Below are 82387 nucleotides of genomic sequence, written 5' to 3'. Positions count from 1 at the left end.
CGGGGTCGTGGGATTTTTTGTTGGTGGTGCTGGGGCGTTTTTTTTGGGGAGTTGTAAAAACCCGGGCCAAAAAAACCCCCCCCGGCCAAAAATACCCGCCCCCAAACGCACTTCCCCTGCACCAGCAATGGCAACATCGCAGGTTGAGCATAAGTCAGCGAGCGCCGTCCAGAACGTACGAGTTGGCATGAAAAAGGCAAGGCATAGACCTTTTGGTCATGCCTTGCCTTTTGAATGGCAAATTGTCGTTCTGGGCGGCGCGCAGCGTCAACTGGTTGCGCGGTTCGTAGAACCGCGCAACATAAGAGCGCCCCCTCCCGCGCACGGAACGGGAGGGGGCTAAAGGTAGGAGTCTACCGGTGGGTTGACCCCACCGGACAGACGATGACCAAGTGATCCTCTACAGGATCGTCAAGGTTTCCGTGGGGCACCCGTTGGGTACTTAGATCAACACGCAGGCGACGGTCAGGATGATGGCGCAGACGACGGAGAGAACGACGATGAGCTTAAGGGCAAACTTGAGCCAGGTCGTCCACTCGATCTTGGCCAGGGCGAGACCGCCCATGATGGCACCGGAGGTCGGGGTGAACAGGTTCACGACACCGATGGCGGCGGAGAAGATCATGACCATGACCTCGGGCGAGAAGCCGAGCTTAACAGCCAGCGGTCCCATGATGGGCATGGAGACGGTAGCCATACCAGAGGTCGAGGGGATCAGGAAGGACAGGCCGAAGTAGACCAGGAAGCTCATGGGAGCGAAGATCACGCCGGACAGACCAGCCAGGGCACTGGCGGCAGCGTCGAGGACGTAGACGTCGAGACCGGTGTTGGCCATGAGGACGGAGATGCCACGGGCGAGGGCGATGACGAGAACAACGGACATCATGTCGGCAGCGCCGGTGATGAAGGTGTTAACGATCTGCTTCTCGGACAGGCCACCGATGATACCGATCAGGATAGCCATGAGGAAGAACCAGGTGGAAGCCTCGTCGAAGTACCACTGGCCAATGGGCAGGCCGGTGATCAGGGCAGACCAGCCCTGGACGACGGTGTTACCGTCGGCATCGTAGACAGCGCCAGCGTCAAAGAAGTTGGCGACGCCCTCGTTGAGGTCGGCCAGCGGAATGAAGCCGACGATCATGACGACGAAGGTGAAGGCGAAGGCGATCAGAACACCCTTCTGACGACCGGTGAGCTTGACCTCCTTGTTAACCTCGGAAGCAGCCTTGCCGTGAGCCTCTTCGGCGTCCTTGAGCTCCTGCATCGACAGGATGGTGGAACCCTTGTCAGCCTTGACCTTCTTGGCATAGCCCATGACGAAGAAGATGGAAATGGCCGTGGTAACAATCCACAGGACGGCACCGAGGCCGATGATGATGGACTGGTTGACCTCAATGCCAACGCCGGTCAGAGCGTCGACGGCAGCGCCGACGGCGAACGGGTTAACCGTGGAGCCCAGGCAGCCGCAGCCAGCGCCGAGCAGGACGGTAGCAGCGCCGACCATGGGGTCGAAGCCGGCAGCCATCATGGTAGCGGCGAGCAGGGCGTAGAAGGGAACGGTCTCCTCGCACATACCATAGGTGGTACCACCGAGGGAGAAGATGAGCATAAGGACAGGAACGAGCATGATCTCGTTGCCCTTAAGCTTCTGCACCAGAACGGCAATGCCGTTGTCCAGGGCGCCGGTCTCGGTCATCATACCGAGGAAGCCGCCGAGGATCATAACGAAGAGGCAGACGGGCAGAGCGTCAGCGAAGCCCAGGATCGGGGCGGTGCAGAAATCGCTCAGGCGGGCTGCAGTAACAGCGCCGCCGGACGTGCCGGAGACGATAACGGTAATCACTGCAACAATTGCCAGCAGAGCTAGAAGAATGGTGAACGATGAAGGCATACCGCGCTTTTTCTTAGCGGTCTCAGTCATGGTTCTCATCCCCCCTTCATAAATCATTTAACTTTCTCGCGCGAAGCGGATCTTCCGTGCCGTGCCCACCGCCCGACGCAAGATATTTACCAGACAAACCGCTCGGGGTGTGCAGCGATACACCCCGAGCGAAGTGCTTAAAGGCTCTTACTTGAGCGTTGCGTACATGACAGCCTTGATGGTGTGCATGCGGTTCTCGGCCTCGTCGAAAACCTTGGAAGCGGGGCTCTCGAAGACCTCGTCGGTGACCTCCTGCTCGGTAATGCCGAACTGCTCGCACTTCTCGGCGCCAATGGTGGTGTTGGTGTCGTGGAAGCTGGGCAGGCAGTGCAGGAAGATGGCACCCGGGTTGGCCATAGCCATGACCTCGGAGGTGACACGATACGGGGTGAGCTGAGCGATACGCTCGGCCCAGACCTCGTCAGGCTCGCCCATGGAGACCCACACGTCGGTGTAGATAACGTCGGCACCGGTGACGCCGTCCTTGACGTCGGTGGTCAGCTTGATGGTGCAGCCGTTAGCCTCGGCGATGGGCTTGCAGGCCTCGATGACGTCGTCAGCGGGCATGCACTCCTCGGGGCCACAGGCCACGAAATTCATGCCGAGCTTGGAGCAGACAACCATGAGGGAGCGAGCAACGTTGTTCTTGCAGTCGCCCATGAAGACGAGGGTCTTGCCCTTGATGTCGTAGTTGAAGTTCTCCTGGACGGTCAGGATGTCGGCGAGCATCTGGGTGGGATGCCACTCAGTGGTCAGGCCGTTCCACACGGGCACGCCGGACTTAGCGGCGAGCTCCTCGACGTCGTCCTGGGCAAAGCCACGGAACTCGATGCCGTCATACATGCGGCCGAGAACGCGGGCGGTGTCCTCGATGGACTCCTTCTTGCCCATCTGCGACGAACCCGGATCGAGGTAGGTGACGCCCATGCCCAGATCCATGCCGCCGACCTCGAAGGCGCAGCGGGTACGAGTGGAGGTCTTCTGGAAGAGCAGAACGATGTTCTTGCCCTCGAGATAGCGGTGCGGAACGCCAGCGCGCTTCATGTCCTTGAAGTTCTTGGAGAGCTTGAGCAGGTACTCGATCTCCTCGGTGGTGAGGTCGAGGAGCTTGAGGAAGCTACGGCCGGAGAGGTTAACACCCATGGTTCGTTTCCTTTCGAAAAATGAATTACGCAAGTATTCGTGTTGCCCGTTTGACGGGCGAAACCGGTGCGGTTGTAGGGGGACCGCACCGGAAACGGAAAGACTTAGAGGTCCTCGCGCCAGAAGGGCATGCTCATGCAGCGCGGGCCGCCACGGCCGCGGGAGAGCTCGGCGGAGGGCACGACGAGAAGGTCCAGGCCCTCCTTGTACAGCACGTCGTTGGTGACGGTGTTGCGGGCGTAGACGCAGATCTTGCCGGGCTCGACGCACAGGGTGTTGGAGCCGTCGTTCCACTGCTCGCGGGAGGCCGCGATCGGGTCGCCGCCGCCGCAGGGGATCAGCTTGACCTGGTCGACGCCGGTGGCGTCCTCCAGGACGTGCTCGAGGGTGTCCTCGATCAGGCGGATGTTCACGTCGCCCGGGTTCTTGCCGGCGGTCAGCTCGTAGACGCGCAGGGTGCCCATGATGGCGGGGTGGATCGTGAACTTATCGACGTCGATCTGGGTGAAGACCGTGTCGAGGTGCATGAAGGCGCGCGAGACCGGGATGTCGAAGGCCAGGATGCGCTCGACCTTGGAGTCGGAGTTCCAGAAGATGTTCTGGGCCATGACGTCGATAGCGGCGGCCTGGGTGCGCTGGGAGATGCCGACGGCGAGGGTCTTCTCGTTGATGTTCAGCACGTCGCCGCCCTCGGTGTGGAACTGGCAGTCGCGGCGGAAGTACAGGGAGACGTCCTTGTAGTCGGGGTGGTACTTGAAGACGTACTTGCCGTACAGGGTCTCGCGGTTGCGGGTGACCGAGTACATGCGGTTGAGGTTGACGCCCTCGCCGACGACCGCGAACGGGTCGCGGGTGAAGTAGAGGTTGGGCATCGGGTCGATGATCAGGTCGGACTCGGACTCGGAGTTGACCAGGGAGTCGAGGGTCGTGGAGGCCGTGAGGGGCATCTCGATCTCGGCCTTGGTCATGCCGGCCATGGTCTTCTTGACGAACTCGAGGTTGTCCTCGATGGAGTCCAGCTTCTCGCGGACGATCTGCGGCATGTGCTTCCCGCGGATGCCGGCCTCGGCGATGTACTGGTCGGTGAACTCGGCGCGGGCGCCGGGGACCTGGTCGAACACCTCGGCGACGAGGTTCTCGAGGTAGAGCACCTCGACGCCCTGGTCCCTCAGGATCTGGGCGAAGGTGTCGTGCTCCTGCTGCGCGACCTCCAGGAACGGGACGTCGTCGAACAGGAGCCGCTCGAGCTCGTCGGGCGGCAGGTTGAGGAGCTCGTCGCCGGGACGGTGCAGGCAGACCTTCCTGAGCTTGCCGATCTCGGAAGGCACGTGCAGACCTTTCGTCATGGCCTCCTACCTTTCTTTCGGGCCCTTGTCAGGGCCGATTCGTTAGCGCCCCTCCGTGTGAGGCGTTATTGCTGACGACATATTTATATCCAAAATCAACCCATACTTCCACCTTGCCCCCGAACGGTTTTTTATAGGGGGTGAACGGCATACACATATACTTCACGCATGGCACACTTCATCTTAATAAAGTGTATTTACGTGCTTAAACGCGTTTTCAATCCAAAAATCAAATGAAACTAAACTTTGTTAAACCACCCTCAGTTTGCATATTTCGCGCAACGATATGAATAGAATTCGCAATTCTTGCTGCATCTCAACCATTTTGAGTTTTATTCAAAAGAAAGTTCTTCCTATTCATTTTTTGCAAACAGATTACCGTTTACCAGACGTTGGATACCGTTCACCGGAAGCTTAGTATAAGGCCCGTCGAATACCCGATCGATCTTGCGTCTCCATTTGTAACAACTTGACTTTTCCGGCGGCAAAGACAAACAGACCCGCCCCCAAAAGGGGCGGGTCTGCATTCGGTACACCTAGGGCCAAGTAAGGTTTAGGCCTTCGCGGGCCTCAAGGGATTAGCAATCGAACTCGGCCAGTGCCTCGCCCAGAAGCCTCAAGCCCTCGCGAAGAACATTTTCGCTCGCGCAGTAGCCCAGGCGTGCGCCGCAGGGAAGCTCAAAACGGCTGCCGGGCACCAGCAGCACTCCCCTCTCGGACAACAGGCGCTTGCAGAACTCCTCGTCGTCCTCGGGAATATCAAGCCGGATAAACGAGGTAGACACGCCCTGCGGGGCCGTCCAGGAAACGCGATGTTGCGTATCGATCCAAGCCTGCACGATATCGCGATTGCCAGACACGATCTTGCGGTTGCGCTCGAGAATCTTGTCCTTGTGCTCAAGCACATAGGTCGCCAGGGCATCGTTGAACACGCCGCCGCAGATCATGGTGTAATCGCGATAGGTGCGGATGCGATTGGACACCTCTTCGTCGGCCACGACCCAACCCACGCGGGCTGCAGGCGTCGAATAGGTCTTAGACACCGAGTTGGTGACAATGGCCTTCTCATACACGTCGGCCATCGACATAAAGGACTCGGTGTTCTCGAGCGGCAGATATACCTCGTCACACAGCACGTAGGCGCCCACCGAACGGGCGATCTCGGCAATCTGACCGAGCGTATCGGCATCAAGCACCGTACCGATGGGGTTCGATGCGTTGTTGATGCAGATGAGTTTCGTGTTGGGACGCACCAGGCGCTTGAGCTCCTCGATATCGGGCTTCCAGCCGAGCTCCTCGCGAAGCTCCCAATACTCGACCTCGGCGCCCAGTGTACGCGGGATCTCGTAGAGCGGCGCATAGGTAGGCCACTCGGCGATGACATGATCGCCGGGCTCGACCACGGCCATGATGGCGTTGAGGTTGGCACCCGTGCAGCCATTGGTCTGCAAAATGTGATCGGGATTGACCTCGCGACGATAGAGCTTGGCGACCTCAGCCTTAAACTCCGGTGAACCCTCGATCCAGCCGTAGTTCATCTTCTCGCGGTCCAGGCGCTCGTAGAATGTGGCGCCGTCCTGCTCGTCGAGCGCGCGCAGCTCGCCCATGGTAAGCGAGGAGATCGTCGACTGGGCGATATCCCACGTAGCGCTCTTCTCCCAAACGTTAAGCCACTCCTCAACGCCGATCGTCTTGATATCCATGGTTAGGCTCCAATCGCTAGAACACGGGGATGATGCCGGCGAAGGTCATGGGAATCGAGATGATGCCCAAAAGGCAAAGAAGCCGACACCGTTGGGGGGGTATCAACGTGACTGCCCCTGGTCATATGGGCCGCCTTATCTGATGTTAATTAAGCTTCATTAAACAAGAATGGGGCGGTGCGAAAACCCGCACCGCCCCATTGGAAGACATCTAATGGCAGCTAGATGTTTGTATTAAGACCCGTACGGATCTTTGAAAACCTTAGAGGTCCTCGCGCCAGAAGGGCATGCTCATGCAGCGCGGGCCGCCACGGCCGCGGGAGAGCTCGGCGGAGGGCACGACGAGAAGGTCCAGGCCCTCCTTGTACAGCACGTCGTTGGTGACGGTGTTGCGGGCGTAGACGCAGATCTTGCCGGGCTCGACGCACAGGGTGTTGGAGCCGTCGTTCCACTGCTCGCGGGAGGCCGCGATCGGGTCGCCGCCGCCGCAGGGGATCAGCTTGACCTGGTCGACGCCGGTGGCGTCCTCCAGGACGTGCTCGAGGGTGTCCTCGATCAGGCGGATGTTCACGTCGCCCGGGTTCTTGCCGGCGGTCAGCTCGTAGACGCGCAGGGTGCCCATGATGGCGGGGTGGATCGTGAACTTATCGACGTCGATCTGGGTGAAGACCGTGTCGAGGTGCATGAAGGCGCGCGAGACCGGGATGTCGAAGGCCAGGATGCGCTCGACCTTGGAGTCGGAGTTCCAGAAGATGTTCTGGGCCATGACGTCGATAGCGGCGGCCTGGGTGCGCTGGGAGATGCCGACGGCGAGGGTCTTCTCGTTGATGTTCAGCACGTCGCCGCCCTCGGTGTGGAACTGGCAGTCGCGGCGGAAGTACAGGGAGACGTCCTTGTAGTCGGGGTGGTACTTGAAGACGTACTTGCCGTACAGGGTCTCGCGGTTGCGGGTGACCGAGTACATGCGGTTGAGGTTGACGCCCTCGCCGACGACCGCGAACGGGTCGCGGGTGAAGTAGAGGTTGGGCATCGGGTCGATGATCAGGTCGGACTCGGACTCGGAGTTGACCAGGGAGTCGAGGGTCGTGGAGGCCGTGAGGGGCATCTCGATCTCGGCCTTGGTCATGCCGGCCATGGTCTTCTTGACGAACTCGAGGTTGTCCTCGATGGAGTCCAGCTTCTCGCGGACGATCTGCGGCATGTGCTTCCCGCGGATGCCGGCCTCGGCGATGTACTGGTCGGTGAACTCGGCGCGGGCGCCGGGGACCTGGTCGAACACCTCGGCGACGAGGTTCTCGAGGTAGAGCACCTCGACGCCCTGGTCCCTCAGGATCTGGGCGAAGGTGTCGTGCTCCTGCTGCGCGACCTCCAGGAACGGGACGTCGTCGAACAGGAGCCGCTCGAGCTCGTCGGGCGGCAGGTTGAGGAGCTCGTCGCCGGGACGGTGCAGGCAGACCTTCCTGAGCTTGCCGATCTCGGAAGGCACGTGCAGACCTTTCGTCATGGCCTCCTACCTTTCTTTCGGGCCTTACTGGCCAAATGTATCAGCGCCCCTCCGTATGGAGCGCTGCTTGCTGACAGCTCTAGTTATATCCAATTTCCACCCGCAATTCCACCTCGCCCCCGAACGGTCAACAAACTACGATGAACGGTATATCGCATATGATTTCCCATGATGCACTTCAGTTTCATAAAGCAGATTTTCCTAGGTAAACGTTATTTTTCTAGGAAATCAAGATTGAACACTCAAAGTTATCCATGATTCAAAATTGCATAGCGAAAACGGTTTTCTGCATATAAATGACGCTTGTCCTCGATTCGACCTAAATTCGATTATATTCAGCTTGCTATCATTCTTATTCATACATTCTCACCAGTTGAGTGAGGATATAGATCGCTTGTTCAAAGCACCGGACGTTAGTGCTTCGGATCGTCAGCGTAATAAGTAGGTAAAGATACCGTTCGCGCGATACGTATGTGCCATAGGTCGACTAAATTGAGACAATAGCAAACAGTGTTAGGCTACCGTCCCTTTGGGGACTGAACGGACAGATGCATATGCCGAGCAAAATCGAAAAGAAGCAGAACGCCGCCAAGCTGCGCAAGAAACCGCGCGATTTCTCGTATACGCAAAATCGAGAGCTTAGCTGGCTGCGCTTTGATAACCGCGTACTCGACGAAGCCTTCGATGAGTCTGTGCCACTGTTCGAGCGCCTTAAGTTCGTCTCGATCTTCGAGTCAAATCTCGACGAGTTTCTCATGGTGCGCGTGGGCGGCTTGTCCGATCTGGCAGAGCTCAAAAAACAGCCCGTCGACAACAAGAGCAATATGACCGCCTCCGAACAGGTCGATGCTGTCATGGCAGAGCTGCCCGGGCTCCTTACCCGCTGGGAGTCGATCTTTAAGAGCATCGAGGACAAGCTCGACGCTTTGGGCGTTCACCGCGCCCGCATCGATTCGCTTACGCCCGAGGAACATACCTTTGTAACCCGCTACTTCCAGGCCTACGTATCACCGGTCATCTCGCCGCTGGTCATCGATCCGCGCCATCCCTTCCCCAACCTGCGCAACGGCGCGCTCTATCTGGCTTGTGGCCTGGACGGCATCACCGACGAGGAGAGCCTGCTGGGCCTTATCGAGATTCCCACCTCGATGAACCGCGTGGTCGAAATCCCCTCGCCCACCGGCACCTACTCCTACATTCTGCTCGAGGACGTCATCCTCGCCTGCCTGGACAGCTGCTTCGGCTCCTATAAGCCGCTCGACCGCGCGCTCATCCGCGTCACCCGCAACGCCGACATCGATCCGGACGGCGAAGGCGTCGAGGAGGAAGAGGATTACCGCCAGCACATGAAGCGCATCCTCAAGAAGCGCCTGCGCCTGCAGCCGGTGGTGCTCGCCGTATCGGGCTCGCTCGAAAAGCCAACGCTCAAGACCATCCGCAAAGCGCTCGAGCTTTCGCGCCGCTCGGTTTTTACCTGCGATATCCCGCTCAACCTGGGCTACGTCTTTGGCATCGAGGGCAAAATACCCGAGCATTTACGCAACGAGTTGCTCTTTACGCCGTTTAGGCCGCAGCCCAACCCCACCATCGATATGACCCGCTCCATCCGCGATCAGGTGCTGCAGCACGACAAGCTGCTCTTTTACCCTTACGAGACCATGAATCCGTTCTTGGACCTGGTGCACGAAGCAGCCTACGACCCCGAGTGCATCTCGCTTCGCATCACGCTCTACCGCGTGGCCAAACAAAGCCGCCTGTGCGAGTCGCTCATCGATGCTGCCGAAAACGGCAAAGAGGTTACAGTGCTCATGGAGCTCCGCGCCCGCTTTGACGAGCAAAACAACATCGAATGGGCCGAGCGGCTGGAAGAGGCCGGCTGCACCGTTATCTACGGCTCCGAGGGCTTTAAATGCCATTCCAAGATCTGCCAGCTCACCTATCGCGAGGGCATGGCGCTTACCCGTCTGACGCTTTTGGGTACCGGCAACTTTAACGAGAAGACGGCCAAGCTCTACAGCGACTTTATGCTCATGACCGCGCATCCCGGCATCGGCGAGGACGCCAACCTGTTCTTCCGCAACCTGTCGCTGGGCAACCTGCGCGGCGACTACCGCTTCCTGGGCGTGGCGCCCGTGGGCCTCAAGCCGCTCATCATGCGCGGCCTGGACCGCGAGATTCAGCGTGCCCTTGTCGGCGAGCCCGCCCGCGTGTTCTTTAAGCTCAACTCGCTTACCGACCGCGAGGTCATCGACAAGATCGCCGAGGCATCGTGTGCCGGTGTGCGCGTGGACATGATCATCCGCGGTATCTCGTGCCTCAAGCCCGGTGTTCCGGGCAAGACCGAGAACGTGCACGTGCGCTCCATCGTCGGACGCTTTTTGGAGCATGCGCGCGTCTATGCCTTTGGCGTGGACTCGGATATGATCTACCTGAGCTCGGCAGACATGATGACGCGCAACACCGAGCACCGCGTGGAGATCGCCTTCCCCGTGCTCGACCCCACCTGCCGCGCCCAGGTGCACGAGTACATGGGCATGCAGCTGCGCGACAACGTGAAGGCACGCAGTCTGACGAGTGACGGCACCTGGATTCCCGTGGAGCGCAAAGACGGCGAGAAGCCCTTCAACTCGCAGGAAGCTCTGCTGGAGCGTGCCTATCGCAACGCCGAGGCCGTCGCCAAGGCAGAACCTACGCTCGCATCCAAGCCTGAGCTCGAACCGCAGCCGGCCGCACCCGAGGTCCAGAAGGTTCAGGCAACCGTCATAGAGCCTGAGTCCGAGCCTGCTCCTCGGCCCCAACCGCAGACGGCCAACCCCGCGTCCGAGAAGGGCGCCCGCCGCGAGAAGCCCGCTGGCAAGACCAAGACCATCGAGCGCCATCGCCCCGGTCGCGTGCGCATGGGACTGGGCCTGATCGGCCTAGGCCTTAAGACGCTCATTACCGGCAAGACGAAATAGACGTTTGTAGAAGCGCCCCGTATTTGAGGAATACCCCAAATACGGGGCGCTTTTCACTGCTACCATGGTTGCGAACAATACCGCGAATGACAGGCAGGAACATGAAGCTCACCATAGAATCGATGACCTACGGCGCCGACGGACTGGCGCACGCCGACAACGGCAAGGCCGTCTTTGTGCAGGGCGCCGTGGCAGGCGACACCGTCGAGGCCGAGATCGTGCAGGACGGCAAGTCGTTTATGCGCGCCCGCACGACCGAGATTCTGGAGCCGGGCCCCGATCGCATTCAGCCCCCCTGCCCCTTCGTGGGCGTCTGCGGCGGTTGTTCGTGGGGCAATCTCTCGCGCACCGCGCAGCTTGCCGCCAAAGAGCAAAACCTGCGCTCCACGCTCGAGCGCATTGGCAAGTTCGCCCCCGAGCAGGTCAACGATCTTGTCCAGCCCATCCGCCACACCAAGGACGACTGGGGCTACCGCAACAAGATTGAGCTGGAGCCCACCCTCGTTAACGGCCGCGTTCGCCTTGGCATGCACGGCGTCGATCCCAGCAAGATCGTCACCGTAGATTCGTGCCCGCTGTTCGATAAGCGTTTTCCCAAGGCGCTCAAATCGGTCGTCGGCGCGCTCAACTATCTGAGCGGCAGTCACGATCTGGGTCTGGAGCGCGTGGGCATTCGCGCTTCGCGTCGCACCAAGGCGCTCGAGGTCGCACTTTGGACGCCCACGGGCTCCTTCCCGCGCTCGCAGGTCTCGCGCGTGTTGGCAGACGCCGCTCGCCCCACGAGCGTAGTGCGCGTCATGAGCAAGGGCGAGAAGAAGGCCCGCCGCGTCTCCAAGGTGGAGATGCTCGCCGGCGAGGGCTCCTGGACCGAGAACATCGCCGACGGCCAGATGCGCCTTTCGGCCCCATCGTTTTTCCAGGTCAACACCAAGGGCGCCGAGATTTTGATCGAGCTTGTCATGGAGGCGCTCGACCCGCAAGAAGACGAGCTTGCCATGGACCTGTACTGCGGCGCCGGCACCTTTACCCTGCCGCTCGCCCGCCGCTGTGATTTTGTTGCCGCCGTCGAGGCCTACGGCCCGGCCGTGCGCGACCTGCGCCGCAACCTCGAGATCAACAAGCTCGATAACGTCGATGTCATCGGCGGCGATGCCGTGCGCGAGTTCCCCGACCAGGATGCCGATGTCCTGGTAGTCGACCCGCCGCGTGCAGGTCTGGCACCCGAGGCAATCGACCTCATCGCCAGCACGAGCGCCCGCGACGTGGCCTACGTGAGCTGTGATCCGGCGACTTTGGCACGCGATCTTAAGCGCTTTGTCGAGGAAGGAACCTTCTCCCCCGTCAAGATCACGCCGGTCGACCTGTTCCCGCAAACCTTCCACTGCGAAACCGTCGCCCATCTCAAGCGCAACTAGACTGTTTGCCCAAGACCACACCCGATGATTTTTCTGGGACGGGGATAAAAATAAATTTGTTCCGAATGATTATTTAATCCCCGTCCCTTTTTAAACATTGGGAAATCGGGCGTGGCAAGCATAGGTCTTCGGGGTATAAGACGGCTAATTGTATGCCGCCTTACGAAAGGAACTCTCATGCCCAGCGTTGCCGTTCTCGCCGCCGATGGCTTTGAAACTATTGAATGCCTGACCATGGTCGACGTCATGCGTCGCGGCGGCGTGCGCGCCACGCTCGTCTCGATCATGCCCACACGCGAGGTCGTGAGCTCGCTGCAGATTCCCGTGACCTGCGATGCGCTCTTTGATGAGATCAACTTTGAGGAGTACGACTGCATCGTGCTGCCCGGCGGCCTGCCCGGAGCCACCAACTTGCGCGCCGACCAGCGTGTCTGCGATGTAGTCTGCGAGTTCGCCGCAACCAAGCACGTTGCCGCCATCTGCGCCGCCCCGTTTATCCTGGGCGAGCTTGGTCTGCTCGAGGGACACCGAGCCACGTGCTTCCCCGGCTTTGAGAAGAGCTTCCCCGAGGGTGCTTATACCGGCGAGAAGGTCACGCAAGACGGCAACATCATCACTGCCAGCGGCATGGCACAGTCACTTCCCTTTGCCTTGGAGCTGCTGCGCACACTCGCCGGCGACAAGGCCGTCGAGAAGGTTGCCGAGGGCATCCAGCTATGATTTTGGCTTCGCAATCGCCGCGCCGCATAGAGCTGATGCGCGAGGCGGGCTATGACGTTCGCGTAATTCCCGCAGATATCGACGAAACACCTTTTGATGGCGAAGCTCCGCTTACGCTTGTCGAACGCTTGGCACGCGCCAAAGCCGCTGCCGTTGCCTCCGAGCACGCCAAACCCAACGAACTGACTGTCGCAGCCGATACCATTGTCACCTTTGACGGGCAAATTTTGGGCAAGCCGGCAGACGAGAACGAGGCACGCACCATGCTCCGCGAGCTTTCGGGCCGCACGCACCAGGTGGCAACCGGCGTCTGCATCGTTAAAGCCGGCGACGCTGCAGCTCCGCATGCCGCCGAAAGTCTGTCGTTTGTCGATGTGACCGACGTGACGTTCTATGAGCTTACTGAGGAGCAGATCGGGCACTATGTTGCCTCCGGCGAACCCATGGACAAGGCCGGAGCCTACGGTATCCAGGGCACAGGCGGCCGCATGCTCGTGCATGACATTTCGGGCGACTTCTACAACGTGGTGGGCTTACCCATCGCTCGCGTCGCACGTGCGATTCAAAAACTCTCGTAATTGCATCTGGCGCTGGGTATCCCCCGGCGCCTACACTTTTGCCGTACCGTACGGATCCCGACCGAGCATAAGGCCCGGCGGAAAACCGATAGGAGAAAACATGGACACCCTGCTCGAAGCCATTGACGTTTGCGATATCGATGGCTTTTGCTTTGGCAACTATACAGACGGGGAGGCCGGCACCGGCTGCACCGTAATCGTGGCGCCCGAGGGTGCCACCGGCGGCGTTGACGTACGTGGTGGCGCTCCCGCTTCGCGCGAGACCGATCTGCTGCGTCCCGAGAACACCGTCGATAAGGTCCACGCCGTCTGCCTTTCGGGCGGTTCGGCCTTTGGTCTCGAAGCGGCAAGCGGCGTGGCCCGCGAACTCGAGAGCCGCGGCATCGGCCTGCCCGTCGGCCCCACGCAGGTGCCCATCGTGTGTTCCAGCTGCATCTTCGACCTCGCCTTTGGCGATCCCACCGTGCGTCCCGACATTGAGGCCGGTATCGCCGCCGTGCGCGAGGCGCTCGACCATACCCCCACCACACTCGAGCAGGGCAATGTAGGTGCCGGCACCGGCGCCACCGTAGGCAAGCTCATGGGGCCCGCCACCTGCATGAAGGCTGGCCTTGGAGCTGCTGCCGTGGCACTCGGCACCGTCAAGGTGGGCGCCGTGGTCTCGGTCAACGCCTGTGGCAACGTGGTCGACCCAACCACCGGCGAGTGGGTGGCCGGCATGCGCGCCGCAGCCGATAGCGACCAGATCGTCGACATGGAGCTCGCCGCCCTTGCCGCCGCCGGCTCTATGAAAATGCCACTCGACCGCACCAACACCACCATCAGCTGCATCGTCACCAACGTGGAGCTCACTAAGGCCCAGGCCACCAAGGTCTCCCAGATGGCCGCAGACGCCTATGCACACGCCATCCGCCCCACACACACCACCAACGACGGTGACACCATCTACACCCTTGCCAGCGGCAAGCTGGGCAGCCAGGCAAGCGCCGCCGTTCCCCTAGACCTGCTGGGCATGCTCGCCGTAAGGGCCCTGGAAACCGCCATCGTAAACGGAGCCAAAACCGCCAAAACATCCCACGGCATCCCCGGCGTTGCGAAGTAAACTAGCTCGTCCGGTTGCCCGGTTGGCCTTGGTTATGTTTGCTGCTCTACAGTCCTGGCTCGCACGAAGAGCACATTAAGTGCTCTTCGGCTCGTGCGGAACTCGCGACAAACATAACCAAGGCCAACCGGGTAACCTACTCAACAAGATCTCTTTCAGCCCAGGCCCCTGTGTACCGCGCGTCGAAGATCTTCAAATTCAGCTTGCTGACATAAAGCGGGACATAGCAGAGGGCCCCTGGTCCTTAACTTGATACGAGTTCCGCACGCAAAGGAGGCGCCAGTGGCGCCTCCGTCTTGCGCAGGACTGTTCGAAGTAGCAAGTTAAGGACCAGGGGTCCCCGTTACCCGAGCGTTTATGCACTAGTTGAATTTGAAGATCTTTGAGGCAAGACGGTATAGGCCGAGTGTGGTTTTGTCTCCAGCCCGCCCGTGCAGGTTGGTAAAGAAGCCGACCACACCGTAGCGCGCACGACGATACATACGCTCGTCGTAGGCCTTCAAATCACTCCACAATGTCGTCAGGCGCTCGTCGGCGCAATCCTCATCGGAAAGCTTGGTAAGCACCGAACAAATTGCCATCATCATGGTGAAATAGCCCATCATGTACGCGCGCAGACGCGACGACTCGACATCGCTGTACAGATGGAACGACTCCATCATAATGCGCGTCACGCGAAACTGCTGGTCCAGACGTTTGACCATCGTGGCCTCGTTGACGCTCTGGCCCTCGCGACCGATAAAGTAACGATAGAGGTCGATGTCGGCGTAGTACATGGTCTTGCAGCGCGGCAGCGGCACATAGGCGTAGATATTGTCGACATAGAACGTGTGCGGCGGCATAGGCAGATTGGACGCGCGCAGCACATCCGTGCGATAACACAGGCTGTGCATGAGCAAATTCTGGTCCAGACGGAAATGGCCAATCTGGTCCCAGGTAAAGATCTTTTTGCGCGGCAGGGCAAACTTGTAACCAATAGCGGTATGCGTACCCTCGTAAACCTTCTCGTACACATAGTTCGAGATAAACAGATCGACGCGCTGGTCGCGCTCCTCAAAGCCACGCAGAATCGAAAGCATGGTCAAAAGCGCCGCACCGTCGAGCCAGTCGTCCGAGTCGACGACCTTGTAGTAGGTGCCCTGCGCCTCGCGCAGGCCCGAGAGGACGGCCATGCCGTGGCCGCCGTTCTCCTGATGCACCGCGCGGATGATACCGGGGTAACGCGCCTCCCACTCATCGGCCTTAGCTGCCGTCTCGTCCTTGGAACCGTCATCGACGATGATGATCTCGATATCGGTGGCGTAATCGCTCCCCTCCAGAATGGAGGTGATGCAATGGTCCATGTCCTTGGCGGCGTTATACGAGGGAATACCGAATGATATGACTTTATGCATGGCAGGCGATAATCTCATCCGAAAGATCGAGGGCAGAGTTGGTCACGGCATCCATATCGTAGTAACGATACTCGGCCAGGCGACCCACCGGGTGGAAGTTCGTCAGGTTCTGGACGCGCTCAAGATAGCGCTCATAGAGCTCGCGGTTCTCGGGCTCCAGAATGGCGTAATAGGGCGTCTCACCCGAGCCGGGCGTATAGGCCTTGGAATACTCCTTCATGATGGTGGTCTTGCCGGGCAGGACCTGACCAGTCATGTTCTTGAACTCGGTGATACGCGTGTAATCCTCGCTCGTGGTGTAATTGACGGTGCCCACGGGCTGGAACTGGTCCATATCGAGCGTCTCGAACTTCATGTCGAGCGTACGGTACGGCAGAGCGCCCAAGTCGAGGTTGAACAGCTCGTCGAGCGGACCGGTGTAGACGATCTCGCCGCCATAGACCTTGCCGTCGATCTTGACGGTGGTCTCGTCGATCTCAAAGAGGTCGCGGGCGTCCACGTCGCAGAACACATCAATCAGATCGTGGTCGAGCATATGCTCGAACAACGCGGTATAGCCGTCCTGCGGCATGCCCTGGAAGGGAGCCTGCGGGAAATAGCGGTCATCGTCGCCCACAAAGACGGGAACGCGGCCGGTGATCGAGGGATCGATCTGGTCGGGCGTCTGGCCCCACTGCTTCATGGTGTAATGCAAAAAGACGTTCTCGTAGACGTAATCGGCGACCTCGGCAAGATCCGGGTCGTTCTTCTTGCGCAGCTCCATGATGGGCACCTTGACGTCCTTGCCAAAGGTCTCCACGAGCTTCTGATACAGCTCCTCGCCGCGCTCATCGCCAAAGGCGAGCTTGAGGCTCGCGTGGTTAAAAGGCACGGGCATAAGGGTGCCGTTGATGTTGGCGAGCACCTTGTGCTGGTAGTCCGTCCACTTGGTAAAGCGCGACAGAAAATTGTGGACGCGCTCGTTAAAGGTATGGTAAATGTGCGGACCATACTCGTGGACCAGGATCCCGGCCTCATCAAAGCAGTCGTAAGCATTGCCCGCAATGTGGCCACGGCGCTCCAAAACGGCAACGCGATAGCCGATGGTCTCGGCAAGACGGCGGGCACAAACGGCACCGGCATACCCGGCACCGACGACAATCATGTCGTATGCGCCGGCGTTAAAGCCTTCAGGCAGGCCTGAGGTAATCTGCATCGATACTCCTTGTCAAAAGCCACGGGCTCGTTAGCTGGGCTTTTCTCGAACATTCTTCGAGACATATTTATCAGAGCGATTATAGCGCTAATGCGTCCTATAATGAGCTTGCCACACAAGGAAAGCTCAAGCACCCCGGCGTACATATTTGAAAGGTAAACCCGCTAGCAGCGGGTTTATTCGTGGAAAGCCGGGTGCCTGGAGCTTAGCGAAACGCTTGTAAGGAGTAACATGAGCGATTTCCTAAACCGTATGAAGTCTGCCGCCAAGGCCGACCTTAAGACGATCGTCCTGCCCGAGGGCGAAGATCCGCGCACCATCATCGCAGCTACCAAGATCATCGAGGAGGGCTTGGCAAAGATCGTCATCTTGGGCAACCCCGACGAGATCAACGTTCCCGGCGCTACCGTCATCGACCCGCGCAATGCCGAGAAGCACGAGGAGTACGCGCAGAAGTTTGCCGAGCTCCGCGCCAAGAAGGGTGTCACCATCGAGCAGGCTCGCGCCCAGGTGATGGACGCCACCTACTTTGGCACCATGATGGTCAAGATGGGCGATGCCGATGGCCTGGTCTCCGGCGCCTGCCACTCCACCGCCGACACTCTGCGCCCCGCGCTGCAGATCCTCAAGACCGCCCCGGGCACCAAGCTGGTCTCGGCCTTCTTTGTGATGTGCACCGACACCCCGCAGTTCGGCACCGACGGCACGCTGATCTTCGCCGACTGCGGCCTCAACATCAACCCGTCCTCCGATGAGCTCTCCGAGATCGCCATCGCCTCCGCTCACTCCTGGTCCACCTTCATGGGCAACGTTGAGCCGCACGTGGCTATGCTCTCCTACTCCACCATGGGTTCCGCCGGCGGCGAAGTCGCCAAGAAGGTCCAGGAGGCCGTGAAGTTCTGCAAAGAGAAGGCCCCCGAGCTCGCCATCGATGGCGACCTGCAGCTCGACGCCGCCATCGTCCCCAACGTCGCCCAGCTCAAGGCTCCCGGCTCCTCCGTTGCCGGCAAGGCCAACGTGCTCGTGTTTCCCGACCTCGAGGCCGGCAACATCGGCTACAAGCTGGTCCAGCGCTTCGCCGGCGCCGACGCCTACGGCCCCATCCTGCAGGGCATCGCCAAGCCGGTTAACGACCTTTCGCGCGGCTGCTCTGCCGACGACATCGTGGGTGTCGTAGCCATCACCGCCGTCCAGGCTCAGATGGCTGAGTAGCGGACGTATCCCCTCGGGACCCTACAGGGTAAAGCTCTGAAAACGTCCTCGGACATGCATGAAGCCCCCGCTGCGCACTTCGTGCGGCGGGGGTTTCATGCGTCCTGCGGAATGTTTTCAGAGCTTTACCCTGTAGGGTCCCTGCCGCCACGTGGTGCTCAGGGGATCTGGAGTGGACGGCGGCTTGGCTACGAGTTGGGGCTGAGAATCTGAATGGATGGGTGCCGTTGCTGGGGGGCAAACGATGCGGATATGGTCACTTTGGATTTGAAAGGCTGATAGGGCCTCGGCGGTTGTTGTGCCGGAAAGCGTGTCCCGGTTTGAAGGCGGATTGCGGGATGTAGCTTCCACTTGGGGGCTGTTTGGGAAACTGCGGGACGGAATTTTGCTTTGTTGTGGGTCGTATTTTCCGCAACGTGCCTCAACCGGAAAGCGTGTCCCAGAATTTGTGCTCGAAACGGGATGGAGTTTCCGCTGTCCTTCTGCTAGTAAAAAAAGGCCTCCGGAGCTGTTGCTTCGGAGGCCTTTCGTTTACATGCAAACGAGCACGCTAGTTGTTCTTGGTCAGACGCTCGACGTCGTGGGCGATCATGTATTCCTCGTCGGTGGGGATGACCATGACCGTGACGGCGGAACCGGCGGAGCTGATGACCTGCGGGCCGTTGCCCACGGCCTCGCGGTTCTTGTTGTTGTCGATGCGCACGCCCAGCCACTCAAAGCAGTCGCAGAAGGCCTTGCGGATCGACCAGTCGTTCTCGCCGATGCCGGCGGTAAAGGTGATGGTGTCCACGCCCGCCATGGATGCGATCATGGAACCGGCCTGCTGCATGGCCTTGTAGGCGAACATGTCGAAGGCGAGCAGGCAGCGCTCATCGCCCTCGGAGGCGCGCGTGCGGATGTCGCGGGCGTCGTTGGAGATACCCGAGATGGCAAGCAGACCAGACTGCTTGTTCATCATGTCATCGACTTCCTGGTAGCTGTAGCCGCCCTCACGCTGCAGGTAGCACACGGTAGCAGGGTCGATGGAACCACAACGGGTGCCCATCATCAGGCCATCGAGCGGCGTGAGGCCCATCGTGGTGTCGCGGCACACGCCGTCCTCGATGGCGGCGAGCGAAGCACCGTTGCCCAGATGGCACGAAAGCAGACGGTGGCAGCGCGAGCCCAGAATCTCCTTGGCCATCATCCACTCGTAGCGGTGGCTCGTACCGTGTGCACCGTACTTGCGCACGTGGTACTTGTCGCACACGTCCTTGGGCAGCGCGTAGGTGTAGGCGACCTCGGGCATGGTCATGTGGAACGAGGTGTCGAAGACGGCCACGTTGGGCAGCTCCGGATACTTCTCGCGGCAATACTCAATCGCCGCGGCCTCGCCGTAGTTGTGCAGCGGAGCAAGCGGTGCCACCTCAAGGATCTTGGCCATAACCTCGTCGTCGACGACCGCGGAATCATCGAAGTGCCAGCCGCCCTGAACGATACGATGCCCAATGCCATCAATCGTAAAGTCGGTCTTCTCAAGCTCCTCGAGCACACGAGCGATAGCAGAGCGATGATCGGGGAAAGGGACCTCCTCGGTCTGCTTGGCGCCACCGTTCTCGGAGTGGCCAAAGACGCCCATGTCCGATCCGATACGCTCGCAGTTGCCCTTGGCGAAAACCTTGCGGGTATCGGTATCCAAAAGCTGATATTTAAGGCTTGAGCTGCCGGCGTTGACAACAAGTACGTTCATGAGACTCCTTTGCAGTGCAATACGGTCGACGCAGACCCCTTAAGGCGGCCGCATTTTAATAAGAGGTTATCATATCTTGATAAATAGCTATCAGCATATCGCCCAATGAGCGCAAAAGAGGGGCCGAACGGCGCTCGGTCGTCCAGCCCCTCCCCTCTTGCAATTACTTGCCGTTGACGATGCGCTCGACGTCGGAAGCGATCATGAACTCCTCGTCCGTGGGGATAACGAAGATCTTGACCTTGGAATCCTTGGCGGACAGGCACCAGGCGCCGTCGCCACGCAGGGCGTTGCGGGCATGATCCATCTTAACGCCCATAAAGGCCAGACGATCGGCCACGCCGGCGCGAACGGCCGGAGCGTGCTCGCCGATGCCGGCGGTAAAGACCAGGGTGTCCATACCGCACATGGAAGTGGCCATCTCGGCAGCCTTGGCGGCAATCTTGTAGACGAACATATCGAAGGCGAGCTGAGCCTCGGGGTCGCCGGCAGCGGCGAGCTCCTCGACGTTGCGGCAGTCGTTGGTCTTGCCGCCGGTCACAGCCAAAAGGCCGGACTTCTTGTTCATCATCTCGTCGACCTCGTCGAAGGTGTAGCCACCCTCGCGCTGCAGGTAGCACACGGTAGCCGGGTCGATGGAGCCGCAGCGGGTGCCCATCATGACACCGTCGAGCGGCGTCAAGCCCATGGTGGTGTCCATGCACTTACCGTCCTCGATGGCGCACAGGGAAGCGCCGGAACCGATGTGGCACACGACGACCTTGCGAGCCTCGCCGTTGGTCATCTCGGCAACCTTCTTGGAGATGTAGCGGTAGCTGGTGCCGTGAGCGCCGTACTTACGGATGTGCAGCTTGTCGCAGACGTCCTTGGGCAGGGCGTAGGTCTTGGCGACCTCGGGCATATTGAAGTGGAAAGCAGTGTCGTAGACCGTGACGTTGGGCAGGTCGGGATACTGCTCGAGGCAGTACTCGATAACGTTGGCCTCGGGGTTGTTGTGCAGCGGGGCGAGCGGAGCGACCTCGCGGATCTTGGCGAGGACGTCCTCGTCGACGAGGGAGGAATCGCCGAAGTACCAACCGCCCTGAACGATACGGTGGCCGATGCCCTCGATCTTGACGCCGTTGGCCTCGAGGTCCTTCAGGACGACCTCGATGGCGACCTTGTGGTCGGGGAACTCGATGTTCTCGGTCACCTTCTTGGAACCGTTGGCAGCGTGGGTGAAGGTACCGCCGGTAAAGCAGACGCGCTCGCAGGAGCCCTTTGCGGACACCTTGTGGGACTTGGTATCGATGACCTGATACTTAAGGGTCGAAGATCCCGCGTTGACGACCAGAACGTTCATGTGTCTCCCTACTAACAGGCGGTGTGGCGCCGCCAGGTTACATACGCTTCAATAATAAACCCAAACGCCCTCGCGCTCGGGTTTATTGCGTTGATATATAAGTTATCGGTGCCTAAGCTTTCGCCTCATCCCACGGAAGAAGCGTCCTCAGATGAGGTTCTCGCCCAGGTTCTTGCCGCCGAGGACATGCATGTGGAAGTGCATGACGGTCTGACCGGCGTTGACGCCCTTGTTGGAGATGACGCGGAAGCCGTCCTCCAGGCCCTTGGCCTTGGCTACCTCCTGAATGGCGTGGGCCATGGCGCCCATGGTCTCGGCAGGTACGTTGTCGGCGATGTCGCTGTAGTGCTTCTTGGGAATCACGAGGGTGTGGACCGGCGCCTGGGGGTTGAGGTCGTCGAAGGCGATGACCTGATCGTCCTCATAGACAACGGTTGAGGGGATCTCGTGGTTGGCAATTTTGCAGAAGATGCAATCACACATGGTTGGTTCCTTTCTCACAGACCAAGGTAGTCTTTTTGGGACGGGGCTTTTTTGACTACTTTTTCGCAAGCGCAGGCACCTGGCGAGCCGTCGCGCAAGGGTAGTCAAAAAAGCCCCGTCGCAAAAAGACTACCCCAAAGTGGGCTGCGGGATGGTTAGAACGAGAGGTTGTCGTCGGTGTTGGCGGCTTCGCCGTCGGCGAGCACGTCGTTGCCGTCGACATCCTTAAGAAGCACCGAGACCTTCTGCTCGGCATCGGCCAGGCGGGTACGCAGGCTCTTGAGAAGCTCGACGCCGCGGGTGTAGCTCTCGAGCGACTCCTCGAGCTCCATGTCGCCCGACTCCAAGCTGCGGATGATGAGCTCCAGCTCCTGCGAGGCCTGCTTGTACGTAAGCTGCTCGACCGGGGTCTTCTCTGCCATATCTGTTTCCTTTCCTAAGGGTTTATCGCTATGAAAGGCGGCCTACTCGACCGTATTGACCGTTGCCGCCACGTTGCCGTCCGCCATGCGCACGCGAATAGCGTCGCCCGGCTTAAAGGTCTTGGCGCTCGTAGCCACACCGTCCTCGCTGTACGCGATGGAGTAACCGCGGGCAAGCACCTTGAGCGGCGACAAGGCATCGAGCGACGCAGCAGCTCGGCCCAGGTCGGACGCGGGCTTGCTGAGCATCGTGCGCCCCTGATGCTCCAGACGGGAGCTCGCAAGCGTGAGCGCATGGCGCTTGCCATCGAGCCCCGAGGTGCTTGCGATCAAGCGCTCGGGCAGGCGCTCAAAGTCGGAGCGGAAGGCCCCAACCGAACGCGTTATGGCGCCGGACAGGCGATCGGCCGTCAGGGCAAGCTCAGACTCGCGACGCTCGACCATAAACGTTGGATCGTTGAGGCACGGGCGGCACGCGGCCGCATCGAGCGCATCGCCCAGACGAGCCGTATAGGTGTCCCAGGCACGACGACCGCGCTGGTCGAGCATTTCCAGATCGACCTGATCCGACCCGATCATCGAAGCCATCGCGGCGCCCAGACGCTGATGGCGCGTCTCGAGCACATCGGCCAACTCCGTCATAGCCGGCGCCACCGATTCGGCCGCCGCCGTGGGCGTGGAGGCGCGACGGTCGCTCACCATGTCGCAGATCGAGGTATCGGGCTCATGCCCAATGCCGGTCACCACGGGCACAGGACAAGCCGCCACCGCGCGGGCAAGCTCCTCGTCGTTAAAGGTCATGAGGTCCTCGAAGGAACCGCCGCCACGCACCAGCAAAATGCAATCGGGCGCCGGCGTAATGGAAGCGGCGCGACGCAAGCCTTCAATAAGCTCTGCCGGCGCACCCTCGCCTTGAACCTTGGCACCCACGCAAACGAGCTCGACGAGTGGGTTGCGACGACGCAATGTGCGCTTGACGTCATCGATTACGGCACCCGAAAGCGAGGTGACGACCGCCACACGCGAGCAGAACACCGGGATGCGGCGCTTGCGCGCTTCGTCCATCAGGCCCTCGCGGCTCAGCTTTTCGGCCAGTTGCGCCACTTGTTGACGCAGCAGACCCTCCCCCGCCAGCGAAAACGAGCGGGCGACAAAACTCATGCGGCCCGTGGGCTTATAGAGATTGAAGCTACCCTTAAAGCTCACCTGCATGCCGTCGCGCAGATCGAACGTGCGCTTGAGATAGGCACCCTTCCAAATGATGCAGTCAACGGCGGCCGAATCGTCCTTAATCTGGAAGTAGCAGTGGCCGCTTCGGGCATTGGGGCCACGAAAACCCGTGACCTCGCCCAAGACACTCAGCTGCGGAATAGCATCGAGTGCACCGGCGGCGATCTCCACCGCCTGGCTCACGCTGAGTTCCTTGCGCTCCCGATCGTCCGAGCCGTCAAACTCGGCGGAAACGGCATTGCCGGTTAGATTCCAGCCTGCCACGCAGCCTCCTTTCGTTATCGTGCACAAAGGCTCCAGCCCTGCGCAAATTCAAGTCCAACACATAGTACAGCGCCGCGGGGACACAAATCCCCGCCGCGCCTGTCAAGCCAATTTGTTATCGGTTGGAGTTTCTGTTGTAGCGAGCCATCAGGTAGAGCAGCTGAATGATCGAGGTGAGCGCTGCGGCAACATAGGTAAGCGCGGCTGCCGTCAGGACCTTCTTGGCACCGTTGACCTGCTTGGAGCTCATCCCCGACCGCTCGATATACGCCACGGCGCGGCGGCTGGCATCAATCTCGACCGGCAGCGTAACCAGCTGGAACAACACACTAAACGAGAAGAAGATCAGCGCGAGGGTCGTGAGTCCCGCGATGTTCATAAACAGGCCCAAGAGCAACACGATGGTCCAGGTGTTCTGGGTAAAGTTGACGACCGGGACCAGGGCAGTGCGCACCTTCATCATGGCATAGCCGCTTTGGCGCTGGGCGGCGTGGCCCGCCTCGTGGCAGGCGACGGCAACGCTTGCGACCGATCCGCCCGAACGGTTGGCATCCGAGAGATACAGGTTGTTATCCTGCGGGTTGTAATGATCGGTGAGCTCACCGGCAACGCTCTTGATACCCACGGCATTGCAACCGCTGGCGTCGAGCATGCGGCGCGCAACCGCAGCGCCCGTGTCGCCGTCCGAGCGAACCTTGGACCAGGTTTTATACGTCGAGTTGATATAGCTCTGCGCGGCAAGACCGAGCACCGTACAAACAAGGACGACCAGCAGGTACACCGGGTCGATGCCAAAGCCATAACCATAGTAATAGGGCATGCGAATTCCTCCGAAACGAGTTACACGTTGGAGGCATTCTACCCACTCGCCCAGCCAACGAGACAGCATCGATGTTTTGGCAATGTCAGCGAAAACGGCCGAGAGCGAGCAAGGTGACGTGAAAGAGAAGCGACGCGTACTTTGGTACGCGAGCGACGATTGAACGTCAGATTGCCGCTCTCGGCCGTTTGCAGCGTCGAGCTGTTACGCGGTTTGGTAAAACCGCGTAACCATATACCTACAGGAGCTCGATTTTGCCGTCCTTCACCGTCAACCCCATGTTGCCCGAGAGCAGATCGTCCAGGCGCGAGCCCACGAGCTCAAAGCGCCAACCTTCGCGCAAAGGGCTCTGCTCGGGATGCTCAATATAGTCGGCCAGGTCATCGCGCGAGGCAATGACCGAGGTCGCCACGCCCGAACGCTCGGCAACCAGGCGAATGAGCGCGTACATGAGATCCGTCACGCTCTCCAGCTCCGGAGAGATCTGGCGATGTCCGCGCACCATGAGCGGCAGGCGATCGTGCGGGCAGCTCGCGCCGCGCTTGATGGCCATGAGCGCGCCGTCCACATCGCGCTCCCCCAGTTGATCGGTGCCGCGGATGCTGCGGAACTCCTCAACGCGCACGGGATTGCGCTTGACGAGCGCCAGCAGCGTATCGTCGGACATGACCCACTTGCGCGGGATGTTGCGGCGCTCGGCGCGGTCCTCGCGCCAGGCGGCAAGCTCGCGCGCAATGCCCAGCTGATGGCGGCTACACGAGTTGATGCGCTTGACCTTGCGGAATGCCTCATGCCGGTCGGCGCGGTAGTGCGACTCGTCTGCCAGCGGGCGCAACTCGTCGAGCACCCAGTCCACGCGGCCAAGCTCGCGCAGGCGGCTCATCATCTCGGTATAGGCGACGATCAGATACTTGACGTCATCGATCGCGTACTCAATCTGCTTATCGCTCAGCGGGCGGCGCGACCAATCGGTCAGCGACTCGGTCTTGGGCAGCGATACGCCGCAGAACGTCTGAACGAGCGCGCCGTAGGAAATCTGCTGGCGCTCGCCCAAAAAGGCGGCGGCGACCTGTGTGTCAAAAATCGGTCGCGGCAGCGCGCCCACAGTGTGGAGCATGACCTCCATATCCTGCGAGCAGGCGTGGAAGACCTTGACCACGCTCTCGTCGGCCATAAGCTCGGCCAGCGGCGATAAGTCGTCGATCACCAACGGATCGACCGCGACGCTCTCGGCAGGGGTGGCAATCTGAACCAGGCACAGGCGCGGATGAAACGTGCGCTCGCGCAAAAACTCGGTATCGACGGCAATCGCGTCGAACTCACGAGCGCGCTGACAAAAGTCGAGTAGAGCCTGATGTGTGGAAATGTACATATCAACCCATCGAATAAGGTTAGGCCCGAAAAACACGGGTAGGATATCGGCATTGCCCTACAACTATACTCGGTTAGTCACAGAACGGGAACGTAAGTATGCGCTGCCTTATCATCCACAACCCGGCATCGGGTCCCAGCTCCGATGAAATCTACGCATTCACGCACGCTCTTGCACAGGGCGGCGACGAGGTCGTAATGCGCTTTATCGGCGATGGCATGGAGCCCGAGGACGCGGTAGCGGACGTTCGTGAGTTCGACCGCGTAGTCGTTTCGGGCGGCGACGGCACCGTCTCCAACGTGCTCGACCAGATGCGCGGGTGCGGTGTCCCTACGCTCATCTTCCCCTCCGGCACAGCCTGCCTGTTCTTTAACAACATCGGTAATGCCCCCGAGGCGGCGGCGCTTGCCAAGGCTTGCCGCGCCGGCCGCACGGTCAAGGTGGACATGGGTGAGCTCTTTTGGATCGACGAGAACGGTAACGAGAAGCGCCACGGCTTTATCATCATCGCCGGCTCGGGCTTCGACGCCGAGATCATGATGAAGGCCGCCCCCACCAAAAACGACATTGGCGAGATCGCCTACTTCCTCTCCGCGCTCGCCACGCCCAACCCCACGGTGGCGCACTTTACCATTGAACACGACGGCATGGTCGAGGAGCTCGACGGCATCTGCTGCATGGCGGGCAATACCTCAGTCATCCAAAACGACATCAACCTGTTCCCCAGCTGCCGCATGAACGACGGCATGGTCGACATCGTCGTTATTGAACCCGTGCGCACGGTGCAGCTGCTCCCCACGGTGATCACCGCCGCGCTCGACCCCGCCGGCAAGGTGCTCGGCCGCCCGCAGTTTAAGATTATCCAGACCAAGGAAGCCAAGATTACCTGCACGCCGTCGCTGGGCATGCAGTTCGATGGCGAGATCATCTCCAGCAACTCCGGTGTCTTTGGCGCCCGCGCGCTTCCGCAATGCCTCGACCTCATCGTCGACGAATTCTCACCACTCGGAAAATAGGAGAACCCCGTGAACGACAACCCTATCCTTGGCTTTATCGTCATCGTTCTGGCCCTGCTCGTGGGCTACGCCATCAACCTGATTCACCGCCGAAAGAAGTAAATCCACATTGGTATGATATTCATCCAATCACCGAGGAGAAGTCCAAGGGCAACAACATGGCCGCCATGGGTGTTGGCGCCATCATCATCGGTGTCTGTGGCTTCGTGATCTATCGTCGCAAGAAGGCCTAAGAACCCCACACCTTAAGGCGCGGGCGGAATGGCCAAGGTCGCCCCCCGCTCAGCCCGCCCCTTCGACCGGCGGGAAACGTCGCTGAAATCTTTCAAAAAAGATTCCCCGCAAACACTTTGCTGTGCTATAGTGCAACGCAACAGAAACAAGGTGCGACTGCGCCATGGCATCACGAAAGGAGCCACCAAGATGAAGAACGCGATGAAGTCCCTCAACAACTGGTGGTGGCGTGATGCGAATACGATCGGTCGACAGTGAGTCCCTCACGCCTGTTTTTGCGCTCTAGGTGATTGAAAGGCCTCCGGTTTCGACCGGGGGCCTTTTTCTATCTCGAGCCCGATCGCATTCGCATCACGCGCCTCCGCTTTTCCCTTGCACTCCCCTTCCGAAAGGATTTTCAACATGTCTCAGAACACCACCGCCCAGCCCCGCACCGTCCAGACCACTGACCGCGGCAAACTCGATATCCGCGCCCTCGTCCTGCTCGCCATCCTGCTTGCCGCCGGTTTCGTCCTCAACATGACCGTCTCCAAGTTCTTTAGCGGCCTCACCGGAGGCTTCCTCTCGCCCGAGTTCATCATCGCGGCTTTCTGCCTCGAGATTCTCATCGTCAAGCCCAACATCGGCCAATCCGCGATTATCGGCCTCCTCGCCGGCGTGGTAATCCAAATCACCGCCTCCGTCAAGGGCCCCGACCTGATCGCCGAGCCCGTCGCCGCCATGGTCATGGCTCTGCTCGTCTCCGTGCTCGCCGACTCCAAGGTCAAGGGCCTGCTCCCGCTCGTCAGCACCTTTGTTGTCACCTTCATCTCCGGCATGATCTACGCGGCGATCTTCTCCTTTGGCGTCATGAACAACCCGGCTTTCATGGGCGTCATGGCTCCTGTCGTCGTCGCCACCGGTGTTGCCAACGCCATCATCGTGACCGCCCTCTACATCCCCATTAAGAAGGCCCTCAAGCTTAACGACTAAGTAGCTGACAGGCCACACGCAGGCACCGCCGTCTTCAACGCCATCCTGGTCCAGGCCCTCAGCGTTCCGCTCAAGAAGGTCTTCTCCAAGTCCAAGTAGTAATACTTGCTACCATGTAGACCGCCGGTCGTTTTGCGGCCGGTGCTCTTTTACGATAGAAAGGCCCCCATGAGCTCCAGCAATACCATCATCAAGCTCGATGACGTCTCATTTTCCTATGGGCACGAGGCGCAGAATGCCCTCGATCACGTCTCACTCGCCATCGAAAAGGGTGAGTTTGTGGGCGTCATCGGCCCCTCAGGCGCCGGCAAATCGACGCTTGCCGCCGTTATGAGCGGAGCCATCCCCCACCATTACACCGGCCAGCTCTTTGGAGCCACGCTCGTCGATGACCGCGACACCTGCGAGATCACCCTCACGGATATCTCGCGCGTGGTGGGAAGCGTGCTGCAGGACATCGATGCCCAGATGGTTGCGCCCATCGTTGAAGACGAGATGCTCTTTGGCCTCGAGAACTTTGGCATACCGCACGATCAAATCGAGGAGCGCATCAGCCAGACGCTGACGACCGTCGGCATTAGCGACCTGCGCCACCGCGAGATTGCCACGCTTTCGGGCGGGCAGAAGCAGAAAGTCGCAATCGCCGCGATCATCGCCATGGCGCCCAACGTGCTCGTGCTCGACGAGCCCACGGCAGCGCTCGACCCGGCAAGCTCCACGCTCGTTTTTGACACGCTGCGCCAGATCAACCGCGAACACGGCATCACCGTGGTTGTTATCGAGCAGAAGGTCGCGCTGTTGTCGAAATACTGCAGCCGCGTCCTCGTCATGGCAGACGGCAAGCTCGCGTTTGACGGCGAACCCCACCAGGTCTTTGCCCACGCAAGCGAGCTGCGCCAGATGGGCGTCGACAGTCCCCGCGTCGCGCGCATCGCGAACAGCCTGGCAGAAGTGGGTCTGTTGCCGAGCGATCAGGCGCCCTGCCTCAATGTTTCCGAAGCGCACCAGCTTATCTCGTCCTTACTTGCGGATGCAACGAGCAAGGACGCGCCCGCCGATGTGCCCGAGACCTCTCCCCATATCCCGGCGGTCCCCCGCGGCGTTAATCAGGAGCCAGTAGTCGAACTCACCGATGTGACCTTTGCCTACCCCCATGGCGGTGCCTCGGTCAGCAACCTCAACATGTGCGTCTATCCCGGCGAGCTCGTAGGCATCATCGGCCAGAACGGTGCTGGCAAGACCACGCTCACCAAGCTGTTGAACGGCCTTCTGCATCCAGCGTCGGGAACCGTGCGTATGGCGGGGATGAACACCGCCGACGTCCCCACCAGCGCGATCGCTGCAAAATGCGCGACGCTGTTCCAGAACCCCGACCGCCAGCTCTGCCGCGACACCGTACTCGACGAGGTTGCCTTTGGTCTTGAACTGCACGGTGTCGGCACCGACGAGGCCCGCCAGCGTGCACGGGTGGCGGCGGAGCGCTTTGGGCTCCCCTTGGACGAATCGCCGTTCTCGCTTTCGCGCGGACAGCGACAGATGGTCGCCCTAGCGTCCGTGGTTGTGCTCGATCCACAGGTGGTTCTGCTCGATGAGCCCACGAGCGGCCTCGATTACCGCGAGTGCATGACCGTGATGGAGACGGTGAGCGAGATGGCCGAGCGCGGCTGCGCCGTGATCATGGTGTGCCACGACATGGAGGTCGTCTCGGACTTTGCCCAGCGCCTGGTAGTCATGGCAGACGGACGCATCCTCGAGCGCGGCGACGCGAACCGGATCTTCGCCGACGATGCCCTCATGCGCGCCGCCTACGTGGAGCCACCGCAGGTTGTGGCCCTGTCCAAAGAACTCGCGCGCGACGTTTCGCCCCGATTCGCCGGAATCAGTCAGGTCTCCGATCTGGTCGACCTGGTAAAGGAGATGCTCAAGCATGACTAACGTGATCGACTACGTGCCCGGAGACTCACTGCTGCACCGGCTGAACCCCGTGACCAAGCTAGCCCTGGCCGCGGCTATTATCTTGGCGACCTTCCTCGGCGACACTTATGTGCTCCTGATCGCCCTGCTTGTGCTGACTTTTATCTTGGGCATCTACGCCAAATCGACCGCAGGCCTAGTCTCGCTCGTCAAGCTCATGGTGCCGCTCTCACTAATCATGCTGGTCCTGCAGACCGCCTTTATCCGCACCGGAGCCCCCATCTTTGCCTGGATTACCACAGATGGTCTTATCACCGGCACCAAGGCGGCGCTTCGCCTGCTCGGCGTGGCGCTGCCGCTCATCCTCATGCTCACCATCACGCAGCTCGGCGATCTCGCTAACGCTTGCGTGGAGGTGCTGCACGTGCCGTACCGCTATGCGTTCACGTTTACCACGGCACTGCGCTTTGTACCGGTCTTTAGCCAGGAGATGAACGCCATCATGGAGGCGCAGACCGCGCGCGGCGTTGAATACGACACCAAGAACCCCCTCAAGAAGATCCAGCTCATGCTACCGCTCTGCGTGCCGCTGCTGGTGAGCTCCGTGGGCAAGACCGATGCCACTGCCCTGGCGGCCGAGCAACGTGGCTTTTATCTGCGTACGCGCGCGAGCTCGTACAAGCGCTATCCCATTAAGGGCATGGACATTGCCATACTTATTGCCAGCATTGCCCTCATCGTCCTCGGATTCTTGTTCTAACCTGCCAAAAAGGGACAGGTTTATTTTGGTCGGTTTTATATGGGCAAATGTCAGTCTCGTCCTTTAAGCTCCAGCACCAAGCAGCAACCGCAAAATGCAAAAGGCCTCGGCTCGCACAAACGAGCCGAGGCCTTTACTGTTTTCCCAGATAAAACCTACCAAAATAAACCTGTCCCTTTTTGGCAGGTCGAGGGCTACAGGCGGTAGGGGGCGCCGCTGCGGATGATGGACTCGCGTACCAAAACGTCCATGGCGTCGAGGGCGATCTCGGGCATCTCGCGATACTTTTGCAGCACCGAAAGCTCCGTGCAGGCCAGAATGACGCGGTCGCAGCCGCTGCGGGCAAACTCCCACATCACTCGGTCAAACTTATCCATATCGGGCTCGCGTCCTGCCTTCACGTCATCGTAAATAAGCGACATCACATCGGCCTGGCGCTTCTCGCTGGGATAGACGACTTCGACGCCCGCCGCCTCGCACTCGCGACCGTAGACGCCGGCACCCACGGTGCCATCGGTACCCATGATGCCGATCTTGCGCACCGGCTCGGCCGGCATGCTCAAGTTGGGGTCGAACTCACACTCCCCCATCACCACGCCGGCAAGCGCATAGCGCACCGACTCGCGCGGCATATGGATGATGGGGACCGAGGTAAACGACTGAATCTGATCGTAAAAGTAGTGCGACGTGTTGCAGGGAATGGCAATGTGCGCGCAGCCCAGCGTCTCGAGCGCCTGCGCGCATTCCTTCATGGTCGCCAGCAACTCGGTGTGGTCGCCGGTCTTAATGGCCAGTGTGCGGTCGGGCATGGTCGACTTAGAGAGCACCACCATGTCGATATGTTCCTGATCGCGGGCGGCTGCCGTGTGACGCACCACCTGGTCGTAGTAATACGACGTGGCCTCGGCGCCCATACCGCCGATAACTCCCAGCTTTTCCATCGCCGCCTCCTTGGTGACGCTCGCAGCATTGCGCGTATCATACCCGCGCCCGTCCGATACAAACCGGGCGGGCGCGACGTTCATCCTATTTGTAATACGTCTTAAACAGCTTAAAGTGACGCAGCTTGGTGTGCCACATGCGCAGCCAGCGGTTAAAGACAAAGTCGCCCTTCATAAACGAGGGGTCGGCGGCCTTACCCTCCTTGACCAGGCGATGCGCCTTAGCGCGCAGCTCGGGATCCTTGACGTATTTATCGACCACGCCCATGGGGACAACCATCCACAGCGCCTCGTTCTGCGCCGTCACAAACTCGGGCTCAAACGGGCGGTTGTACACATACTCGTCCACTACGTACTTGGCAACGTTAAAGCCACTGTTGGTGACGTAGTAGTTACTGCGGCCCTGGCGAGTGTTGAAGTCGAAGAACTTAAACGAACCGTCGCGCTCGTCGTATTTGACGTCAAAGTTGGAGAAGCCCGTAAACTTGAGGTCCTCGAGCAACTTGCGCACGCCGCCCATGAGCTCGTCATTGGGCTCGGTGATGATGCAGGCGTGGTTGCCAACGCCGTGAGGCTGGTGCTCCTCGAGCAGCACGTGGCCCAGGCACATCATGCGCACCTTGCCGTTGCGGTCGGAATAGCTGGTAAGCACGCGCATGTACTCGTCGTTGCCGGGCACGCGATCCTGCAGGATCAGATCATCGGTGTAGCCACTCGCGTATACATCGCGAATGACCTGCTCCAGCTCGGCGCGATCGGCGATCTCGTAGGCCTTCTTCTGGCCCTCGAACTCGTGCTCCCACCACATGATGCCGTCGGAAGGCTTCAGGATCATCGGGAAGGGAAAATCGATCTGGTCGAGCACCTCGGCAGGAGCCTCGCCCTGGGCGTTGAGCATGGCCATGGTAAAGGTAAACGTATGCGGATAGGGAACACCGTGCTTCTCGCACAGCTCGTAGAAGATTTCCTTCTTCTGGCACTGTTCGAGCATGCTGTAGGGCGCATAGGGCGCGATGACGTTTGAGGCAAGCTCGCCGGCATCCTGAGCCTGTGCGGCAAGCGCGACATAGTTGTCGCCGCAGCCCATGAGAATAATCTTCTTATCGGGATTGGCCTGCGCGACACCGTTAATGGTCTCGATCATGACCGGCATGGTGTCGATATCAACATTGGGCGTGTAGTCGATAATCTGGCTGCGGTACGCAGGACCGGTCTGGTACTTGCCAAAGACCAGGCTCTTGACCTGATACTCCTCGTAAAAGGCGCGCGCTACCGAATAGGCGTTGATGTCACCACCGAGCAGCACGGGGATAAACTCGCGCTCTGTAAACTGCAATGCCATGGAAACTTCCTATCTAGAACTGCCCACGACGGGCGGTCTTTATGCAACCCGTTTATTTTAGCGTGCCGGACCGTTTCCTCCTAAAGCTCCACTGTATCTATGACAATCAACGCAATTATCCAGCATGAAGGCCGCGCTCACCGCCGTATGACAAGCGGCAATGAACCCACCGTTGTTGTAGGGTTCAGCATATTGATACCCCCGAGTGAAAGGCGCACGCGTGATCCAGGAACTTCCAACCGATAACCCCATCCTCGATGCCGCAAAACGCGAGTTGGCGCAGCGCGCCAAGCGACTGCTCCTCTGCGCACCGCAAACGACGCTTACGACGGTGCCGCCTACATCACCTCCATCGATACATCGGCGCACAAAGGCACGCGCAAGACGCCCGTCGCCGGCGGACACGATACCGCCATCGAGCAGTTTGGCCTCGTCTCCGATGCCCACGCCGGTGACAACATCAGGGTAATCAAACTCGGCGACGGCACCTGTTCGTTCACCCCCGCCCAGGCGCTCAACGAAGTAGGGCAAGCTCGCCGCAATGGGGCCTTATAGCCACAAACCCCAACGTTGAGATAGCTTTCACAGTCCAAAGCCCGTCCCAGACAGGCCCCCGTAACGTTAAAGTTGAACTCTATGGTTTCTCAACAATTCGATATAACTGCAGGTCAAAGCCAAAGTCTCAAGTTCAACTTGACCCTTTAAAACCTTTAAGGTTCAAGTTGAGGTCGAAAGCAGTAGTAGAATACCTGAGGAACAATAACCTACGATTGATTGCAGAGGGACTGGATGCAGCATTCGAATCATCGCACCGCAGCGCTCATCGCGTCGAAGCCGGCTCGTATCATCACGAGCGCCGCGCTCGCCGTTGCGTTGACGGCCACGCCGATGCTCTCCCCCGTCGCGGCGTATGCCGCCTCGCAGGCAACGCAGGATCAGCTTGCCGCCGCCCAGCAGAAGATCGAAGCCGCCACGAGCGCCTACAACGATGCCCGTACCAAGCTCGGCGATCTGCAGAAGCAGATTGACGCCAACGAGGCAAGTATCGAAAAGATCGAGGCGAAGCTTCCCGATCAGCAGGAAAAGGCATGCGCCGCCATGCGCGATCTGTACAAGTACCAGAAGGGCACCAACCCCATCGTGAGCTTCCTGGTCAACGCACAGAGCCTGGGTGAGTTCATCACGACCTGCAAATACACCAACCAGATCACAAGCTCGAGCGTCGACGAGATCGAAGAGCTCAATAACATGCAAACCGAACTCGAGCAGAACAAGGCCGAGCTCCAGCAGGCCAAGTCTCAGCTTGAGGCAGAGCAGAAAAACGCCGAGGATGCGCTGGCGCAGGCCCAGCAGCTCCGCAGCGAGGCACAGGCAAAAGCCGAGCAGGAAAATGCCGCCGAGCTTGCCAAGCTTGAGGCCGATAAGGCCGCTGCCGCCGAGAAGCTCTCGGGCGAGGGCGTGAGCGGCAGCAATTCCAGCAGCCAGGCCACCAACGCCAACACCACCATCGACACCACGGTGAACAACGCCAACACCGGTAGTTCCGATTACGATTCGTTCATTAATGAGTGGACGAGCCGCATCGACAATTACCTCGCCGGCTCCCCTATGGCAGGCCAGGGCTATAACTTTGCCGTCGCCGCTTGGAATACCGGTGTCGACCCCCGTTGGTCCCCCGCCATCGCCTGCATCGAGAGCACCAAGGGTGCTTATTGCGCCAATTCTTACAACGCCTGGGGCTGGAGTGCACGTGGCGGCGGTTGGCGCAGCTTTGGCAGCTGGAGCGAGGGCATCTTCGCTCACGTTGCCTATCTGGGCGCCAACTACGGCTCCACCCTTACCCCGGCTGCGGCCAAAAAGTACTGCCCACCCACGTGGCAGGACTGGTACAACAAAGTCGCCGCTCAGATGAACCGCATCTAAGTGCAACTGCAAAGGGCCCCAATGGGGCCCTTTTCTTTTAGGTAGCGGAGGTATCGACGACGCCGGTCGCATTGGCAACTGCGACTATGACGATCATGCATAGGAGCAGCACACCCAATGCCTTGAGCCAGAGTTTCGCGAGTTTCTTGCCGCGATAGCTGTCGAGCAGTGCGAATCGCCGACGTAGACGGCGCTTATCGAGCACCGCAAAATGCATAAGCGCCATAAGGCCATCGACAAAGAAAAAATACTCGATTATGAGAAGCCACGTCGGGTAGCTTTGGTTTGCTCCCGTGGGTTGAAAGACGGCAAAGTGACTTCCGGCAAAGAACACAAGCAGCGAGAAGCAGACGAGCGTATTCCAAATGCGCCCCAGGGACTCCGGAACGTGAGAGAGCAGACCGCATGCAGTGGAGGTGGCAGGCCTAGGAAGCCTTGCGGGGTTCTGGAGCCCTTGGGGCGTCAACAACGTCTCCGAGGCCGGAGTACGGACAGGCGCAGGCGCAGGAGGCCGCACGGGGCGACTCAGATCGTATGCCGCGCGCGTCGCCCGTCCCAACGCTTCCGCACTCGCAAAACGCTTGGCCGGGTCGAGCGCCATCGCCATGCAAACGACATCGGCAAGTGGAGTGGGAATGCCGCGCACCTCGCATTGCTCGCGCATGTCGAGCCCTGGTTTAGGGTCGACTCCCGTCAAGCAGAAGAACAGCAGGGCACCGAGCGCGTAGACATCGCTTCGCACGCTCGTCTGCCCAAACCCATACTGCTCGGGCGGCGCATAGGGCCGTGTCCCAAACTTGACAGTATCGGCATCGGCGCCATCGCGCCACACGCGCGCGATCCCCAAGTCGATAATCACCAGCGATGAAAACGTCAGGCCGTCATCAGGCGTATAGTTGGCACCTGCCACGATGATATTCGACGGCTTGAGGTCGCGATGGATCACCGGCGCCGAAGCCTCCCCCGCCATTGCAAAACCGGCATGGAGCTCGCCCACGGCGTCGCAAAGGACAGGATACAATTCACGCGCATAATCGGGAGCGGATCCCAGACGGTCCACCAGCGCCCCGAGTGTCTCCCCTTCTATGTATTCCATAACCACGTTGAGCTCGTCGCCCGAACGACGACAATCGACGATTCTGGGCAGGTGCTCAAAACGCCTGCCTGCCCGCTGAGCGGCAAACAGACGCTCGTATGCCCCGCCGATTTGAGCCGAAGCATCGATGCGTTTACGGACAAAGGGACCGAGCGAACCACCGCCGGCTCCTTCAAAGTACACGAGCTCGGTTGTTTCAACGGACGAGCGCTTAAGTACACGCTCCACGCGATAGCTGTCGTCGCGATCGAGCGACGCCAGGTGCTCGGCAAGCGCTGCGGTCAGCTCGTCATTGGAATATGTTGGGGCCTGAGTATCCATAGCCTCCATCATAGCGCAGGGCGCAGACACCCCATCGCATCCGCGCCCCGTTCGTTTGCATCGTTGTTCGACAGCTCCGCCGGCTCAGATATCAGCGGCTAATTCACCGTCTCCTCGCCAAAGCGATACAGCTCCTCGTTGACCTTTTGGAGGCTGCACCCGCGATCGATGCAAAAGATGATAATCGCATCGCGGCGGTCCTTGCAGTTAAGGACGCTTACCCCGGCAGCCGTCAGCGCACGGTTGGTCTCTTTGAGCGTCAGCGCCATCGCAAAGGCAATCTGCAGTACCTTATTGCGACTCGGATGACGCGCACCGGTAAAGATCTGATAGCCAAAGGTCTCATTGAGATCGGCCATACGAACCACGCGCGAGCGCTCCAAACCCTTTTCCTGCAGTAGCTGCTTCAGGTAATCCGAAAGCGACGGGGCGGCAAAGTCGTGCTCCCTGATATAGCCATCGATGTTCGGCGCATCGAGAAGCTCATTGAGCAACTCCTCGGTCAGCTTTTTATCGGGCATACGACTTCACCTCCCATCCGGCGCAACGGTAGCGACATGCTAGGCCAGCACCCAGCTTGCAGTGGCAGACTTATCAAACATGTTGGCAAAATACAGTGCCTTCTTGATATCGCCATCAAAGTAGATATTGCCCGCCACGGAGCCACCGGCGGAAAGGGTACCAGACTGCAGCTCATCGGAGCCCTCGCTGTAGTAACCCTGATTCTGTTGGGCGCCGTTGGCGTCCTCGCCCTTCCAGTCGTAGATATTGTAATCTGCGCCCTCATCGCCATTGTTGACGTACGTGACGTGAATGCCCGTCATGGTCGAACCGTCATAATTTGTAAGGCCGGGCTGGACGGAATCGACAACGACGGAAAGACCGGCAGCTGTGGTCACCGTCGTGCCAACCGCCAGGTCAGTCGTAGGCTGCTCTTCCTTCTTCGCCTCTTCCTTCTTGTCGCCATCGCCAGCGTCCTCGGTGACGGTCGCCTTATCGCTACCACAACCGGCAAGAAGACCGGCAGTCCCCAAGGCGACGGTGGCGAATGCGCCAAGTGCAGCGCGACGGCTCAGCAGCACTTCGTTTTCGAGCTTTTTCATTATGCATCCTTCCTACGATCCGGCTACCGCGCCGGTACACAGCACATCGTAGAAGGCAGCGAGCTCAAATTCATTAGCTGGGAGCTAATGGGGGGGGTTGTAAGCCAGATTGGTACTGGATTGAGAAGATGCCTGTTCAGATGGAGCGGTGATTGAGGCTGCAGCTTGATACCAAAGCGCCCTTGCCGCGCCTCTGGCCGACGTTAGCCGCACCCCTCTCGCCTGCAAGATGCCCATGAGGGGGCTGCCCGTCGAAGATAGCGCGCGCATGGTGATCGACGATTCCGTCGCCCCGCTATCGAATAAAAGGTATGGTCCTAAGATCACTCAGGCAATAAAGCAATAGCGCTGCGGTATATCTCCCCGTGCTTTAAGTCGGCATCAGCCACCTCAGGCAAGCGATTCAAATCACGGCACCCCTATGCCAGCTCGCGAAGCCTCCCGAGCGCCAGCCTGAACCACTCCAGATCGTCCTCATCAGGCACGCTATCGTACTTCCAGTGCGTTATATAGCGCCACCGAGAGAAGACGCCGCTGCCCAGAAGCCCAACGTCGTCTATGGTGTCTATGTCCTCTCGCAGTCCTTCGGCCGTACCGGAGCGCGGATATGCCCCGGCAAAGGCCTCGCCAAAGTCCATGTGCCAACCCAGGCCGAACATGTCATGGGCCAACGCGTGGAAGTCGCGGGTGGGACCGTCCAGCGAATCCTCGAAGCGCTTAACGAACCTGCACAGGTCATCACCGTAAGCCCCGCCGAACAAATAAGGCTCAATCACGTCCTTGCCGCGCAAGGCCTCTAACCACTCGGTCGGAATGCCCTCGTATCCGTACAGGATGCCGGCCAATCCACCGGCCACGCAAGCCGTGGTGTCGGTATCGTCGCCCAGGTTCACGGCGGTCAGTACGCAGTCGCGGTAGTTGTCGGTATGTTCTAGGCACCAGATGGCGGCGTGGTAAGTATCCCACACGTAGCCGCCGCTGGCACCAGCTCTGTCCTCACTCTCGCAGCCGGCGTGCCCGCTGTAAAGCACCTCGCGGGCATAGGCGATCATGTCCACGCAGGCCTGGCAGCAGTCGTCGGTAGCGTGGGTGATCGCGCTGACCTCCCTTATGTCGCAGTCGGAGCATTCCATAAACACCATAGGCAGGCAACGCATGAGCGAGCCGTTGCCCTTGCTGTATTCGCTTGTGAGCCCGCAACCCGTATCGAGCGCCTGCCTGGTGGCGTTGCCGTAGTCGAAGACGTTCCCGTCGGCGGTGTATGCGCCTTCGTTTATCCAATTGCGGAACTTGACGAGGATATCGTCGCAATTGATATCGCCGAGCTCGCGGTAGCTGTCGCACAGCGCGAGCGCCATGGACGTGTCGTCGCTCCATGTGCCCGCAGGCTGGTTGTGCGTGCCGAGGCCCACCATGTCCGTGCAGGTAAAGCTGCCGCGCGGCCTGAACTCGTAGGGCACGCCGAGCGCATCGCCCACGGCCATGCCGTACACGCAGTCCCTCACCGTCCGTAACAAGCCCATGGCGCGCACCTAGTTCCAGTTCATGCCGAACTTGCGCGAGCAAAGCACGTCTTTCCAGTGGCTCTCGCGCTCGCACACCTCGGCGGTGGTCATCTTGGTGTCGCACACCTCTAGAATGGAGTAGGTGAAGTTTTCCACGATGTACCCAGTTCCGTGCTCGGCCACGATGGCCTTGAACTCCTTGTTGCCGCCAGTCGGGTCCATGGGGTTGGCATAGGCGCTCCAGCGCTGCCAGATACCCAAGTCCGCGCCCGCGTCCTTCTTGCTGTCGCCCGAGGCCGAACCCACGTAGAGTTTCCCCGTCGCGGTGTCGGTGATGCAGTAGACGCCCTTCACGTTGTCCAGCGCCCAGTACCAGTCGGAGCCCACGCTGGCGATAACGGCCTGCAAGGTCTTGTGGTCGATACACACGTACTTGTAGCCAGGAAAAGGGGCAACGTTGCCCAGGCTCATCGAGTACTCGTACACTACGGGCTCGAAGTCGTGCATCGTGTTCTCGTAGAACTTGTTGTAGATGTCGCGCCCGATAGGCTTCTTCAACTTGATGATGAGGCGCTTGATGTAGGCCTCGTAGTCGGGAAGAAGCGTCAACTTGTAGCCCACGCCGCCCAGCACCTCGGGTACTGCCTTCTCCACTTTGTGCATGCCGCCGAAGATGAAGTACTCGGGCCCGTAGGTGTAGTACTGTGCGAATGAGAGCAGGTAATCTGCATGGTTGAGGTTGTTATTCGCTTGTCCCGTCGCGCTCCTCCACGCGTTCATCTCGTACCACCGCGAGCCGCTATCGGTCTTCTCGGGGGTCGAGGTGTCCTTCAACAGCATGTCGTACGCGCGCACGTTCACGTCGCCAGCATTCATGTTGAATTTGATCTTTGTCTTCTCTGGGTGCGCCACCGGCATCAAATCCCTGAGCGTTATAACAGCATTTCCCATGTTAATTCCGCCGTTTCAGTTTGAAAGGCCTGTAGGTCGAATCATACCACTCGCTTTCCAGACGAAAATTAGCGCTCGGCTAACCGCTCTGCTGTTGTCGTTTCTTATGGCGAAGAAGAGCACGAAGCCGATAAGCCCCGCGCCCGTGTTTATGCCTTGTTTGGCGATTGTTCGTGATGTGCCCGCACAGCTATTTTTGGTGAATAATCCGAAAGTAAGGAAGATAAGCGCGAATCATCCACGCCACCATCCGTCTCGCCCGCACTCGGGCAATACGCAGTGCCCGCTCCTGATCGGCCGTCCCTAGCGCCGGCGCGAACTCTTAGATGGCGTCTTTTGCGCTCATCACCTTGCGGAAGACGGTCGCGTCCTGCTTGCCGATGGGAATCGCGATCTTCTTGCCGCCCGCGCGTCGCACTCCGTCTTGAACAACATGTCCCATCCGCCCCCTCGCCTCATCCTCAAAAGGCTCGTCGAAGCCTAGCCCACCGTGACGGATTCCCCGGTAAAGGTGCTAACGAGCAGCAAAACAAAGAACACAAGGTAGCCGATGCTCAACAGGTAGGCGGTAACCAAAAAGACAATCCATCCCACATCGGTCTTGCCGTCGGCATGGCGTTGCTCGCGATTGCGGCAGAGCCAAATCGTCACGCCAATGGCCACGATCAGCAACACGAGTGCCGCTGCCGCCAACCCGGCAAGCGCAAACATAACGCCAATGCTCACAGCAATAACCGGAAGCAACAACAAGCCGCATCCACACCCACCGGGACTATAAACGGCAGACTGTCGGCGTCGCCCCATCGTCACTCCAACCTCAACATCTTTGAACACTACAATGCGATAGCCTGCTGAACAGGAACGATCTTATCCAGTTCCGGCTCGATGCGCCTCTTTTCCGCCTCGAGGTCAAACGCTATCTGGGCGCGCAGCCAATAACCATCCGTTAGGCCAAAGTAGCGGCAAAGGCGAAGATCGGTGTCAGCCGTAACACGACGCCTCCCCAAAATAATCTGCCCAATACGCTGTGCCGGAATCCCGGTCTCCTTAGCAAGACGATATTGAGAAATGCCCATAGGAACAAGAAATTCCTCTTTGAGAAGTTCACCAGGAGTCACCGGTGACAGCAAATCGGGCGCGGTCTCATCACTTGTGATAATCGACGATTTCGACATTCCAAGCCATCCCCTTTCTCCACTCAAAGCAGACCCGATAGCGCTCATTAACACGGATACTATATTGGCCGGCGCGATCGCCCTTCAACGCTTCAAGACGATTGCCCGGAGGAACGCGAAGGTCATCAAGTGAAGCACAAACCTGCAGTTGACGAATCTTCCTCAATGCGACCCGCTCAAAGGGCACGAACCTCCTGACCCGCACACCCATTGCAAAACGTTCGGTATCCTCATCTTTGTACGATGCAATCATAGTATTGCCTTACGTTAATAACGTCAAACGTTTCTACAGACATACATCTCTATTATACCGTACATTTGTTCGTATTTTCTAGAACATGCGCCCGCGCCGATTAACCAAGCAAAAGCAATCGTTTGTAGACATCGAGGCCCTTGAGCAGAATTTCCTCGTCAAAGAGCATGGTATCAGTGTGAAGGGCGCTCGTGGCATAGGCGGGACAGCCATCCGAATCGCTCGGGTTTTCTTGACCCTCCGGCACACCCGTGCCCAGCAAGAAGAACACGCCCGGCAGATGGCGCTGATAGAACGCAAAGTCCTCGGCAATTAACAGCGGCTCCTCCACAAGCTGCAGGCCGGGCAAGGCAGGCGCGACGCTGGCGAACAACTCGGAGTCGTTGTCGACCGGCGGATAGCCCTCGGCAAAGTCGAGATCGTACGTGCAGCCCGTTGCGGCACAGGCATCGTCCAGCACGCGGCGCACGCCCTCGCGCGCCCGGTCGAACATGCCGTCCGTAAACACACGCAGGCTTCCGGCCACATGGGCCTCCCCCGCCACCGCGTTGCAAACCGTACCGGCCTGCAGCAGACCAAACTTGCCGATACAGGGCTCGTCGCCGCCCAGCTCGTCCATCAGCTCGCGCTCGGCAACCAAAAACTTCGCTGCCGCCAACGCGGCATCGTGCGACTCCTCGACCGGCACGCCATAGGTCTTAGCAATATGGATGCTCGTACCGTGAATATAGATATGCGTCTCGCTCGAACGCGCCAGCAGCGGACCGGAACAGCTCGCCAACGTGCCGGCAGGCAGATCGGGCCACACATGGAAGCCAAAAATGCGGTCGACCCCATAGCGCTCGAACACGCCGCTCTCGCATACCGTCTTGGCACCACCGGTCGTTTCCTCGGCCGGCTGGAACACAAAGAGCACGTTGCGCCTCATGACGCCCGGCTGCTCGCGAATCGTACGGTCGACATACGTCGCGGCGGCAAGTGCCATGGCCATGTGACCGTCATGTCCGCAAGCGTGCATCTTGCCGGGATGGGTCGAGGCAAAGGCCGCCCCTGTCGCCTCCTCAATGGGCAGCGCATCCATATCGGCGCGAATCGCCGTGGCATGCGCGGCATCAACGCCGGCGTCGAAGAAAGCGCAGACGCAGCTGGGGCACGGATGGGTCACTTCGCAGGTGAGCGGTGCCAGCACGCCCTCGATATAGGCAATGGTTTGCGGAAGATCGAAATCGAGCTCCGGAATGCGATGGAGATCGCGGCGATAGCGACGGAGTTCTTGGAGCTCGGTCATAGAGGATCCCTTCGTGAGGCACATTTGTTGCAACTTATTGTGATACAGGATTGTGGCGCACATGTTTCCAGCATATCCCTGCATTTTTTAAACGTTATATACGAATACTCTTGTTTGGTAAAGTGCAACGTGATAGGGTCTTTACCACTTGATAGAGGCGCGGGCACGAAGAGCCGCGGGCGAGTCGGCAGGCTTTGACCCCGCGGGGAGGCGAAACCCGCCGAACTGGGTTTTTCGGGCACGAACAACCTGGTGGGCCTGTGGGAAACACCCACAGGACTGTCTGCAGCAATGCGGGAGCGCTATCCGGACATTGGGTCCACGCTATGCGGATTCGATGCGCAGATGGCGCCGTCTGGATAGCGAGGTTTACGGGACATGGCATTGACCCCCAACGAGGCATATGCGGCCAAGCAGCCGTTTGTGGACAAGGAGACGCTCGAGCATATCGTCGAGCAGTTCCCCACGCCGTTTCATCTATACGACGAGGCGGGCATCCGCCGCAACATGCAAGAGGTGCGCGACGCCTTTGCGTGGAACCCGGGCTTTAAGGAATACTTTGCCGTCAAGGCCAACCCCAACCCGGCACTCATCTCCATTCTCAACGAATACGGCTGCGGCTGCGATTGCTCGAGCTATACCGAGCTCATGATCGCCCGCTCGCTGGGTATCACGGGACACGACATCATGTTCTCGTCCAACGACACGCCGGCTGCGGACTTTGAGCTCGCCGACAAGCTGGGTGCCATCGTCAACTTTGACGACATCAGCCACATCGAGTTCTTTGAGCGCGTTGCGGGACCCATCCCCAAGACGGTCAGCTGCCGCTTTAATCCGGGCGGCCTGTTCCAGCTCTCCAACGGCATCATGGACAACCCTGGCGACTCCAAATACGGCATGACCACCGAGCAACTCTTCGAGGCCTTCCGTATGCTCAAGACCAAGGGTGCCGAGGACTTTGGCATCCACGCATTCCTTGCCAGCAACACCGTCACCAACGACTACTACCCCAAGCTCGCGCGCATCCTCTTTGAGCTTGCCGTGCGCCTGGAGCGCGAGACCGGCGCACACGTCGCCTTCATCAATCTATCCGGCGGCGTCGGCATCCCCTACCTGCCCGAACAACAGGCCAACGACATTCACGCCATCGGCGAGGGAGTGCACGCGGCATACGACGAGATCCTGGTCCCCGCAGGCATGGGCGATGTGGCAATCTACACCGAGATGGGCCGCTTTATGATGGGCCCCTACGGCTGCCTGGTCACCAAGGCCATCCACGAGAAGCAGATCTACAAGGACTATATCGGTGTCGATGCAAGCGCCGTCGATTTGATCCGCCCCGCCATGTATGGTGCCTACCACCACATTACGGTGATGGGTCAGCCGGGCGGCGCCGACAAGGGCACAGCGCCCGTCACGAACACCTATGACATCACGGGCAATCTGTGCGAGAACAACGACAAGTTCGCCATCGATCGCGAGCTACCGCATATCGACATGGGCGACCTGCTTGTAATCCACGATACCGGTGCGCATGGCTACTCCATGGGCTACAACTACAACGGACGGCTGCGCTCCGCCGAGGTCCTGCTGCGCCCCGATGGCGCGGCCGACCTCATCCGCCGCGCCGAGCGCCCGGGCGATTACTTTGCCACGCTCGACGTGCTGCCGTGCGGCCGAGAACTGTTGGCCAAGTCGCGCGCCGAAAGTGCCCGCCACCGCGCCCAAGACGAGCGCCTGGCAGTCGCCGCCCAATGGAACAAGCGCATCCAGATCGCCGAAGCGAAGGAGAAGAACATGGACATCCGCAATCTCGAGGGCTCAATCGTCGCCCTGGTTACGCCGTTTAAAAAGGACGGCAGTGTCGACTTTGATGCGCTCGAGCGCCTTATCGATTTCCACCTGCAAAATGGCACCGACGCCATCCTCGCCCTGGGCACCACCGGCGAGAGCGCCACGATGACCGACGACGAGGACAACTCCGTTGTCGCCGCGGTGGTCAAGCAAGTTGCAGGACGCGTCCCCGTCATCGCCGGCTCGGGCTCCAACTCCACGCAGACCATGCTCACCAAGTCGCTCACTTACCAGGGCTTGGGGGCCGACGGCCTGCTGCTCATTACCCCCTACTACAACAAATCCAACGAAGAGGGTATCTACCAGCACTTTAAGACCGTCGCCGATGCCGTAGACATCCCCTGCATCCTGTACAACATCCCCGGCCGCTGTGGCTGCGGCATCAGCGAGCGCAACGTGGAGCGCTTGGCCGCGCACCCCAACATCATGGGTATTAAGGAAGCCTCGGGCAACGTCGCCTACGCTGCCAAGATCGCCCACCTGCTGTCCGACGACTTCCGCATGTACTCGGGCGAGGACGCGCTCACCGTGCCGCTCATGAGCTTGGGTGCTTCGGGCACCATCAGCGTGTGGGCCGACGTGCAGCCGCAGCTCGTACATGACATGTGCCGCGCCTATCTGGACGGTGACGTGGCACGTGCCCGCGATATCCAGATTGCCGGCCAGCCGCTCATCAATGCCCTCTTTAGCGAGGTCAACCCCATCCCCGTCAAGGAAGCGCTCGCCCAGATGGGTATGATCGAGGCAAACTACCGCATGCCGCTGTGCCCCATGGCAGACGATACGCGCTCCGCACTTACCGATGCTCTGAAGGGAGCTGGTCTGCTTGATTAAGACCGTCATTATGGGAACGGGCCGCATGGGCTCGCTCATCCGCACTACCGCCGAGGGTATTGTCGACGCTGCCGGAGAGCCCGTTTTTGACATCGTCGCCCAGATCGGCTTCGACTTGTCAGAGCTCGAGAACGCTCCGGCAGCCGACGTCATCATCGACTTCTCGAACGTTGCGACCTTCGACGCCGTCGTCGCCTATGTCGAGCGCACGGGCGCGGCGTTGGTCTCGGGCACCACAGGCTATACGCCCGAGCAGATGGATCGCCTGCGCGAGCTGGGTCAGAGCACCCGCGTCATGCACTCCGGCAATTACTCCATCGGTATCGCAGCCCTGCGTCATCTGGTGGCACAGGCCACGCGAGAGCTGCCCGGCTTTGACTGCGAAATCGTCGAGACGCACCACAACCAAAAGGTCGACGCCCCCAGCGGCACTGCCAAGTTGCTGCTCGACGCCGTCGTCGAAGCCGAGCCCGAGGCAGGCTACCACCCCGTCTATGGCCGCGAGGGCATGTGCGGAGCGCGCGACCCCAAGGAGATCGGCATGCACTCGCTGCGCGGTGGCACTGTCGCCGGCGTGCACGAAGTGAGTTTCTTTGGCCAGGACGAGGAGGTCACGCTCACGCATCGCGCCACGAGTCGTCAGATCTTTGTCAACGGCGCCTTGGCAGCCGCGCAGAAACTCGTCACCCGCGAGCACGGCTTCTATACGTTCGACCAGGTCATGTTTGCCTAACCAGGTATCAACCGGATCCACCCAAAGGAGAGACCGCAAATGAGCAACGCAGCCGAAATGGATGCACAGGAGATTATCAACTATATCGCCACCGCGCCCAAGAAGACGCCCGTCAAGCTGTACGTGCGCGAAAAGCCGGGCATGAAGGTCCAGTGGGGCAATGCGCATGTCTATGGCGGCCGCCGTGGCAAGACCGTCTTTGGCGACTGGGATGAGCTCAAGGCAATCCTCGACGCCAACGTCGATTCCATCGATTACTACGACGTGGAGAACGACTGCCGCAACTCCGCCGTGCCCATGCTCGACCTCAAGGGCATCAACGCCCGCATCGAGCCGGGTGCGATCATCCGCGACCGCGTCGAGATCGGCGACCGTGCCGTCATCATGATGGGCGCCATCATCAACATCGGCTCCGTCATTGGCGAAGGCTCCATGATCGATATGGGCGCCGTGCTGGGCGGTCGCGCCACCGTGGGCAAGAACTGCCACATCGGCGCCGGCACCGTGCTGGCAGGCGTCGTGGAGCCCGCCAGCGCCACCCCCGTCATCATCGAGGACGACGTTATGATCGGCGCCAATGCTGTGGTCCTGGAAGGCGTGCGCGTGGGCAAGGGTGCTGTCGTTGCCGCCGGCGCCGTGTGCGTCGAGGACGTCCCCGCCGGCGCCGTGGTCGCCGGTGTCCCCGCCCGCGTTATCAAGATGCGCGACGAGAAGACCGACAGCAAGACCGGTCTCGAGGAAGGCCTGCGCCAGCTGTAGGGTTACGCGGTTTTACCAAACCGCGTAACTTGTCGACGCTGCACCTTTGGTTCCGTCGTTCTAACGAACGACGGACCGGTCGACGCTGCAAACGCCCCTAAGCGGCAATCCGACGTTCAATCGTGGGCATGACCAGAAGGTCAATGCCCTCCTCTTTCACGTCACCTTGCTCGCTCTGGGTCGTTTTCGCTGACTTATGCTCAACCTGCAACGTGATTAAGCCCCAAGTAAAAAGGCCGAAACCCCATCCAGGGCTTCGGCCTTTGCTTTCCCGCTGTAGGCGCAACGCAACTTATCGGTTCTCGATGCTGCCGATGTTTTTGAGCTCGATGGAGATGAGGCCGTTGGGCTCGTTGACAAACTCGATGTACTCGGAGTTAGAACCCATCTCGGCCGGGAAGCTGATCTCGATACCCGTATCGGTACGAATCTTATGATTGCGCACCGCCGCGCGTTCGACTTGCTTGCGCTCCACGGGCACGCGCTCGGGCACCTTCTCCTCGGTCAGCGCCGCACGCACGCTCTCCTTGATGACCGGCTCGTCCTCAAAGACCTCATCGACGATATCCCAAGGCGGCAGCTCCTCGTCGTCTTCAACCTTCTCGGCAACGGCGGCTTTGACCTTGGCGAGCGCTACGGCCGTGTTGGCGCCGTGCTCCTCGGCGACTTCCTCGACCACGCGCGTCACCGTGTCGATGACCTCCTTACCCGAAACCCCCGTGTCGCACTGCAGCAGGCCGTCGGGAATGAGCATGCGGTCCTCGCCGGCAATCTTGCGCTTCTTGTCCACATAGCCGATCTCCATGGTGCTTGCACGCACGATGGCATAGCTCGGCACCTTTTGCGAGGGGTTTGGCAAAATGGCGTAGTGGCGCGCGATGTCGTTACGAACCTCGCCCTCTTCGCGACCCACCTCGTGCATGAATGCCTGCTTGGAGCCCAGCAGCATCACGGCAAACCAGCGGGCATCTTCATCATCGTCAAAGTCCGCCACAAGCACGTCAGTGGACTCGGCTTTCTCGGCTTTGGTGAGCTCGGAGGAAATAAACTCCGCAATCTGCTGAGACAAGTCCACGAACTCACGCTCACCAAAGAAATAGCCCTTGAGCTCGCCGCCAAACGCAGAGTTCTCCGCAAACGTGGCGCGCTTATTGTCGGCCGAGGTACGTGCGCGGCGCAGATGCGTGGTCACAAAGCTGCGCACGGTACGGCTTTCGATATCCAGCTCGCGCTGGCTCATGACGTTGACGGCAGAGTCAAAGTCCAGGATATGCAGAATCGCGTGATTGATTTTCATATACGGCATTCCGTTCTAGATCGCTTTTGGCACGAACCAGTATAGCGGTCGAGTCCACCCCAGGCGCATCGAAGATTGGTGCAAACAAGCCTGTCCCCAATGCATCAAAAAAGGCGCCCGGGTCACATGGGCCCGGACGCCTTCGTTGTAGCCTGTTGCTTAAACGAGCCGAATTTAGCAGGAAAAGTCGACACTGTCGATAATGTCCTTGAGGGCCTTTGCGGAGGCAGTGAGCTCATGCTGCTCGTCATCGTTCAGCGGCACGGGGACGCGGCAGACAACGCCGTCGCGGCCAACGACGGTCGGCATGGAGATGGCAAGATCGGACAGGCCGTACTCGCCCACCATGAGCGAGGAGACGGGCAGAACAGTCTGCTCGTCACGCATGACGGCAGTGCAGATGCGCTTTACTGCCATAGCGACACCGTAGTAGGTGGCGTGCTTCTTCTCGATGATGGTGTAGGCGGAGTTCTTGACGTCCTCGGCGATGCGCTTCTCGGCAGCCTCATGCTCCAGGTGGCCGTGAAGCTCGCAGAAGGTGTTCAGCGGCACGCCGGCAACCTGAGCGCTGGACCAGGCGACAAACTCGGAGTCGCCGTGCTCGCCCATGACATAGGCCTGAACGTCGCGCGGGTCAACCTCGACGTGGGCGCCGAGCATTTGCTGTAGACGGCCGGTGTCGAGCACGGTGCCGGAGCCGATGACATGGCCCTCGGGCAGACCGGACATCTTGATGGCGGCGTAGGTCAGAACGTCGACCGGGTTGGAGACGATGAGCAGAATGCCGTCGAAGCCAGACTTTTTAATCTCGGGAATAATGGACTTAAAGATGCTGACGTTCTTGTTGACCAGGTCCAGGCGGGTCTCACCGGGCTTCTGAGCAGCGCCAGCGGTGACGACGATCATGGCGGCGTCGGCGACATCAGAATAATCGCCGGCGTAGATCTTCATCGGCTCGGCAAACGTCATGCCGTGCGCAATATCCAGGGCCTCGCCCTCGGCGCGGTTCTTGTCCACGTCGATGAGAACCATCTCGGAGAACAGACCACTCTGCATCAGCGCGAACGCCGAAGACGAACCGACGAAACCGCAGCCGACAATAGCGACCTTCTTCTCGTTAACCATTAGAAACTCCCATCTCTCTCCACAAACAAGCCGCCCGGGAACGACCCGAGCGGCTTGCCGTAATCCCAATACATCCAATCGGGACTTTGATTATGCTCCTATACGCAGCCAAAAATCGACCGTTTACCGAAATTGTTTGAAGGATTCGTAAAATAACTGCACGAAATCGGTTTCGAGCTATTGACGAGCCCAAATAGCCTTCTAATACAGGCCCGCCTCGCGAATGGCCTCGACAGCCAAAGCGATCTGATCGGGCGGCAGGACCAGCGCCATGCGCACGTGCCCCTCGCCCGAAGGGCCAAAGCTCGCGCCCGGCGTCACCACGACGCCGGCCTTCTCCATAAGCTCCTCGCAAAACGCCATGGAATCGGTGCGGCCACCGGGAAGCTTGGCCCACACAAACATAGAGCCATGCGCGTTGGGACGCTCCCAGCCCAGGTCCTCAAGACCGTCGCACAGGGCATCGCGGCGCTCCTGGTACTTCAGACGTTGCGCCTCGACCTCATCGCGCGGACCATTGAGGCAGGCGATGGCGGCCTTCTGAATCGGGAAGAACATGCCAAAGTCGATCTGGCTGCGCAGCTTGGCAAAGGCTGAGACCACATCCTCGCGGCCGACCAAAAAGCCGATGCGCGCACCGGTGACGTTAAACGACTTGGAAAGCGAGAAGAATTCCACGCCCACCTCGAGCGCACCGGGATACTGCAAGAAACTGCCGCCGGGCTCGCCGTCAAACACGATGTCGGAGTACGCGTTGTCATGGACGATCAGCAGGTCGTGCTCGCGGGCGAAGGCGATGATCTCCTCGTAGACCTCGGGCGTGCCCACCGAGCCCACCGGGTTGGCGGGCAACGACACGATCATGTACTTGGCACGATCGGCCACCTCGGGATCGATGCCCGCCACATAGGGCAGGTAATTGTGCTCCGCCACCAGCGGATAGTACTCGAGCTTGGCATCGGCGATCTTGGCGCCCGCCTCAAAGACCGGATAGCACGGATCGGGAACCAGAATGGTGTCACCCGGATCGAGCAGGGCCAGGCCCAAATGACCCACGCCCTCCTGCGTGCCGTTGCACGACTGCACCATGGACGGCGTAATGCCCGAAACGCCAAAGCGACGCTCATAGTAATCGCACACGGCCTGCTTAAGCTCGGGCAGGTCGCGCAGGGAATACTTCCACATCTCGGGATTTTGGGCAGCCTGCGTGAGCGCCTCGACCACGTGGTCGTACGGCTTAAAGTCGGGCGTGCCCACGCTCATGTTGTAAATGGTCTTGCCCTGAGCCTTCAGCGCAAGAAGTTTGTTGTTGAGCGAGGCGAAGACCTCCGCGCCAAAGCGGTCGAGACGCTGCGATGCCTGCATGGTGCCACCTTTCGATATAAAAAAACGGCGCTCCGACAAGAGCGCCGCGCGATACGGGCCATCAGATTGCAAAAGTGTAACGCTTGCAACCCCCGTATTGGTTCAATTTAGCCAACCTTAGTCAATTGGATTGAGCGCGTCGATCCGCGCAAGCCACAGACGCGAGCTGGCGTCACTCGGCATACGCCAATCGCCGCGCGGGCTGAGCGTCACCGAGCCCACCTTGGGACCATCGGGCATACAGCTGCGCTTAAACTGCTGGGCAAAGAAGCGACGATAGAACGTACGCAACCACGTGTGGACGGTCTTGGCGTCATAGACACCCTCAAAGCTCTTGAGCGCCATACGGTAGATCTTGCCCGGCTCAAAGCCAAAACGCAGCAGGTAATAGAGGAAGTAATCGTGCAGCTCGTACGGGCCCACCAAATCCTCGGTCTTCTGCGCAATCTCACCGTCGCCCGTCGGCGGCAGAAGCTCGGGGGACACCGGCGTATCGAGGATATCGAGCAAGACCTCGGCAATACGCCCGCCAAAGACATCAGCGGCATAACGTACCAGATGGCGCACAAGCGTCTTGGGCACGCTCGCGTTGACGGCGTACATGCTCATGTGGTCGCCGTTATAGGTAGCCCAGCCGAGCGCCAGCTCCGACAGGTCGCCCGTGCCGATAACAAAACCGCCAGCCTGGTTGGCCAGATCCATCAGAATCTGCGTACGCTCGCGGGCCTGGCTGTTCTCGTAGGTCACGTCTTGGACGGCCGGATCGTGCCCAATGTCCTTGAAGTGCTGCTCCACGGCCGTGTGGATCGAAACCTCGCGGAAGCTCACGCCCAGGTCGCGAGCGAGCGACTCGGCATTGGACTTGGTGCGACGCGTCGTGCCAAAGCCAGGCATGGACACGGCTGTGATACCGGTGCGCGGCAGCCCCAGTGCATCGAAGGCACGCACGGTCACAAGCAGTGCCAGCGTAGAGTCCAGGCCGCCCGAAAGACCGATGACTGCAGCCTTGGTACCCGTATGGGCAAGGCGAGTCTTGAGGCCGGCAGTCTGCAGATTGAGGATCGTCTCGCAGCGCCCGGCCAGGTCACCATGGTCGGCCGGCACAAAGGGCGCGCGGGGGAAGACACGGTCGATGTCGAGCGCATCGCGCAGGACAGGTTCTTCGGCCAGCACGCCCTCAAACGAAAACTCAACGGTTGTGGCCTCCGGTGCATCGTCCGCGCGCGTCCACGTGGTCGAACGACGGCGCTCGGCAACCAGACGGTCGAGGTCAACGTCGGCCACCGCCATATCGCAGGTGAGGAGCTTCGTGGCGGCGAGCTTCGAGCCGTTTTCGTAGACGAGGTTCTCGCCCGCAAAGACCATGTCGGTCGTGGACTCGCCCTCGCTCGCGTCTGCATAGGCATAGGCACAGTACAGGCGCGCACTTTGGTTAGAGATAAGGCTGCGGCGATAGTCTGCCTTACCGATAATCTCGTCCGAGGCCGACGGATTGAGGATCACCGTCGCACCGGCAAGCGCCATCTCGGTCGAAGGGGGCGCCGGCACCCACAGGTCCTCACAGACCTCAATACCGAGTACCAAATCCTCGGCGCCCTCATCACAGCAGCGGTAGACAAGCCCCGAACCCAGCGGAACCGGACCCTGACCGGCAAACTCAACCCACACGGGATCGGCGGGCGCCGGAGCAAACCAACGGCGCTCATAGAACTCGCCATAGTTGGGCAGATACTTCTTGGCCGTGAGGCCCAAAAGCTCGCCCGCGCAGCACACGGCGGCACAGTTGTAGATATTCTCGGCCACCGCAACGGGAAGACCGATGGTAAAGACAATCGGCAGCTCGCGGGTTTCATCGAGAATATGTGCCAGTGCGGTCTCGCAGGTATGCAGTAATGTGCGGTTATGGAACAGGTCGGCCGCGGTATAGCCGCACAGATTAAGCTCGGGCAGCACCAGAGCACGGACACCGCGCTCGACCGCCTCGCGAACAGCCGCCAGCGCAACCTCGGCATTGCCCTCGACATCGGCCACGCGAATCCGCGGCGAGGCCGCCGCCACACGCAAAAAGCCATCAGACTGAGAAAGGTGAAGATTCATAAGAATGCTCCCGTGCGTAGACGCCATTCACAACAATTAGCAAGCCCTATTGTAGTTCAACCGCCGGGTGTAACCGCATCCCACCAATTTGGTGAGCTATTGATGAGTTGATGGTATCTGTTAAATGTCACGTAAGATTCACATCTGGTGGGTACCCTGATGGCTACACGAAACGAAGCAGATTTACACCGGGAGGGCCCCGTATGACAACCAAGTACACCGACGCGCCGCGCACGCGCGTCATGACACCGGCCGCACTCAACAACGGCGTTCACGAAAACCATTCCATCGGACAGACCATGGCCATCGCGCCCAAAAAGGGCCTGTTCGACGACATTTCCATTCCCCAAATCATCGCCGGCGCCGCAGCTGCCGCCACGAGCGTCGCACTTGCTTCCAAGATCGGCATCGCCGGATCGGTGATCGGTGCCGCCGTGAGCTCGGTCATCACCGTTGTGTCCTCGCAGGTCTACCGCCACTTTATCTCTGCCAGCGCCGAAGCCCTCAAAGGCACGCACGCCGCCGTCGACTACCCTGCCGGCGCCTATGAGCCCGTTGACCTTAATGCCGAGGAGCACCTGGGCGGCGCCGCGACTACGCAGGAGATGCGCCAGGTTGCGGGGCGCGCGACCACGGCGCGCGTCGCCCCCAACAGTCTGCGTGCCAAGGCGGCGGCAGAGCGCAGCCAGACGCAAAAGAAGGTCATCGTCTTCTCGATCGCCATCGCCATCGTCGCGGTCATCGCCTGCGCCGGCGCCATCCTTATCACCACCGCCGGTGAAGGTCTGGGCGAGCGCCCCGAGCCAATCCTATCGTCGCGCACGACCGAGCACGACGCGGATAGCTCCGGTCAATCGCAAAGCCAGCAGGACGACTCGCAGGACACCTCCGCATCCACCGACTCGTCCTCGAACGCCCCCGATCAATCGCAGGGCGCCGATTCCTCTGTGAACAACAGCGGCACGCAATCCGGCACGACTGACTCAAGCCAAACGACCGACGGCTCTCAACCGAGCACGGGCGACCAGACGAGCGGCAATACATCGGGCACAAGCTCCACCGACAACAGCAACACCAATAGCTCGAACAGTTCGAACAGTTCGAGCGGATCCGCGTCCGGCACGCCATCTGACAGCTCGAGCCAAGGCACGGCATCGGGCAACTAGGCACGTTTGCCTCTCATAGATAACCGACCTGCATAACGGGCGCGAACCGGCAACGGTCGCGCCCGTTTGCCTTGGACGACGAGATGGCAAGCCCCATGCGATGGTAAGATGCTTTGGTGTGTATAGAGGAGATTTGCCATGAGCAAGACAATAGTTAAGCCCACACTATCGCTGGGCAACCACATCTATCTGTATCGCCTGCTGCGCGACGCGATTGGGTGCGGCAAGCAAACGTTTATGACGCAGGTCGAGGAGGCGCTCGCCGCTGGTGACATGGCCGCTTATGACCTGGGCTTCGAGTCCACGCGCGAGCTGCTCGAGGAGCTCGACGACTGCATTAAGCTGACCGTCTTTAAGGGCGGCCGTCTGTATGCCACCGTCATCGCCAACGAAGCCTGGGATGCCGCCCTTGCCAAGGGCGAGGACAAGCCCAAGGCTGCCAAGGGAGCCAAGCAGTCCTACAAAAAGAAAAAGCGCGGCGAGAAGGACCTCAAGGCCGTGCGTCCCAAGCACGTTAAGCGTCCCGAGCCCGAAGACATGGTTGAAGCCGCGCCGGAACCCGAGCCCGAGGCGGAGATCGAAGTCGCTATTGAGGTAACGACAGAAGCCGAAACCGAAATCGACGCCACGACCGATCCCGAAGTCATATCAGAGCAGGAAGCCACTGCGGAGCTCAACGAGACTCCCAAGTCGACAACCGGAGAAGCCGCCAACCAACCCGAGGCGTCTGCGTTCCAAAACAGCGATGTTTTTGGCGACGAGGCCGAGGACGATCAGTCCAACGAGCCCGCGGATCAAGACGCTACCGAGTCGACGCCAGAGCCCGAGACACCGCAGCCTGCCATCTCGCTCACGGTCGTCTATGACCCCGAGAACGCAAACGCCGGCATCACCACCATGGCATCCACGCCAGCCGAGGCAAAGCCGAGCGTCGAGAATGAGAGCGCGGTGCAGGTTGAGGTTGAAACCGCAACTGCAGACGCGCCAGTCACCGTAAAGCCCGCAGATTCCACGATCAAGCCGGAAGCGACGCCGGAGTCCGCACCCGTCATCGAGTCCGTACCCGCCGCTGCTTGCGACCAAATTCCCGCACCGGCACCGGCTTCGGTACCCGCAGCGGCCCCAACCCCCGCGCCCGCAGCACCGACCATCCCCGAGGACTTCCCTATCGATTTCGCAACCGAGGTCTTCTGCCCCAGCCCATTGCTACACCAGCTGTCGACCTATCTCCCCTACGGCGCCGACACGCTCGGCATCGTCGGCGAGTACTACTGGATCGCCCGCGAGCGCGGTACCATCGAGGCCGCGCGAAACCGCGCAAGCTTCCCCCTGCGCTACACGCAGGCCGGCGAGCGCCACGAAGTCACCGTGCGCATCCGCCGCAACACCACCGGCGGTCTCGGAGCCACCTGGACCATCGACAAGGTCGAGCCTTCTACCAAGTAAAAAAGGGACGATAACCCCCAAGGTTATCGTCCCTTTCTCGTTAGGTCACCTGAGCTCGACTAATCGCGCGTCAGCTTGCGGTGAATACGATGCGGCTGGGCTGCGTCCTCACCCAGGCGCTCGATGCGGTTGGCCTGATAGGCCTCGAAGTTGCCCTCAAACCAATACCAGTTGCCCGGATTCTCGTCGGTGCCCTCCCACGCCAGAATGTGCGTGGCGACGCGGTCCAGGAACATACGGTCGTGGCTAATGACCACCGAGCAGCCCGGGAACTCGAGCAGTGCCGCCTCGAGCGAGGACAGCGTCTCGACGTCGAGGTCGTTCGTGGGCTCGTCGAGGAGCAGCAGGTTACCGCCCTGCTTGAGCGTGAGCGCCAAGTTCAGACGGTTGCGCTCGCCACCGGAAAGTACGCCAGCGCGCTTCTGCTGGTCCTGGCCCTTAAAGCCAAAGCTCGCCACGTATGCGCGGCTGGGGACCTCGGTCTCGCCGACCATCATGTGGTCCAGGCCGTCCGAGACGACCTCCCACAGGTTCTTATCGGGGTCGATGCCGGAGCGGTTCTGATCGACATAGGAGATCTTGACGGTCTCGCCCACCTCGAGCTCGCCCGAAGTCAGCGGCTCCAGGCCCACGATGGTCTTGAACAGCGTGGTCTTGCCCACACCGTTGGGGCCGATGACGCCCACGATGCCGTTGCGCGGCAGGGTGAACGATAGGTCGTCGATGAGCACGCGACCGTCGAACTCCTTGTGCAGGTGATGGGCCTCGAGCACCTTGTTGCCCAAACGCGGGCCCACAGGGATGCGGATGTCGGTCCAGTCGAGCTTCTGGCTTGCGCGGGCCTCGGCCTCCATCTCCTCATAGCGAGCCAGACGGGCCTTGTTCTTGGCCTGACGGGCCTTGGGGCTGGAGCGCACCCACTCGAGCTCGGCCTCCATGCGCTTGGCGAGCTTGGCGTCGCGGTTGCCCTGAGCCTCGATACGCGCGGCCTTGGTCTCCAGATACGTGGAGTAGTTGCCCTTGTAGGGATAAAGGTGGCCGCGGTCGACCTCGCAGATCCACTCGGCAACGTTATCCAGGAAGTAGCGATCGTGTGTGACGGCTAGCACCGCGCCCTGGTAGTTGTGCAGGAAGTGCTCGAGCCACAGGATCGACTCGGCGTCCAGGTGGTTGGTGGGCTCATCGAGCAGCAGCAGGTCGGGAGCTTCGAGCAGCAGCTTGCACAGGGCCACGCGACGGCGCTCGCCGCCGGAAAGCACGTTGACCGGCATGTCGGAATCGGGCAGCTGCAGGGCATCCATAGCCTGGCCGAGTTTGGAATCGATATCCCAGCCATCGGCGGCGTCGATCTCGTCCTGGAGCTTGCCCATCTCGGCCATGAGGGCATCCATGTCGCAGTCCGGGTCGCACATCTCCTCGCCGATCTTATTGAAGCGATCGACCTTGGCGATCATGTCGCCAAATGCCATGCGCACGTTCTCGATGACGGTCTTGTCGTCGTCGAGCGGCGGCTCCTGCTGCAGGATACCCACGGTGTAGCCGGGGGTAAGTCTGGCATCGCCGTTGGAGACTTCCTCGATGCCGGCCATGATCTTGAGCAGGGTCGACTTGCCCATACCGTTAGGGCCCACGACGCCGATCTTGGCACCGGGATAGAAGCTCAGGGTCACGTCGTCAAGGATCACCTTGTCGCCATGAGCCTTGCGAGCCTGATACATCTGGTAGATAAACTCTGCCATTTGCCTGTTTTATCCTTTCTACCTGCTGTTTCCCTATTCTTGTTTCGCTTTAGTGGAAACGAGATGAGAAAACCAGCTCTAAAACGTAACGAAAAAGGGGCACGGTTACCCATACCCCCTAATACTACCTGGGAAAAGTCCCCCGGAACATACTATGAACTGCGTACGCTAGTTTTCCGCAACCTTAACGAGCAGCTCGCTGCGATTTGCGCCACAGCAGATACGAGTAGACGTAGACGACTCCGACAGAACCAAACGCCAGAACCGCAATCACCGCGGCGACAACTTCACTTGAAAGCACGCTACCCGCAACGCCCATCACAATCAGACCAACACCCAGCACCATAAAGCAGGCACCGCCAAAACGCTGCGTACGGCGCCAGTTCTCGGGATCGGCAAGCGCCCAGGGCGTCTTGATACCGAGCGTATAGTTCTGCTTCACACGCGGCAAGTAGTTGCCTACGCCAATGAACAGCAAACCGACAGCACCGGAAATCAGCACGTTGACCGAACCGACCGCCGGCACCACGCCCCAGACCGTAAGCTCTCCCAGCCAGCTTATGGCGCACATGAACAAGGTGAAGGCGATTACGAAGCCCTGATAGAACTTGCCCGAGGTTCGATATGCCTCACCTTTGGGATCGATGCGCGGCACCACGCAGAACATTGCGAGAAGCACCAGGGGCAGCACGCCGAGCGCGGAGGCCTTCCAGCTGGGACCCCAACCGTCAACGCCGTTCGCGCCCCAGTGCGTGGGAATCTGCGCAGGCAAGCTCGGCATCACCATAAGGTGCGCTACGATATTGGCGACGCATAGAGCGACCAGCGCGATCCACACGCGTGGCGATACCCCCGTGGCGTGAATGCCCTTGTTTTCGTTATTCATCCTTATCACCTTCAGTGTTTGTAAAGCCCATAAACCAACCGATCAAGTCCTGCATGACGGTGGTGTTTAAGCTGTAAACGATGTTTTGGCCATGACGTTCATCGGTCACCAACCCGGCGTTTTTGAGCGTCGCCAAATGATGGCTCAACGACGGCTTGCTGATATCGAAATGCTCGGCAAGCTCCCCGGCCGTACAATTGCCCTTGCGCAACAGTTCCAAAATGTGACGCCGTGTAGGATCGGCCAGCGCTTTAAAACCCTCTCCCGGCATAGGACCTCCTCTCAGTATTTCGTTCGACGCGCACACTATACTCGATATTTAGATGTTTGTCTAACTATCTAATCTTGTACTCAAAAAAATAGCCGCCCCGCGTAATGCGAAGACGGCCACTTCTCACGCCATAAACGTGTTTCGGAGTTGGCTAACCCGCGGCAACGGGCGCCATCTGCTTCAATCTTATGCGAATCCCGATCCCATTTCAACAAGCCCCAAGGGCTCAAATGGAATCGAAATAATACCTATAATGGCGATAGCTAAAACACGATTCGCTTCCCCATCGGAGGATATTTATGACCGAAACCGCTGCCGCAGCCGCCATCGAGACACGCGACACCAAGCTCGAGATCATCATGGGCCGCGAGGCACTCGATAAGCTCGCCGATGCTACGGTGCTGGTGCTCGGCTGCGGAGGCGTGGGCTCCAATTGCTGCGAGGCACTCGCCCGCGGCGGCATCGGTCATTTCGTCATTCTGGACAAGGACATCATCGCGCCCAGCAATATCAATCGCCAGGCCATCGCCTTCCACAGCACCGTCGGCAAGCGCAAGGTGGACGTGATGGAAGCCATGATTCGCGATATCAATCCCGCCGCCACCGTTATCAAGCGCACCGAATACCTGTTGAGCGACAACATCGACGAGTTCTTTGCGAGCGTTTTTGAGCAGACGGGCGGCAAGCTCGACTACGTCGTCGACGCCATCGACACCATCTCGGCCAAGCTCACCATTGCCAAATATGCTCAGGACCACGACATTCGTTTGGTTAGCTCCATGGGCGGGGCCAACAAGCTCCATCCCGAGTGCCTCCGCTTTGCCGACATCTTCGATACGGTACGTGACCCCATGAGCCGCATTATGCGCAAAGAATGTAAGAAGCGCGGAATCAAGAGCCTACATGTATTGTTTAGCTGCGAGGAATCGGTTAAGACACAGCCCCGCGACCCTTCCAACATCCACGAGCGTACCGAGCTTGGAACCGCCAGCTTTATGCCGCCCATCATGGGTCAGATGATTGCCGGCGAGGTTATCCGCCAGATCAGTGGGCGCGGCACCGAGCGCGTGCGCGCCGATGGCCAGCGCCTGGACTAGCGGAGTGCGCCGAGATGGAGCCCCGGTTATTTGATGCACACTGCCATCTTGATTTGATGGCTTACCCGAATGCTGTTGCCGACGAAACTGCGGCTATAGGGCTGGGGGTCTTTGATTGCGGGGTCGACCCGCGCGACTTCGCGGCAGCAAAAAAGCGGGCCAGCCGTTACCCAAACATTATCGCGGGCGTTGGCCTCCATCCCTGGTGGCTCGCCGACGGCCGCTGCGGTCCTGCCGAAGTCAATCTGCTTTGCAAAGTTGCTGCCCAAGAGCGCTACATCGGCGAGGTGGGGCTCGACTTTTCCGCGCGCTTTGCCGGAAGCGAACCGCTTCAAATGCAGGCACTTGACCGGCTCTGCGATGCGCTCGCGCAGTGTCCTCTTGCCGGGCGCGTAATATCAATTCACGCCGTTCGTTCGGCAGGAACCGTACTGGACGTCCTCGAATCGCATGGACTACTCATCCCAAACCCCGACTCCCCCGCTATCATCTTCCACTGGTTTAGCGGCACTTCGGACGAACTCGCCCGCGCGCGTAATGTGGGCTGCTATTTTTCCGTGAACGATCGTATGCTCGCCACCAAGCGCGGTCGCGAATACGCACGACAGATTCCGCTCAATCGTCTACTGCTTGAAACCGACGCCCCAGCCGAAGCAAACGCAGAAACAAGCGCGCAGTCGCTCATCAGATCGCTCACATGGACCTCGACGCGCATCGCCTCACTCAAAAATTGTGACGCAAAGCACATTGAGTCGGCAGTTTTAGCAAATGTGCACTCTGTTTTTGGCCTTCGCTAACCCCTGTGGGCAAAAAGACGACAACGATACCATTATGACGGTAGATGTGCCGTCCAAGTCCTACGCAAGCTCCAGCAGCTCCGGCAGCTGGTCGATAATCTTGTCCGCGGCATCCTGGCTAAAGCCGAAGCGTTCCTCGCGCTTGGCAATGACCGTCAGGCCGGCTCGCTTGCCGGCAGTGATACCAGGTACCGAATCCTCAACGCAGCAGCAGCGATTCGCGGGCAGTCCCAGCAGGTCCAGCGCATGCAGGTAGATGTCGGGCTCGGGCTTGCTCTCCTTAAACTGCTCGCCGCTCACCACATACTCAAAGGCATCCGACAGCCCGCACGCATTGAGCACTTCCTCGATGCTATCCATGGGAGACGAGCTGGCAAGCGCCACGCGAACGCCGCGGCGCGGCAGCTCTCGAATCGTATCCACGGCGCCTGGGTTAATCAAAGCCTGATAGTCGCGCGGACGCTTATGCGCCCACTCGTCCCAACGGGCCAACGCTTCCTCGCCAGATAAATGCCCCTTACCGGCGCGCTCAAACCAATCGACCAGCATATGCAGGAAGAACTGATGTGAGGTACCGATCTGCCCGTTCAACTCCTCTTGAGTCAGGTTAAGCCCAAGCTCCTTGGCAAACGCGGCAGTCTCGCCCAGGTAGTAATACTCGGTATCGACAATGACGCCGTCCATGTCAAAGATAACGGCGTCGAACGGAAATGCGGACACGGCACCCTCCCTAACAAAAGGGCGCCTGTAAGCAGGCGCCCGAACCATGCATTAATCGGCGATTCTAACCCAGCAGCTTATCCAGCGCCACCGCAATGCCGTCTTCGTTGTTATTGGCAGTCACCATCTGGGCCACGGCCTTAACCTCGTCAACCGCGTTGCCCATGGCAACACCGGTGCCGGCCCACTCAATCATGGACTTGTCGTTCTGGCCGTCGCCAAACGAGACGACCTCGCTGGCATCGATGCCGAGCTTGGGCAGGGCACCCTCGAGCGCGCGGGCCTTGTCGATACCGGGAGCCGTAAACTCAAAGTACCAGTCGGCCGTAAACATACCCGAAAGCGTCTGAGTAAAGGGCGCATACATCTCCTCGTGATGCGCTTGCAGATAGGCCGGGTCGCCCGCAGTGAGCAGCTTGTCCACGGGATAAGTGTCCACGACCTCATGCAGGCTCTCCACCTCGCGAATCTTAAGATCGCACGCGTCGCGCTCATACTTGACGATATTCTTCTGCGAGCCATCCGGCAGCGTAATCATGCAGCGGTACGAGTCCTCGACGTGCAGATCGCGACCAAGCGAAATCATAGGGATCACGTCAAAATTACGCAGATGATCAATCAGACGGTGCAGTTCGTCAGCCGGCATGGCCTGGTCAAAAAGGACCTCATCGGTCTGAGCGTCGACCACATGCGCGCCATTAAAGGCCACCAGCAGACCGTCATGGTTTTGAAGGTCGAGCTCCTGCGCCAAGGCGTGCAGCCCCCATGCGGGACGGCCCGAAGCCAAAATGAGCTTAATGCCCGACTCCTGCGCCGCGAGCAGCTTCTCGCGCGTACGCGGGCTGATGACCTTTTGGTCGTTGGTGAGCGTACCGTCGATATCCATTGCGATGGCTTTGATTGCCATATAAGCCTCCCTGTCATTGAACAACCTTGCCTGAGTCATCATACAGAACACCTACTGCGGCTCTGTCTGCAACGGGGTAAAAGGTCATATTGTCCCGAACATGAACGGCGTGTGGTCGTGAAGCTTTATCGCTCAGGTCAAATACGTCTGCTAGCGACGCTCATCCGTCGGTGCGCCCTCGACGATCGCGATGCCCGCCGATGCACCTAACGCGCTGGCGCCGACCTCGATGAATGCGCAAGCCTCTTCGTAATTATGGATACCGCCCGCCGCCTTGATTGCCACGGAATCGCCGAGCACCTCGTGCATCAGCCGCACGTCCTCGAGCTTAGCACCGCCAAAGCTTCTGCCGGTCGATGTCTTAAGGAATCCCGGCTTGGCCTCCAGCGCGATCTCGCATACACGGCGCTTGGCGGCGTCGTCGCCGTCCAGCTTGCACATCTCAACGATTACCTTGTCAGTGATGCCATGCGCGCGACAAAAATCAGCAACGGCAGTCATCTCGCGCTCGATGGCATCAAAATCGCGGTTCTCGATCGACCCCTGATTCAAAACGTAGTCAATCTCGGTAAAGCCACACGCAGCGTATTCCTCAAACCTCGCAAGCTTCTCCTCAAGCGTCATAGTGCCCTGGGGAAAGTCGATAGCGCCGGCAAGGATGATGTCAGAGCCCTCGAGCATGGCGCGGCCCGTCTCGTACTCCTGCAGGTTCGCAAATACGCAGCGAAAGTTGTACTTTAGCGCCTTCTCGACATACTGCTCAAACGTGTCCTCGGGGGCATCGATATAGTCGATGTATTTATTGATGGGTTTGGCAAGCGTCATGCTGGGCCTCCTTGTTCAGGGCTGACAACCGATTCGTGGTTTCACGCGAAAAACCACGTTCAATCTACGCCCGACATGCAAGGACAGCGCCCTCATTCCGGCAAGTGGTATGAAATTAGCTGTAGACGTATATTTACGGACAGCGAATGGCACCGCACGCGGATGCCGACTGCAAGACATCCCCCCTCAATACGCCCTCATGCCCACTCAAATAGCAAAGGGGCCCGCATCCCAACGGATAAGGGCCCCTTTCATTCATAAGCCAACTCGGCCGTAAAGACTACTTGCGATGCGCGCGGTAGAACTCGATGAGCGCCTGGGTCGAAGCGTCCTGCTCGGCCTTGGCAGCGTCGTCGTGGAAGGCCGGGGTGATCTGCTTGGCAAGCTGCTTGCCCAGCTCAACGCCCCACTGGTCGTAGGAGTCGATGCCCCAGACCGTGCCCTCGACAAACGTGATGTGCTCGTACAGGGCGATGAGCTCGCCGAGTGCGAACGGGGTCAACGTGTCGCCGAAGATCGAGGTCGTCGGACGGTTGCCCTCAAAGCAGCGGGCCGGGACGATTTGCTCGGGCGTGCCCTCGGCACGAACCTCGTCGGCCGTCTTACCAAAGGCGAGCGCCTTGGTCTGGGCCAGGAAGTTGCCCAGGAACAGCTCGTGAACATCCTGGCCGCTGTCGGTTGCGGGGTTGGCAGTGTTGGCGAAGGCGATGAAATCGGCCGGGACCACCACGGTGCCCTGGTGCAGCAGCTGGTAGAAGGCGTGCTGACCGTTGGTGCCGGGCTCGCCCCAGAAAATCTCACCGGTATCGGAGGTCACAGCGCTGCCGTCCCAGCGGACGTGCTTGCCGTTGGACTCCATGGTGAGCTGCTGCAGGTAGGCCGGGAAGCGGTGCAGATACTGGCAGTACGGAAGCACGGCGTGGCTCTTAGAGCCGAAGAAGTTGACGTACCAGACGTTGAGCAGGCCCATTAGCGCGACAGCGTTGTTCTCGAGCGGGGTATTGCAGAAGTACTCGTCGATGGCGTGGAAACCCTCGAGGAACTGCTGGAAGCGCTCGGGACCGAGCACGACGATCAGCGACAGACCCACGGCGGAGTCGACGGAATAGCGGCCGCCGACCCAGTTCCAGAAACCAAAGGCGTTAGCGGGGTCGATACCGAAGGCCTCAACCTTGTCGAGTGCGGTGGAAACGGCAACGAAGTGCTTGGCCACGGCCTCGGCGTTCTGCTCCTCGGAGCCGTCGATGGCACCCTGAGCCTTGAGCTGCTCGAGCATCCAGGTCTTGACCTCGCGAGCGTTGGTGAGGGTCTCGAGCGTGGTGAAGGTCTTGGAGACGATAATCACGAGCGTGGTCTCGGGATCCAGGCCCTTGAGCTTCTCGGCCTGGTCGTTGGGGTCGATGTTGGAGATATAGCGGCAGTCGATACCGGCGTCGGCATAGGGGCGCAGAGCCTCGTAAGCCATGACCGGGCCCAGGTCGGAGCCGCCGATGCCGATGGACACCAGATGCTCGATCTTCTTGCCGGTAACGCCCTTCCACTCACCGGAGCGCACGCGCTCGGCAAAGGCGTACATGCGGTCGAGGACCTCGTGCACGTCGGCGACGACGTCCTGGCCGTCGACGATGAGCTGGCCCTTCTCGGTTGCCGGGCGGCGCAGCGCGGTGTGCAGGACGGCGCGGTCCTCGGTGGTGTTGATGTGCTCGCCAGAGAACATGGCATCGCGGCGCTCCTCGAGCTTCACCTCGCGGGCAAGATCGCACAGCAGTTTGACGGTCTCATCGGTCACCAGGTTCTTGGACAGGTCGAAGTGCAGGTCACCGGCGTCAAAGCTCAGCTTGTTCACGCGCTCTGCATCGGCAGCGAACCAGGCCTTGAGGTCGATACCTTCGGCCTCGAGCTTCTCCTGATGAGCCTCGAGCGCCTTCCAAGCGGCGGTCGACGTAGCGTCGATAGGTGCGGCAACAGTTGCCATAAAGTCCTCCTCAACATACGGGCGCAAATCTCCATGCGCCCGGATAATCAGATGCCCCTATTCTAGCGCAGGTCAAGACCGTAATCAGCCAGCGTTGCCAATCCGCCCCCAAACGGCGACCGACCAAAAAGGGACAGGTTTATTTTGGCAGGTCAAACGCTTTACCTACCAAAAATAGCCCATCTCTTTATGGCAGACATTAGGCCGCGGCGCACACGCTGCCGAGCAGCTCGCGCAGAGGAGACCCAATGCCCTCAAGCAGTTCGGGAGCGATAATGGCAAAAACGGGAACCTCGCCGGCCCCCACGACGGCAGGCACCTTGCCCTCCGAGACAATGCATCCATAAGGGACAAAACCATCTTCGCCGGCATCGAGCGCCGCCATGCGGCGCGCGAGTTCGCGCGCAAAGCCGGCAGTATCGGCATCGCCAATCGCCAGGACAAAGTCCACGCCTTCGTCGGTCGCCAGGGCCACGGCCTCGTCGATCAGCTCGTCTCCCCCGTCGCCCTCAACCGAGCCGCAGCGAAAAAGCACGCGCTCGAGCAGAGCTCGGTCAAGCGAACCGAGTGCCGCCGAGACAAGCTCATCGCGCGTATGCTTGTCACCACCCAGCACCACCAGCGCCTTGGTGCCGCCGTAGTGAGCGACCAATCGTCCACACCAGCGAGCCACGTCTCCATCCGCAACAAGGCGCGTCGGCATACCAAACCCATAGTTGACCATTATCCCCACAACCCTTCCGTGCTTTATGGTGGTATCGATCGTTAGGCTCATGCTACGAAGCGAGGTTTTCCGAGCTGTTTCGCGCTCTTTAGAGCTGCGTTAAAACCCGATGCAACCGCCCGACCATACCTGCCAAAAAGGGACAGGTTTATTTTGGTAGGTAAAACGCTTGACCGACCAAAACAAACCTGTCCCTTTTTGGCAGGTTTTGACGATGTCCGGACGAGCGGGTATTATCGAACATGCATTCGATAAGAACATGTGTTTGATGGGAGGACGCGTGGGGGACGGGCGTCACACCTATATCTGCATCGACCTCAAGACGTTTTATGCCAGCGTCGAGTGCGTCGACCGCGGGCTCGATCCGCTCACCACCCACCTGGTCGTTGCCGACGAATCACGCGGGCGTACGACCATCTGCCTCGCCATTACCCAGGCCATGAAGGACCTCGGGATACACAACCGCTGCCGCCTGTTTGAGATTCCCGACGGCATCGGCTACATCAAGGCCGTACCGCGCATGCAGCACTACATGGAGGTGTCGGCGCAGATCTACGGTATCTACCTGGAATACGTCAGTCCGCAAGACGTTCACGTCTACTCAATTGACGAGTGCTTTATCGACGTGACACCCTATCTAGAGCTCTACCATACCAATGCCAAAAGCTTTGCCTGCATGCTGCGCGATGAGGTCCTCGCGCGCACCGGCATCACGGCGACAGTCGGCATCGGCCCCAACCTATTCCAGGCCAAGGTGGCGCTCGACATTACCGCTAAGCACGTACCCAGCCGCATCGGCATACTCGACGACGAGACCTTTCGCAAGGAGATCTGGCCCCATCGCCCCATCACCGATATCTGGGGCATCGGCCCCGGCGTGGCAGCCCGCCTCGAAAAGTACGGGGTATACGATCTGATGGGCGTCGCCGCGCTCGACGAAAACCTGCTTTACGACGAACTCGGCGTCAATGCCGAGTATCTCATCGACCACGCCTTTGGGCGCGAGCCGACAACTATCGCCGATATTCAGGCCTATCGCCCGCAGGCAACTTCAACCACCACAGGACAAGTGCTCTCGAAGGGTTATGCCTACGAGCAGGCCTACACCGTCTTGCGCGAGATGGTCGATGCCGCCGTACTGGACTTGGTCGATAAGCACGTGGTCTGTGACAGCATCTCGCTCTTTGTGGGCTACGCGAGCGAGCGCGCCGACATACGCCGCCTCGACGCCAGCGGCACAGCGCAATATGTAGACGGATGCGGACATTTACGTTCGAGCACGTCGAGCATCGAACCCGCCGCAACCGCCGGCCCCGAGCTCGCACCCCGTGCACCCAAGCCCGTCCAGCGCGATGACGAACGACGCCGTCTGGTGCGCGAGGCACAGGCAATCGACGGCATCTTTGTGGGAGAGCATGGCGGCAAACCGCGTGGCGGCTATGCCGCGCTCTTTGCGCACTCTAACGCTTCGCGCAAGCTGCCCGAGCGCACCAATTCGTTTAAGAAGATCATGGGCTATTTCGATGAGCTCTGGGCGCAGACCGTCGATCCCAAACGACCGGTCAAGCGCATCAATTTGGGCTTTGGCAACCTCATGCCCGAGGAATTTGCCACCATCGATCTGTTTAGCGATGTTAAGGCCGATGAACGCGAGCGCGACCTGGCCCGCGCCGTTCTGGCCGTGAAGGGCAAGTACGGCAAGAACGCCCTGGTCAAGGGATTAAGCTTTACCGCCGGCGCCACCGCACGCGAGCGCAACGATCAGGTAGGAGGACATCGTGCCTAAGGCCCAACAACAGCCGATGCGGCCACCGACACCTTTTGAACGCCTGGCGGACCCCGATGGAAGGCGTCGCGCCGCCGACCCCAGGCTCACCGCCAACGGTGCCGTTCGCGCCAACCGTGCCGCGCAGTTTATGCCCTTTGCCGCCCTCACGGGATACTATGAGCTCGTGCGCAAACAAGAGATCTCTGTTGAGCCCAAATGCGAACTCACGGAAGAAAAAGCCCTCGAGCTTTCAAAAAAGCTCGAGGGCCTCAAACGCGGCGACTTGGTGCGCGTCACTTATTACGATACATACGGCTATCGTAGCCGAACCGGCATTCTCGACGAAGTGCTCCCCGCGTTCAAGCTGCTCAAACTCCGAGACATCGCCATCGGCTTCGACGATATCCAAGACATCGAGCTGCGCGGCCGAGCCTAAGCGCAAGCGTACGCCCGGCCCTACGGCTTTATGACGTAATAGCCGCATCCCTCACGGCAGCCTCAAGCACCTCACGATCGATCGGGTTTTTAGAACGGATACACGCCGTGTGGTCTGTATACGTCACCGTGGCCCAAATGCCATCGAGAGCGTTGAGGGCGTTCGTCACATTTTGCGCGCAGCACCTCACCCATATCTATCAGCAGGGCCACAGCCTGGCAAAACTTGCCCAGGCAACCCGATAGAGCATACAAACCGCGGCCGCACGCCGCACAACCGAAAGGAAAACATATGAGCAAGATCGCAGTCGTCTACTGGAGCGGCACAGGCAATACCAAAGCCATGGCAAACCTCGTTGCCGAGGGCGCGGCGTCAGCCGGCGCCGAGGCAGAGGCCGCCTGTCGCGCCCTTGGAGCCGAGCTCGCCTAACGGCGATAAGCTCCGCCCATACGCGGCTCTGCACCAAAACACATTCGCATCCCAACAAAAACGGGGCTGGATCCAAATCCAGCCCCGTTTTCTGCTATGTCAGCCACATAAAGCAGCTACGAGATGTTGCCCAAAAACGCCTTGGTGCGCTCGCTCTTGGGATGGTCGAAGACCTCGCTCGGCGTGCCCTCCTCCACGATAACGCCGCCGTCCATAAAGACGACGCGGTCGGCGACGTCGCGGGCAAAGCCCATCTCGTGCGTCACCACGATCATCGTCATGCCGTCACGCGCAAGATCGCGCATGACACCCAGAACGTCGCGGACGAGCTCGGGGTCAAGCGCCGACGTAGCCTCGTCAAAGAGCATCACGTGCGGGTTCATCGACAGGGCGCGGGCGATGGCCACGCGCTGCTGTTGACCGCCCGAAAGCTGGCTCGGCATAAAATCGATGCGCTCCGCCAGACCGACCTTGGTCAGCTCCTCGACGGCAATCTTCTCGGCCTCTTCCTTGCTGCGCTTGAGCACCTTTTGTTGCGCAAGCATGACGTTCTTTTTGACCGACAGGTGCGGAAACAGATTGAATTGCTGAAACACCATGCCCAAGTGCGTACGCACCTTATTGAGGTCGACGCCCTTGGCGCACACATCCACGCCCTCGACGACAATCGAGCCGCTCGTGGGCTCCTCAAGACGGTTAATGCAGCGAAGCATCGTCGACTTACCCGAGCCCGAGGGGCCCAGGACCACGACGACCTCACCCTTGTGCACATCCAGATCGATGTCGCGCAGGACCACGTTATCGCCAAAGGCCTTCTGGAGATTCTTGATGCTGACGACGACCTCGTTCGAGTTATTGGTTTCGCTCATAATAGAACCTCCTTACAGACCTGCAATATGATCGGCGGGTGTCGCGACAACCTGTCCGGCGCTCTTGGTGGGACGCTTCTTTTTGGTTTCGGCCGTCCCCAGAAGTCTCGCCTCAAGACCGCTCACCAAGCGCGCAAGCGGCAGGGTAATGACCAGATAGAACAGGGCGGCAACCACATACGGCGTGATGGAGCCCGTCGTCGCCACGATGGTGCGGGCATTCATGACGATTTCGACCACGCCCACGGCGGCGAGCAGCGACGTATCCTTGTAAAGCAGGATAAACTCGCTGGTCAGCGTAGGCAGGACATTGCGGAACGTCTGCGGAATCATAACGTAGAGCAACGTCTGGAAGGCATTCATGCCCAGCGAGCGGGCAGCCTCGTTTTGGCCCTTGGGGATCGACTGAATACCGGCACGGAAGATCTCGCACAGGTACGCAGACGAGTTCATGGCCATGACGATAACGCCCAAGACGTAGTCGTCCACCTTGACGCCGGCAAGTGGCAAGCCAAAGAACGCGATATAGATCTGCAGGAACGCCGGCGTACCGCGGATGATATTCACGTAGATGCCGGCAAGACAGCGCAGGATGCGCGACTTGGAGATGCGCATGAGCGACAAGGCAAAGCCAAAGGGGATTGCCAGCGGAAACGCCACAAGCACGATCGAGAGCGACATAAGGAAGCCCTTAAATACGACCGGCAGGCTCTGGACCAAAATGACCGGGTTCAAGAACAGGCGCAGGAACATATTGGAATTCCAAGCCTCGACCCACGGCTGTTCCTTAAGATCGGCTTGGAAGTTATCGAAGGCCGTCACGCCCTTAATCTCGACGGAAGGAATCTTGGAAATCTTCTTGGTCGAACCGTCGGCGAGCGTATAGGTGCCGCTAAAGGCCTCGTCGCCGCCTTCGACGGGGAAGGTCACGCCGTACACCTCGACACGGAAAAAGCCGCCGGCAGGCGCCGTCTCGCCAAAGTCGATCTTGAGCGTCTGGCCATCTACCGTGCACGTGGGCTTCATGGGCGTGCGATCCATGAGGTCCTCGCCCGAGAGCATCGTCAATCGCGTGTCATCGGTACCAAACGTCGTGCCGTCGACAAACGTCAGCGAAAGACCGCTCAGCTCCTCGTCGGCATCGGCCTGAACTTCCCAGGTAATGCGTGTCTCGGTGCCGCCGACCACATCGCTGCCCGAACCGGTGTTGGGTCGGGCGGTAATCTTTGCGGTCTCAAGCGCTTGGGCAGTCGAGGGCGCAGATGCCCCCACGCACACCAGCGCGAGCGCCACGGCCATGACACAGGCTAGCTTTTGGAGCAAGGCGGGTAGTGAAGAACGCTGCTCCGCGGCCCCTTTGTTCAGTCGAGACAAGGTGGCTCCTATCGTAGAAGTTGCCGGCAAATAGAGACGGAAACGCTCTCCGTCGAGAGAAGCGCAAAGGCCCTCTCCGCTAAACGGAAAGGGCCCACACGCAATCAAGTATCTGTTTACTTGATGTTGTACTTAGCCATGAGGGCGTCAACGGTACCGTCGTCGGTCAGGTCCTTGATGGCCTGGTTGATGTCGTCCTTGAGCTTGGTATTGCCCTGGTTGATGGCAATGGCGTACTCCTCGCCGGTGCTGATCTGTTTAACCGTGTGGCAGGTGTTGAACTGCTCGGCGGTCAGCTGGCTGGCAACGGAGCGGTTGGTGACTACGGCATCGCCCTTGTCGGACTGCAGGGCGCTGAAGCACTCGGTAGCGTCCTTGTAGGGGATGATCTTGGCCTTGGGGAAGTTCTCCTGGGCAAAGGCCTCGGCGGTCGAGCCAGACTGGACGATAATGGTAGCGTCGGCGTTGTTGAGCTTCTCGCTGTAATTGTCGGCCGTGATGTCGGTGTTATCGACCTTGGTCACGATAGCCTGATCGTCCATGTAGTAGGAATCGGAGAAAGCGACTTCCTTCTCACGCTCGGGCGTGTCGGTGATAGCCGCAATGGAGACGTCATACTTGGCGCCCGAAGCGACGCCGGGGACGAGCGTGTCGAAGTCGTTGTTGACGTACTCGACATCCAGGCCCAGCTTGTCGCCGATAGCCTTGATGAGCTCAAGGTCAAAGCCCTGATAATCGCCGTTGTCATCCTTGTACTCAAACGGAGCGTACTCGGCAGAGGTGCCGACGGTCAGCGTACCGTCCTTGACGAGCGCGTACTCCTTGGAGCCGTCGACCTTCTCGACCTTAGCGTCGTCAGAGCTGCTGGAACCGGCATCAGAACCAGAGGTGGCGTTGGACGAGCCGCAGCCCGTCAGTGCGAGGGCAAGCGCCATGGCGCCCGTGGCGGCAAATGCGCCAAGCTTCTTCAGCTTCATAATCAGTCTCCTTCCAATGGCCCCATGTGATTCAGGGGCCTGCAAAAACCGAGGGCTATTATGCACCCGCGTGAGAGAATCTGCAATTAGAAAACTGATTGAAACAAACCCATAACGTGAATGGAACACTCCGCTTTGTGACAGTCATTACTGCTGCAATGACCTTAACAGTTTAATTTCAGCCGCATAACCTGCAAGTTCGTTCGGCGTTTCCAAAATGAATGGCAATGATCGCAGGCGGCTATTCGATACAATATTCTGCATAGCCTGCATTCCACCGCCAAGTTCCTCGCTGCCGAGGTAACCCTTGCCGATGCACTCATGCCGGTCCTTATGGGCACCGCGGGGATTCTTGGAATCATTGATATGCACAGCGCGCAGGCGCTCGATACCCACCACACGATCGAACTCGTCGAGCACACCGTCAAGATCTTGGACGATATCATAGCCGGCGTCATTTACATGGCAGGTGTCCAGGCAAACGCCCAGCTTGGCCGACAGCTCGGGGCGCCTGTCAGCAACGCCCTCGATGATGATCGCCAGTTCCTCAAAGCTGCGGCCCACCTCGGTGCCCTTGCCGGCCATGGTCTCGAGCAGCACCGTCGTCTGCTGGCCCTCAAACATCACCTGGCACAGGGTGTCGACGATCATCTGAATGCCGGCGTCGGAGCCCTGTCCCACATGCGCACCGGGATGGAAATTGTAGTAGTTACCGGGCAGCGCTTCCAGACGCTGCAGATCCTCAGCCATGGCCTCCAGGGCAAACTCGCGCGCCCGCTCTTTGGCCGAGCAGGGGTTATAGGTATACGGAGCATGGGCCACGAGGGGACCAAAATCGTTTTGTTCCATAAGCTCGCGCAGGGCCGCCACGTCATCAATGTCAAGGTCTTTCGCCTTGCCGCCGCGCGGGTTGCGCGTAAAGAATGCAAAGGTATTGGCGCCAATGGATAGCGCCGTCTCCCCCATCGCCCGATAGCCCTTCGTCGTGGATAGGTGACACCCAATCGTCAGCATCCCCAGCTCCCCCTCATCAGTTACGGTGAAATAGTTCCTGTTGATGCCTTATTCTGCCGCAAACAGGAACTATTCCACCGCAAGTTATAAAAGGGTCATGAGGAGCGCGTTTTGCCGAAGGCCTTAAGCGCCGCCGTCACGGGGCCAGGCTGGAAACGTCGGCGCACATCGTCGAGACGCTCGGGAATATCGATGTGTTGCGGGCAGTGGCGTGCGCATTTGCCGCACTTGACGCAATTGCTCACCAACTTGGGCTCGCTTGTGCGCACCGCGCTCGCCGTAAAATACTGCGATAGACCCGTAAACCAGCTGTGCGCATAGCTTGCGTTGTAAGCGGCAAAACACCCAGGAATGTTGATGCCTTTAGGACACGGCATGCAATAGCCGCATCCCGTGCAGGGCACGCGATTCGATTTTTCAAACTCCGTCAGCACGTGCGCGATGGCATCGAGCTGAGTAGCTGTCATCGAATCCGGCAGGGCCCGATCGGCCAACGCCGCGTTCTCATCCACCTGCGCGGTATCGGTCATACCCGAAAGCAGCATCGTCACCTGAGGATGATTCCACACCCACGAAAGGCCCCAAGCGGCAGGAGTGCACAAATGTGGGTCACGGGCGCTATCGAGCACAGCGCGGGCCCGCGGCGGCAACTTACCTGCCAGACGTCCGCCCAAAAGCGGCTCCATTACAAATACCGCAAGCCCGCGTTCAGCAGCCGCCATGAGCCCCGCCGTCCCCGCCTGATAGTGCTCTCCAGCGTAGTTGTACTGGATCTGGCAAAAGTCCCACTCATAAGCATCGAGCATCGTGAGGAAGTCCGCCGCACTGCCGTGGTACGAAAAACCGATCCGGCGAATACGCCCCGCAGCCTTTTGGCGCACAATCCAATCCTCGATACCCAGTGCCACCACGCGTTCCCACTGGGCGGGCGAGGTGATGTTGTGCATGAGGTAGTAGTCGATATGGTCAGTCCGCAGGCGGCGCAGCTGCTCATCAAAAAAGCGGTCGAAATCCTCCGCGCACTTGCACGAGGCGTGCGGCAGCTTGGTCGCGAGCAAAACCTGGTCGCGCAGGCCCAAGCGCTCAAGCGAAGCGCCTACGCAAGCCTCGTTGCCGGGATAAAGATAAGCCGTATCCAGGTAATTTATCCCCTGCTCCACGGCGCGGGAAACGATAGCATCGGCTGTCTTCGCATCGGGGCGTCCCGGCGCACCGGGAAACCTCATGCACCCCAGCCCCAACGCCGAGATACGGTTACCGCTTTTGGGGTCAACGCGATACTGCACGGCCCCTCCTCCCCCATCGAAGCTCTGACGCGGCGAAACAAACCCGTCACGCCACCGAAACACATCGGAATCGCAATCGAGAACGTATCGTAACCCAACAGAAATCGAGTCGTCATGGCAGCGCTTTAACATCAGCAAAAAGTCCGATGAAAGGAGCCAGCCATGCCCACGCTCGACCTTTGGAACCTCGCCACCCAGCTCAAAAGCACCGATTACCGCTGGATCGACCTCACCCACACGCTCTCGTGCGACACCCCGCACTGGTTTGGCTTTAAGCCATTTGAGTCCACCAAGCTCTTCGACTACCTGCCCGGCACGCCCGAGGATATGCTCGCGCCCATGCGTTGCTTCCAGTATTCGGTCGCCTCGCAGTACGGCACCCACGTCGATGCGCCGCGCCACTTTCATGTTGACGGCCGCTCCCTCGGCGAGATCGAGCCCGTCGAGTTTATGCATCCGCTCTGCGTGATCGATAAGCACGAGGAGTGCGCCGCAAACCCCGACTTTATCCTGACTATCGATGACCTCAAAGCTTGGGAGGGCGAGCACGGTCGCATTCCCGAGGACGCTTTCGTCGCCTTCCGCTCCGACTGGTCCAAGCTCGCCGACCTCGAAAACAAGGACGAGGACGGCCAGCCCCACTACCCCGGCTGGGACCTCGACGCCATCAAATGGCTTGTAGAAGAGCGCAACATCGGCGCTATCGGCCACGAGCCGGCAGACACCGACCCCGCATCCGTGACCACACGCGAGGACGCCTACCCCTACCCCGGCGAGCAGTACATCCTCTCGGTTGACCGCTATCAGATTGAGGTCATGGACCATCTGGACGAGCTTCCCGCCACAGGCGCCGTCATCTTCTGCACCTTCCCCAAGGTGCGCGATGGCGTTGGATATCCCGCGCGCGTTTTTGCCATCTGCCCCGCGGCATAAGTTCCCATGCATTTGTTCTTCTAAATTCAGCCTCCGGTGTACGCCACATGCCCCAGCGGCATACAATCCATCAGGCGCCCCATATGCGGGCGCCTTTTATATGGGGAGATGATTCACATGCAGATCAACAAGGTCGCCTTTATCGGCAAGGGTGGCGTCGGCCTGCTCTACGGCAGCATGATTGCCAAGACCCTCGGCAACGATGCCGTCGAATACGTCATGGATGACGCGCGTTTCGAGCGCCACGTGGGCGATGCGCTCACCGTCAACGGAAAGCCCTGCACGCTCAAGTCCGTCCGCGCCAGCGAGGCAACGCCCGCCGATCTGGTCATTCTCACGGTCAAGACGACGGGGCTCAACCAAGCACTCAAGACTATGGAGCGCGTCGTGGGACCCAACACGCTCATCGCCTCGCTGTGCAACGGCATTACGAGCGAGCAGAAAATAGCCGAGCGCTTTGGCTGGAAGCACACCGTCCTGGGCATCTGCCAGGGCATGGACGCCGTATTCCTTAACGGCGCGCTCACCTTTACCAATGCGGGCGAGATTCGCTTTGGCGCGGCAGCAGGCACCGAGCCCGCAACCGTCACCGCCATCGATGAGCTCTACACGCGCTGCGGCATCGCCCATACCGTCGAGAGCGACATTGCGCACCGCATGTGGGCCAAACTCATGCTCAACGATGGCATCAACCAGACCTGCATGGCCTACGGCGGCACGTACGGGAGCGCCACGGAACAGGACTCCGAGCAGCGTCGCTGCTTTGTTTCCGCCATGCGCGAGACACTTGCGGTCGCCAACGCCGAGGGCGTTGGGCTTACCGAGGCAGACCTGACGCAGATGGTGCACCTCATCGAGGGAATCGATCCCGCCGGCATGCCCTCGATGGCGCAGGACCGCATCGCACAACGTAAAACCGAAGTCGAGGAGTTCGCGGGCACCATTTGCCGCCTGGCGGCCAAACACGATATCCAAGTGCCGCAAAACGATTGGCTCTACCAGAGGATTCGCGAAATAGAAAGCAGCTGGTAGCCCCGCCCGCACGGCGACGCGCGCAATGTAAGCAGACAGGCCTTCGCGAGGATCCCATCGCTCGCGAAGGCCTGTCGCATTTAGGCCGAGGCTAAAACTGAGGCTCGTTTTGCGACTCCGGGACCTCGTCCTCGTCATCGCGGCAAAGCACCACGCCGGCGCTTCCCAACAGCGCCGCTGCAATCAAGGCGCTCACAACCACAGGAGCAGCACCCGTAGTGGACTGCAAGCCGGCAACTAACGCCGCCGTCGGACCAAGACATCCGATCAAAAGGGCAACGACGGCAATAGCGACATCTCGAGCGTTCATGGGATCACTTCCTCCACGAGAAAGACCTTGTTTCTCATGACTTAGTGTGCCCCGCGCCCATATGCCCAACGTAGTGCCACGGTAAGGGCTCTGTTAACCCAAATGCATATAAAAACGGGCGACTTTACATTGCCCGAAAGCTCAGTAAAGACGCCCGTCCATCATGTGCAATCGATGCCGACAGATTACCAACCGGTGTAGTAATCGGTAGTTCCGGCTGCGCAACCCGAATCGTAGACCTTGCACTCGCCCTTAGAGCCCGTAAAGGTCGAGCCCTGGGACTTATCGCTCGCAGCCACCACGTAGTAGCCGTCGGAATCACGCCAAAAGCCCTCGGAATCCAGCGTCCACTCACCCGTGCGGTGGTGATACAACACGTTGCTGCTGTAATAGGTCTCGCGACGACCGTTGTAGTTATTGACGCCGCTCGAGCGCGTCAGGCCCGAGCCGTTCGCGTAATACGCAGCAGACGCGTAAGACGAGCCGGAGCCGGCGTTGTAATACGAAGCCTGAACGGCCTCGGCAGCTTCTGCCTCGACGGCCGCAGCCTCGAGCGCCTCGCGCTTAGCATCCTCGAGCGTGGAGCGAAGCTCGTCGAGCTCGGCCGACTTCGCGTCGACCTCCTCCATCGTCAAAAGACTGCCCGCACCGTCGATACAACCCTGCAGTACAGCGCGCTCGTCATCGGTGGCATAGTCACCGTACATGTTCATGATGATCTGCGCGCGGACCTCTAGGGAATCGCGCTTGGCCCCCATCGAGGCGTTCCACTCCTGCATGGAGCCAAAGCCGTCGCTACGATAGTCGACGGGCTGCATCAGGGTCGCCTCGGACGGCGTTGATCCGACCGCGTCGGACAGTGTTGCCGCGTGGGCATCGGTTACGCCGGCACCCACTAAAAGCGCCACGGCAAGCGTGGCAGAAAGGGCGGCGGCCTTCGGTTTTCGTGAATCGATCCTCATGTAGCTGGAAACCTCCGTAGTGAGTTTTTGCTGCGTTTAAGCTGCGTGTGATTCGATCGCGCTGCATAGTACCCCGAGTAAATCGCGACCTGCGGTTTTTCTCAAAAGGTGCACGTCATTTGCGTAAAACTCACATCCTCTCAACAGGAGTTTTCCACAACTCGCATGCATAAATCATGCCAAAAACCCTGTAATAGCGCCCCTCCTATGCAAAAAAGGCGCCTGCGCAACCATTGTTCGCGCAGGCGCCTTGAGCAGGCATTTTATGCAGTTATACCTATCGAGTCGCAAGGGGCCCTTGCACAAGTCGCCCTACTCGTCCAGCGCGGCAAAGGCCTGCTTCAGATCCCAAATGATGTCCTCGGCGTTCTCGGTACCAATGGAAAGACGGATTGTAGAGGGCGTAATGTTCTGCTCGGCAAGCTCCTCGGCAGAGAGCTGGGAGTGCGTGGTGGTAGCCGGGTGCACGACGAGCGACTTGACGTCGGCTACGTTGGCGAGCAGCGAGAACACCTGCAGGTGGTCGATGAACTTCCAAGCAGCCTCCTGGCCGCCCTTGATCTCGAAGGTGAAGATCGAGGCGCCGCCACGGGGGAAATACTTCTGGTACAGCTCATGGTCGGGGTGCTCGGGCAGGCTCGGGTGGTTCACCTTGGCAACATGGCCGTCACCGATCAGGAACTCAACGACCTTCTTGGTGTTCTCGACATGGCGGTCAACGCGCAGCGACAGGGTCTCGGTGCCCTGGAGCAGGACCCAGGCGTTAAACGGGCTAATGCAGGCGCCCTCGTCACGCAGCAAGATAGCACGGACATAGGTCGCGAAGGCAGCGGGGCCGGCGGCCTCGGCAAACGAGACGCCATGGTAGGAGGGATTGGGCTCGGCGATCTGCGCATACTTGCCGCTCGCCTTCCAGTCAAAGTTGCCGCCATCGATAATCACGCCGCCCAACGAGGTGCCGTGGCCGCCAATAAACTTAGTTGCAGAGTGAACGACGATGTTGGCGCCGTGCTCCAGCGGACGGAACAGATACGGGGTGCCGAAGGTGTTATCGACAACAACCGGAAGACCATGCTTCTTAGCGACCTCGGAGATAGCGTCGATGTTGGGGATATCGGAGTTGGGGTTACCGAGCGTCTCGAGGTAAATGACCGTGGTGTTGTCCCTGATGGCGCCCTCGACCTCGTCCAGGTTGTGGGCATCGACGAAGGTGGTCTCGACACCAAACTGGGAGAGCGTGTGCTCCAGCAGGTTGTAGGAACCACCGTAGATGGTCTTTTGGGCCACCACATGGTCGCCGGCCTGAGCGAGGGCCTGCAGGGTATAGGTGATGGCGGCGGCGCCAGAGGCGACGGCGAGGCCGGCAACGCCGCCCTCGAGCGCGGCAATGCGGTCCTCAAAGACGCCCTGGGTGGAGTTGGTCAGACGACCGTAGATATTACCGGCGTCGGCAAGGCCAAAGCGGTCAGCGGCGTGCTGGGAGTTGCGGAACACATAGCTCGTGGTCTGGTAGATAGGCACGGCGCGGGAATCGGATGCGGGGTCGGCGCTCTCCTGGCCAACGTGCAGCTGCAGGGTGTCGAAACCAAAGGTGTGCTCGGGGTTGTTGATAAACTGGCTCATGATGATCTCCTTGATCGAACAAAAGTAATAAGAGTAAGAGAAGTAAGTCGCCGTCTCCTGATCACGCCGACGGGCGCAAGCAGGAGCCCGGCATTCGTCTTAGTAAGCAGTTCATATGCGGTCCTCCTTTTGACATCCCGTTCTCGTGGTCGGCTTAATTACCTACCGCCTTTGTGTGTTTTGAATAGTACGAGCATTGTTTCGCGCGGTCAATCACTTAAAAGCGCTAACCTGTTATCGGTTTTTTAGATAGCTATCGAAAGGACGGGTGCCGATGACCCTCCAGCAGCTTCGTTTTCTTATCGCCGTGGCAGAATCCGGCTCAATTAACGCCGCAGCTCAGCGCCTCTATACCGCGCAATCCAATATCTCCAACGCCCTCAAAAGCCTAGAGCAGGAGCTCCGTCTGGAAATCTTTACGCGCTCCAGCCGCGGCGTCACACTCACCAACGACGGCACCGAGCTTTTAGGCTATGCGCGCCAGGTCGTAGAGCAGGCCGATATGCTCGAGGCCCGCTACGAGGACGGCGGCACACCCCAGGCACGCCTTGCCGTCTCGGCCCAGCACTACGCTTTTTCGGTCGAGGCCTTTGTCAACGTCGTCGAGCGCTGCCGCGACAGTAAGTTCGAGTTCATCATGCGCGAGACCACCACGTCGCAGATCATCGACGACGTCCGCGCATTTCGCAGCGATATCGGCATTCTGTATCTGGATGACTTTAACGCCCGCGTCCTGCAGAAGGCCTTCGCCGACGCCCGCGCAAGCTTCCATCCCCTCTTCGATGCAACGGTCCACGTCTTCGTTAGCGAGCGCCATCCGCTCGCACGCCGCCCCCAGCTATCGCTTGCCGACCTTACGCCCTATACGCGCTACAGCTTTGAGCAGGGGACCTCAAACTCCTTCTATTACGCCGAGGAGCCGTTTAGCTATATCCCCTGCGACCGCAACATCCGCGTTTCCGACCGTGGCACGCTCACCAATCTGCTCATCACGTCGAACGGTTACACTTTGTCGACCGGTGTCCTCTCCAATGAAATGCAATGGGGCATGGCATCGATCCCGTTGGCAGACGCTCCAACGATGCGCGTGGGCTACATCATGCACGATGAGCGCAAGCCCTCTCCCCTGCTGCGGCAATACCTCGACGAACTCGAACGCATCATCCACGAAAACCAACCATTTGGGGACGGGATAGAAATGGCAGATTTAAAAGCCCTCTAGCTCTTGACAATTCAGGTCGCCCATCTTTCTTGACGACAACGTCTCCACCATCCTTGTGGAGCGGCGCGCCTCGCATAAAACAGGATGGACCGGGCGCTACAATAGACAGCCGCAAGAGAGGAACTCGACGAAAGGAAGTCTGTGAAGGTCATCATCTATACCGACGGCTCAGCTCGATCCAATCCGGGACGCGGTGGCTACGGCGCCGTGCTCAAATACACCAACCCCGCCGGCAAGACCTTCACCTCCGAGCTTTCGCGTGGCTACGCCAAGACCACCAACAACCGCATGGAGCTCATGGCGGTCATCGTGGCGCTCGAGGCGCTCAACCGTCCCTGCGAGGTGGAGGTCCACTCCGACTCGCAGTACGTCGTCAACGCCTTTAACAGGCACTGGATCGACGGCTGGAAAAAGCGCGGGTGGAAAACTGCCAACAAGCAGCCCGTTAAGAACCGCGACCTGTGGGAGCGCCTGCTTGCCGCAAAGAGCAAGCATAAGGTGGAGTTCATCTGGGTTAAGGGGCATGCCGGCCACGAGCTCAACGAGCGCTGCGACGAGCTCGCCACCACCGCGGCCGATGGAGTCAACCTCGATATCGACACCGGCTTTAACGAGAGCGACCTGTAATAGCGTTTTCGCGCAGCTTTATATCCCCACGCGCTACACTCATCCTGTAGACCAAAACAACGCAAGGGGGACGTATGCTGCGCATCGCGACCATCGGCACATCCATGATCACCGACGACTTTATCCAGGTCGTCAATGCCAACGACCAGGCTGTATTCGTAGGCACGCTCTCGCGCAACGCCGAGCGCGGCGCCGCCTTTACTGCCGAGCACGGCGGCGAACGAAACTTTACTTCACTTGATGAGCTTGCAGCAGCCGCCGACGTCGACGCCGTCTATATCGGCAGCCCAAACGCACTTCACTACGAGCAGGCCCTTGCCTGCATCGCCAGCGGCAAGCACGTCATCGTCGAGAAGCCCTTCTGCGCCACCGAAGCACAGGCGCTGGAAGTCTTCCGCGCCGCCGAGGCGGCGGGCGTCGTAGCCCTCGAGGCCATGCGCCCGCTCCATGACCCCGCTTTCCACGCCATCGAGGACGCCCTGGGCGAGATTGCGCCCATTCGTCGCGCCTCACTGCGCTTTGGCAAGTATTCTTCACGCTACAACGAGGTTCTCGCGGGACGCGCCACCAACATCTTCGACTGCCACATGGCCTCGGGCTCCCTCATGGATATTGGCGTCTACACCGTCGAGCCCATGGTCGAGATTTTCGGCATGCCCTCAGGCCTTACGAGCATGGCTACTCTGCTCGACCCCACCACGCAAGAGCTCACCCATGGCCCCATCGATGGCTGCGGTTCCATCCTCGCCAGCTACGGCGGTGGCCGTATCTCCGTCGAGCTCGCGCACTCCAAAATTACGAATGACCTACTGCCCTCGCAGATCGAAGGCGAGCGTGGCACTATCCAGATTGACCATCTGTCCACGCCCCGCAACGTCCGCATCGACTATCGCGGCGATGTCGTACGCGGCTCGGCAACCGAGGCGCCGCGCGAACAGAGCGACAACGGCCGCGTGCTCGACCTGCCCAAATCGAGCAACACCATGGAATACGAACTCGCAGACTTTATCACCGCCATCGGCGGCATCGATAACGTCAAAGAAGAGATTTGGGAGACCCCGGCGGGACGTCACGAGCTTGGCCACTATCGCGATGTCACGCTTGTCTCGCTGCGCATCATGGATGCCGTGCGCCAACAGACCGGCATTACCTTCCCCGCCGATTCTGTCAAGCAGGCCTAGCGATGGGTATTTTCGACAAGCTTTTCTCGGGCGTCGCCGGCGGCAGCCGCGAGCCCCAAAAGCCCTCTGGCGTCGAGCTCGAGCTGCGCCGCAGGCTTACTGTGCTCGCAAGCGACGAGGCCACTCAAGACACTCCCCTGCGCTATTTCCTGCGCTGGGAGGGGCAAGTCCAAGGCGTTGGTTTTCGCTTTACCAACACCAACCTCGCGCAGGCACGCGCACTCACCGGCTGGGTGCGTAACATGGAAGACGGCTCAGTCGAGATGGAGATACAGGGAGCTCCGGCAAACATCCTATCTCATCTCGAGGCGCTTCATGCCTCCTACGAGCGCATGGGAACGCGTTTTCGCCTCGTAGACGCCCAGGTCCGAGCCCCACTTGCCAATGAAGACGGTTTCACTCCTCATTATTAGTATTGTGTGCTAAATACGGTATCATTTACCTACGACCGTTAATAGAAAAGAGGCGAGGCGCATGGCGGTGCAAAGAAGGAATACCAGGCAGCGAAAGCTAGTTCTTGATGCCGTGCGCCAAAGCTACAACCATCCCACCGCCGAAGAGATCTACAACGCTGTGCGCGCGCAGGATGACAAAATCAGCCGCGGTACGGTCTACCGCAACCTCAATCTCTTGGCCGATGCCGGGGAGATTCTCTCGATTAAAACGCCGGGCGGCAGCCGCTTCGATCGTGCCATCGAGCCGCATGCGCATATCATCTGCACCTCGTGTGGCCGCGTCATCGATGTGCCGCTCCCCTTCAATACCCAGCTCGACGCCAGGGCATCCGAACAAATCGGATGGAGCGTCAGCTCGCACTACACCATCTTCGAGGGCCTCTGCCCCAACTGTAGGTAGATTTTGGGGCATGCCTTAAAATCAACTTTTCACCGATTGCGGCAAAAGGAAGATTTCCAGGCATGTCCCAAATGTCTACTCAGCAAGTAGGCGACGCAGCTCTTCTTCGACCGTGCGCACGTAACGGACGCGGTCGTTGATACCGCGCATACTGGGATTGCAGCTCTCCATCAGATAGGGATGGCCCACCACGTTGAGCATGTCGCGGTCGTTTTCATTATCGCCA

Annotated in this window: 75 protein-coding genes and 1 riboswitch (1 of these 76 running past the window's edge); of the genes, 29 read left to right on the top strand and 46 right to left on the bottom strand. The window is 59.7% G+C overall.

All coding sequences use genetic code 11. The features are described 5' to 3' along the window. Positions 1–442 precede the first annotated feature (442 nt). The 5 genes from ACTNA2_RS03425 to arcA (ACTNA2_RS03405) form a co-directional block, all read right to left on the bottom strand. A complete protein-coding gene (locus tag ACTNA2_RS03425; RefSeq protein WP_370450555.1) occupies positions 443–1930 on the bottom strand; it encodes a YfcC family protein in 1488 nt (495 codons plus the stop codon). Between the two features lie 138 nt (positions 1931–2068). Next, the gene (gene argF, locus ACTNA2_RS03420; RefSeq protein WP_006234279.1) at positions 2069–3064 is read right to left on the bottom strand and encodes an ornithine carbamoyltransferase; all 996 of its coding nucleotides are present in this window, start codon (positions 3062–3064) and stop codon (positions 2069–2071) included. Between the two features lie 104 nt (positions 3065–3168). After that, positions 3169–4410 (bottom strand): arginine deiminase, encoded by a 1242-nt coding sequence (arcA, locus tag ACTNA2_RS03415; protein WP_427719159.1) that lies wholly within the window; start codon positions 4408–4410, stop codon positions 3169–3171. A 578-nt stretch (positions 4411–4988) separates the two neighbouring features. After that, positions 4989–6113, bottom strand: a complete 1125-nt coding sequence (locus ACTNA2_RS03410; RefSeq protein ID WP_441048611.1) for an aminotransferase — start codon at positions 6111–6113, stop codon at positions 4989–4991. 262 nt (positions 6114–6375) lie between these two features. Continuing rightward, positions 6376–7617, bottom strand: coding sequence for an arginine deiminase (gene arcA / locus ACTNA2_RS03405; RefSeq protein WP_427719159.1), 1242 nt, complete (start codon positions 7615–7617; stop codon positions 6376–6378). Between the two features lie 548 nt (positions 7618–8165). Between arcA (ACTNA2_RS03405) and ppk1 the strand changes: the two genes are divergently transcribed. The 5 genes from ppk1 (at position 8166) to ACTNA2_RS03380 (ending at position 14389) form a co-directional block, all read left to right on the top strand. Beyond that, the gene (gene ppk1, locus ACTNA2_RS03400) at positions 8166–10574 is read left to right on the top strand and encodes a polyphosphate kinase 1 (protein WP_441048610.1); all 2409 of its coding nucleotides are present in this window, start codon (positions 8166–8168) and stop codon (positions 10572–10574) included. Positions 10575–10660: 86 nt separating this feature from the next. Further along, positions 10661–11989, top strand: coding sequence for a 23S rRNA (uracil(1939)-C(5))-methyltransferase RlmD (gene rlmD, locus ACTNA2_RS03395; RefSeq protein ID WP_427748199.1), 1329 nt, complete (start codon positions 10661–10663; stop codon positions 11987–11989). Between the two features lie 177 nt (positions 11990–12166). Continuing rightward, complete coding sequence (locus tag ACTNA2_RS03390; RefSeq protein WP_441048609.1) at positions 12167–12709, top strand: DJ-1 family glyoxalase III; 543 nt, start codon at positions 12167–12169, stop codon at positions 12707–12709. Beyond that, entirely contained in the window at positions 12706–13287 is a 582-nt protein-coding gene (locus ACTNA2_RS03385) for a Maf family protein (RefSeq protein ID WP_441048608.1), read from the top strand. The genes ACTNA2_RS03390 and ACTNA2_RS03385 overlap by 4 nt, the downstream gene beginning before the upstream one ends. A 100-nt stretch (positions 13288–13387) precedes the next feature. Further along, on the top strand, positions 13388–14389 hold the full coding sequence (locus tag ACTNA2_RS03380) for a P1 family peptidase (RefSeq protein ID WP_427794874.1): 1002 nt from the start codon (positions 13388–13390) through the stop codon (positions 14387–14389). Between the two features lie 362 nt (positions 14390–14751). On the opposite strand, the gene ACTNA2_RS03375 is transcribed toward ACTNA2_RS03380, so the two are convergent. Together ACTNA2_RS03375 and glf are read right to left on the bottom strand one after the other, a co-directional pair. Then, complete coding sequence (locus ACTNA2_RS03375; RefSeq protein WP_441048607.1) at positions 14752–15783, bottom strand: glycosyltransferase family 2 protein; 1032 nt, start codon at positions 15781–15783, stop codon at positions 14752–14754. Further along, positions 15776–16978: a UDP-galactopyranose mutase gene (glf, locus tag ACTNA2_RS03370; protein WP_427729079.1), complete on the bottom strand. Its 1203-nt coding sequence runs from the start codon at positions 16976–16978 to the stop codon at positions 15776–15778. Before glf ends, ACTNA2_RS03375 begins: the two co-directional genes overlap by 8 nt. A 231-nt stretch (positions 16979–17209) precedes the next feature. Here glf and pta point away from each other — a divergent pair, with 231 nt between their 5' ends. Further along, positions 17210–18190, top strand: a complete 981-nt coding sequence (gene pta, locus ACTNA2_RS03365) for a phosphate acetyltransferase (RefSeq protein WP_427718446.1) — start codon at positions 17210–17212, stop codon at positions 18188–18190. Between the two features lie 550 nt (positions 18191–18740). On the opposite strand, the gene ACTNA2_RS03360 is transcribed toward pta, so the two are convergent. The 7 genes from ACTNA2_RS03360 to rnd all read right to left on the bottom strand — a co-directional run bounded on the left by ACTNA2_RS03360 (position 18741) and on the right by rnd (position 25852). Next, positions 18741–19919, bottom strand: coding sequence for an acetate/propionate family kinase (locus ACTNA2_RS03360; protein WP_441015726.1), 1179 nt, complete (start codon positions 19917–19919; stop codon positions 18741–18743). A 163-nt stretch (positions 19920–20082) separates the two neighbouring features. Beyond that, positions 20083–21261 (bottom strand): acetate/propionate family kinase, encoded by a 1179-nt coding sequence (locus ACTNA2_RS03355; protein WP_006234305.1) that lies wholly within the window; start codon positions 21259–21261, stop codon positions 20083–20085. A 147-nt stretch (positions 21262–21408) separates the two neighbouring features. After that, positions 21409–21744, bottom strand: coding sequence for a histidine triad nucleotide-binding protein (locus ACTNA2_RS03350; RefSeq protein ID WP_035137921.1), 336 nt, complete (start codon positions 21742–21744; stop codon positions 21409–21411). Between the two features lie 155 nt (positions 21745–21899). After that, the gene (gene xseB, locus ACTNA2_RS03345; RefSeq protein WP_161144749.1) at positions 21900–22166 is read right to left on the bottom strand and encodes an exodeoxyribonuclease VII small subunit; all 267 of its coding nucleotides are present in this window, start codon (positions 22164–22166) and stop codon (positions 21900–21902) included. Positions 22167–22208: 42 nt separating this feature from the next. Beyond that, entirely contained in the window at positions 22209–23660 is a 1452-nt protein-coding gene (gene xseA, locus ACTNA2_RS03340; protein WP_441048606.1) for an exodeoxyribonuclease VII large subunit, read from the bottom strand. A 115-nt stretch (positions 23661–23775) separates the two neighbouring features. Further along, complete coding sequence (locus ACTNA2_RS03335) at positions 23776–24480, bottom strand: zinc metallopeptidase (protein WP_441048605.1); 705 nt, start codon at positions 24478–24480, stop codon at positions 23776–23778. A 238-nt stretch (positions 24481–24718) separates the two neighbouring features. After that, the gene (gene rnd, locus ACTNA2_RS03330) at positions 24719–25852 is read right to left on the bottom strand and encodes a ribonuclease D (RefSeq protein WP_154517283.1); all 1134 of its coding nucleotides are present in this window, start codon (positions 25850–25852) and stop codon (positions 24719–24721) included. Between the two features lie 98 nt (positions 25853–25950). On the opposite strand from rnd, the gene ACTNA2_RS03325 reads away from it, so the two are divergent. The 5 genes from ACTNA2_RS03325 to ACTNA2_RS03305 all read left to right on the top strand — a co-directional run bounded on the left by ACTNA2_RS03325 (position 25951) and on the right by ACTNA2_RS03305 (position 30748). Continuing rightward, positions 25951–26868 carry a diacylglycerol/lipid kinase family protein gene (locus ACTNA2_RS03325; protein WP_441048604.1) on the top strand — a complete coding sequence of 306 codons (918 nt, stop codon included), beginning with the start codon at positions 25951–25953 and terminating at the stop codon, positions 26866–26868. A gap of 261 nt (positions 26869–27129) precedes the next feature. Next, the gene (locus ACTNA2_RS03320) at positions 27130–27360 is read left to right on the top strand and encodes a hypothetical protein (protein ID WP_441015732.1); all 231 of its coding nucleotides are present in this window, start codon (positions 27130–27132) and stop codon (positions 27358–27360) included. Positions 27361–27504: 144 nt separating this feature from the next. Further along, positions 27505–28074, top strand: a complete 570-nt coding sequence (locus tag ACTNA2_RS03315) for a hypothetical protein (RefSeq protein ID WP_441048603.1) — start codon at positions 27505–27507, stop codon at positions 28072–28074. A 168-nt stretch (positions 28075–28242) separates the two neighbouring features. After that, the gene (locus ACTNA2_RS03310; RefSeq protein WP_441031568.1) at positions 28243–30009 is read left to right on the top strand and encodes an ABC transporter ATP-binding protein; all 1767 of its coding nucleotides are present in this window, start codon (positions 28243–28245) and stop codon (positions 30007–30009) included. Then, positions 30002–30748, top strand: a complete 747-nt coding sequence (locus ACTNA2_RS03305; protein ID WP_427727867.1) for an energy-coupling factor transporter transmembrane component T family protein — start codon at positions 30002–30004, stop codon at positions 30746–30748. The genes ACTNA2_RS03310 and ACTNA2_RS03305 overlap by 8 nt, the downstream gene beginning before the upstream one ends. 194 nt (positions 30749–30942) lie before the next feature. On the opposite strand, the gene ACTNA2_RS03300 is transcribed toward ACTNA2_RS03305, so the two are convergent. Beyond that, entirely contained in the window at positions 30943–31689 is a 747-nt protein-coding gene (locus ACTNA2_RS03300) for an aspartate/glutamate racemase family protein (protein WP_441048602.1), read from the bottom strand. A gap of 85 nt (positions 31690–31774) precedes the next feature. Further along, the gene (locus ACTNA2_RS03295) at positions 31775–33031 is read right to left on the bottom strand and encodes an ATP-grasp domain-containing protein (protein ID WP_427748222.1); all 1257 of its coding nucleotides are present in this window, start codon (positions 33029–33031) and stop codon (positions 31775–31777) included. 789 nt (positions 33032–33820) lie between these two features. Here ACTNA2_RS03295 and ACTNA2_RS03290 point away from each other — a divergent pair. Beyond that, positions 33821–34954 (top strand): coiled-coil domain-containing protein, encoded by a 1134-nt coding sequence (locus ACTNA2_RS03290; RefSeq protein WP_427748224.1) that lies wholly within the window; start codon positions 33821–33823, stop codon positions 34952–34954. Positions 34955–34991: 37 nt separating this feature from the next. Here ACTNA2_RS03290 and ACTNA2_RS03285 read toward each other — a convergent pair whose 3' ends face one another. From ACTNA2_RS03285 to ACTNA2_RS03245, 9 genes are all read right to left on the bottom strand, one after another. Further along, the gene (locus ACTNA2_RS03285) at positions 34992–36371 is read right to left on the bottom strand and encodes a serine/threonine protein kinase (RefSeq protein WP_441048601.1); all 1380 of its coding nucleotides are present in this window, start codon (positions 36369–36371) and stop codon (positions 34992–34994) included. Between the two features lie 98 nt (positions 36372–36469). Then, positions 36470–36892: an XRE family transcriptional regulator gene (locus tag ACTNA2_RS03280; protein WP_154517313.1), complete on the bottom strand. Its 423-nt coding sequence runs from the start codon at positions 36890–36892 to the stop codon at positions 36470–36472. 39 nt (positions 36893–36931) lie between these two features. Beyond that, positions 36932–37474 (bottom strand): DUF4352 domain-containing protein, encoded by a 543-nt coding sequence (locus tag ACTNA2_RS03275; RefSeq protein ID WP_154517316.1) that lies wholly within the window; start codon positions 37472–37474, stop codon positions 36932–36934. Positions 37475–37893: 419 nt separating this feature from the next. Continuing rightward, the gene (locus ACTNA2_RS03270; protein WP_441048600.1) at positions 37894–38997 is read right to left on the bottom strand and encodes an ADP-ribosylglycohydrolase family protein; all 1104 of its coding nucleotides are present in this window, start codon (positions 38995–38997) and stop codon (positions 37894–37896) included. 9 nt (positions 38998–39006) lie between these two features. After that, the gene (locus tag ACTNA2_RS03265; protein WP_427727850.1) at positions 39007–39930 is read right to left on the bottom strand and encodes a GIY-YIG nuclease family protein; all 924 of its coding nucleotides are present in this window, start codon (positions 39928–39930) and stop codon (positions 39007–39009) included. Between the two features lie 480 nt (positions 39931–40410). Continuing rightward, positions 40411–40680 carry a hypothetical protein gene (locus ACTNA2_RS03260; RefSeq protein ID WP_441036914.1) on the bottom strand — a complete coding sequence of 90 codons (270 nt, stop codon included), beginning with the start codon at positions 40678–40680 and terminating at the stop codon, positions 40411–40413. Positions 40681–40763: 83 nt separating this feature from the next. Beyond that, a complete protein-coding gene (locus tag ACTNA2_RS03255) occupies positions 40764–41105 on the bottom strand; it encodes a HigA family addiction module antitoxin (RefSeq protein ID WP_427727846.1) in 342 nt (113 codons plus the stop codon). Beyond that, on the bottom strand, positions 41077–41358 hold the full coding sequence (locus ACTNA2_RS03250) for a type II toxin-antitoxin system RelE/ParE family toxin (RefSeq protein ID WP_441015768.1): 282 nt from the start codon (positions 41356–41358) through the stop codon (positions 41077–41079). The genes ACTNA2_RS03255 and ACTNA2_RS03250 overlap by 29 nt, the downstream gene beginning before the upstream one ends. 100 nt (positions 41359–41458) lie before the next feature. Continuing rightward, positions 41459–42646: an N-acetyldiaminopimelate deacetylase gene (locus ACTNA2_RS03245; RefSeq protein ID WP_441048599.1), complete on the bottom strand. Its 1188-nt coding sequence runs from the start codon at positions 42644–42646 to the stop codon at positions 41459–41461. Between the two features lie 144 nt (positions 42647–42790). After that, positions 42791–42959, top strand: a riboswitch (Lysine riboswitch). A 65-nt stretch (positions 42960–43024) separates the two neighbouring features. Here ACTNA2_RS03245 and dapA point away from each other — a divergent pair. The 3 genes from dapA to dapD are packed head-to-tail and all read left to right on the top strand — an operon-like array spanning position 43025 to position 46826. Further along, positions 43025–45334 (top strand): 4-hydroxy-tetrahydrodipicolinate synthase, encoded by a 2310-nt coding sequence (gene dapA, locus ACTNA2_RS03240; protein WP_441040964.1) that lies wholly within the window; start codon positions 43025–43027, stop codon positions 45332–45334. Beyond that, the gene (dapB, locus tag ACTNA2_RS03235) at positions 45327–46067 is read left to right on the top strand and encodes a 4-hydroxy-tetrahydrodipicolinate reductase (RefSeq protein WP_441048598.1); all 741 of its coding nucleotides are present in this window, start codon (positions 45327–45329) and stop codon (positions 46065–46067) included. The genes dapA and dapB overlap by 8 nt, the downstream gene beginning before the upstream one ends. 39 nt (positions 46068–46106) lie before the next feature. Next, entirely contained in the window at positions 46107–46826 is a 720-nt protein-coding gene (gene dapD / locus ACTNA2_RS03230; RefSeq protein WP_154517324.1) for a 2,3,4,5-tetrahydropyridine-2,6-dicarboxylate N-acetyltransferase, read from the top strand. A 292-nt stretch (positions 46827–47118) separates the two neighbouring features. On the opposite strand, the gene ACTNA2_RS03225 is transcribed toward dapD, so the two are convergent. The 4 genes from ACTNA2_RS03225 to ACTNA2_RS03210 form a co-directional block, all read right to left on the bottom strand. Further along, positions 47119–48123, bottom strand: a complete 1005-nt coding sequence (locus ACTNA2_RS03225; protein WP_118377194.1) for a nucleoid-associated protein — start codon at positions 48121–48123, stop codon at positions 47119–47121. Positions 48124–48297: 174 nt separating this feature from the next. Beyond that, positions 48298–49248 (bottom strand): L-lactate dehydrogenase, encoded by a 951-nt coding sequence (locus tag ACTNA2_RS03220; protein ID WP_089573042.1) that lies wholly within the window; start codon positions 49246–49248, stop codon positions 48298–48300. 201 nt (positions 49249–49449) lie between these two features. Beyond that, a complete protein-coding gene (locus ACTNA2_RS03215) occupies positions 49450–50613 on the bottom strand; it encodes a pyridoxal phosphate-dependent aminotransferase (protein ID WP_154517336.1) in 1164 nt (387 codons plus the stop codon). A gap of 117 nt (positions 50614–50730) precedes the next feature. Next, positions 50731–52710: an NAD(+) synthase gene (locus ACTNA2_RS03210; protein ID WP_441048597.1), complete on the bottom strand. Its 1980-nt coding sequence runs from the start codon at positions 52708–52710 to the stop codon at positions 50731–50733. 203 nt (positions 52711–52913) lie between these two features. Here ACTNA2_RS03210 and ACTNA2_RS03205 point away from each other — a divergent pair, with 203 nt between their 5' ends. Continuing rightward, entirely contained in the window at positions 52914–53876 is a 963-nt protein-coding gene (locus ACTNA2_RS03205) for a hypothetical protein (RefSeq protein ID WP_441048596.1), read from the top strand. 138 nt (positions 53877–54014) lie between these two features. Continuing rightward, positions 54015–55322 (top strand): hypothetical protein, encoded by a 1308-nt coding sequence (locus ACTNA2_RS03200; protein ID WP_441048595.1) that lies wholly within the window; start codon positions 54015–54017, stop codon positions 55320–55322. A 59-nt stretch (positions 55323–55381) separates the two neighbouring features. Here the strand turns inward: ACTNA2_RS03200 and ettA are convergent, their stop codons facing one another. From ettA to ACTNA2_RS03185, 3 genes are all read right to left on the bottom strand, one after another. Continuing rightward, complete coding sequence (gene ettA, locus ACTNA2_RS03195) at positions 55382–57061, bottom strand: energy-dependent translational throttle protein EttA (RefSeq protein ID WP_055251458.1); 1680 nt, start codon at positions 57059–57061, stop codon at positions 55382–55384. Between the two features lie 184 nt (positions 57062–57245). Continuing rightward, positions 57246–57947 (bottom strand): SdpI family protein, encoded by a 702-nt coding sequence (locus ACTNA2_RS03190; protein ID WP_441048594.1) that lies wholly within the window; start codon positions 57945–57947, stop codon positions 57246–57248. Further along, entirely contained in the window at positions 57940–58218 is a 279-nt protein-coding gene (locus ACTNA2_RS03185; RefSeq protein WP_427727824.1) for an autorepressor SdpR family transcription factor, read from the bottom strand. The genes ACTNA2_RS03190 and ACTNA2_RS03185 overlap by 8 nt, the downstream gene beginning before the upstream one ends. 299 nt (positions 58219–58517) lie before the next feature. On the opposite strand from ACTNA2_RS03185, the gene ACTNA2_RS03180 reads away from it, so the two are divergent. Continuing rightward, positions 58518–59315 (top strand): tRNA threonylcarbamoyladenosine dehydratase, encoded by a 798-nt coding sequence (locus tag ACTNA2_RS03180; protein ID WP_441048593.1) that lies wholly within the window; start codon positions 58518–58520, stop codon positions 59313–59315. Between the two features lie 14 nt (positions 59316–59329). Further along, positions 59330–60112, top strand: coding sequence for a TatD family hydrolase (locus ACTNA2_RS03175; RefSeq protein ID WP_441048592.1), 783 nt, complete (start codon positions 59330–59332; stop codon positions 60110–60112). A gap of 60 nt (positions 60113–60172) precedes the next feature. Here ACTNA2_RS03175 and ACTNA2_RS03170 read toward each other — a convergent pair whose 3' ends face one another. The 5 genes from ACTNA2_RS03170 to ACTNA2_RS03150 all read right to left on the bottom strand — a co-directional run bounded on the left by ACTNA2_RS03170 (position 60173) and on the right by ACTNA2_RS03150 (position 65242). After that, positions 60173–60832 carry an HAD family hydrolase gene (locus ACTNA2_RS03170; protein ID WP_441048591.1) on the bottom strand — a complete coding sequence of 220 codons (660 nt, stop codon included), beginning with the start codon at positions 60830–60832 and terminating at the stop codon, positions 60173–60175. A gap of 64 nt (positions 60833–60896) precedes the next feature. Continuing rightward, the gene (locus ACTNA2_RS03165; protein WP_441015803.1) at positions 60897–61739 is read right to left on the bottom strand and encodes a Cof-type HAD-IIB family hydrolase; all 843 of its coding nucleotides are present in this window, start codon (positions 61737–61739) and stop codon (positions 60897–60899) included. A gap of 150 nt (positions 61740–61889) precedes the next feature. Continuing rightward, the gene (deoC, locus tag ACTNA2_RS03160; protein WP_441048590.1) at positions 61890–62564 is read right to left on the bottom strand and encodes a deoxyribose-phosphate aldolase; all 675 of its coding nucleotides are present in this window, start codon (positions 62562–62564) and stop codon (positions 61890–61892) included. A 280-nt stretch (positions 62565–62844) separates the two neighbouring features. Continuing rightward, the gene (gene pgi / locus ACTNA2_RS03155; RefSeq protein WP_427727819.1) at positions 62845–64539 is read right to left on the bottom strand and encodes a glucose-6-phosphate isomerase; all 1695 of its coding nucleotides are present in this window, start codon (positions 64537–64539) and stop codon (positions 62845–62847) included. Between the two features lie 199 nt (positions 64540–64738). Beyond that, positions 64739–65242, bottom strand: a complete 504-nt coding sequence (locus ACTNA2_RS03150) for an iron-containing alcohol dehydrogenase (protein WP_427718555.1) — start codon at positions 65240–65242, stop codon at positions 64739–64741. Positions 65243–65477: 235 nt separating this feature from the next. Between ACTNA2_RS03150 and ACTNA2_RS03145 the strand changes: the two genes are divergently transcribed. The 3 genes from ACTNA2_RS03145 (at position 65478) to ACTNA2_RS03135 (ending at position 67896) form a co-directional block, all read left to right on the top strand. After that, on the top strand, positions 65478–67049 hold the full coding sequence (locus ACTNA2_RS03145) for a Y-family DNA polymerase (protein WP_441048589.1): 1572 nt from the start codon (positions 65478–65480) through the stop codon (positions 67047–67049). Beyond that, positions 67042–67467 carry a hypothetical protein gene (locus ACTNA2_RS03140; protein WP_441048588.1) on the top strand — a complete coding sequence of 142 codons (426 nt, stop codon included), beginning with the start codon at positions 67042–67044 and terminating at the stop codon, positions 67465–67467. Before ACTNA2_RS03145 ends, ACTNA2_RS03140 begins: the two co-directional genes overlap by 8 nt. Positions 67468–67758: 291 nt before the next feature. Continuing rightward, a complete protein-coding gene (locus tag ACTNA2_RS03135) occupies positions 67759–67896 on the top strand; it encodes a flavodoxin domain-containing protein (protein ID WP_441048587.1) in 138 nt (45 codons plus the stop codon). 116 nt (positions 67897–68012) lie between these two features. Here the strand turns inward: ACTNA2_RS03135 and ACTNA2_RS03130 are convergent, their stop codons facing one another. The 5 genes from ACTNA2_RS03130 to ACTNA2_RS03110 form a co-directional block, all read right to left on the bottom strand. Beyond that, complete coding sequence (locus ACTNA2_RS03130; RefSeq protein ID WP_022094423.1) at positions 68013–68765, bottom strand: amino acid ABC transporter ATP-binding protein; 753 nt, start codon at positions 68763–68765, stop codon at positions 68013–68015. 12 nt (positions 68766–68777) lie between these two features. Continuing rightward, positions 68778–70139 (bottom strand): ABC transporter permease subunit, encoded by a 1362-nt coding sequence (locus tag ACTNA2_RS03125; RefSeq protein ID WP_441048586.1) that lies wholly within the window; start codon positions 70137–70139, stop codon positions 68778–68780. A 116-nt stretch (positions 70140–70255) separates the two neighbouring features. Next, complete coding sequence (locus ACTNA2_RS03120) at positions 70256–71116, bottom strand: ABC transporter substrate-binding protein (protein ID WP_441048585.1); 861 nt, start codon at positions 71114–71116, stop codon at positions 70256–70258. Positions 71117–71263: 147 nt separating this feature from the next. Further along, positions 71264–72130 (bottom strand): deoxyribonuclease IV, encoded by an 867-nt coding sequence (locus ACTNA2_RS03115; protein ID WP_441048584.1) that lies wholly within the window; start codon positions 72128–72130, stop codon positions 71264–71266. A 95-nt stretch (positions 72131–72225) separates the two neighbouring features. Further along, a complete protein-coding gene (locus tag ACTNA2_RS03110; RefSeq protein WP_441048583.1) occupies positions 72226–73416 on the bottom strand; it encodes an aldo/keto reductase in 1191 nt (396 codons plus the stop codon). 162 nt (positions 73417–73578) lie between these two features. Here ACTNA2_RS03110 and ACTNA2_RS03105 point away from each other — a divergent pair, with 162 nt between their 5' ends. Both ACTNA2_RS03105 and ACTNA2_RS03100 read left to right on the top strand, forming a co-directional pair. Then, positions 73579–74349, top strand: coding sequence for a cyclase family protein (locus tag ACTNA2_RS03105; RefSeq protein ID WP_441048582.1), 771 nt, complete (start codon positions 73579–73581; stop codon positions 74347–74349). Positions 74350–74466: 117 nt separating this feature from the next. After that, positions 74467–75381 carry a ketopantoate reductase family protein gene (locus ACTNA2_RS03100; RefSeq protein WP_441048581.1) on the top strand — a complete coding sequence of 305 codons (915 nt, stop codon included), beginning with the start codon at positions 74467–74469 and terminating at the stop codon, positions 75379–75381. A 91-nt stretch (positions 75382–75472) separates the two neighbouring features. On the opposite strand, the gene ACTNA2_RS03095 is transcribed toward ACTNA2_RS03100, so the two are convergent. The 3 genes from ACTNA2_RS03095 to ACTNA2_RS03085 all read right to left on the bottom strand — a co-directional run bounded on the left by ACTNA2_RS03095 (position 75473) and on the right by ACTNA2_RS03085 (position 78276). Further along, positions 75473–75691, bottom strand: coding sequence for a hypothetical protein (locus ACTNA2_RS03095; protein ID WP_154517389.1), 219 nt, complete (start codon positions 75689–75691; stop codon positions 75473–75475). A gap of 185 nt (positions 75692–75876) precedes the next feature. Continuing rightward, on the bottom strand, positions 75877–76653 hold the full coding sequence (locus tag ACTNA2_RS03090; protein WP_427793856.1) for a hypothetical protein: 777 nt from the start codon (positions 76651–76653) through the stop codon (positions 75877–75879). Between the two features lie 312 nt (positions 76654–76965). Next, a complete protein-coding gene (locus ACTNA2_RS03085) occupies positions 76966–78276 on the bottom strand; it encodes an O-acetylhomoserine aminocarboxypropyltransferase/cysteine synthase family protein (RefSeq protein WP_427727780.1) in 1311 nt (436 codons plus the stop codon). 274 nt (positions 78277–78550) lie between these two features. Here ACTNA2_RS03085 and ACTNA2_RS03080 point away from each other — a divergent pair, with 274 nt between their 5' ends. The 5 genes from ACTNA2_RS03080 (at position 78551) to ACTNA2_RS03060 (ending at position 82161) form a co-directional block, all read left to right on the top strand. Further along, complete coding sequence (locus tag ACTNA2_RS03080) at positions 78551–79498, top strand: LysR family transcriptional regulator (protein WP_441048580.1); 948 nt, start codon at positions 78551–78553, stop codon at positions 79496–79498. Between the two features lie 141 nt (positions 79499–79639). Next, the gene (rnhA, locus tag ACTNA2_RS03075; protein ID WP_370450639.1) at positions 79640–80125 is read left to right on the top strand and encodes a ribonuclease HI; all 486 of its coding nucleotides are present in this window, start codon (positions 79640–79642) and stop codon (positions 80123–80125) included. 74 nt (positions 80126–80199) lie between these two features. Further along, positions 80200–81306: a Gfo/Idh/MocA family protein gene (locus ACTNA2_RS03070; RefSeq protein WP_427795949.1), complete on the top strand. Its 1107-nt coding sequence runs from the start codon at positions 80200–80202 to the stop codon at positions 81304–81306. Positions 81307–81308: 2 nt separating this feature from the next. Then, the gene (locus ACTNA2_RS03065; protein WP_427795950.1) at positions 81309–81719 is read left to right on the top strand and encodes an acylphosphatase; all 411 of its coding nucleotides are present in this window, start codon (positions 81309–81311) and stop codon (positions 81717–81719) included. A gap of 61 nt (positions 81720–81780) precedes the next feature. Beyond that, positions 81781–82161 carry a Fur family transcriptional regulator gene (locus ACTNA2_RS03060; protein ID WP_154517406.1) on the top strand — a complete coding sequence of 127 codons (381 nt, stop codon included), beginning with the start codon at positions 81781–81783 and terminating at the stop codon, positions 82159–82161. A gap of 75 nt (positions 82162–82236) precedes the next feature. Here the strand turns inward: ACTNA2_RS03060 and ACTNA2_RS03055 are convergent, their stop codons facing one another. Continuing rightward, positions 82237–82387 carry the 3' portion of an HAD-IIB family hydrolase gene (locus tag ACTNA2_RS03055; RefSeq protein ID WP_441048579.1) on the bottom strand. It continues 647 nt past the right edge of the window, so the window shows 151 of its 798 coding nt (coding positions 648–798); its start codon lies off the right edge, out of view; the stop codon is at positions 82237–82239.

This window comes from Collinsella sp. HCP28S3_E9 (assembly GCF_052065455.1).
GTDB lineage: Bacteria > Actinomycetota > Coriobacteriia > Coriobacteriales > Coriobacteriaceae > Collinsella.
The sequence above is the reverse complement of the archived record's forward strand: the minus strand, read 5'-3'. Positions and strand labels throughout refer to the sequence as shown.

What these genes read in the sequence shown, in the direction of transcription:
- ACTNA2_RS03425 (WP_370450555.1), bottom strand. Translation starts at nt 1,930, where the DNA reads ATGAGAACCATGACTGAGACCGCTAAGAAAAAGCGCGGTATGCCTTCA.
- argF (WP_006234279.1), bottom strand. Translation starts at nt 3,064, where the DNA reads ATGGGTGTTAACCTCTCCGGCCGTAGCTTCCTCAAGCTCCTCGACCTC.
- arcA (WP_427719159.1), bottom strand. Translation starts at nt 4,410, where the DNA reads ATGACGAAAGGTCTGCACGTGCCTTCCGAGATCGGCAAGCTCAGGAAG.
- ACTNA2_RS03410 (WP_441048611.1), bottom strand. Translation starts at nt 6,113, where the DNA reads ATGGATATCAAGACGATCGGCGTTGAGGAGTGGCTTAACGTTTGGGAG.
- arcA (WP_427719159.1), bottom strand. Translation starts at nt 7,617, where the DNA reads ATGACGAAAGGTCTGCACGTGCCTTCCGAGATCGGCAAGCTCAGGAAG.
- ppk1 (WP_441048610.1), top strand. Translation starts at nt 8,166, where the DNA reads ATGCATATGCCGAGCAAAATCGAAAAGAAGCAGAACGCCGCCAAGCTG.
- rlmD (WP_427748199.1), top strand. Translation starts at nt 10,661, where the DNA reads ATGACAGGCAGGAACATGAAGCTCACCATAGAATCGATGACCTACGGC.
- ACTNA2_RS03390 (WP_441048609.1), top strand. Translation starts at nt 12,167, where the DNA reads ATGCCCAGCGTTGCCGTTCTCGCCGCCGATGGCTTTGAAACTATTGAA.
- ACTNA2_RS03385 (WP_441048608.1), top strand. Translation starts at nt 12,706, where the DNA reads ATGATTTTGGCTTCGCAATCGCCGCGCCGCATAGAGCTGATGCGCGAG.
- ACTNA2_RS03380 (WP_427794874.1), top strand. Translation starts at nt 13,388, where the DNA reads ATGGACACCCTGCTCGAAGCCATTGACGTTTGCGATATCGATGGCTTT.
- ACTNA2_RS03375 (WP_441048607.1), bottom strand. Translation starts at nt 15,783, where the DNA reads ATGCATAAAGTCATATCATTCGGTATTCCCTCGTATAACGCCGCCAAG.
- glf (WP_427729079.1), bottom strand. Translation starts at nt 16,978, where the DNA reads ATGCAGATTACCTCAGGCCTGCCTGAAGGCTTTAACGCCGGCGCATAC.
- pta (WP_427718446.1), top strand. Translation starts at nt 17,210, where the DNA reads ATGAGCGATTTCCTAAACCGTATGAAGTCTGCCGCCAAGGCCGACCTT.
- ACTNA2_RS03360 (WP_441015726.1), bottom strand. Translation starts at nt 19,919, where the DNA reads ATGAACGTACTTGTTGTCAACGCCGGCAGCTCAAGCCTTAAATATCAG.
- ACTNA2_RS03355 (WP_006234305.1), bottom strand. Translation starts at nt 21,261, where the DNA reads ATGAACGTTCTGGTCGTCAACGCGGGATCTTCGACCCTTAAGTATCAG.
- ACTNA2_RS03350 (WP_035137921.1), bottom strand. Translation starts at nt 21,744, where the DNA reads ATGTGTGATTGCATCTTCTGCAAAATTGCCAACCACGAGATCCCCTCA.
- xseB (WP_161144749.1), bottom strand. Translation starts at nt 22,166, where the DNA reads ATGGCAGAGAAGACCCCGGTCGAGCAGCTTACGTACAAGCAGGCCTCG.
- ACTNA2_RS03335 (WP_441048605.1), bottom strand. Translation starts at nt 24,480, where the DNA reads ATGCCCTATTACTATGGTTATGGCTTTGGCATCGACCCGGTGTACCTG.
- rnd (WP_154517283.1), bottom strand. Translation starts at nt 25,852, where the DNA reads ATGTACATTTCCACACATCAGGCTCTACTCGACTTTTGTCAGCGCGCT.
- ACTNA2_RS03325 (WP_441048604.1), top strand. Translation starts at nt 25,951, where the DNA reads ATGCGCTGCCTTATCATCCACAACCCGGCATCGGGTCCCAGCTCCGAT.
- ACTNA2_RS03320 (WP_441015732.1), top strand. Translation starts at nt 27,130, where the DNA reads ATGGCCAAGGTCGCCCCCCGCTCAGCCCGCCCCTTCGACCGGCGGGAA.
- ACTNA2_RS03315 (WP_441048603.1), top strand. Translation starts at nt 27,505, where the DNA reads ATGTCTCAGAACACCACCGCCCAGCCCCGCACCGTCCAGACCACTGAC.
- ACTNA2_RS03310 (WP_441031568.1), top strand. Translation starts at nt 28,243, where the DNA reads ATGAGCTCCAGCAATACCATCATCAAGCTCGATGACGTCTCATTTTCC.
- ACTNA2_RS03305 (WP_427727867.1), top strand. Translation starts at nt 30,002, where the DNA reads ATGACTAACGTGATCGACTACGTGCCCGGAGACTCACTGCTGCACCGG.
- ACTNA2_RS03300 (WP_441048602.1), bottom strand. Translation starts at nt 31,689, where the DNA reads ATGGAAAAGCTGGGAGTTATCGGCGGTATGGGCGCCGAGGCCACGTCG.
- ACTNA2_RS03295 (WP_427748222.1), bottom strand. Translation starts at nt 33,031, where the DNA reads ATGGCATTGCAGTTTACAGAGCGCGAGTTTATCCCCGTGCTGCTCGGT.
- ACTNA2_RS03290 (WP_427748224.1), top strand. Translation starts at nt 33,821, where the DNA reads ATGCAGCATTCGAATCATCGCACCGCAGCGCTCATCGCGTCGAAGCCG.
- ACTNA2_RS03285 (WP_441048601.1), bottom strand. Translation starts at nt 36,371, where the DNA reads ATGGATACTCAGGCCCCAACATATTCCAATGACGAGCTGACCGCAGCG.
- ACTNA2_RS03280 (WP_154517313.1), bottom strand. Translation starts at nt 36,892, where the DNA reads ATGCCCGATAAAAAGCTGACCGAGGAGTTGCTCAATGAGCTTCTCGAT.
- ACTNA2_RS03275 (WP_154517316.1), bottom strand. Translation starts at nt 37,474, where the DNA reads ATGAAAAAGCTCGAAAACGAAGTGCTGCTGAGCCGTCGCGCTGCACTT.
- ACTNA2_RS03270 (WP_441048600.1), bottom strand. Translation starts at nt 38,997, where the DNA reads ATGGGCTTGTTACGGACGGTGAGGGACTGCGTGTACGGCATGGCCGTG.
- ACTNA2_RS03265 (WP_427727850.1), bottom strand. Translation starts at nt 39,930, where the DNA reads ATGGGAAATGCTGTTATAACGCTCAGGGATTTGATGCCGGTGGCGCAC.
- ACTNA2_RS03255 (WP_427727846.1), bottom strand. Translation starts at nt 41,105, where the DNA reads ATGTCGAAATCGTCGATTATCACAAGTGATGAGACCGCGCCCGATTTG.
- ACTNA2_RS03250 (WP_441015768.1), bottom strand. Translation starts at nt 41,358, where the DNA reads ATGATTGCATCGTACAAAGATGAGGATACCGAACGTTTTGCAATGGGT.
- ACTNA2_RS03245 (WP_441048599.1), bottom strand. Translation starts at nt 42,646, where the DNA reads ATGACCGAGCTCCAAGAACTCCGTCGCTATCGCCGCGATCTCCATCGC.
- dapA (WP_441040964.1), top strand. Translation starts at nt 43,025, where the DNA reads ATGGCATTGACCCCCAACGAGGCATATGCGGCCAAGCAGCCGTTTGTG.
- dapD (WP_154517324.1), top strand. Translation starts at nt 46,107, where the DNA reads ATGAGCAACGCAGCCGAAATGGATGCACAGGAGATTATCAACTATATC.
- ACTNA2_RS03225 (WP_118377194.1), bottom strand. Translation starts at nt 48,123, where the DNA reads ATGAAAATCAATCACGCGATTCTGCATATCCTGGACTTTGACTCTGCC.
- ACTNA2_RS03220 (WP_089573042.1), bottom strand. Translation starts at nt 49,248, where the DNA reads ATGGTTAACGAGAAGAAGGTCGCTATTGTCGGCTGCGGTTTCGTCGGT.
- ACTNA2_RS03215 (WP_154517336.1), bottom strand. Translation starts at nt 50,613, where the DNA reads ATGCAGGCATCGCAGCGTCTCGACCGCTTTGGCGCGGAGGTCTTCGCC.
- ACTNA2_RS03210 (WP_441048597.1), bottom strand. Translation starts at nt 52,710, where the DNA reads ATGAATCTTCACCTTTCTCAGTCTGATGGCTTTTTGCGTGTGGCGGCG.
- ACTNA2_RS03205 (WP_441048596.1), top strand. Translation starts at nt 52,914, where the DNA reads ATGACAACCAAGTACACCGACGCGCCGCGCACGCGCGTCATGACACCG.
- ACTNA2_RS03200 (WP_441048595.1), top strand. Translation starts at nt 54,015, where the DNA reads ATGAGCAAGACAATAGTTAAGCCCACACTATCGCTGGGCAACCACATC.
- ettA (WP_055251458.1), bottom strand. Translation starts at nt 57,061, where the DNA reads ATGGCAGAGTTTATCTACCAGATGTATCAGGCTCGCAAGGCTCATGGC.
- ACTNA2_RS03190 (WP_441048594.1), bottom strand. Translation starts at nt 57,947, where the DNA reads ATGAATAACGAAAACAAGGGCATTCACGCCACGGGGGTATCGCCACGC.
- ACTNA2_RS03185 (WP_427727824.1), bottom strand. Translation starts at nt 58,218, where the DNA reads ATGCCGGGAGAGGGTTTTAAAGCGCTGGCCGATCCTACACGGCGTCAC.
- ACTNA2_RS03180 (WP_441048593.1), top strand. Translation starts at nt 58,518, where the DNA reads ATGACCGAAACCGCTGCCGCAGCCGCCATCGAGACACGCGACACCAAG.
- ACTNA2_RS03175 (WP_441048592.1), top strand. Translation starts at nt 59,330, where the DNA reads ATGGAGCCCCGGTTATTTGATGCACACTGCCATCTTGATTTGATGGCT.
- ACTNA2_RS03165 (WP_441015803.1), bottom strand. Translation starts at nt 61,739, where the DNA reads ATGGCAATCAAAGCCATCGCAATGGATATCGACGGTACGCTCACCAAC.
- deoC (WP_441048590.1), bottom strand. Translation starts at nt 62,564, where the DNA reads ATGACGCTTGCCAAACCCATCAATAAATACATCGACTATATCGATGCC.
- pgi (WP_427727819.1), bottom strand. Translation starts at nt 64,539, where the DNA reads ATGGCAACTGTTGCCGCACCTATCGACGCTACGTCGACCGCCGCTTGG.
- ACTNA2_RS03150 (WP_427718555.1), bottom strand. Translation starts at nt 65,242, where the DNA reads ATGCCGACGCGCCTTGTTGCGGATGGAGACGTGGCTCGCTGGTGTGGA.
- ACTNA2_RS03145 (WP_441048589.1), top strand. Translation starts at nt 65,478, where the DNA reads ATGTCCGGACGAGCGGGTATTATCGAACATGCATTCGATAAGAACATG.
- ACTNA2_RS03135 (WP_441048587.1), top strand. Translation starts at nt 67,759, where the DNA reads ATGAGCAAGATCGCAGTCGTCTACTGGAGCGGCACAGGCAATACCAAA.
- ACTNA2_RS03130 (WP_022094423.1), bottom strand. Translation starts at nt 68,765, where the DNA reads ATGAGCGAAACCAATAACTCGAACGAGGTCGTCGTCAGCATCAAGAAT.
- ACTNA2_RS03120 (WP_441048585.1), bottom strand. Translation starts at nt 71,116, where the DNA reads ATGAAGCTGAAGAAGCTTGGCGCATTTGCCGCCACGGGCGCCATGGCG.
- ACTNA2_RS03115 (WP_441048584.1), bottom strand. Translation starts at nt 72,130, where the DNA reads ATGCTGACGATTGGGTGTCACCTATCCACGACGAAGGGCTATCGGGCG.
- ACTNA2_RS03105 (WP_441048582.1), top strand. Translation starts at nt 73,579, where the DNA reads ATGCCCACGCTCGACCTTTGGAACCTCGCCACCCAGCTCAAAAGCACC.
- ACTNA2_RS03100 (WP_441048581.1), top strand. Translation starts at nt 74,467, where the DNA reads ATGCAGATCAACAAGGTCGCCTTTATCGGCAAGGGTGGCGTCGGCCTG.
- ACTNA2_RS03095 (WP_154517389.1), bottom strand. Translation starts at nt 75,691, where the DNA reads ATGAACGCTCGAGATGTCGCTATTGCCGTCGTTGCCCTTTTGATCGGA.
- ACTNA2_RS03090 (WP_427793856.1), bottom strand. Translation starts at nt 76,653, where the DNA reads ATGAGGATCGATTCACGAAAACCGAAGGCCGCCGCCCTTTCTGCCACG.
- ACTNA2_RS03085 (WP_427727780.1), bottom strand. Translation starts at nt 78,276, where the DNA reads ATGAGCCAGTTTATCAACAACCCCGAGCACACCTTTGGTTTCGACACC.
- ACTNA2_RS03080 (WP_441048580.1), top strand. Translation starts at nt 78,551, where the DNA reads ATGACCCTCCAGCAGCTTCGTTTTCTTATCGCCGTGGCAGAATCCGGC.
- ACTNA2_RS03070 (WP_427795949.1), top strand. Translation starts at nt 80,200, where the DNA reads ATGCTGCGCATCGCGACCATCGGCACATCCATGATCACCGACGACTTT.
- ACTNA2_RS03065 (WP_427795950.1), top strand. Translation starts at nt 81,309, where the DNA reads ATGGGTATTTTCGACAAGCTTTTCTCGGGCGTCGCCGGCGGCAGCCGC.
- ACTNA2_RS03060 (WP_154517406.1), top strand. Translation starts at nt 81,781, where the DNA reads ATGGCGGTGCAAAGAAGGAATACCAGGCAGCGAAAGCTAGTTCTTGAT.